Source organism: Pseudomonas sp. L-22-4S-12 (genome assembly GCF_009799935.1).
Classification (GTDB): Bacteria; Pseudomonadota; Gammaproteobacteria; order Pseudomonadales; family Pseudomonadaceae; genus Aquipseudomonas.
Window position 1 is genome coordinate 1 of sequence record NZ_WELL01000004.1, and the last position, 110,661, is coordinate 110,661.

Consider the following 110,661-nt stretch of genomic DNA (forward strand, 5'->3'; position numbering starts at 1 on the left):
GCCATGGCGGCCTGACTTAAACGAAACGGCCTCCACAAAACCCGGGGCGATTCATCAAGATTGATAGCCCTGGCTTGAAGATTGGCCTGGTGCAGCTCGTCAGCCCTGCTTACCTGAACGGCAGCGGCCGTTGGCTGATGGAACCACTGTATGAGCTTGTGGAGGTTGGACTCAAGGGAAGAGAGGGAGTCTTCTATCTCTATCGCACCGAAAACAACCATGTTTACTTCGATGGTTGGGATCGCACGTTTTCTGATAGAGATGTCCAATCATGGCGTGTGGTTTATAGCTGCTCGGATGAAGATACAGGCGCGAAATTGGGGAGGGATTGCCGTGAGTGACGAGCAAGAGCTGGATACCTTTCAGCGCTGGGATGCCTTAGCGAAGGATGCTGTTGCCCGTGCGGTTCAGGAGAACAAAGACCTAGGCCTTGTTCCGAAGGATCGCCGCACAGAGTGGGTCGATGGTGTTCTATGCCATATTGAAGGGGACAAAGTTAGCCCCGTCCTGCCTGGCTCAAAGAGGAGCTTAAGCGGCAATGAGCCGGCGATCGTGATTTTCAAGCTCTGAACGGAAAATGCCTCGCAGTACAGTCGCGTAGTCAAGTGCGATCTATTGCTTCAAGTGAATCTGTAACCATTTATGTGCAACACCAGAAGGGATTTCGGCTGCAACGGTCTATCACCTCATGAAAGTCCATATAGCCCTATGTTCACTGAATATTTGTGCGATATAGAAACGCAACACGGTCCGAAACGACCTTCATTGTCGCACAACCTATTACACGCAGCGTCAGCCAAACGCCATGTGCCCGGCTCTACCGGTTGTCTTGCTTGAGCCTTTCCATGGCCTGCTCTTGCGCGGCCTTGCTCTCCATCAGCAAATGGTAAGCAATGTAGTACTTGTAGATGTTGCTGACGTAGGTCACGGTTTCCTGGCCGATCTTTTCCGCCGCTACGTACTCGACGTTATGGAACCAGACATTGGGATTCAGGCCGAGCTTGGCCGCTTCCTTGCGTAACGCGGAAATCCGCCCGGCGCCGGCGTTGTAGGACGCGAACGCGAACAACGCCTTGTCCAGCTCGGTCATCGGCTCATTGGCGTAGTAATGGTCGATCATCCAGCGCATGTACTTGACGCCGGCATGGATGTTGGCCTCGGCCTTGGTGATGTCGCCCACCTGCATGTCCTTGCCGGTGGCCGGCATCAGCTGCATCACGCCGATAGCACCCACCGCACTCTTGGCGTTCTGATTGAGTCGCGATTCCTGGTAGCCCTGCGCGCCCATCAGCAGCCAGTCGACGTTGTACTGTTTGCCATATTTCTTGAAGTACTCGATCAGCGCGCGGAACTTCTTGCGCTCGCTCTCGGAGGTCGCATTCTTCACGTACTTGAAGTTCTTCAGATAGCGCGTCAGCACCTGGTTGCCGAGCAGCGTGCCCTGCTTGTTGCGTGATACGAAGTCGTCCAGCACGGTCTTGAGTTGCGGGCTGTCCTTGCGCAGTGCCCAGCCGATCTCGCCGCCACTGCGCAACACGATGTCGTCATGCACCCTGAGTTGCGGGAATATTTCCTTCCAGAAATCGGCCTTGTGCTTGTCCACCACCTGCAGCGGAATCAGGCCGGCATTGAGCATTTCGAGCAGGTCTTCGTCTTCCAGGGGCTCCGGTGCCAGCTTGAGGTTCACGGGGGCCCGCTTGGCGGCGGAGAACTGTCGATTGAGCGCCACCAGGCTCTCGTAATAGCTGGATGATTGGCGGACGAACACGTCTTTGCCAGACAGGTCTTCCAGGCTGGCAATCGCCGGCGAGGCCGGCCCCGACACCACCACTTCGCGCACATTGGTCAGCCCGGCCCGGGTGAAGTCCACCAGTTTCAGGCGCTCGGGGGTAATGGTCAGGTTGGCTGCGGCTATATCGCCCTTGCCCGCGACAAGCGCCGGCAGCAGGTCGTCGCGGCGCACCGGAATGAACACGACCCGTACCTTGAGGTGCTTGTGCTTGAGCTTTTTCTCCGCGGCCAGCTGCGTGTTCAGCTCGCGCTCGAAGGCCTGGAAAAAGTCGACGGCCGTCCCGTGCAGGATGCCCTTGTCGGCGGTGTAGATGGACCTGTTGTTGACCGTGAGCACGCGGATGACCCGCCGCTCGATCATGCCGTCGAGGTCGCCACTCCACGGCTGCTGCATCTCGGCGGGGTCCAGGGTCAGCATCTCGCTCGTTTGCTGAGCCGCCTGCGTCGCCGGCTCCTCGGCCCAGGCGAGCACGGAAAGGAAAAATGCACCCAACAGGATAGTGAGAAGGCTACGGAGGTTCATGATCAGTACCAACAATCATATTTTTTATTATTGCCTGGCACTCGCTGCGCGTCAGCGCACCAGATCACCGGGCGATGAAGACTCCCCGTCATTGTCCTCATCCTCGGGTACGTCGATGTTGTCCCAGATCAGCCGCGGGTCGAAGGCCACCGCCGCCAGCATGGTGAGGATGACCACGCAGCAGAACGCCGCCGCACCGGAGTCGGCCTGGATGCTGGCCAGGTTGCCGAAGTTGACCAGGGCGACGAGGATCGCGATGACGAATATATCCAGCATCGACCAGCGCCCGATCCATTCGATGAAGCGGTACATCAGGATGCGCTGGCGCGCGGACATCGGCTGGTGGCGCTGCACCGAGTACAGCAGCAAGGCGATACCGACCAGCTTGAAGGTGGGTACCAGGATACTGGCGACGAACACCACCGCGGCAATCGGCAGCATGTCGGCCTGGATCAGTTCGATCACCCCGCCCATGATGGTGGACGGCGCGCCGTTGCCGAAGAAGTTGATGGTCATGATCGGCAGCAGATTCGCCGGGATATAGAGAATCGCCGCGGTGATCAGCAACGCCCAGGTCCGTGCGATGCTGTTCGGCCGACGCATGTGCAACCTGGAACCGCAACGCGCACAGTGCTGTTCCTCGCCTTCGATCTGGTATTCCAGCTGGTGGCATTCACCGCAGACCAAAATGCCGGCATCAAGTGCGCGCATGACCGTCCTCCTCCTCGCTCAGGGCATCCCATACCTGATGGGGCGACATGCTCACCTCCAGCCATACCTGCGCCAGCATCATGGCGATGAAGCAGGCCATGCCGACGCCCAGGTGCAGGTCCGCCAGATCGATCAGCTTGACGATCGAGACCAGGATGCCGAACAGATAGACCTCGAGCATGCCCCACTCGCGCAGGTGGTGATAGGTCCGGTACAACTGGATGCCCAAGGGGCGCATGGCCTTGAAGGGCATGCTCAACAGAACCAGCAGCTGGCAGACCAGCTTGAGCAGCGGAATCAGCATGCTGCAGAGGAACACCACCAGCGCCACCGGCTGCATGCCCGAGTGGTACAGCCCCACTACCCCGCTCCATACCGTATCGACCGCGTTCTGCCCGAGCAGGTTGAGGCTCATGATCGGCAGGAAGTTGGCCGGGATGAACAGCAGCAGCGCGGTGATGGCCAGCGCCAGCGAGCGGCGGCGCATCTGCGTGCGGTGCACGATCATCTCGTAGCCGCAGCGTGGGCAGCAGGCCTTCTGCTCTTCGCCGATGTGCGGATGGTGCATGAGCAGGTCGCATTCGTGGCAGGCGATCAGCTCCTGCAGCGGTGGCAGCGCCCGACTGCGATCCACTGGCTGTCCCGAATCCTGGCTCATCGTATGACTCCGTGAATGTTCATGGCCTGCTGCCTCCCTGCCCCGATATTACCCTGCCTGCCGGGCACATCGTCAGTCGCGATCGAGCAGATGAAAACGCGGCAAGCCCAGGTGCCAGTGGATCGCCGCCAGGCGCACTGCCAGCACGCTGCACATGGCCACCCCGGTGTCCAGCCAGTGCGGCGTAGCCAGTTCGCGCAGGCCGATGAACACCAGCGAGCCGAAGATGCAGGCGGTGGCATAGATCTCCTTCTGGAAGATCAGCGGGATCTCATTGCAAATCACATCGCGCATCACCCCGCCGGCCACTCCGGTCATCACACCCATGATCACCGCGGTGCTGTAGGGCATGTTGTGCTGCAGGGCGACTTCGGTGCCGATCACGGTGAACACGGCCAGGCCGAAGGCATCGGCAAGCAGCAGGCCGCGCTCATGAATCGGCCGGGTCAGGCGCACCCAGAGCACGGTACCGATGGCAGCCAGGGAGGCGACCAGGATATAGGTGTCGTTGCGGATCCAGCTGACCGGGTGGTTATCCAGAATCAGGTCGCGCAGGGTGCCGCCGCCCAGCGCGGTGATGATGGCGATCACCAGCACGCCGAACAGGTCCATGGACTTGCGCCCGGCCATCAAGGCGCCGCTGATGGCGAAGACCAGCACGCCGAACAGGTCGGATAGATAGAAGAGCTGCTGCATGGGCTTCAGGCCGTCACGGGCGCGCGCATGGTGACAAACTCCTCGGCGGCCGTCGGGTGGATGCCCAGGGTCTCGTCGAAGACCTGCTTGGTCGCGCCGGCTTTCAGTGCCACGGCCAGGCCCTGGATGATCTCGCCGGAGTCCGGCCCGACCATGTGGCAACCCAGCACGCGGTCGTCGGCGGCGTTCACCACCAGCTTCATCAGCGTGCGTTCCTGGCAATCGGTGAGGCTCAGCTGCATCGGCCGGAAACGGCTCTCGAAGACCTTGACGGCATGGCCGGCCGCCCTCGCCTGCTCCTCGCTGAGGCCGACCGTGGCGATATTGGGCAAGCTGAACACCGCGGTGGGAATCAGTTGGTAATCCACCTTGCGGAATTCCTCCGGGCGGAACAGGCGCCGGGCCACCGCCATGCCTTCGGCAAGGGCCACCGGAGTCAGCTGCACCCGGCCGATCACGTCGCCGATGGCGAGAATGGACGGCTCAGTGCTGACATAGCTGTCATCGACCTTGATGAAGCCGCGCTGATCCAGCTCGACGGCGGTATGTTCCAGGCCGAGGTTGTCCAGCATCGGCCGCCGGCCGGTGGCGTAGAACACGCAGTCGGTCGGCAACTGGCGGCCATCCTGCAGGGTGGCCAGCAGGCTGCCGTCGGCCTGTTGCTCGATGCGCTCGATGTCGCTGTGGAACTGCAGGTCCAGGCCCTTGCGGGTCAGCTCATCCTTGAGGTGCTGGCGCACGGCCCCGTCGAAGCCGCGCAGGAACAGCTCGCCGCGATAGAGCAGCGAAGTCTGTGCGCCCAGGCCGTGGAAGATCGAGGCGAACTCGACGGCAATGTAGCCACCGCCGACGACCAGCACACGCTTGGGCAGCTGCTTGAGGTGGAAGGCCTCGTTGGAGGTGATCGCCAGTTCCTTGCCCGGGATGTCCGGCACCTGCGGCCAGCCGCCGGTGGCGATGAGGATCTTCGCGGCGCTGTAGCGCTGGCCATCGACCTCGACGCTGTGCGGGTCGAGCAGGCGCGCATGGCCTTCGAGCAGATGGACGCCGCTGTTGACCAGCAGGTTGCGGTAGATGCCGTTGAGGCGCTGGATCTCGCGGTTCTTGTTGGCGATCAGGGTGGGCCAGTCGAAGCTGGGCTGCTGGCTGCTCCAGCCATAGCCCTGCGCCTGGGCGAAGCCTTCGGCGAAGTGCGCGCCGTAGACCAGCAGCTTCTTCGGTACGCAACCGACGTTGACGCAGGTGCCGCCCAGGTAGCGGCTCTCGGCCACGGCCACCTTGGCGCCGTAGCCGGCGGCGAAACGGGCGGCGCGGACACCGCCGGAGCCGGCGCCGATAACGAAGAGGTCGAAGTCGTAAGGCATGGGTTGTGCTCTCCTCAGCAGGCTGCCAGCATAACCCAATCGCCCCTGCCGCTTGCGCGCAAAAGCGCCCCACGGGAGTGTTCAGATGCGTCCCTGCCTGACTCATATCGCCCTGCACGTACCGGATCTGGAGGCCTGCATGGCCTTCTACCGGGACTTCTGCGGCATGCGGGTGATCCACGAACGAGCCGGCAAGGGCTCGAAGATCGTCTGGATGGCGGAACCGGGCAAGGAGCACCAGTTCATCTTCGTCATCATGCCCGGCGGGCAGGCGCGGCAGCTGGCCGATGACGACTACAGCCACTTCGGCTTCGCCGTGGCCAGCCGCGAGGCGGTCGATTCCATTGCCGCACGTGCCGCCGAGGCGGGCTGCCTGATCTGGGCACCGCGCGACGAGCCCTACCCGGTCGGCTACTACTGCGGCCTGCGTGACCCGGCCGGCAACTATGTCGAGTTCAGCTACGGCCAGCCGCTCGGACCGGGCTCGCAGGACATGCCGATCCCCTGAAACAGCAAAGCCACCCGCAGGTGGCTTTGTCGTGCGGCGCCTGGATCAGTAGGCGCGGCCGGTCTTGTACAGGTTCTCGAAGCAGTAGTTGGTGGCGTCGATGTAACCTTCCGCACCACCGCAATCGAAACGCTTGCCCTTGAACTTGTAGGCGATCACGCAGCCGTCCTGGGCCTGTTTCATCAGCGCGTCGGTGATCTGGATCTCGCCGCCCTTGCCCGGCTCGGTCTTCTCGATCAGGTCGAAGATGTCCGGGGTGAGGATGTAGCGGCCGATGATCGCCAGGTTCGACGGGGCGTCTTCCGGCTTGGGCTTCTCGACCATGGCGTTCACCCGGTAGATGTCGTCGCGAATCATCTCACCGGCGATCACGCCGTACTTGGAGGTTTCCTCCGGCGGCACTTCCTGGATGGCCACGATGGAGCAGCGGAACTGGTTGTACAGCTTGACCATCTGCTGCAGCACGCCGTCGCCTTCGAGGTTGAAGCACAGGTCGTCGGCCAGAACCACGGCGAACGGCTCGTCACCGATCAGCGGGCGACCACAGAGGATGGCGTGGCCCAGACCCTTCATCTCCACCTGACGGGTGTAGGAGAAGGAACATTCGTCGATCAAGCGACGGATACCAACCAGGTACTTTTCCTTGTCGGTGCCCTGGATCTGATGCTCCAGTTCGTAGCTGATGTCGAAATGGTCTTCCAGGGCGCGCTTGCCGCGACCGGTGACCATGGCGATCTCGGTCAGCCCGGCCTCCAGCGCTTCCTCGACGCCGTACTGGATCAGCGGCTTGTTGACCACCGGCAGCATCTCTTTGGGCATGGCCTTGGTGGCGGGCAGGAAACGAGTGCCATAACCGGCAGCCGGGAATAGACATTTCTTGATCATGGGAATCCTAGGCATTGCAGCGAATAAACTGCCGCGCAGTCTAATCAGGCGGCGCTGGCCTTACAATGACCCAGCGCAGGGCGCCCGACGCCTCGGTAGATAAAGCCCAGGGCCGCCAGTTCCTGGGCGTTGTAGATATTGCGTCCGTCGAACAGCACCGGCATGCGCATGCTGCCACGGATACGCTGGAAGTCCGGCTGGCGGAACTGCTTCCACTCGGTGACCAGCACCAGGGCATCGGCCCCTTCGGCGGCGGCATAGGGTGACTCGCCAAGCTGCAGCTGGCCGCTGCCGAGCGCCTCAGGATAACGCGCCGCGACCCCGGCGCAGGCCACCGGATCGCAGCCCTGCACCCGCACCCCGGCCGCCAGCAAGGCATCCAGCAGTACCAGGCTGGGCGCCTCGCGCAGGTCGTCGGTGCCCGGTTTGAACGCCAGCCCCCACAAGGCCACCACCCGCCCCTGCAGGTAACCGGCGAAATGTTCGCGCAGCGCCTGGAACAGCAGGGTCTTCTGCAGGGCATTGCGCGCCTCGACCGCGCGCAGGATGCCCGGTTCGAAACCTTCCAGCTCGGCACTGCGGATCAGTGCCCGCACATCCTTGGGAAAGCATGAACCACCGTAGCCGCAGCCGGCATAGATGAAGTGAGTGCCGATGCGCTTGTCGCTGCCGATACCGCGGCGCACATCCTCGATGTCCACCTCCAGGCGCGCGCACAACCCGGCCATTTCGTTCATGAAGGAAATCTTGGTGGCGAGGAAGGCGTTGGCGGCGTACTTGCTGAACTCGGCGGCGCGCACGCCCATGTCCAGGACCCGCTCGTGGTTGCGCAGGAACGGGGCGTACAGGCGCCGTAGCAATTGCGCGGTTTCTGCTTCGGCACAACCCAGCAGCACACGATCGGGGCGCATGAAGTCCTCGACCGCCGAACCCTCCTTGAGGAATTCGGGGTTACTGGCTACCCGCACGCTGATGTTGCGCCCACGCGCGGCGAGCGCCTTGTCGATGCGCTGGCGCACCCGCTCGGCCGTGCCGACCGGCACCGTGGACTTGTTCACCACGACGCAGGAATGCTGCAGCCTGGCCCCCAGCTCGTCGGCTACCGCCAGGACATGCGACAGGTCGGCCGAGCCATCCTCGCCGGAGGGCGTGCCCACGGCGATGAAGATCACTTCCGCGTGCCGGACGCCCTCCTCCAGCTGCGCGCTAAAGCTCAGCTGACCACTGCCCAGATGCGCCCTGAGCATGGCCTCCAGCCCCGGCTCGTAGATCGGTGCTTCGCCGGCGGTCAGCCGGGCGAGCCGCAGCGGGTCACGCTCGACACACACGACGCGGTTACCCATCTCGGCAAAACAGCACGCCGTCACCAGCCCCACATATCCCGCCCCGATCACGCAAAGTCGCATCGCCATATCCTCGTCCATTTGCAGCGATTGCAGCGAATGCTAATGGCAAGGCGATGACTGCAGAGCGTCGGTTTGGTGACAAGGTGCGGCGCTTGGCAAAAACAGGTTCTCGCGGGCAACAAAAAACCCGGCCTAGGCCGGGTTTCTTGTGTCGCCTAAACCAATTACTTGGCTTGGGCTTCTACTTCAGCTTCTACGCGACGGTTAACGGCGCGGCCAGCTTCGCTAGCGTTGTCGGCAACCGGGCGGGATTCGCCGTAACCAACCGAGTTGACGCGCTCGGCGCCAACGCTGTACTGGTTGACCAGTACATCACGAACGGCGTTGGCACGACGCTCGGACAGCTTCTGGTTGTAAGCGTCGGTACCCACGGAGTCGGTGTGACCTTCAACGGTGGTGGCGGTTTGCGGGTACTGGTTCATGAAGTCAGCCAGGTTCTTGATGTCACCGTAGCTTTCTTCTTTGACCTGGGCCTTGTCGAAGTCGAACTTCACGTCCAGCTCAACGCGAACCACTTCGGCAACAGCCGGGCAGCCATCGGCATCAACGGTGGTGTTGGCCGGGGTGTCCGGGCACTTGTCGACGTTGTCGCACACGCCATCGTTGTCGCTGTCGCTGCAGACTTCGGCAACCGGCTCGGCAGCCGGGGCCGGCTTGGAGCCGCCGCCGAAGTTCAGGCCGATACCAACGCTCGGGGCCCACTCGGTGTCGCCCTGGTCGATGTTGTACTGAGCTTCAACGCCAGCACGGGCGTAGAAGTTCTCGGTGAAGTACAGCTTGGCACCGCCGCCCAGGTTGGCGAAGGTGGAGCCGTTACGACCGCCATTGCCGTTCTGACCGATGCTCTGGTCGGAGAAGCCAGCGGATACGTACGGACGCAGGGTGTCGCCCGGAGCGTTGAAGTGGTACAGGGCATCCAGGGCAGTGTTGGAGCCCTTGATGTTGCGACCGTCGTCGCCGCGAGCGTTGTGTACTTCGTCGTAGCCCAGACGCAGTTCAACAGCGTCGGTCAGGAAGTAACCAACGGAGGCACCGAACAGGTTGCCGTTGTTGTCGAAGTCGCGAGCGCTATCGAAGAACTCTTTCTTGGCAAAGCCTTCGACTTCAACAGCGCCTTGGCCTTGAGCCAGTGCATTCAGCGAAGAAGCAGCGATCAGCGAGCCGATGACTGCGCCCAAGGTGTTTTTCAGTTTCATCCGTAAATCCCCATCATTTTATGACTGTGAGTTGCCCCTACGGTCATGCGGAACAACTTGGCGGCAAGTCTACCAGAAGTAGTTGTCGCGCCGCTTCAGATAATTTGCGGCGCTTCAAGTTTCGACCACGCCGGAAAATTTCTCGCGAAGCCGGTCGAGTGCACGTTTGTAGCGCATCTTGGTGGCGCTAAGTCCCATGTGCATGATGTCGGCAATTTCCTGGAACTCCAGCTCTGCGACAAAACGTAGCACCAGAATTTCCCGATCAATGGGGTTGACATGCACCAGCCAGCGATCAAGTCCGCCACGCTCCTCGGTCTTCGGCGCCTTTTCTTCGGACGCTTCTTCCAGCGGGTCGAGGCTTAGCGCATCCAGCAGGCGGCGCTTGCGACGCTCCTTGCGATACTGGGTAATGCACTCGTTATAGGTGATGCTGTATAGCCATGTCTTGAACTTGGATTTGCCTTCGAAGTTCTTCAGGCCATATAAGACCTTGAGCATGACCTCCTGGCATACATCGTCGGCATCGCGTTCATTGCCCAAATAGCGGGCGCAGACATTGAACAGCGTGCGCTGGTAGCGGCGCATGAGTTCTTCGTAGGCGCGGGTAACATGAAACAGTTCGACATGCGCACGCTGCACAAGCTCTTCGTCCGAGAGCTCACGCGGGTCATAACGCATGGATAACGATTGGCCTGTGTTCAAAACGGGTTGTGCCGACAAAGAGGTCAGATGGCAGCCAGCCCCAATCACGGGTACTGGCCGCATACATTAGCAGGGATTGGCAGATCAGCGACTGCTGACGTGCTGCTCGAGCAGGGTACGGTTGGCCAGCGAGACCAGATCCCCTTCTGCAGTCAGGAGGACGGTCTTCACCGTGCCGATCTCCTCGATCTGCCCTTCGACATCGCCAACCCTGACTTGTTGCCCAACCTCGTAGAGTTCGCGCACATAGATGCCGGCCAGAATCTGCCCGGCGATCTCGCGGCTGCCCAGCCCCAGGGCCAGCGCAATGGCCAGACCAACGGAAATCAGCACGATGGCGATCACGTTGTTGAGCAGGTCGGTCTTCACTTCCAGCTGACCGATGGCCACCGAGATGCTGATGATGATCACCAGGCCCTGGGCGATCCGCCCCAGACCGGCGGCGTAATCCAGGCCGACGCCTTCGGCGGCGCCGCGCACGATGCCGCTGAGCAGCTGGGCCAGCAATACGCCGGCCAGCATGATGGCGGCGGCGCCAAGGACCTTGGGCAGGTACAGGGCGAGGACATCGAGCGTGGCCGAAACCCGGTCAAGGCCGAGCGATTCGGCGGCCGAAACCAGGAAGATCAGCAGGACGAACCAGTAGACGATCTTGCCGATCAGGGTCGAAACCGGCACCTGAATGCCCACGCGGGACAGCATCTTGGTCAGCCCGGTACCCGACATCAGCCGGTCCAGCCCGACCTTGGCCAGCAACTTGGACAGCAGGGTGTCGAGCAGCTTGGCCACGACGAAACCGAGCAGCACCACCACCAGCGCCCCGAAGAGCCGGGGAATGAAGCCGGCGATGGGGGCCCATACCGAGCTCATGGCGGTGACGAGACTTTGAGTCCAGGGATCGAGTTCCATATTCAATCAGCCTTGTGTGCGGAGCGCGGGGATGGGGTGCGGGAAACCGGGGCCACATGGGCCGAACCATTGTTCAGCGCAATCATCAGGGCTTCGATGCAATGGCCCATCAGGCTGAACAAGTCGCCGACGCCAACCTGGCGGTTGGCCGTTTTCAGGACGCGGCCCAGCGTGGCGTCGTCGTCATGACTACTGGCGTTTGACTTGAGCAGATCACGCAATGATTCTTCGAACGGATCGTGCATGCGCACCTCACGTGGATATGTTGCCTAGACGCCACCCTGTCAGGTGGGGTCACATCTAGAGCCAGCGCAACCGTCGGAACAGCCACCACTGGAAGGTGACGACAGCCCCGATCGACACGCAGGCGATGAAAAAACCATAACTGCTGTCCGCACCGGGGATACCGCCGACATTGATGCCGAGCAGGCCGGTGATGCAGCTTATCGGCAGGAAGAAGCCGGTGATGATACCGAGCCAGTACATGGTGCGCCCCATGCGTTCGTTCAGGCGCCGGTGCTCGGACTCCAGTACCAGCCCTACCCGTTCGCGCAGCAGTTCCAACTCTTCCAGATAACGGGTCAGACGGTTGTGCAGCTCGTTCCAATAGCTGGCATCGTCGACGACGAACCAGGCGAAGCCGTTGCGCACCAGTTGCGCATAGATGTCGCGCTGTGGCGCGAGAAAACGCCGCAAGCCTGCCGCGCGCCGACGGATCTGCAGCATCATGCCGTGATCCGGCATATAGCGTTCGTCGCCATCCAGGTGTTCCTCCTGCTCGTCGAGCAACTCGGACAGCTGGCTGACCAGGGTGTCGACGCGATCGGTCAGGTTCTCGGCGAGAAACAGGATCAGCTCGGCCGAACTCTTCGGCCCCCTGCCCTTGGCCAGCTGCGCGATCAGTTCCTCGGTCGCCCGCAGCGGACGCAGGCGCAAGGAGATGACCCGCCGGGCATTGGCGAAGATGCGTACGGAAACCATGTCCTCCGGCTCCGCACCGGGATTCAGATTGACCCCGCGCAGGAACAGCAACAGTTCATCGGCCGGCAACGCCAGCACCCGGGGCCGGGTGTTCTCCTCCAGCAGCAGGTTGCAGCTGAACTCATCCAGCCCGCTCTGCGTGCGCAACCAGGCCTGCGCCTGCAGGTGGCTGCGATCCCAGTGCAGCCACAGGCTTTCCTCGGCCTTGAGCTGCAAGTCATCCAGCGCCGCACGGGCTATGCTGCGCGCGCCACCCTGGCCATCGAGAACGAAGGCGTGCACCAGCCCCCAGTGCAGGTTTTCCTGTTCAAGCATGCCGCATCACCTTACCTGGCAATCACGAAGCCCGGAGCGACCGGGCCCAAGCCTGTTACTCGGGCATCTTCAGGGCTTGCGGGGAGACGATGATGCCGTTGTTGTCGGCGTACACGAACTCGCCCGGGCGGAAGGTCACGCCGGCGAAGGTGACGACCACGTCGAGGTCACCGATGCCGCGCTTGTCGGTCTTCATCGGGTGGCTGGCCAGGGCCTGCACGCCCAGGTCGGTCTGCGCCAGGACGTCGACATCGCGCACGCAACCGTAGATGACCATGCCTTCCCAGCCGTTCTTCGCGGCTTTCTCGGCGATCATGTCACCCAGCAGGGCACGGCGCAGCGAGCCGCCGCCGTCGACCACCAGAACCTTGCCCTTGCCGGGCAGGTCGGCCTGGGACTTGACCAGCGAGTTGTCCTCGAAGCATTTCACCGTGACGATCTCGCCACCGAAGGAGTCGCGCCCGCCGAAGTTGGCGAACATCGGCTCGACCACCTGTACCAGTTCCGGGTAGGCGTCGCACAGATCGGGAGTGATGTATTGCATGGGAAAAACTCCTGTAGGTGAAAATGCGTCAAACATCGATGCCGATTCGATCGCCATCGTAAGCCAGGGCCAAACGGCTCAGCGCGGCACAACTGGCATTCAGCGGCTGTCCGCCGAGCAGGTCGAACCGACCCCGTGGCGCGCGCAGCGCAGCACCGTACCGGCCAGCGTAGCGTTGTGCAAGGGCGCACCCTGGTGCGGACAGCGGTTCTCCAGCAGCACCGGCTGGCATCAGCCTGCAAAGCACCGGCATGGCCCGGATGCCCCATATTAGCCGCAAGCCTGAGCGCTTGAAACGTCAGGCGGGCTGCAGATGCGGCGGCAGCTGCGCCTCGCGCAGCCAGTGCTCGACCAGCGGCCAGACTTCGGCCTGCGCCGGCTTGCTGACGAGCATCTCGACATGGCCATAGTCGCTGCTGAACCCCTGCTTCTTCGACAGCTCGAGGAACGCGCGCGGCGCCGAGGCGAACTGCTCGTGAAGCTTGCGACAGGACCAGGTCGGATCCTGCATGTCACCGGCGGCGCTCACCGCCAGCACTGGCGTGCGCACCTCGGCCATGCCCGCCCACCAGTCACGCTGCTTGTCGCCGAAACGGCCGAACAGGCGGTGCCAGCGCAGGCTTTCGCGCACCAGGCCGATGGGCTCATCCTCCGGCCCGCGCTTCAGGCGTGCACCGGAAACATGCCGGAAGCCCTTGAGCAGCAGGCGGCTGCCCCATTCCACCGGCGGTACCTTGAGCGGCCAGTAGATGCGGCTGATCTGGCTGCCGAACAGGGCCGCCGAGGCCACCTCCTCCTCGCCCAGGTAATGCCCACCCAGCGCCGCGGCCAGGGTAATGCCACCCAGCGAATGCCCCACCCAGTGCGGCGCCTGGCCGCTCTGTTCGCGGACGAAGGCGGCAATGGCCGGCAGGTCGTAGCGCGCATAGTCGGCCACGGTGTTGTGGCTGTAGCCGTGGTTGCGCGGCGACAGGCCGTGGCCACGCATTTCGGCGATCCATACGTCGAATCCGGCCCGGGCCAGATGCGGGCCCAGGCCTATACCGCGCGGCGAATACCAGAAGCGCCGGTTGGAAAAACTGCCGTGCAGCAGGATCACCGACACGCCGCGATTTCCCCCGACAGCCAGGCCGAGACGGGTCAGCGCCAGTTCGACGGAGAAATCCGGGCTGTTGCCGGGCTTCAGGCGATACACATCCTCGCTCAGATCGCCGCGTAATTCGGCGCTGATCAGTGCAACGGGAAATAACTCGCTACTGCTTTGCATTCTGCGTCTTGTACAAAAAATTGCCGGGAGCGATTTCTGACCTCGCCCCTGGGCGACGGCCCCAAGGCTAGCCGCCAGGGATGACGGGCCACAAAAAAGGGCGGGATTGCGCCCGCCCTTCCTTGAAACGGCTGATCAAATCAAGCTTGCTGGCCTTCGGCGAGGAAGAACCAGGTGTCGAGCACCGAGTCCGGGTTCAGCGACACGCTTTCGATGCCCTGCTCCATCAGCCAGCGCGCCAGATCCGGATGATCCGAGGGGCCCTGGCCGCAAATGCCGATGTACTTGCCGGCCTTGTTGCACGCGGCAATGGCATTGCCCAGCAGCTTCTTCACCGCCGGATTGCGCTCGTCGAACAGGTGGGCAACGATGCCGGAGTCGCGATCCAGGCCCAAGGTCAGCTGGGTCAGGTCGTTGGAGCCGATGGAGAAGCCGTCGAAGAACTCGAGGAATTCCTCGGCCAGGATGGCGTTGGATGGCAGCTCGCACATCATGATGACCTTCAGGCCATTCTGCCCACGGGCCAGGCCATTGGCGGCCAGCAGGTCGACCACCTGGCTGGCTTCGCCGAGGGTGCGCACGAATGGCACCATGATCTCGACGTTGGTCAGGCCCATCTCGTTGCGCACTTTCTTCAGCGCGCGGCACTCCAGCTCGAAGCAGTCGCGGAACGACTCGCTGATGTAGCGCGAGGCGCCACGGAAGCCGAGCATCGGGTTCTCTTCTTCCGGCTCGTAGAGCTTGCCGCCGATCAGGTTGGCGTATTCGTTGGACTTGAAGTCCGACAGACGCACGATGACCTTTTTCGGCCAGAACGCTGCGGCCAGGGTGCTGATACCTTCGACCAGCTTCTCGACGTAGAAGCCGACCGGATCGTTGTAGCCGGCGATACGCTTCTCGACGCTGTCCTTGATCTCCGCCGGCAGGCTGGCGAAGTTCAGCAGGGCTTTCGGGTGCACGCCGATCATACGATTGATGATGAATTCCAGGCGGGCCAGGCCTACGCCTTCGTTCGGCAGCTGGGCGAAGTCGAAGGCGCGGTCCGGGTTGCCGACGTTCATCATGATCTTGAACGGCAGATCGGGCATGGCATCCACGGAGTTCTTGCGGATATCGAAGCCCAGTTCGCCTTCGAAGATGAAGCCGGTGTCGCCTTCGGCACAGGACACGGTGACGCCCATGCCATCCTGCAGCACCTGGGTGGCGTTACCGCAACCGACCACGGCCGGGATGCCCAGTTCACGGGCGATGATCGCCGCGTGGCAGGTGCGCCCGCCGCGGTTGGTGACGATGGCGCTGGCGCGTTTCATCACCGGCTCCCAGTCCGGGTCGGTCATGTCGGAAACCAGCACGTCGCCCGGCTGGACCTTGTCCATCTCGGACACGTCGTGGATCACCCTGACCTTGCCGGCGCCGATCTTCTGGCCGATGGCGCGGCCTTCGACCAGCACGGTGCCCTTCTCTTTCAGCAGGTAGCGCTCCATGACGTTGGCGCTGCTGCGGCTCTTCACGGTCTCGGGACGGGCCTGGACGATGTACAGCTGCTGGTCGTCGCCGTCTTTGGCCCACTCGATGTCCATCGGCCGGCCGTAGTGTTTCTCGATGATCAGCGCCTGCTTGGCCAGCTCGGTGACTTCGGCATCGCTGAGGGCGAAACGGGCGCGCTCGGCACGGTCGACCTCGACGGTTTTCACCGACTTGCCGGCCTTGGCTTCCTCGCCGTAGATCATCTTGATCGCCTTGCTGCCCAGGTTGCGACGCAGGATCGCCGGGCGGCCGGCTTCCAGGGTCGGCTTGTGCACGTAGAATTCGTCCGGGTTCACCGCGCCCTGCACCACGGTCTCGCCGAGGCCGTAGGCGCCGGTGATGAACACCACGTCGCGGAAGCCGGATTCGGTATCCAGGGTGAACATCACACCGGCGGTGCCGGTTTCCGAACGAACCATGCGCTGCACGCCGGCGGACAGGGCGACAAGCTTGTGGTCGAAGCCCTGGTGCACGCGGTAGGCGATGGCGCGGTCGTTGAACAGCGAGGCGAAGACTTCCTTGGCCGCGCGGATCACGTTGTCCACGCCGCGGATGTTGAGGAAGGTCTCCTGCTGGCCGGCAAACGAGGCGTCCGGCAGGTCTTCGGCGGTGGCCGAGGAACGCACGGCAACGGCCATGTTGGCGTTGTCGCCGGCCATGGCGGCGAAGGCGCTGCGGATCTCGCTGTCGAGGCGCTCGGGGAACTGGGCGTCCATCACCCACTGGCGGATCTGCGCACCAGTCTTGGCCAGGGCGTTGACGTCGTCCACGTCCAGGGCGTCGAGGGCGGCATGGATGCGGTCGTTGAGGCCGCTTTGTTCGAGGAAGTCACGGTAGGCCTGGGCCGTGGTGGCAAAGCCGCCCGGCACCGAGACACCAGCACCGGCCAGGTTGCTGATCATTTCGCCCAGGGATGCGTTTTTGCCCCCTACATGCTCCACATCGTGGACGCCGAGCTTATCGAGGGAAACTACGTACTCTACCAAGGTGAACTCTCCACTGTGCTTGGCCCAGCCGCGCAGCAACGCTGCATCCTGGCTTTGCCTCAAGGAAATAAGTCACAATGCCGGCCAGTACGGGCCCGACAGAGGGGGCCTATCATAGCCAAGAATCGTTCCTGACTTAAGGCCTTTGGCGCAAATGAAACGAACCGCTTTCTTCATCTCCGATGGCACCGGCATTACCGCCGAAACCCTGGGCCAGAGCTTGTTGGCCCAGTTCGAAACCATCAGCTTCACCAAGCTCACGCGTCCCTATATCGACAGCGTGGACAAGGCGCGCGCCATGGTACAGCAAATCAATAATGCTGCCGAGAAGGACGGTGCCCGGCCGATCATCTTCGATACCGTGGTCAACCAGGAAATTCGCGAGATCCTGGCCGAGTCACAGGGCTTCATGATCGACATCTTCTCCACCTTCCTCGCCCCGCTGGAGCAGGAGCTGACCTCCCACTCCTCCTACTCGGTCGGCAAATCGCACTCCATCGCCAGCAACAGCAACTACATGGAGCGCATCGAGGCGGTCAACTTCGCCCTCGACAACGACGACGGCGCGCGCACCCACTACTACGACAAGGCCGACCTGATCCTGGTCGGCGTCTCGCGCTGCGGCAAGACCCCGACCTGCCTGTACATGGCCATGCAGTTCGGCATCCGCGCGGCCAACTACCCGCTGACCGAAGAAGACATGGAGCGCCTGCAACTACCGGCCGCCCTCAAGCCCTACAAGCACAAGCTGTTCGGCCTGACCATCGACCCGGACCGGCTCACCGCCATCCGCCACGAGCGCAAGCCCAACAGCCGCTACGCCAGCTTCGCCCAGTGCGAGTTCGAGGTGCGCGAGGTGGAAAACCTGTTCCGCCGCGAGAACATCCCCTACATCAACTCCACGCATTTCTCGGTGGAGGAAATCTCCGCCAAGATCCTGGTGGAAAAAGGTGTCGAGCGGCGTCTCAAATAACCGGATCACAGCTCGAAGAAGCCCGCCTTGGCGGGCTTTTTCATGTCCGACTAGAACGCATCCCCCGGCACCCGCACCCAGCCTTCCATCAGGATCCGCGCACTGCGGCTCATGATGGCCTTGGTCACCGTCCATTCGCCGTCGACCCGCTTGGCTTCGGCGCCGACCCGCAGGGTGCCGGACGGATGACCGAAACGTACCGCCTCGCGCTCGCCGCCACCGGCCGCCAGGTTGACCAACGTGCCGGGCACCGCCGCCGCCGTGCCGATGGCCACCGCGCAGGTGCCCATCATGGCGTGGTGCAGCTTGCCCATGGACAGCGCGCGGACCAGCAGGTCGACCTCGCCGGCCTCGACCACCTTGCCACTGGAAGCCTTGTAGGACTTGGCCGGCGAGACGAAGGCGATCTTCGGCGTATGCTGGCGGGTCAGCGCCTCTTCGGCCGTTTTGATCAGCCCCATGCGCAGGGCTCCGGCCACGCGGATCTGCTCGAAACGCGCGAGCTGCTGCGGGTCGCCGTTGATCGCTTCGCGCAGCTCGGTGCCCTGGTAACCGATGTCCTCGGCATTGACGAACACGGTGGGGATGCCGGCGCTGATCATGGTCGCCTTGAAGGTGCCGACACCCGGCACTTCCAGGTCATCGACCAGGTTGCCGGTGGGAAACATCGAGCCGCCCTCCTCGCCATCATCGGATGGATCGAGGAACTCCAGCACGATCTCCGCCGCCGGGAAGGTCACCCCGTCCAGTTCGAAATCGCCGGTTTCCTGCACCAGGCCACCCGTCACCGGCACGTGGGCGATGATGGTTTTCTGGATATTGGCCTGCCAGATGCGCACCACGCAGGTACCGTTCTGCGGAATGCGCGCGGGGTCGACCAGCCCGGCATGAATGGCGAAGGCGCCGGCCGCAGTGGACAGATTGCCGCAGTTGCCGCTCCAGTCGACGAAGGCCTTGTCGATGGAGACCTGGCCGTAGAGGTAGTCGACATCGTGGCCCGGCTGGCTGCTTTTCGACAGGATCACGCACTTGGAGGTCGACGAGGTGGCGCCGCCCATGCCGTCGATATGCGCGCTGTACGGATCGGGACTGCCGATCACCCGCATGAACAGCTTGTCGCGGGCCTCGCCCGGCACCTGGCAGCTTTGCGGCAGGTCTTCGAGACGGAAGAACACGCCCTTGCTGGTACCGCCACGCAGGTAGGTGGCGGGAATCTTGATCTGGGCTGCATGAGCCATAAAGCACTCTCCTGAAAGAAAACCGGGGCGTTGCCGCCCCGGTGATGCATCAGCCCTTGGACGACTCGAGGAAGTCCTGGGCAAAGCGCTGCAGCACGCCGCCGGCCTTGTACACGCCCACTTCGGCGGCGGTATCCAGACGGCAGGTCACCGGCACCTCGAGCACTTCACCGTTGCGGCGATTGACCACCAGGGTCAGGTCGCAGCGCGGCGACACGTCACCCTGGATGTCGTAGGTCTCGGTGCCGTCGAGGCCGAGGGTCAGGCGGGTGGTACCCGGCTTGAACTCCACCGGCAGCACGCCCATGCCGACCAGGTTGGTGCGGTGGATGCGTTCGAAACCTTCGGCCACGATCACCTCCACACCGGCCAGGCGCACGCCCTTGGCCGCCCAGTCGCGGGACGAGCCCTGGCCGTAGTCGGCACCGGCAACGATGATCAGGTTCTGCTTGCGGTTCATGTAGGTTTCGATTGCTTCCCACATGCGCATCACCTTGCCTTCCGGCTCGACGCGCGCCAGCGAACCCTTCTTCACCGCACCGTCGACCACGGCCATCTCGTTGACCAGCTGCGGGTTGGCGAAAGTGGCGCGCTGCGCGGTCAGGTGGTCGCCGCGGTGGGTGGCGTAGGAGTTGAAGTCCTCTTCCGGCAGGCCCATCTTGTGCAGGTACTCACCGGCGGCCGAGTCCAGCAGGATGGCGTTGGACGGCGACAGGTGGTCGGTGGTGATGTTGTCCGGCAGGATCGCCAGCGGCAGCATGCCCTTGAGCGTGCGCTCGCCGGCCAGGGCGCCTTCCCAGTATGGCGGGCGGCGGATGTAGGTGGACATCGGGCGCCAGTCGTACAGCGGGCTCTCGGCCTCCTGAATGGTGCCCAGATCGAACATCGGGATGTAGACCTGCTTGAACTGCTCCGGCTTGACCGAGGCGGCGACGATCGCGTCGATTTCCTCGTCGCTCGGCCACAGGTCCTTCAGGGTGATCGGCTTGCCGTTCGCATCAAGGCCCAGCACGTCCTGCTCGATGTCGAAGCGCACGGTACCGGCGATGGCGTAGGCCACCACCAGCGGCGGCGAGGCCAGGAAGGCCTGCTTGGCATAGGGATGGATGCGCCCGTCGAAGTTGCGGTTACCGGACAGTACGGCAGTGGCGTACAGGTCGCGGTCGATGATTTCCTGCTGGATCACCGGATCCAAGGCACCGGACATGCCGTTGCAGGTGGTGCAGGCATAGCCGACGATGCCGAAGCCGAGCTTTTCCAGCTCCGGCAGCAGACCGGCTTCTTCCAGGTACAGCTTGGCGACCTTGGAGCCCGGGGCGAAGGAGGTCTTGACCCATGGCTTGCGCACCAGGCCCAACTCGTTGGCCTTCTTCGCCAGCAGACCGGCAGCCACCACGTTGCGCGGGTTGGAGGTGTTGGTGCAGCTGGTGATGGCGGCGATGATCACCGCGCCATCCGGCAGCAAACCTTCAGCCTCTTCCACCTTGCCGGCCGCCAGCTTGGCTTCGTCGGCGATGCCGCGCTCGTGCAGAGCCGAAGTCGGCAGGCGCTTGTGCGGGTTGGACGGGCCAGCCATGTTGCGCACGACGGTGGACAGGTCGAAGCTCAGTACGCGCTCGTACTCGGCACCGACCAGCGCATCGGCCCACAGGCCGGTGGTCTTGGCATAGTTCTCGACCAGCGCTACTTGCTCCGGCTCGCGACCGGTCAGCTTGAGGTAGTCGATGGTTTGCTGGTCGATGTAGAACATCGAAGCGGTGGCGCCGTATTCCGGGCACATGTTGGAGATGGTGGCGCGGTCGCCGATCGACAGGCTGTCCGCCCCCTCGCCGAAGAACTCGACATAGGCGCCGACCACGCGCTCCTTGCGCAGGAACTCGGTGATGGCCAGGACGATGTCGGTGGCGGTGATGCCGGGCTGGCGCTTGCCGGTTAGCTCGACACCGACGATGTCGGGCAGGCGCATCATCGACGGCAGGCCGAGCATCACGGTCTCGGCTTCCAGGCCGCCGACGCCGATGGCGATCACGCCCAGGGCATCGACGTGCGGGGTGTGCGAGTCGGTACCCACGCAGGTGTCGGGGAAGGCCACGCCACCGCGCGCCTGGATCACCGGACTCATCTTCTCCAGGTTGATCTGGTGCATGATGCCGTTGCCGGCCGGGATCACGTCGACGTTCTTGAACGCGGTCTTGGTCCACTCGATGAAGTGGAAGCGGTCCTCGTTGCGACGGTCTTCGATGGCGCGGTTCTTCGCAAAGGCATCCGGGTCGAAGCCAGGCGCTTCCACGGCCAGGGAGTGATCGACGATCAGCTGGGTCGGCACGACCGGGTTGACCTTGGACGGATCACCGCCCTTCTCGGCGATGGCATCACGCAGGCCGGCCAGGTCGACCAGCGCGGTCTGGCCGAGGATGTCGTGGCAGACCACGCGGGCCGGGTACCAGGGGAAGTCCAGGTCGCGCTTGCGCTCGATCAGCTGCTTGAGCGAATCGGTCAGCGCGGCCGGTTCGCAGCGGCGCACCAGTTGCTCGGCCAATACACGAGACGTGTACGGCAGCTTGGCGTAGGCGCCCGGAGCGATGGCATCGATCGCCTCGCGGGTGTCGAAGTAGTCCAGCGCAGTGCCAGGCAGCTGCTTGCGATATTGCGTGTTCAGTTGGCTGTTCATGATTATTTGCGCTCCTTGAGCGGCACGAAGGTCAGGTCTTCCGGGCCGACGTAGTTGGCGCTGGGGCGGATGATCTTGCCGTCGATGCGCTGCTCGATGACGTGGCTGGACCAGCCGGCGGTGCGGGCGATGACGAACAGCGGAGTGAACATGGCGGTGGGCACGCCCATCATGTGGTAGCTGACGGCACTGAACCAGTCGAGGTTGGGGAACATCTTCTTGATGTCCCACATGATGGTTTCCAGGCGCTCGGCGATATCGAACATCTTGGTGTTGGACTGCTCGGCGGAGAGCTGGCGGGCCACTTCCTTGATCACCTTGTTGCGCGGGTCAGCCACGGTGTAGACCGGGTGACCGAAGCCGATCACCACTTCCTTGCGCTCGACGCGGGCACGGATATCGGCCTCGGCCTCGTCCGGGTTGTCGTAGCGCTTCTGGATCTCGAAGGCCACCTCGTTGGCGCCGCCGTGTTTCGGGCCGCGCAGGGCGCCGATGGCGCCGGCGATGCAGCTGAACATGTCGGAGCCGGTGCCGGCGATCACCCGCGAGGTGAAGGTGGAGGCGTTGAACTCGTGCTCGGCGTACAGGTTGAGCGAGGTGTGCATGGCGCGCACCCAGGACTCGCGCGGCTTCTCGCCATGCAGCAGGTGGAGGAAGTGGCCGCCGATGGAGTCGTCGTCGGTCTCCACGTCGATGCGCTTGCCGTTGTGACTGAAGTGGTACCAGTACAGCAGCGCGGAGCCCAGCGAGGCCATCAGCTTGTCGGCGATATCGCGGGCGCCCGGATGATTGTGATCTTCTTTCTCCGGCGACACGCAGCCGAGCACGGACACCGCAGTGCGCATCACGTCCATCGGGTGGGCGGACGGCGGCAGTTGCTCCAGGGACGCCTTGAGCGCCGCCGGAATGCCGCGCAGGGCCTTGAGTTTGGCCTTGTAGGCGGTCAGCTCGGCGACGTTGGGCAGCTTGCCGTGCACCAGCAGGTGGGCGATTTCTTCGAATTCGCAGCGGTTGGCGAAGTCGAGCACGTCATAGCCACGGTAGTGCAGGTCGTTGCCGGTACGGCCGACAGTGCACAGCGCGGTGTTGCCGGCGGTGGTACCGCTCAGGGCCACGGACTTCTTCGGCTTGAAGCCGGTGGTGGTTTCTGGGGTCGCACTCATCGCGGGTCTCTCCTCATCTAATCCGGTTGATTCTTGTTGTGCGCAGGCCGCCCGCACGGAGGCCTGCTGCCGGTCACTTCTTGGCGGCAAACAGCGCGTCGAGGCTCTGCTCGAAGGCGTGGTAGTTGATGCGCTCGTACAGCTCCATGCGGGTCTGCATGGTGTCGATCACGTTCTTCTGGGTGCCGTCGCGGCGCACGGCCATGTAGACGTTCTCCGCCGCCTTGTTCATGGCGCGGAAGGCCGACAGCGGGTACAGCACCAGGGACACGTCGACTGCGGCCAGTTCCTCGGTGGTGTACAGCGGCGTGGCGCCGAACTCGGTGATGTTGGCCAGGATCGGCGCCTTCACCCGGTCGGCAAAGGTCTTGTACATCGCCAGTTCGGTGATCGCTTCCGGGAAGATCATGTCGGCGCCGGCCTCGATGCAGGCAGCCGCGCGGTCCAGCGCCGAGTTGAGGCCTTCCACGGCCAGGGCGTCGGTACGCGCCATGATCACGAAGCTGTCGTCGGTACGGGCATCCACCGCGGCCTTGATGCGGTCGACCATCTCCTGCTGGGAGACGATCTCTTTATTCGGGCGGTGGCCGCAGCGCTTGGCGCCGACCTGGTCTTCGATATGGATGGCGGCGGCGCCGAACTTGATCATCGACTTGACGGTGCGCGCCACGTTGAACGCCGAGGCGCCGAAGCCGGTGTCGACATCCACCAGCAGCGGCAGGTCGCAGACATCGGTGATGCGGCGCACGTCGGTGAGCACGTCATCCAGGCCGGTGATGCCCAGGTCCGGCAGGCCCAGGGAACCGGCGGCCACCCCGCCACCGGACAGGTAGATGGCCTTGAAGCCGGCGCGCTTGGCCAGCAGGGCGTGGTTGGCGTTGATCGCGCCGATCACTTGCAGGGGATGTTCGCTGGCGACCGCATCGCGAAAGCGCTGGCCGGGAGTGTTCGAACTCATGACTCACCTCGTGGGGTAGATGGGGTGGTGGTGGCGCCCTGCTCCCGGGTGGCGGAGTAGTGGCGTTCGATATTGCGTTTGGACGCGGCGATATGCCGGCGCATCAGCAGTTCGGCCAGCTCGCCGTCGCGCTCGGCGATGGCGTCGAGAATGCGGTGGTGTTCGGCGAACGCCTGGCGCGGACGCTTCGGCGTGGCGGAGAACTGCAGGCGATACATGCGCACCAGCTGGTACAGCTCGCCGCAGAGCATCTGACTGAGGGTCTTGTTGCCACTGCCCTGGATGATCCGGTAGTGGAAGTCGAAGTCGCCTTCCTGCTGGTAGTAGCCGACACCGGCCTGGAAGGCGGCATCGCGCTCGTGCAGGTCGAGCACCCGACGCAGCTCGTCGATCTCGGCCTGGGTCATGCGCTCGGCGGCCAGGCGGCAGGCCATGCCTTCCAGCGATTCGCGGATCTCATACAGCTCGATCAGCTCGGCATGGCTGAGCGAAACCACTCGCGCACCCACATGCGGCACCCGCACCAGCAAGCGCTGACCTTCCAGGCGATGGATCGCCTCGCGCAGCGGCCCGCGGCTGATGCCGTAGGTACGCGCCAGTTCGGGCTCGGAAATCTTGCTGCCCGGCGCAATTTCGCCCTGGACGATGGCGGCCTGGATGCGCCGGAACACATGCTCGGAAAGTGTCTCGGAGTCATCCGCAAAAGTGGCAGTCGTTTCTGAAGGCTCAAGCACGATTGTTGACATCCGCAAGTGGCGATGCGGGAAAAACTACGCCGCAGAGAGATATCTGTCAAACATAACCATGTGATTGTCGACAATCTGCACGTCACAGGAATTTGCCGAATTGCTCATTTCACCTGCACAAACGCCGCTAAGCGTCTGTCGCCACAGAAAAACCCCATGCTAGAATGCCGCCGGCATAGGCTGTGCGAGCGTTTCACCATGCCTGCTAGACTGCTTTGCCGACTGCCCGCCCAATGCCGCCGATCACCGGATCCGACGACGCGACCATCACAGGATTTATGAGACTCGAGCCCTTCGCCCTTCTTTTTTGCTGCGCCCTGCTCCCCGGCCTGAGTTTCGCCGCCGAAAAAACCGTTTATGGCCTCAATGAATACATCAGCCTTTCCGATCTCGATATGGAAGTGGCGGCCAAACTCGACACCGGCGCCAAGACCGCCTCGCTCAGCGCGCGCGATATCAAACGCTTCAAACGTGACGGCGAAACCTGGGTGCGCTTCTACCTAGCCATCGACGATGCTCACCAGCACCCCATCGAGCGCCCGCTGGCACGCATCAGCAAGATCAAACGCCGCGCCGGCGACTACGACCCCGAGGAAGGCAAGACCTACACGGCCCGACCGGTCATTGAGCTTAGCGTGTGCATGGGCAAGACTCTGCGCAGCATCGAAGTGAACCTGACCGACCGCAGTGCCTTCCAGTACCCGTTGTTGATTGGCTCCGAGGCGCTCAAACGCCTCGATGCCCTGGTTGATCCAAGCCTCAAATATGCTGCCGGCAAACCCGGCTGCTCCCTTACTACCGCTGCCGAGTAATTGCTCATGCGATCCTTGACCCTGCATCTGAAAGTCCTCATCACCCTCCTGGTGACGGTGGGCATTCTGGTTACGGCCTACCAGATCTTCATTCTCGGCATCCCGGTGACCGAGGATGAAACCGACGACCTGTGGAACATCGACGCCAAGGTCGAGTTCCAGGCCAGCGCCCGCGAGCCGGTCAAGGTTCAGATGTTCGTGCCGCCGCTGAACCAGGACTACGTCAGCCTGAACGAGAGCTTCATCTCGAATAACTACGGGGTGAGCATCAACCGCACCGACGGCAACCGCAAGGTGACCTGGTCGGCGCGCCGCGCCAACGGCAACCAGACCCTGTACTACCGCCTGGTGCTGACCAAGCGCTACAGCGGCGAGCAGCCGAAGGCCAAGGGCCCGATCTACCGCGACAGCATCGCCGTGGAAGGCGCCGAGAAGATTGCCGCCGAAGCCCTGCTGGCCCCGATTCGCCAGCACTCGGCCGACGTCGAGACCTTCATCAGCGAGACCATCAAACGGGTCAACAATGTCGGCGACGACAACGTCAAGCTGCTGATGGCCGGCGATGCCTCCACGCCGAACAAGGCGAAGATCATCGAGCTGCTGCTGTCCATCGCCCATGTGCCGATGGAGCGGGTACACACCATCCGCCTGGCCGCCGACATCCAGCAGAACCCGGAGCTGTGGCTGCGCAGCTTCAACGGCAAAGACTGGCTGTACTACAACCCGGACACCGGCGAGCAGGGCCTGCCGGCCGATCGCCTGGTCTGGTGGACCGGTGACGACCAGCTGGTGAGCATCGAGGGCGGCAAGAAGGCCCAGGTCAGCTTCACCCTGAACAACAGCGAAATGAACGCCATCCGCCTGGCCAAGCTGACCGACGAGAACACCGACGTCGACTTCCTCGAATACTCGCTGTACGGCCTGCCGCTGCAGACCCAGCAGACCTACCAGATCATGATCATGATCCCGATCGGCGTGCTGGTGATCCTGATCCTGCGCAACCTGGGCGGCCTGCAGACCCTCGGTACCTTCACCCCGGTGCTGATCGCCCTGGCCTTCCGCGAAACCCAGCTGGGCTTCGGCATCGTCCTGTTCACCATCATCACCGCGCTCGGCCTGTCGCTGCGCTCCTATCTGGAGCACCTCAAGCTGCAGATGCTGCCGCGCCTGTCGGTGGTACTGACCTTCGTCGTGGTGCTGATCGCCGTGATCAGCCTGTTCAGCCACAAGCTGGGCCTGGAACGCGGGCTGTCGGTGGCGCTGTTCCCGATGGTGATCCTGACCATGACCATCGAACGCCTGTCGATCACCTGGGAGGAACGCGGTGGCGGCCATGCCTTCAAGGTGGCGGTCGGCACCCTGTTTGCCGCGACTCTGGCGCACCTGCTGATGAGCATTCCGCAGCTGACCTACTTCATCTTCACCTTCCCGGCCGTGCTGTTGATCATGGTGGGCTTCATGCTGGCGATGGGTCGCTACCGCGGCTACCGCCTGACCGAGCTGTTCCGTTTCAAAGCCTTCTTGAAGGATTGAGCCATGATCGGTCTGTGGAAGACATGGAAAGCCCTGAGCGCCCGCGGCATCATGGGCATCAACCGACGCAATGCGGACTACGTGCTGAAGTACAACAAACGGCACCTGTACCCGATCGTCGACGACAAGATCATCACCAAGGAGCGCGCGATCCAGGCCGGCATTCATGTGCCGGAGATGTACGGGATCATCTCCACCGAGAAGGAAATCGAGAAGCTCGACGAGATCATCGGCGAGCACAACGACTTCGTCATCAAGCCGGCGCAGGGCGCCGGCGGTGACGGCATCCTGGTGATCGCCGACCGCTTCGAGGGGCGCTACAAGACGGTATCCGGCAAGATCATCAGTCACGAGGAAATCGAGCACCAGATTTCCAGCATCCTGACCGGCCTGTACTCCCTCGGCGGCCACCGCGACCGTGCGCTGATCGAGTACCGGGTCACCCCGGACCCGATCTTCAAGAGCATCAGCTACGAAGGCGTGCCGGACATCCGCATCATCGTACTGATGGGCTACCCGGTCATGGCCATGCTGCGCCTGCCCACCCGCCAGTCCAACGGCAAGGCCAACCTGCACCAGGGCGCCATCGGCGTGGGTGTCGACCTGGCCACCGGCCTGACCCTGCGCGGCACCTGGCTGAACAACAAGATCAGCAAGCACCCGGATACCACCAACGCGGTGGATGGCGTGCAGCTGCCCAACTGGGACGGCTTCATGAAGCTGGCCGCCGGTTGCTACGAGCTGTGCGGCCTGGGCTACATCGGCGTGGACATGGTGCTGGACCAGGGCAAGGGCCCGTTGATTCTCGAACTCAACGCCCGCCCCGGCCTGAACATCCAGATCGCCAACGATTGCGGCCTGACCCATCGCGCCCACGCGGTGGAAGCCCATATCGCCGAGCTGGAGAAGCAAGGCGTGAAGGAAAGCGCGGAAGAACGCGTGCGCTTCTCCCAGCAGCTGTTCGGCCACGTCAAACCGGCGGAAATCTGATTCGACGCGGCACCCGAAGCCCGGCTCCGGCCGGGCTTTTTCATGCCCGCGCTTCTAGGCCCGCGCACCCTGCGCGGTCTACAATCCTGTTCCGCGCTTGCCTGACCAATCCGCATGTCCATCTGTAGCGTCCACCCCCTACCCTACCAGGCCGACCCCGCCCACTACTTCGCCCGCGTGCGCCAGGCGCCCGGCGCGCTGCTACTGGATGCCGGTCGCCCCCAGGCCGAGCGCGGGCGTTTCGATCTGCTCAGCGCCTGGCCATTGCAGAGCTTCGAGCCGGCGCAAGCCGAGCCTGCCGGTGCATTCTTCCAGCGCCTGCGCCAGGGCCTGAACCGGCTCGGGCGTGCCGAGGCGCCGGCCGACTGCGAACTGCCGTTTACCGGCGGGCTGATCGGTTACCTGAGCTATGACTTCGGTCGCCGTTTCGAACAGTTGCCCAGCCACGCGCAGGATGACCTGCACCTGCCGGATGCACGTTTCGGCTTGTATGGCTGGGCCCTGATCAGCGACCACCAGCAGCAGACCAGCCAACTGATGTTCCACCCGCAACTGGGCGAGGACGAGCGGGCGCGCCTGCTCGAACTGTTCCGTCGCCCGGCGCCGGTAGCTGCGCCGGCCTTCAAGTTGCTGCAGCCGTTCCATGCGGACCTTCGGCAGGACCAGTACCGCCAGGCCATCGCGCGTATCCAGGCCTATATCCAGGCCGGCGACTGCTACCAGGTGAACTTCGCCCAGCGTTTCCAGGCGCCTTGCGCGGGCGATCCCTGGGCCGCCTACCAGGCCTTGCGTGCCGCCTGCCCGACGCCGTTTGCCGGCTTCCAGGCCCTGCCCGATGGCGGCGCGATTCTCAGCCTGTCGCCCGAGCGCTACCTGCAGGTCAGTCAGGGCCGGGTGGAAACCCGCCCGATCAAGGGCACCCGCCCGCGCGGCGCCACGCCCGCCGAGGACCAGGCCAATGCCGCCGAGCTGTTGGCCAGCGCCAAGGATCGCGCGGAGAACCTGATGATCGTCGACCTGCTGCGCAACGACCTGGGCCGCAGCTGCCGCACCGGCTCGGTGCGGGTGCCCGAGCTGTTCGCCCTGGAGAGCTACCCCAACGTGCATCACCTGGTCAGCGCGGTGACCGGCGAGCTGGCCGAGGGCCGCGACGCACTGGACCTGATCGCCGGCAGCTTTCCCGGCGGCTCGATCACCGGCGCCCCGAAGATCCGCGCCATGCAGATCATCGATGAGCTGGAGCCGACCCGCCGCGCGCTGTACTGCGGTTCCCTGCTCTACCTGGATGTACGCGGCGAGCTGGACAGCTCGATCGCCATTCGCAGCCTGCTGGTCAAGGATGGCCACATCAGCTGCTGGGGCGGCGGCGGCATCGTCGCCGACTCGGACTGGCAGGCCGAATACCAGGAATCCATCACCAAGGTGAAGGTGCTGCTGCAGACCCTGGAAGCCCTCTGAGAAATCGAGGCGCCGCAGCCCACAATGAACAAGGCCCGCAATTGCGGGCCTTGTTCATGCTGGCGAACCTTACAGGCTCAGCTCGCGATTGGACGCCTTGAGGAACTCGCGCTTGAGGTCGTCATAGGTGTGCACCGCCGGGAACTGCGGGAACTCGCGGATCACGTTATCCGGCGCATGGAACAGGATGCCGGCATGGGCCTCGCTGAGCATGGTGGTGTCGTTGTACGAGTCGCCGGCGGCGATCACCCGGTAGTACAGGCTCTTGAAGGAAATCACCGACTGACGCTTGGGGTCCTTCTGGCGCAGCTGGTAGCCGACCACGCGATCGGTCTCGTCGGTGACCAGCTTGTGGCACAGCAGGGTCGGGAAGCCCAGCTGGCGCATCAGCGGCTGGGAGAACTCATAGAAGGTGTCCGAGAGGATCACCACCTGGAAGCGCTCGCGCAGCCAGTCGACGAACTCCACGGCGCCTTCCAGCGGCTTGAGGGTGGCGATCACTTCCTGGATATCGGCGAGCTTCAGGCCATGTTCGTCGAGGATGCGCAGGCGCTGCTTCATCAGCACGTCGTAATCGGGAATATCCCGGGTGGTCGCCTTGAGGGCGTCAATGCCGGTTTTTTCGGCGAAGGCGATCCAGATTTCCGGAACCAGAACACCTTCGAGGTCGAGACAGGCAATTTCCACAGGACACTCCTAGCTAGCTATTTGACAGAAGGCGGCACTCTAGCGATTCACCTGAGCGGACGCAACGCGCCACTTATATCCATATAGGTCAGTCCAACTGGCATATGGTTATTTAGACGCATATGTCCTTTTTGCTACCATCGCCGGCACAGAGCGTTAAGCGCCATCCACCAGGAAACCAGCCCGATGAGCCAAGCCTTCAACGTTGCCGAACTGGCAACGGCCTATGCCAACAAATCCCCCCAGGACATCCTCAAGCTGGCCTTCGAGCACTTCGGTGACGAGCTGTGGATTTCCTTCAGTGGTGCCGAGGACGTGGTGCTGGTCGACATGGCCTGGAAGCTCAACAAGAACGTCAAGGTATTCAGCCTGGATACCGGCCGCCTGCACCCGGAAACCTACCGTTTCATCGAGCACGTGCGCGAACACTACGGCATCGCCATCGACGTGCTCAGCCCGGATCCCCAGCGCCTGGAAGCCCTGGTGCGCGAGAAAGGCCTGTTCAGCTTCTACAAGGACGGCCATGGCGAGTGCTGCGGCATCCGCAAGATCGAGCCGCTCAAGCGCAAGCTGGCCACGGTCAAGGCCTGGGCCACCGGCCAGCGCCGTGACCAGAGCCCGGGGACCCGCAGCCAGGTGGCGGCGCTGGAGCTGGACGCCGCCTTCTCCACGCCCGACAAGCCGCTGTACAAGTTCAACCCGCTGGCGCAGATGAGCAGCGAGGAGGTCTGGGCCTATATCCGCATGCTCGAACTGCCCTACAACAGCCTGCACGAGCGCGGCTATATCAGCATCGGTTGCGAGCCCTGCACCCGCCCGGTCCTGCCCAACCAGCACGAGCGCGAAGGCCGCTGGTGGTGGGAAGAGGAAACCCAGAAGGAATGCGGCCTGCACGCCGGCAATGTGATTGCCAGGGCCTAACCGGCTCGACTAAGAGTTATCGCAGGCTCCAATGAAAAGGCCCGGCCAGTGCCGGGCTTTTTTCGCTCTGGACGCCACTCAGTAGGTCGGCAGCTCGACGCCGTCGAACAACTCTTCCAGCTCGGCCTTGGTGTGGCACTGCACGGCCTTTGCCATCATGTCGCGGGTCAGGTGGGGAGCGAACTTCTCGATGAAGTCGCACATGAAGCCGCGCAGGAAGGTGCCGCGACGGAAACCGATCTTGGTCACGCTGGACTCGAACAGGTCACTGGCGTCCAGAACCACCAGGTCGCTGTCGAGCTTGGGGTCGACCGCCATGCGCGCGACGATGCCGACCCCCAGGCCCAGGCGGACATAGGTCTTGATCACGTCGGCATCGGCCGCAGTGAACACCACCTTGGGCGTCAGGCCGCGATGGCTGAAGGCTTCGTCGAGCTTGGAGCGGCCGGTGAAGCCGAATACATAGGTGACGATCGGGTATTCGGCCAGGGCCTCCAGCGACAGCTTCGGCAGCTTGGTCAGTGGATGCCCCTGCGGCACCACCACGCAGCGGTTCCAACGGTAGCACGGCATCATCACCAGATCGCCGAACAGCTCCAGCGCTTCGGTGGCGATGGCGAAGTCGACGGTGCCATCTGCCGCCATTTCGGCGATCTGCATCGGGGTGCCCTGATGCATGTGCAAGGCGACGTCCGGATACTGCTTGATGAAGCTGCTGATCACTGGCGGCAGGGCATAGCGCGCCTGGGTGTGGGTGGTGGCGATCGACAGTGTGCCCTTCTTCTCGTTGGAGAACTCCTGGGCGATCTGCTTGATGCTCTCCACCTTGCGCAGAATCTCACCGGCGGTGGTGATGATCCGCTCGCCGGCCGGGGTCACCCGGGTCAGGTGCTTGCCGCTGCGGGCGAACACCTCGACCCCCAGCTCGTCCTCCAGCAGGCGAATCTGTTTGCTGATGCCGGGCTGCGAGGTGTACAGGCTCTGCGCGGTCGCGGAAACGTTGAGATCGTGGTGCGCCACTTCCCAGATATAGCGCAGTTGCTGGAGCTTCATAGATATCCCTCTAAAGCAGATAGACGCTGCCCGAATGTGCCAGCCGCGTTTTATAACCATATTAATGGTTTAAGGATTAAAACTAGACGATCTTTTTAGTTTTGCATGCCGTTCGTCTAACGCTCACTCAGAAGCCAATCATCCGCGGTGCTGCAGCATCGGCACCAGGTACACCGGGATCTCCGACAACTGCAGCACCCGTGCGGCGGTGCGGCCCAGGGCCGTATCGGTGATGGCGCCATGACTGTGACTGCCAACGATCAGCAGATCGACGGCGAGTCTGCGCGCCTCATCGAGAATCACCTGGGAGGGATCGCCCTGGGTCACGCACACATTGCGGATCAGCTCGCCGTCGCGCTGCGCATCCCCCAGCTCGTCACGAAAGCCCTCCAGTACCCGCTGCTCGATGTTCGCCATGACATTGCCCAGGCCCTTGCTGCGCAATTCCTGCAGCGTGCTGTCATCCAGGTAGGTCTGCAGTACCGACTCGGCGAACAGGCCCATGGGCTCCACCGCATGCACCACATAGAGCTCGGCCCGCAGCCCGCGCGCCAGAGCCAAGGCATGCTGCAAGACGTAGGGGGCATATAGGCCAAGGTCTGTGGCATAGAGAATGGATCGGATCACATGGCCTCCCGCACTCGCGCTCACGGCCTTTTTTCAAGCTTAGCAGCGTGCCGGCGCGGGCGGGCACCGCGAGCCGCCGGCGGACAGGCGGATCAGGGCTGCAGCTCGTTGCTCACGCCATGGGGCACATGGCCGGTGGCGACCACGTCGCGGGCTTTTTCACAGTGCCCGCTCTGGTCATCGAAGAACACATCGGCGGCAAAGGCCTCGAGAAAGGCCGCCTTCTCCAGGCCGCCGAGAAACAGCGACTCGTCCAGGCGGATGTCCCACTCGCGCAGGGTGCGGATCACCCGTTCGTGGGCCGGCGCCGAACGCGCGGTCACCAGCGCCGTGCGGATCGGGCACTGATCTTCGCCGAACTCACGCTGCAGGTGATTGAGGGCCGCCAGGAAGTGCTTGAACGGCCCGCCGCCCAGCGGCTCGCGCGCGGAGGCCTTCTCGTGATCCTGGAAGGCCTCCAGGCCACCTTGCTGATAGACCCGCTCCGACTCATCGGAAAACAGCACGGCATCGCCGTCGAAGGCGATGCGCAACTCGGTGCTGGCCGCTCGCTGGGCGCCACCGGAGAGGATGGTGGCCGCGGCGAAGCCGGCCTCCAGGGCGCTGCGCACATCCTCGGCATGGGTCGACAGGAACAGGTGACAGCCGAAGGCGGCCAGGTAGGGATAGGGGCTGCGCCCACCGACGAAGGCCGCCCGCGAGATGCTCAGGCCATAATGCTGGATCGAGTTGAACACGCGCAGGCCGGTATCGGCACTGTTGCGCGACACCAGGATCACCTCGACCCGCGCCTGCCCCAGGCGGGAGTTGATATCGAGCAGTTTCTCCACCAGGGGAAAGGCGTCGCCCGGTCCGAGAATCTCTTCTTCGTGGTCGATCTGATACTGACGGTAGGCCGCAACCCCTTCGCTCTCGTAGATACGATGGCTCTCACGCAGATCGAACAGGGCCCGCGAGGAAATCGCCAGCACCAGTTTGTCACCCAATCCCTTGCCCATAACGACCTCAGCCTCTCTCCAGAAAGCCCAGCGCCTGATGCAGCATGCGCACCTTCGGCAACTCGCACCCTGCTGCACTCGCGGCTGCCAGCGGTGCCGCATAAATGGCCTCGAGCTCCAGCGGGCGCTGCAGCGCGAAGTCGTGGTACATGCTCGGCAGATAGTCGGGCATATCATCGGTGACCGCCAGCAGTTTGTCGGCATAGCCGACCGGCACCGGATGGCCGCAAGCGGCGGCGCCCTCAACCACCTCGAGCATGATGGCGTGGATCAGCGCACAACTCTCGGCATTGCCCATCAGGCGGCGGGTGCCGGCATTGAGCAGCACCGCGAGGCCGTTGTATGGCACGTTCCACACCAGCTTCTGCCAGCGCGCCTGCTGCAAGCTGGCCATCGTCGTGGACTCCAGGCCTGCCGCGCGAAACAGCGCGGCCCCCTCCTCGGCAATCGCCTGGCCCTGCGCCTCGCTGCCGCCCGGCCCCGAGTGGTAGCCCAGGTGTACCGCTCCCAGCGCCTGATGCTCGATCACCCCAGGGGCCGCTCGATTTGCACAGATGAAACAGAGCCCGCCAAGCAGGTGCAGACTGTTCGGCAGCAAGGGACGCAGGCTCTCCTCCACCGCCAGGCCATTCTGCAACAGCACGACTTTGGCCCCAGGCGCCGCCACCCGGGCGATCACGGGCGCCAACTCGGCATTGCTGGTGGTCTTGCTGCCGACCAGCAGCCAGTCGCAGGCGGGCATCTGCTCGACGTTTTGCCAGGCGTTTACTCGTGGCAGCTGTAACTTGCCGTGTACAGCGCTGTTAACCTGCAAGCCGTGTTCGGCTACCGCGGCATACTCGCTGCGCAGCAGAAAATGCACCTCGAAGCCGGCACGAGCCAGCATCAGGCCGTAGAAACCGCCAATCGCACCAGTGCCAATGATGCCGATACGCGGGCGCTTGCAGTCTTGCATCAGGGTAACTCCTCGGGTTCCAGCTGTAGCGCGCGCAGTACAGCCCTGTTGATCTCCGGGCCAGTCAGGCGGCAGTGCAACTCGCCAAAGAACTGACCATCGCGAACCAGGAACAGGCTGGGCAGGCGAAACACCTCGTAGCGCCGCACCAGGCCGCCATTATTGCCGCCATCCACCCAGCACAGCCGCACCACGTCCAGCACCAGCCCAGGAAGCGTCTGACGCGCCCAGCGGCAACTGGCACAACCTGTGCTGGTAAATACGAGCAGGGAAGTGCCAGGCAGCTGCAACAAGCGCTGCTCCGCATCGAAGTCGGTCAACTCCAGAGCGGGCACTATACTGTTCATGTGCGATGTCAAATAAGTGGCATCCGGAGTAGTAAAAATGCGTCATTTCTTGCGTCATCCCAGCGACATGCCAGTCGAGCTGGTTCCACGCAGACAGGCGTTCCTACCGCGACAAAGGCTGAACAATATCAGTCTCGGCGGGGTGGCATGCAATTCCAGCAAGGGCTTTCGCAGAGGCACGGCGGTCGAATTGCGCATCCCCTTGCTCGGCGAGCAGGCACGCTACCCCGGCGTTGTCGCCTGGTGCCGCAAGCAGGCCGATGATTATCTGGTCGGCGTTGCCTTCATCGACGAAGACACCCTGTTTCGCGCCCGCATGGTCGAGCAGGTCTGCCAGATCGAGCACTATCGCCACCAACGTGAACTGGAGCTGGGTGAAGCGGTCTCGGTCGAGGCGGTCGCCCGGGAGTGGATCGCCCTGCATGCCGCGGAGTTCTCCAGCGCCAGCCTGGCCTAGGGCTTTCGCAGCATCACGCGGGTTTTAGCAGCCGCGCCCATTGTCGAGCCCGCCCGTTACGCGCTAAGGTTCCGCTTCCCCGCTGCGCCCATGATTCGCCGTGCCTCTGGCACCCGTGACCTGATGACCCTGACTGATGAATAGCACGATGGCTGATTTACCGATCGACGATCTTAACGTTGCCTCCAACGAAACCCTGATCACTCCGGCGCAGCTCAAGCGCGAAATCCCACTGACCGCCGCCGCCCAGCACACCGTCGCCCACGGTCGCGAAGTGGTGCGCAATATTCTCGATGGCAAGGACCACCGCCTGTTCGTGGTGGTCGGCCCGTGCTCCATCCACGACATCAAGGCCGCCCACGAGTACGCCGAGCGCCTCAAGGCGCTGGCCGCGGAAGTCTCGGACAGCCTGTTCCTGATCATGCGCGTGTATTTCGAAAAGCCGCGCACCACGGTCGGCTGGAAAGGCCTGATCAACGATCCCTACCTGGATGACTCGTTCAAGATCCAGGACGGCCTGCACATCGGCCGCCAGCTTCTGCGCGACCTGGCCGAAATGGGCCTGCCGACCGCCACCGAAGCACTCGACCCGATCTCCCCGCAGTACCTGCAGGACCTGATCAGCTGGTCGGCCATCGGCGCGCGCACCACCGAATCGCAGACCCACCGCGAGATGGCCTCCGGCCTGTCCTCCGCGGTCGGCTTCAAGAACGGCACCGACGGCGGCCTGACCGTGGCGATCAACGCGCTGCAGTCGGTATCCAGTCCGCACCGTTTCCTCGGCATCAACCAGGAAGGCGGCGTGTCCATCGTCACCACCAAGGGCAATGCCTACGGCCACGTGGTGCTGCGCGGCGGCAACGGCAAGCCGAACTATGACTCGGTCAGCGTCGCCATCTGCGAGCAGGAACTGACCAAGGCCAAGATCAAGCCCAACATCATGGTCGACTGCAGCCATGCCAACTCCAACAAGGACCCGGCCCTGCAGCCGCTGGTGATGGAGAACGTGGCCAACCAGATTCTCGAGGGCAACCACTCGATCGTCGGCCTGATGGTGGAAAGCCACCTGGGCTGGGGCAGCCAGTCGATCCCGAAGAACCTCTGCGACCTCAAGTACGGGGTTTCCATCACCGATGCCTGCATCGACTGGGATACCACCGAGAAGACCCTGCGCAGCATGCACGCCAAGCTCAAGGATGTGCTGCCGAAACGCCAGCGCGGTTGAACCCAGCCGCAATGAAAACGCCGGGCAGATGCCCGGCGTTTTCATTGGTGCGGCCGATTAGTGGTTGCGCTGGCGGCGTTCGAGGTAGCGCTCGACGTACGAGCAGGACGGAATCACCGTGTAGCCCATGCTGTGTGCATACTCCAGGGCCTGCTCGGTGAGCGCCGCGGCGATACCGCGGCCACGCAAGGGGTTCGGCACAAAGGTACGGTAGATATCCAGGGTCTGCTTGCCCAGATCCATATAGGCCAGATATGCCCGATGGCCATCGATGACGGCCTCAAACTGATGGCCAGCCTGATCATGGTGGATGGACAACCCTTCGCTCATTTCTACTCCTCTAGGGTTCTAGAACAGAACCCTTACCTTATCGATCTTTTCCAGGCTGAGAAACATCTCTGCCGAACCACTGCCAAACTGGACACTCAGGAAAGCCTTGCCGTTCGCTACCTTGTGCAGGATGCCCTGATAGTAGGTTCCATCATAGGTAATGAACTGTAGTCGCTTGCCGGCGTGCTCGGGCAGGCTGGCGACCGTGACGAAATCATACTGCGGCGAACGCATTGCCTGCTCGGTTTCAGGCGCCCGCACCAGCTCATCGACTTCCGGGACGGGAGCCGCATCCGGGTCCACCCAGGTAAAGGCCAGGTTTTGCACGGCCTGCTGGTTGATCAGCAACACCGGCCGCAGCATGGCCACCACATCCTTGGCCTCGAAGAACTGCAGGCCATCCCACGCCATGCCTTCGCTGGGCGCCAACTCCAGGCGCAGTGCCTGGGGATCTTTATAGTAGCCCCCCAACGCGTCGAGCAACTGCGGATCCAGCGCGATGCGCTGCGCCCGCAGCGAACGGTCGAGCTGTTCCAGCGAGGTCTGCAGGTAGGCCTGCGCATCTTGTCCGAGCTTGCCGGCACAGTAGCTCTGCACTTTGCGCAGGTACTGGTTGTCGTTGAGTTCCACCGTCACCCCGGCCAGGCGTGGCGGATTGACCCGCAGATCCCCGGGTTTTTCCGACATGTTGGCCAGGGCGAAGCTGACCCGATACTCACCCATGTCACGGGTATCGGCGGTCAGGTTGAATGTCAGGCTCTGCGCGCCGGGTTGATACAGATAGGTAAACTGCGCATCCGTCTCCAGGGTGCGGTAGCCCATTTCCAGCAAGTCATCGGTACCGATGACACGGGTACTGCCGCAGGCCACTTGCGACCAGGCGTCATATAGGGACGGCTCGTCTGCTTGCTGGTTCAGCTGCGCCATGAGCGGCCCGTGCACATCCAGCTGCAAGCCCTTGATGTTGACTGCCATCTGCTCGGGGAACTTGCCTTCGGCCAGGCGCTCCTTGAAACGCAGCAAGTCCATCAGCCCCTTGAACTTGAGCTCGGCATGTTCGATGCGGAACTGATCATCCAGCAGCGGCACCTGCACCTTGATCCCGCTGACCCCGACACGGCCATCGAAGGAGGAGGTAATCCCCGAGTAACTCACGGTCATGAACGGCGATAGTTGCTCGACGGCATCGTTCATGATCGAGCGCACGGACAACCACAGCGACGCCTTGATAAGTAGCGCAATTGCCAGAATGCCCAACACGGCCCATTTAACAAGTTTCGACATACCCACATCCTTGAAGTATCGCGGGGCAACATCCGCCCAGAAAGCCAGCCCGGATGCTATCAGGCCGGCCGCCTGCCAGCCACGCCCGTGCACACTTTTGCGGCACCGGCGAACCGCCGCTAATCGTCAGATCTGTATGTTTTTTAAACAAAAAATAAGCCGCGCGTGGTTCAGGTGAAAAAAAAGCGCCACGCTTGCGCAAGGTCAGTTTACTTACTACAAGTAATGGGTACTATGTAGCCCGGCTAATTTCCCAGTGTTGGGAAATTGCTTTTATGGAAAGTCCACCTTAAGGGGAACACGATGAACAACGTTCTGAAATTCTCTGCTCTGACTCTGGCAGCAGTTCTGGCTACCGGTTGCAGCAGCATGTCCAAAGAAACCGAAGCCCGTCTGACCGCTACCGAAGACGCCGCTGCCCGCGCTCAAGCTCGTGCTGACGAAGCTTACCGCAAGGCCGACGACGCTCTGGCCGCTGCTCAGAAGGCTCAGCTGACCGCTGACGAAGCCAACGAGCGCGCTCTGCGTATGCTGGAAAAAGCCAGCCGCAAGTAATACTTGCCAAGGCTTTAAAAGCCGACCTGGTTTCAGGTCGGCTTTTTTATTGCCTGCAGTTTTTACAGGCAACAAAAAACCCGTCGGGTGCAGCACACCGGACGGGTTGCTTGCGACATGGTCAGTTGCGCATCACAGCTCTACGGGGGCAGCGCCGGTGCTGGCCACGGCGTCCTGCTGCGGCTCGGCGATCTCGATGGGCATGCCGTCTTCGGCCGCCACCACTTCGCGCACCACTTCCCAGTCCAGATGCATCTGGCCGGCCATGTCGTCGCGCTTGAGCAGCGCATTGATCACGGCCGTGTGCTTGTCGACCACCGAAGGCTCGCCCTGATCATTCAGCGGTGCATGGGCCTCGAGATAGACCTTGCCGTTGCTCACGCCGAACTTGTACGGCTCGTTGACGATTCGCACCGAAGTGCCCACCGGCGCCATCTTGGCCAGTTCCAGCACGTTGTGGTTGAGCATGCGGAAGCAGCCGTGGCTGACCCGCATGCCGATGCCGAACTTCTTGTTCGAACCGTGGATCAGGTAGCCCGGGGTGCCCAGGGTGAACTTGAACGGCCCCAGCGGGTTGTTCGGCCCCGGCGGCACATAGGTCGGCAGCGGATCGCCATCGGCGGCATGCTCGGCGCGGATCGAGGCGGGCGGCGACCAGCCCGGATTCGGCGTCTTGGCGGTGATGGTGGTGTGCGCGATGGGCGAGCCCCAACCCTCACGACCGATCCCCAGGGGGAAGGTGTGCACCACATTCTGCCCCTTCGGGAAGTAGTACATGCGGTACTCGGCGAGGTTGATGACGATGCCTTCGCGCGGGCCGGGCGGCAGGATGAAGCGGGTCGGCAGGACGATTTCGGCGCCCTCGCCCGGCAGCCACGGATCGACGCCCGGGTTGGCCACCACCATTTCCAGGTAGCCCAGGTCGTTGGCCACACCGATATCGGCGAAGGTGTCTTCGTACTTGGCCTTGATCACCTGCACCTGGCCGACGATGTCGTCACCGGGAGCGGGAAGAGGCAGCTCCAGGGCTGCTACGGGCCCCGCCACGCAGAGGCTGGCGAGAGTCAGGGAGCGGGCGACGGCTGGAACGCGCGACAACATCCGGAAATCCTTGGCTTGAATGGTTGATTGGGAGACTCGGAATTGTACACCGGCGTCGCGCCCACAGGGAGGGCTCAGGCGTCCGGCCAGACGGATCGCTCGCCGCGCCGCTGAGCCTGCAGCACGGCCTTGCAGGCCTGGCACAGGCGTTTGTCGCGCAAACTGGCCTGTTCCACCGCACGCATCACCGGCAAGGCCGGGAGCAGGCCGCCGCACAGCGTGCGGTCGGCGAAGCCGTGCAGTTCCAGCTGCCGCGCGACCAGGTGCACGCGCGCTTCGCGGCAGGCGAACAGGTCGAGCTGTTCGTCCGGCACGATCAGTTGGTAGGCATGCAGGGACCAGGCGGGGCGCGGCATGGGGTGCTCCGAAAGAGGGCCGCCAAGATAGCCGAAAGGCTGCAGGCGGGGAAGGCTCAGAGCATGGCTTGCAGGATTGGCCAGACGTTATCCAGCAAACGCGGCTGGGCCGCCTGGGTCGGGTGGATGCCGTCATCCTGCACCATGCCGGCCACGCCGCCGACGCCCTGCAGGAAGAACGGCACCAGCGGCACCTGCTTCTGCTCCGCCAGTTGGACATAGACCTCGGCAAAGGCGCGGGTGTAGCGCTGGCCATAGTTCGGCGGCAACTGCATGCCGAGCAGCAGCACCTTGGCGCCGGCCTCGCGGGAGCGATCGATCATCGCCGCAAGATTCTGTTGCAATTGCGCCGGTGCCTGGCCGCGCAGGCCGTCGTTGCCGCCCAGCTCGATGATCACCAGCTCCGGGCGATGCTGCGCAAGCAGCGCGGGCAGCCGCGCCAGGCCGCCGGCACTGGTGTCGCCACTGATCGAGGCATTGATCACCGGCTGGCTGTAACCACCCTCGGCCAGGCGCTTTTCCAGCAGTGCGACCCACCCCGCGCGGGTATCCAGGCCAAAAGCGGCGCTGATACTATCGCCGACGACCAGCACGTTGCCGGCCAGCGCGCCCTGAGCCCACATCAGTAGTGCCACGGCACCGCTTACCCACCACGCACGCATCGGACTCTCCATGAGCGCAAGCATTCTCACTGCGCGGCACCTTAGCAAAGTGGTTCCCAGCACGGAAGGCGCGCTGAGCATCCTCCACGACCTCAGTTTCGAGCTCGGCGCCGGCGACAGCCTGGCGATAGTCGGCAGCTCCGGCTCGGGCAAATCCACCCTGCTCGGCCTGCTGGCTGGCCTGGACCTGCCCAGCAGCGGCGAAGTGCAGCTGGCCGGGCATACCCTCACCGCCCTCGACGAGGACCAGCGCGCCCGTGTGCGCGCCGAGCATGTCGGCTTCGTGTTCCAGTCCTTCCAGCTGCTCGACAATCTCAATGCCCTGGAAAACGTCATGCTGCCGCTGGAGCTGGACGGCCGCCGCGACGCCCGCGAACGGGCCCGCGGGTTGCTCGAGCGGGTCGGCCTCGGCCAGCGCCTGAGCCATACCCCGCGCCAGCTTTCCGGTGGCGAGCAGCAGCGCGTCGCCATCGCCCGTGCCTTCGCCGCCGAGCCGGCGGTGCTGTTCGCCGACGAACCCACCGGCAACCTCGACAGCCATACCGGCGAACGGATCAGCGACCTGCTGTTCGAGCTGAACCAGGAGCGCGGCACCACCCTGGTCCTGGTCACCCATGACGAACGCCTGGCCCACCGCTGCCGCCGCCTGATTCGCCTGGAAGGCGGCCTGCGGGTCGACAACCTGGAGCCCTGATGCGCGCCCTGCCGCTAACCCGCCGCCTCTCCCTGGCAAGCCGCCAGCTGCGCCGGGACGCCCGCGCCGGCGAACTGCGCGTACTGTTCTTCGCCCTGCTGGTGGCCGTGGCCGCCAGCACCGCCATCGGCTATTTCAGTGCGCGGCTGAATGCCGCCATGCTGCTGCGCGCCACCGAGTTCCTCGGCGCCGACCTGGTCCTGTCCGGCAGCTCACCGGCCAGCGCCGAGCAGCTCGCCAGTGGCCGCCAGCTGGGCCTGGAACACGTCCAGGTGGTCGAGTTCAGCAGCGTGATCGCCACCGACACCGGCATCCAGCTGGCCAGCGTCAAGGCGGCCGGCGCCGGCTACCCCCTGCGCGGCGAGCTGAAGAGCGCACCCGCGCCCTACCAGGCCGAGCAACCCGGCGGCGGTCCCGGCCCCGGCGAGGCCTGGGCCGAAGCACGCCTGTTTGCCGCGCTCGATCTGCGCATCGGCCAGCCGATCGAGGTCGGCAACCTGCAGCTGCGCCTGACCCGGGTCCTGACCTACGAACCGGATCGCGCGGGCGACTTCTACAGCCTGACCCCGCGCGTGCTCATGCACCTCGACGACCTGGCGGCCACCGGCGTGGTCCAGCCCGGCAGCCGGGTGCGCTACCGCGAGCTGTGGCGCGGCGACAGCCAGGTCCTGAGCCGCTACCGCAGCAGCGTCAAGCCGACCCTGGCCGCGCACCAGCGCCTGGAAGACGCCCGCTCCGGCAACCGCCAGATCGGCGGCGCCCTCGGCCGCGCCGAGCGCTACCTGAACCTGGCCAGCCTGGCCGCCGTGCTGCTCTCCGGGGTGGCGGTGGCGCTTTCGGCGGCACGCTTTGCCGCCCGCCGCTTCGACAACAGCGCCCTGCTGCGCTGCCTGGGTCTCTCGCGCCGCGAGGCGCTGAGCCTGTTCGCCCTGCAGCTGGCCATGCTCGGCCTGCTGGCCAGCGTACTTGGCGCCCTGCTCGGCTGGGCCGGCCAGCTGATCCTGTTCAAGCTGCTGCACGGCCTGCTCCCCGCCGGCGTGCCTGCCGGCAACCTCTGGCCGGCGCTGGCCGGGATCGCCACCGGCCTGGTGGCCCTGGCCGGCTTCGCCCTGCCGCCACTGGCTGCGCTGGGCCGCGTACCGCCGCTGCGGGTGTTGCGCCGCGACCTGCTGCCGGTGCCGCCCAGCTCCTGGCTGGTCTATGGCGCCGCCCTGCTGGCCCTGGGGCTGATCATGTGGCGGCTGAGCCTGGACCTGGCGCTGACCCTGGCCCTGCTCGGCGGCGGCCTGCTCGCCACCCTGCTGCTCGGCGGCCTGCTGCTGCTCGGGCTGCGCAGCCTGCGCCACCTGCTGGCACGCGCCGCGCTGCCCTGGCGCCTGGGCCTGGGCCAACTGCTGCGCCACCCGCTGGCCGCCGCCGGGCAGGCCCTGGCGTTCGGCCTGATCCTCCTGGCCATGGCCCTGATCGCCCTGCTGCGGGGAGAACTGCTCGACACCTGGCAGGACCAGCTGCCGGAACAGGCTCCCAACCACTTCGCCCTGAATATCCTGCCGGCCGAACAACAGGCCTTTGCCGCACGCCTCGCCGCATTGTCGCCACAGCCGGCGCCGCTCTACCCGATCGTCGCCGGGCGCCTGACCCTGATCAATGGCCAGCCGGTGAAGCGGATCGTCAGCAAGGACAGCGCCGGCGACCGGGCGGTGCGCCGCGACCTCAGCCTGACCTGGTCCAGCGAGTTGCCGCCAGGCAACGAGCTGCAGGCCGGCCAGTGGTGGCAAGCGCAACCACGCGACGCGCTGCCCGGGGTCTCGGTGGAGGCCGAGCTGGCCGAAAGCCTGCACCTGCAGCTGGACGACGTGCTGACTTTCAGCGTCGGCGGCTCGGAGCGCCAGGCCCGCGTCAGCAGCCTGCGCAAGGTGCAGTGGGACAGTTTCCAGCCGAACTTCTACATGATCTTCGCCCCCGGCACCCTGCAGGATCTGCCGGCGACCTACCTGACCAGCTTCTACCTGCCACCCAACAGCGAGCGCCAGCTGGTGGAGCTGGCGCGGGCCTTCCCGGCCGTCACCCTGCTGCAGGTCGAAGCCCTGCTGGCCCAGCTGCGCAGCATCCTGGCCCAGGTCACCCTGGCCGTGGAATACGTGCTGCTGTTCGTTCTGGCCGCGGGCCTGAGCGTGCTGTTCGCCGGTCTGCAGGCCACCCTGGACGAACGCATCCGCCAGGGCGCCCTGTTGCGCGCCCTCGGCGCCGAGCGGCGCCTGCTGCTGGCCGCGCGCCGCAGCGAGTTCGGCCTGCTCGGCGCCGCCAGTGGCGTGCTGGCGGCCATCGGCTGCGAGCTGGTGAGCTTTTTGCTGTACCGCTTCGCCCTCGATCTGCCGTGGCAGCCCCATCCCTGGCTCCTGCTGTTGCCGCTGATCGGCGCGCTGCTGGTGGGGGGCGCCGGCATGCTCGGTACCCGCCGCGCGCTGAATGCCAGCCCGCTGGCCGTGCTGCGCGAGGCCTGAGCTTGGTAAACTCGCGCCTTCTTTTCGATACCCGAGCACCATGAGCCGTTATCGTCCGCCCCGCTCCGCCGGCACCCCGCTGATCACTCCCGAAGGCGAGGCCCGCCTGCGCGCCGAGCTGCACGAACTCTGGCATGTACGCCGCCCGCAGGTGACCCAGTCGGTCAGCGAGGCCGCCGCCCAGGGCGATCGTTCGGAAAATGCCGAGTACACCTACGGCAAGAAGATGCTGCGCGAAATCGACAGCCGCGTGCGCTTTCTCACCAAGCGCCTGGAAAGCCTGAAGGTGGTCGACAGCCGCCCGGCCGATCCGCACAAGGTGTATTTCGGCGCCTGGGTGACCCTGGAAGACGAGGACGGCGGGGAAACCCGCTATCGCATCGTCGGCCCCGACGAGCTGGACCTGCGGCTCGGCCTGATCAGCATCGACTCGCCGCTGGCCCGGGCCCTGGTGGGCAAGGCCCTCGACGCCGAAGTGCGGGTGCAGGCGCCGGGTGGCGAGCAGACCTTCTACATCACCGCCATCGACTACTTTTAGAGCCGGCTCAGCGCAGGCTGATCAGGCCCTGGCGGGCGACCCGTACCAGCTGCTCGATCAGCTCGGCATCGACCGGCTGCGCTTCGCCGCCGACCACCACCAGATCGAAGCCATTGCTGGGCAACTGGGCCAGAGCCTCGGCGCGCGGAGCGGCGAAGCGGATCAGGAAGTTGCGTGCCCCCGGCCAGTGCTTGGGCCAGCCTTCGAGGCTCTTGAGCAGGCGTGGCTGATGCGTACCGACCAGCAGCACATGCGGGTGGCGGTTGACCGCAGTGCGCGGCAGGGAGGAAAAATACAGATGGGGGCGCGGGCAATTCATGGATGCAGTCTCAGCCTCGTAATCCCGCCGGACTGCGGTGGGAGGCGACACCGGCCAGCGCTTTAGCGGTATTCGCCCAACCGGGCGGCGCCCCGCAAGTTGCTCTTAAATCGGCGCCATGGCGGTCATCCTAGAAATGCCGGCACCGCTCTGTCAAGCCGCTTGCAGGCCAGGAGACGAATGTGTCGAGGCAAACCGAGACGAGCCTGCGCCTGTTCTTCGCCCTGCCCCTGCCGGGTGCGCTGCGCCAGCGCCTGGCAAGCTGGCGCAGCGGCCTGGCCCTGACGGGGCGCGCGGTTGCCCCCGACGACCTGCACCTGACCCTGGTCTTTCTCGGCAACCAGCCCGGCAGCAGCCTGGCACTGCTCACCGCCATCGCCGCCGAACTACGCGGCCGGCCCTTCAGCCTGTGCCTCGACCAGCTGCGCTGCCGCCGCGGCGGCCTGTTGCTGCTGACCCCGCGCCAGGTGCCGGATGAACTGCTGGCGCTGCAGCAAGGCCTGCTGCAGGCCCTGAGCCAAGCCGGCGTGGCCGCCGATACCCGGCCCTACCACCCACACCTGACGCTGGCCCGGCATAGCCGGCTGCCGGAAAAGAGCGAAGCCCGCGCCTTCACCTGGCGGGTGACCCGCTTTGCCCTGCTGGTCTCCCGCCAGCAAGCCACAGGCCATGACTATCAGCTGCTCGGCGAGTGGTTGCTGCGGCCCTAGCAGGCTGTTGAAAAACTACCTGCGTTGCCATCGCAGCGTTAAAAACAGGCTCAAAATGCTCATTTACCGCTCGTAAACTGCGCTTTTTCGCCTGTTTTTGCCTCGCGCTGCCTGCCTCGCCAACGCTTTTCAACACCCTGCTAGAGGCCCAGAGCAGTAGGCAGCTGGCCTGGATTCGCCCTGGCGCGTTTCCCCAGGTAACACCTCGGCCAGTCGCCGAAAAGGCGTGAAATAGTAGCCTGAATTTGTAAACGGCCGTTTAGAGCCTTCGCTCTAAAAAATCACCTGTTTGGCACATTTCCTGCCCTGTCAGCCCAGGCCGCCGCGCCTGCCCGGGATGGGCAGTGCTGGCCGATCGCATGGACAGCGCCCACTCCACCCATCGAGAGCATCCAATGAATAATAAGAAGACTCTGCTCGCCCTCTGCCTCGGCAGCGCAATCCTCCTCAGCGGCCAGGCCGAGGCCGGCCTGTTCGGCTCCACCGGCTACACCAAGACCAAGTACCCGGTGGTCCTGGCCCACGGCATGCTGGGCTTCGACAGCATCCTCGGCATCGACTACTGGTACGGCATTCCCTCGGCCCTGCGCTCCGATGGCGCCAGCGTCTACATCACCGAGGTCAGCCAGCTGAACACCTCCGAGCTGCGCGGCGAAGAGCTGCTGGAGCAGGTCGAGGAAATCGCCGCCATCAGCGGCAAGGGCAAGGTCAACCTGATCGGCCACAGCCACGGCGGCCCGACCATCCGCTACGTCGCCGCCGTGCGCCCGGACCTGATCGCCTCGGCCACCAGCGTCGGCGCGCCGCACAAGGGCTCCGATACCGCCGACTTCATTCGCCAGATCCCGCCCGGCTCGGCCGGCGAGGCCATCGTTGCCGGCATCGTCAACGGCCTCGGTGCGCTGATCAACTTCCTCTCCGGCAGCTCCAGCACCAGCCCGCAGAACGCCCTGGGCGCCCTCGAATCGCTGAACAGCGAAGGCGCGGCGGCCTTCAACGCCAAGTACCCCCAGGCCATCCCGACCAGTGCCTGTGGCGAAGGCGCCTACAAGGTCAACGGCGTCAGCTACTACTCCTGGAGCGGCAGCAGCCCGCTGACCAACATCTTCGACATCAGCGACCTACTGATGGGCGCGTCCGCGCTGGCCTTCGACGAGGCCAACGACGGCCTGGTCGGCACCTGCAGCTCGCACATGGGCAAGGTGATCCGCGACAACTACCGGATGAACCACCTCGACGAGGTCAACCAGACCTTCGGCCTGACCAGCCTGTTCGAGACCGATCCGGTCACCGTCTACCGCCAGCACGCCAACCGCCTGAAAAACGCCGGTCTGTAATCCACCTGCCGGGGCCTGCGGGCCCCCTACGGTTGCCCGCTTACGAGTATCGCCGTGAATCGAAAACTGCTTCTGGCCCTGCCGCTGTTGATCGGCGCCAGCGTGGCCCTGACGTTCCAGCTCAACCCCATCGATGCCCAGCCGAGCGCCGCGCCCCTGGTACCGCGGCCGGCCAACCAAGCCGCCGGCGACCTGCCGCCGTCGCCGCCGGCCAGTCTCGGCGCAGCCGCCGGCCCTGCATCCAGCGTCCGACCCGCCGCCCTGCCAGGCTCACTGGTCGGCACCGAGGTGGATGGCCGGTTCCGCCTCGACAGCGCCGGCAACCTGCTGATCAGCGAAGACATCCGGCGCATCTTCGACTACTTCCTGAGCACCCTCGGCGAAGAGTCGCTGGCCCAGAGCATCCAGCGCCTGCAGGCCTACATCGGCAACCAGCTTGCACAACCCGCCGAAGGGCAGGCCTTGGCGCTGCTCGCCCAGTACCTGCAGTACAAGGAGCAACTGCTCAGCCTGGAGCGCAACCTGCCGCAACTGGCCAGCCTGGACGCCATGCGCCAGCGCGAGCAGGCCGTGCAAGCGCTGCGCGCCGCGATCTTCAGCGCCGAGGTGCACCAGGTGTTCTTCGCCAACGAGGAGGCCTACAACCAGTTCACCCTGCAACGCCTGGGCATCCGCCACGACCGGAGCCTGAGCGACGCGCAGAAGGCCGCGGCCCTCGACCAGTTGCGCAACAGCCTGCCGCCGCAGCTGCAAGAACTGATCGTGCCGCAGCTGCAGAGCGAACTGCGCACCCAGACCGCCGCCCTGCAGGCCGAGGGCGCCAGCCCGGCGCAGATCCAGCAGCTGCGCCTGCAACTGGTCGGCGCCGAGGCCACCGCGCGCCTGGAGGCCCTCGATCAGCGCCGCCAGCAGTGGGCCCAGCGCCTCGACCAGTATCGCCAGGAGAAGGCCCGCATCGAGAGCAACACCGGCCTCAGCCAGAGCGACAAGGCAGCGGCCATCGCCAGCCTGGCCGAAGAACGCTTCGCGCCCCAGGAACGCCTGCGCCTGGCTGCCGCCGAGGAGCTGGCCGCGTCCCGCGCGCAGACGCCTTGAGCATGGAGCAAGCGCACCGCCACAACGCACGAGGCCCGCATCAGCGGGCCTCGTTCATTGATTACCGGAGCATTCAGCCGGCGATGCGGCGATCCAGGGACAGCTTGCCGGCGCCTTCGAGGATCAGCGCCAGGCTGATCACCCCGAGCATCAGGGCATATTCGTAGCCGTTGGCGGTGATGAAGAAGCCATTGACCCAGTGCACGCTGAACATCGCCACCAGCGACACGACCAGCAGGGCCGCCGCCGCCGGACGCACCAGCAGGCCGATGACCAGGGCCAGGCCACCGAAGAACTCGGCACTGCCGGCCAGGGCCGCCATCAGGTAGCCGGGGGTGATGCCGATGCTTTCCATCCACTGGGCGACGCCGGCCAGGCCATAGCCGCCGAACCAGCCGAACAGTTTCTGCGCGCCATGGGCGGCAAAGGTCAGGCCGGTGACGACCCGCAGCAGGGTGATGCCGTAGCCGGCCTGGGTGGAGAGAGCGGTTTTGATCAGTGCGTTCATGGCGTACATCCTGTCGGGGGGAGTGGAAATGCTTGCGTGTTGAGAGATAGATTAGATGAATTTATCGATTTTAAAAGTGCAAATTTGCGCTTTTAAATATCGATTTAATCGATCAATCGCGCGCACTCACCGCACTCCCCTGCGGCTCCAGCAGATCACGCTCCCGGTCATAGGCCAGGTAGTACTTGTTCACGCTGTTGACATAGGTGACCACGCCCATGCCCACCTGCTCCATGGCGATACGCTCCACCTGGAAGAACCAGCGATTGGGGTTCAGGCCGCGCCGCCTGGCCTCCGCGCGCAGGCTTTGCACCCGCTGCGGGCCCATGTTGTAGGCCGCCAGGATAAAGGCCATGCGCTCCTCCTCGGCGATCTGCCGGCTGGCGAAGAACTCGCGGCGAATCCGCGCCATGTAACGGGTTGCCGCCTGCACATTGCTGTCCAGCGCATGGATATTGCCGACCCCCACGCTGCGCGCGGCGGCAGGCGTCACCTGCATCAGCCCGGTCGCTCCGGAGGCCCCGCGCGCGGCGGGATTGAGGGTGGATTCCTTGTAGGCCACGGCGGCCAGCTGCAGCCAGTCCAGGTCCTGCTGGCGGGCATGCTTCTGCAGCACCTGGCGCACCTTTTCCAGGCGCTGCCGATCGCTGCGGGCCAAGGGGTTGCGCACCTTGTACAGGCGCCGGTAGACCCGCTGAAACGCCGCATCCTGGTCGGCCGGCGTGCGGTAGGCGGCGAGGAAGCGGTCGATGCTGGCGCGCAACATCGGCGCGTCGCGGCGCACGAACCAGCTCATATCGCTGTCCTGGTCGAGCACCAGATGCCGCTCGATGCGCAGGCGCGGCATGACCTTGAGCCAGCGTTCGGCAATCGGCTGCTCCACCGCGGTCCAGGGATAGATACCGGCCTGGACCATCTCCAGCACGTCCTCGACGGCCAGGCTGGCATCGGCCCACTCGATCTGGATCGGCGGCTGCCTGCGCTCGGCCAGGCGCTGGTTGACGGCCTTCAGGGCCTCGCCGGCGGCGCTGCCCACCGGCAGGGTCAGGGTGCGCCCGGCCATGTCCTCGAGCCTGCGGTAATGCCGGTTGCCGCGGTTGCCGACGATCACCAGGGGAACGTTGCTGCGGATCGCCGCACTGGCGCTGATGCTCGAACCGGTATGAACGTCGAGCAGCTCGCCCGGCGCCACCAGGTCGCCCTCGCCTTTGTGCAACGCGGCGAGCAGCTGTGCCTTGCTCTTGGGGATGATCTTCAGGCGCAGGCTGCGGCCATCGCGGGCGTTGCGCGTGAGGTACTGCTCGAAGGCCCGCAGGCGGTGATATTCGACGCCGATCACCTGCCCCTTGATCTCGCCGGAGCTGTGCCGGCTCTGGTTGACCAGCACCCGCAGCTCGCCGCTCTTGCGGATCTCGGCCAGGTCGCGCGCGGCCCGCTCGCTGTGCCAGGCTTCCGGCGGCCCGGCCAGGCGCGCCTGGGCCGCCAAGGGCAGCAGAGTCAGGCAGAGCAGGCACAGTAGCGCGCGGATCATCCGGCCTCCGGGTTGAGCCTGGCGCGAGGGGCGCCGGGCCGACTGAGAGTCCCCGCGAGCCAGCGAGTTCCGGGCCACGGGGGCGCGGAGATTGTCACAGACAACCGTGTGGCGCTAGCCGAATCAGGTAAACGACTTCAGATACCATAGCTAACCCAATGTAATTGTTGACTTTATTATCGAGCAAAGCAGCTCTGTTATGCTGCCCGGCGCAGCCCGGAGGTAGCACCATGCAACTCATCGACATCGGCGTCAATCTGACCCATCCCAGCCTGGCCCGCCAACGTGACGCGGTACTCGCCCGTGCGCGCGAGGCCGGCGTCTGCCAACTGGTGCTGACCGGCACCAGCCTGGCGGAAAGCGAACAGGCCCTGGCCTGCTGCAACGAACTGGACGACAGCGGCCAGCGCCTGTTCAGCACCGCCGGCGTGCACCCCCACGATGCCAGCCAGTGGAATGGCGACAGCGCCCGCCAGTTGCGCGCCCTGCTGAGCCAGGCGCCGGTACGCGCGGTGGGCGAATGCGGGCTGGACTTCAACCGCGACTTCTCCCCGCGCCCGCAACAGGAAAAGGCCCTGGAAGAACAGCTGGCCCTGGCGGTGGAGCTGCAGCGGCCGGTATTTCTCCATGAGCGCGAGGCCGGCGAGCGGTTGACCGCCATCCTGCGCGAGTTCCGCGACCGCCTGCCGGCCGCGGTGGTGCACTGCTTCACCGGCGAGAAGGCCACGCTGTACGGCTATCTGGACCTCGACCTGCATATCGGCATCACCGGCTGGATCTGCGACGAGCGCCGCGGCACCCACCTGCAGGCGCTGGTGCGCGAGATCCCGGCCGGCCGGCTGATGCTGGAGAGCGACGCGCCCTACCTGCTGCCGCGCAGCCTGCGCCCCAAGCCCAAGAGCGGGCACAACGAGCCGGCCTTTCTCGGCGAGGTCCTGCGCGAGGTGGCCCTGCACCGCGGCGAAAGCCAGGCGGCGCTGGCGGCACACACCACCGCCAGCGCCCGGGCCTTCTTCAACCTGCCGAGCCTGGCCGACTGATCAGGCAAATACCGTGACGGTCTGCCGGCTCAGCGCCAGCAACTCGCCGCCGGGGCTCCACAGGCCGGCGGCAATGTGCCCGTAGCCGTCGCGGGCATGCTCGATCTCGGCGCGGTACAGGCACCAGTCGTGGGTGGTCAGCTTGGCCACCGGCTGGACGAACTCGATGGTCCAGGTCAGCGAACTGCCGGGGGCCGGCGCTTTCAGATGGGACAGCGGGATCGGCGGCCAGGCATCGACCAGGGCCAGCAGATGCGCTTCAGTGACCTGGTCATAGGCCACATCGCTGCGCAGACGCACCCAGCCGCCCATTTCCCGCGAGGTATTGCCGCTGAAGGGCATGCCGCCGAGGCCCCAGCGCATGGCCAGGAAGCGGGTGAACTCCGGGGTGACGCCGGCCACATAGGGCAGCTCGTGGCATTTCTCGAGCGGCTTCATCGTCGGCGCCGGCACGGCCGGCACGTCGATCACCGACTCGCGCGAGGCGCCGAAGCTGCCCTGCATCAGCGCCACGACCTGACCATCCTGCACCACCCGGCCGAGCATCTGGCTGACCGCCTTGCCTTCGCGCAGCACTTCGCTCTCGAAGGCCGCCGGCTCGCCCATCTGCAACGGCCCGACAAAGGTGATCGACAGCGAACGCACCGGGCGCCCGGCCGGCACCTTGACCCGCATGGCCTCGAACAGCATGGCCGCGACCAGGCCGCCGAAGGTGGCCCGGCCCTGGCCCCAGAGCGGCGGAACTACGACGTGTTGCGGGCGGTTGTGCACCGCCTGAATCAGTTCGGCAAAGGTCATGCAGCGGTCTCCAGTTGTCTGCCCCGCAGCTTAGGAGAAAAGCCCCCCGCTGCGGGAGTGGCTCTGGCGACAATTATGCGCAGAAATCAGCGCTCATCCGGCGCAACGGGGAAGTAGCCGAGCAGGGCCTGCAGCGCCACGTCGGCCTCTACCTCGGCCTGTTCCAGACGCCGCTGCCAGTCGGCGGCACAGGGCGCCAGGTCGGGCTCGGCCGCCAGCCGCGCCAGCCACTGCAGGTGGTCATGCCAATCGCCCAGGGCGCTTTGCGCGCCGCGCAGGGCGGCGATGGCCTGGGCCGGCAGCTCGGCATACTGCGGATAGGCCTCGGCGCCGTAGCGCAGGCGCTTGATCAGCAGGCGCAGGCGGTGCCGGTCATGCGCCGGATCGCGCAGCGCCTCGGCCAGGCGCAGGGCCTGGGCGCGCAGGTACCGGCGAATGCGCTTGCCGCCGCCGCGCCACTGGCCGGCCTGCGCCATCTCGCGGCAGCTCGCCGGCCAGTCGTCGAGTACGCCGAACAACTGCTGCAGCGCCTCACTGGCGAGCAAAGCCTGGTAGCCCTGCTGCAGCGACGCCTGGCGGCGCAGGGCCAGCAGCCGATGGCCCTGCTGGCGCAGTTCGCCGGCCAGCACCTCGAGGTCGCGCCACGGCCCACTGAGCTGGCCCAGCGCCGCCGCGGCCTGTTCCAGCTGCGCGCAGGGCGCCTGACGGCGCAACGGCCGCAGCAGGCTGCGCAGCTTGCGCAAGGCGATGCGCAGGTCGTGCAGCGCCTCCCCGTCGGTCTGCGCCTGCAGCCGGGCGCAGCAGGCGTACAGGCGCACCTCCAAGGCGAGGACCTGAGCCTGCAAATCGTTCAGCACTACCGACATCGCGTGTCTCCCTGCAATTGCTTACCGCTATCGCTGACCATCACTCAGTGTGGCCTGCGCCCAAGCATCCGACTAGGCGAATGCTTCCGCCCGCCTTCATCCGCCCGGTGCGCGGCGCCAGGGCAGTGCCCGGCGCAGGCGCTGCAAGGCCTGGCGCAACTGCTGCGGGGCACCTTCTCGGCCGGCATAGCGTTGCGCCTCGAAGGCCTCGGCGAAATCCTGGATTGCTCGCGCCTGGGCCGGCAGGGCCTGCGCCGCCCGCCCGGCAAAGGCGCGCACACCCTCGCCGCGCTCGCGCCGCAGGCCCTGGCGGGCCAGCAGGCGGTCGAAGCGCCGCAGCAGACGCTGCTGCGGATCCCGCTCGCGGCGCCAGGGCTTGAACAGCCACAGTGCCACCAGGGCCAGCACCCCGCCGCCACCGCCGACCAGGGCCAGCGCCAGGTTCTGCCAGTCGAGGCTGCCGAACCAGCGCTGCAGCAGCCGCAGCTGCTGTTCGCCGCGGTAGCCGAGCACCCAGCGCTGCCAGCCATAGTTGAGGTTGTCCCAGCTCAGGCGCAGCTCGTTGAGCCAGCCGACATCCCGGTAGCGCAGCAGCGACAGCGGCGATTCCTCGAGGAAGCTCTGCTCGGCGGCCACCGCTTGTTCCAGGCCCAGCTCGATGCGCTCGGGCGCCACCTGGAAGGTCGGGTCGACGCTGACCCAGCCCTTGCCGGCCTGCCAGTACTCGACCCAGGCATGGGCATCGAACTGGCGCACCGACAGGTAGTTGCCGGCCGGATTCAGCTCGCCGCCCTGGTAGCCGGCCACCACCCGTGCCGGAATCCCCGCCGCCCGCAGGACGAAGACCATCGCCCCGGCGTAGTGGGCGCAGAAGCCCTGGCGCGTGCGGAAGAGAAACTCGTCGATGCTGTCCTGCCCCACCGGCGGCGGCTTGAGGGTGTAGCCGTAGGGTTCGCGGTTGAAGTGTTGCAGCAGTGCTCCGACCAGGGCCTGCGGTTGCCGGTGCTGGCGCTGCAGTTGCGCGGCCCAGGCCCGGCTGCGCGGGTCGCCGCCGGCCGGCAGCTGCAGGGTGCGCCGCGCCACGGCCTCAGGCAGCTCGGGCTGGCGCACCGCCTGCGGCCAGGACTGCACCCGGTAGAGCAGGTTCTGCCGCACCGGCTGACCGTTCTCCAGGCGGAAATCGCTCATCTGCCGCACCCCGGGCAGATCGCTCTGGGCGACATCCAGGGCAAACAGCCAGGGCTTGCCGCTGGGCTGCATGACGATGCTGTAGTCCAGCGCCGTGCCCTGCCGGCGCCACTGCGCCGGGTTCGGCAGGCGCGCCGCGGGCGATTGCGACCAGCGCCGGCCGTCGAAGTCTTCCAGGGTCAGGGCGCGCCAGTACAGCTCACCGCGCGGCGGCACCGCCCCGCTGAAACTGGCGCGAAACGCCAGGGCATCGGAACGGCTGAGCTCGGCGATATCGGCCGGCGCCATGCTGTCGGACAGGCCGGTGAAGCCCTTGTTCGGGCTGGGCAGGCTCCACAGCGGGCCCAGCCGCGGGAAGAACACGAACAGCAGCAGCATCAGCGGCAAGGCCTGCAACTGCAGGCTGACTGCCAGTTTCAGGGTCGCCCGCGGCTGCACGGCCAGGCCGCTGTGCTGCAGGCCGATCAGCGCCGCCAGCAAGGCGATGACCGGCAGCAGGCTGTACAGCGCGGCCAGCAGGCTGTCATCGAACAGGTAGGCGGTCACTACCACGAAGAAGCCGAGGAAGATCAGCACCAGGGCATCGCGCTTGCTGCGCATCTCCAGCAGCTTGAGGATGAAGGTCGCCACCAGCAGCAACACCCCGGCATCCAGGCCGATCAGGCTGCCGCGCGAGAGCCACACGCCGGCGGCGGTGCCGATCAGCAGCGCGACCCGCACCAGGCTGCCCGGGTAATTGGCACGCATGCGGTACACCTGGATGCGCCAGCCGGCGCACAGCAGCCACAGGCCGATGATCCACGGCGGCAGGTGCAACAGGTGCGGCAGGATCACCAGCACCTGGGCCACCAGCAGCCAGCTCAGGGCGATCCGCGGAATCGCCTGGACGCCGCTCATGCCGCCACCCCGTACAGCGCCAGGGCGCGCAGGCAGGCTTCGCGGTGCGCATCGCCATGGCTCGGCGCCAGCTCCGTGCCGGGCAGGCGCAGGCCATAGGCCTGCTGGCGGCCGTCCAGCTGCAGCACCCAGTGGCACAGCAGCGACAGGCGCGCCTCGGGGTCGCCGCCGATGGCCAGGAAATCCAGCCACAGATCACGCCCGGCCAGGGCGGCAAAATCCTTGACCAGCAGGCCCTGGCCACGGGAGTAGGCCTTCCAGTGCAGGCGCCGCCTGGAGTCGCCGGGCTGGTAGCTTTTCAAGCCCTGGTAATCGTCGGCGCCGCGCCCGGTGGCGCGCACGCCCTCGTCGTCCTCATCGCGACCCCGCCCGGCCGCCAGTGGCAGGTCCCCCGGCAGCGGCCGCGGATAGACCAGCACCGCCTGATCCAGGTCGACCCAGCTCCAGGCCACCAGGATGCCCAGCGGGAAACGGCTTTCCACCCGCATGCGCGGCGGGTGCAGCCAGCCCCGGCGGTCGGCCGGCTGGCTCAGCTCGCATTCGCGCTGGCCCTGTGGCGGGATATCCAGGGTCTGCAGCTCGGCCGGCGGCCAGCCCAGGGCCACCGCCTGATGGGCGTGCTCGACGCTTTCCAGGCGCACGCGAAAACGCGCCTGCTCGCCGACGAACACCGCGCCACTGACCCCGGCCTTGAGCAGCAAGCCGGAAAAATTGCGGTAGGTGTGCAGGATGGCGACGATGAACAGCGCCGCCAGCATGAAGGTCAGGCCGTAGGCCAGGCTGTTCTCGTAGTTGATCGCCGCCAGCAGCATCAGCAGCAGGACCAGGCCGAAGGCGCCGCCGACCCGGCTGGGCATGATGAAGATGCGCCGCTGATTGAGCTGCACCTGGGCCGCCGGCGGAATGCGCCGGGCCACCCAGCGCCGCCAGCGGGCCCGGCCCCGTTCGCGCAGGGTCAAACCGCCGGCACCTCGCGCAGCAGCCACTGCACCAGCGAGCCACCGCCGTGGCCGCTGGGGTCGGCGCGCTCGCGCAGGCGATGGCCGACCACCGAGGGCAGCACCGCCTGCACGTCTTCCGGGATCACGTAGTCGCGGTTGGCCAGGAAGGCCCAGGCGCGCGCGGCCGCCAGCAGCGCCAGGCTGGCGCGTGGCGACAGGCCCCAGGCGAACTGCGGCTCGCTGCGGGTCGCCTCGACCAGGCGCAGCACATAGTCGACCAGCGCATCGCTGGCGCGCACCTGGGGGATCAGGGCCTGGATCGCCGCCAGTTCGGCATGGTTGAGCAAGGGTTGCAGCCTGGGCAGCAGCTCGCGGCGGGTCTCGCCGAGCAGCAGGGCCTTTTCCGCGGCCTTGGCCGGGTAGCCGAGGGACAGGCGCATGAGGAAGCGGTCCAGCTGCGACTCCGGCAAGGCGAAGGTGCCGCCGGAACTCACCGGGTTCTGCGTGGCGATGACGAAAAAGGGCTCCGGCAGCGGCCGGGTGGCGCCCTCGATGGTCACCTGGCCCTCCTCCATGGCCTCCAGCAACGCGCTCTGGCTCTTCGGCGTGGCGCGGTTGATCTCGTCGGCCAGCACCAGCTCGGCGAAGATCGGCCCCGGGTGGAAGGTGAACTGCCCGCTGTCCTTGTCGAACACCGAGGTGCCGAGGATGTCGCCGGGCAGCAGGTCGGAGGTGAACTGGATGCGCTGGTAGCTCAGGCCGAGGATGCGCGCCAGAGCCTGGCTCAGGGTGGTCTTGCCCATCCCCGGCAAGTCCTCGATCAGCAGGTGCCCGCGGGCCAGCAGGCAGGTCAGGGCCAGGCGGACTTGCGGCTCCTTGCCCAGCAGAACCTCGTTCACCGCCTGCAGTACGTCATCCAGCTTGGTGCGCATGCGCCACTCCTTCTCGTCAGGCGCACGATGCTACTGTGCCGGCTCGCACAGGCATAGCCGGCGGCAATCTTTGTTGACGATTGCGTCCTAGCCCGGCCGCTGCAGGCTGAACAGCTCGCGGGTGCGGCAATACTGGCTGCCGCCCAGACGGCCGACCAGGTCCAGGCGCTGCGGATCGATGCGGCCCTGTTCGGTGAGCACCGCGTCATCGATATGCGCCAGCAGCACCTCGACGAAGATCAGGTGGCAGTTGGGCGTGGCCCGCGGGAACGGCTGTACTTCCAGCAGGCGGCATTCGAAGGCCACCGGCGCCCCGGCCACCCGCGGCGGGCGCACCCGCTGCGACGGCGTGCTGGCGATGGCGCAGCGCTCGAACTCGCTGACTCCGTGGGGCAGATGTGCGGCGCTGGCATTCATCGCCTCGGCCTGGGCGAAGGACACCAGCTGGATCACCAGCTCGCCGGTGTCCTGCACATTGCGCAGGGTGTCCTTGAGGCTGCCGTCGTCGCGCGAACCGACATTGATCATCAGGCTCGGCGGGTCGTCGCTGATCACCTGGAAGAAGCTGAACGGAGCCAGGTTGCTGACACCGTCCCGGGACAGGCTGGAAACCCAGGCAATCGGCCGCGGCGTGACCGTGGCGGCGAGCCAGCGGTAGGCCTCCAGTGCGCTTAAATCGCCGAAATCGAGCTGCATTCAATACCCCGCCTCAACGGCCGGCACGCGACTCGCGGATGTAGAAACGGGCCTTCTGCGCCTTGGCCGCACAGCCTTCGAACGCCTCGAACTGCTGCTGGGTCTTGGCCCCGGTCAGCAGCGACAGCGCCTTGGAGTAGCTGACCGTGCCGGCGAAGCCTTCGGCCTTGGCCAGATCCAGCTCGCGCCAGGCGGCATCTAGCTGGTTGGCGCAGCTGTCACGGTAGGCGGTCTTGCTTGCACCGGCGCAGCCGCTGATCAATACGACCAGCAGCGTCAGCAACGTGAGTTTCTTCATGGATAAAGCTCCTGAACGACTTGTGTCTAATGGAGTACTGCACCGCGAAAAAGTGCCTGAACAATCCGTATGCTGCCGCAGGTTTGCTGGCGGCACACCCGTACAGGCGAAAGCCGGCGCGCAGGGTGCCGCAAATCCTCGGCGGGCGCCAGGCTGGCGAGTGGCCATGGAAGAGTCTAGCAAATGCCGCCTTGGCGCCGCGCTGCGGCGCGGGTATGGTCAGGATAGGTGTATGGGGGATGGCAATGAGCAAGAAAGTCGCACTGGTACTGGGCTCCGGTGGCGCGCGCGGGTACGCGCACATCGGCGTGATCGAAGAGCTGGAAGCCCGTGGTTATGAAATCGGCTGCATCGCTGGCTGCTCCATGGGCGCGGTGGTCGGTGGCATCTACGCCGCCGGCAAGCTGCGCGAATACCGCGAGTGGACCGAGAGCCTGGACTACCTCGACGTGCTGCGCCTGCTCGATGTGAGCTTTCGGCTTGGCGCGATCCGCGGCGAAAAGGTCTTCGGCAAGATCCACGACCTCATCGGCGAGATCGACATCGAAGACCTGGCGATCCCCTACACGGCGGTGGCCACCGACCTGACCAACCAGCAGGAGATCTGGTTCCAGGAAGGCTGCCTGCACAAGGCCATGCGCGCCTCGGCGGCGATTCCCAGCCTGTTCACTCCGGTCACCCAGGGCAACCGCATGCTGGTCGACGGCGGCCTGCTCAACCCGCTGCCGATCGTGCCGGTGGTGGCCAGCCACTGTGACCTGATCATCGCCGTCAACCTCAACTCGCAGAACCAGAATCAGTACCAGCTGCCGGTGATCGAGCGTCCGGCGGTATTCAAGAACCGCATCGATCAGCTGATGGGTTCGCTCAGCTCGCGCCTGCCCTTCCTCAAACGCGAAGTCGACGAGGAAGAGGAAGGCGAACTGCTGGTGGAGAGCAACCCCTGGGTGGAACAGCCCACACCCCGCCGCAAGGCCGTTGCAGAGGCCGCCCCCAAGTCGGCCAGCAGCTCCCATGTGCTGAGCAATGTCGGCCCGGCGTCGCTGCTGGAATTGGTCAACCAGAGCTTCGAAGTCATGCAGGCCTCACTGACCCAGTACAAGATCGCCGGCTACCCGCCGGATATCCTGATCAATGTGCCCAAGCGCGCGTGCCGCTTCTTCGAGTTCCACAAGGCGCCGGAGCTGATCATGCTCGGCCGGCAGATCGCCAGCGACACCCTGGACAGGTACGAGCGCGAGCATCCGTAGGGTGGATGTCGCTTTGTATCCCCCATTGGCCGGGCTCGGTGGATCGATAAGGCGCGCTCCACCCTACTACCCCAACCACTACAGCTCGCGCAGGCGGTAGCCGACCCCGGCCTCGGTGACGATGAAACGCGGCGCTGCCGGGTCGTCGCCGAGTTTCTGCCGCAGATGGCCGACCACCACACGCAGGTAGTGGCTGTCCTCGACATGGGTGGGGCCCCAGATGTCCTTGAGCAGCTGGTGCTGGGTCACCACCCGGCCCAGGTGACGGGCAAGCAGGGCCAGCACTGCGTACTCCTTGCGCGTCAGCGCAACCTCCACCCCATTCAGGGTCACCCGCCGGTAGGCGAAGTCCAGGTTCAACGGGCCGCTGCTGACCACCGCTTCCTGCTGTTCTCCACTGCCGGCCTGGCGCAACAGCACGCGCACCCGGGCGAGGAATTCCTGGATGCCGAACGGCTTGCTCACGTAGTCGTTGGCGCCGCCATCCAGGGCCAGCACCTTCTCGCCTTCGCCGGCGCGCACCGAGAGCACCAGCACCGGCACCGCCGACCACTCGCGCAACTCGCGCAATACCTGCTGGCCGTCCATGTCCGGCAGGCCGAGGTCGAGAACCACCAGGTCCGGCTTGCCCAGCGCGGCCTGGGCCAGGCCCTCGGCGCCATTGCCGGCCTCCAGCACCTTGTAGCCCTGGGCGTTGAGGCTGATGCGCAGGAACTTGCGGATCTGCACCTCGTCGTCGATCACCAGAATGGTCGCGGGGTGGCCGTTCATGCGGGCTCTTCTTCCATCAGCGGCTGCGGGTGCAAGGGCAGGTGCAGGGTCAAGGTGGCGCCACGGCCCTCCAGGCCGTCGCCAACCGTGACCCGGCCGCCGTGGGCGCCGAGCATGCCCTGGCAGATCGCCAGGCCCAGGCCGGTGCCCTGGCCGCCGCGGTCGCCCCTGGCGGCGGTGTAGAACATGTCGAAGATCCTCTCGCGCTCGTGCTCGGGAATCCCCGGCCCCTGATCACTGACGGCGAAGCGCAGCTCGTCGCGATCGGCCTCCACCGTCACGCGCAGGCGCCCCTGGCTCGGCGAGAAGCGCGCGGCATTTTCCAGCACGTTGACCAGGGCCTGCTCGATCAGCGCCGCATGCACATAGAGCAGCGGCAGTTCGCCGGGGATCAGGATTTCGAGCTGCAGGGCGTCCAGCACCGGACGCAGCCGCTGCACGGCGCTGGCGACTATGTCCGCCGGCGCCACCCAGTCGCGCGCCAGCTTGAGGCCGCCGTGGCCCAGGCGGGTCATGTCCAGCAGGTTCTGGATATAGCGGTCGAGGCGCTCGGCCTCGTTGCGGGTGCCTTCCAGCAGTTCGCGCCGATCGGCCTGGGGAATCTGCTCGCCCAGGGTCAGCAGGCTGTCGATCGAGCCGCGCATGGCGGTCAGCGGCGTGCGCAGGTCATGGGACACCGAGGCCAGCAGCGCGCTGCGCAGTTCCTCGGTCTGCCCGTGCAGGCGCGCCGCTTCCAGGTCTTCGGCCAGTTGCGCGCGCTCCAGGGCCTGGGCCAGCGGCTGGCCGAGGGCGGCAATCAGGCGGCGCTGCTCCGGCGGCAGCGGCCGGCCATCCTTGGGGCTGACGCCGAGCAGGGCCAGCGGCCCCTCCTCGCCGGACAGCGGCCACCACCACCAGCGCCCGCCCGGCAAGGTACCGGTGCCCAGACCGGCCGGCTGGCCATGCTGCCAGGACCAGTCGGCGGCGGCGCGCTCCTGCTCGGCCAGCAGGCGCTGCACGCCGGCCTCGACCTTCCATACGCCGTCCGTGCTGCGCGCCAGCAGGCTGACATCCACCTGCGGCCACAGGGCGAACTGCTGCATCGCCGCCGCCAGCACCGCCTGGCGGTCGGTGGCGGCGGTCAGCCTGCGCGACAGCTCCAGCAGCGCCGTGGTTTCCGCCTGGGTTTCGCGCAGGGCCTGCAGCTGGCGGCGCTGGCGGGTCGCCAGGTTGCCGGTGAGGGCCGCCATCAGCAGGAAGAACAGCAAGGTCAGCACGTCCTCCTGGCGCTCGATGGTCAGGGTCAGGGTCGGCGGGATGAACAGGAAGTTGTAGGCCAGGAACGATAGCCCGGCACACGCCAGGGCCGGAGCCAGGCTACTGCGCACCGCCACCACCAGCACCGCGGCCAGGAAGATCAGCGAGATATTCGGCAACTCGAGAAAACGCGACAGGCCGAGCGCTACCGCAGCCGCCAGCAGCGTCGCCAGCACAGCCCGCAGGTAATCGCGCCAGGCCAGCGGCTGGCGGGTACGCGGCAGCGGCGGTGCCAGATCGGCCTCGGTATCCAGTACGCTGATTTCCAGGCCCTGACCCTGCCTGAGCAGGCGCTCGGCCAGGCCGAGGCCGAACCAGCGGCGGCGCAGGCGCTGGCGGCTGCGGCCCACCAGAATCAGGCTGGCGCGGCGTTCCCGGGCATGTTCGAGCAGGGTTCGCGCCACCTCGGTGCCGCGCAGGCTGACCACCTCACCGCCCAGGCGCTCGGCCAGTTGCTGCGCGGCCTGCAGATAGCCCAGGCGCTGCTCGTTACGCTCCTCGCCGGTGTCCACATGCACCACCGACCAGGGCAAATGGCGGCGCTCGGCGACCCGGCAGGCATGCCGCACCTGCCGCTCGGCCTGGGCATCGCCGTCGATGCCGAGCAGCAGGCGGCCACGCACGGTCGGCGCCTCCTGGCCCTGCTGGCGATAGCGCCGGTTGAGGTCGGCGTCGACCCGTGCGGCGGCCGTCTGCATGGCCAGCTCGCGCAGCGCGGTGAGGTTGGTCTGGCTGAAGAAGGCATCGATGGCCGCACGCGCCTGCTCCGGCACATACACCTTGCCCTCGCGCAGGCGTTCGAGCAGCTCGCGCGGCGGCAGGTCGATCAGCAGGATTTCGTCGGCCTCCTGCAGCACCCAGTCCGGCAGGGTTTCGCGCACCTGCACGCCGGTGATGTCGCGCACCTGGTCGTTGAGGCTCTCCAGATGCTGGACGTTGACCGTGGTGTAGACGTCGATGCCGGCGGCAAGCAGCTCCTGCACATCCTGCCAGCGCTTGGCGTGGCGGCTGCCCGGCGCATTGCTGTGGGCCAGCTCGTCGACCAGCACCAGCTTGGGCGGCTTGGCCAGGATGCCGTCGAGGTCCATCTCGCTCAGCGCCATGCCGCGATAGTCCAGGCGCTGCAACGGCTGCTGCGGCAGGCCGGCGAGCATCGCTTCGGTCTCCGCGCGGCCGTGGGTCTCGACCACGCCGGCGCGCAGATCGACGCCCTGGCGCAGCTGCGCCTGCGCCGCCTGCAGCATGGCGAAGGTCTTGCCCACGCCGGGCGCCGCGCCGAGAAAGACTTTCAGCCGGCCACGGTCTTCGCGAGGCATTTCGGCCAACAGGGCATCGGCGCGCAACGTGTCACTCATGGAGTCGTCTCATGGACAGCAATGGCACGATTGTCGGCTAGCGCCAGGTTCAGCGCCAGCACGTTGACCACGGCCGGCCCCACCAACGGGCGCTCGGTGTGTTGCTCGACCAGGCGTTCCAGGCTGTTCTCCGGTATGCCGCGGGCTGCGGCCACGCGGGCGATCTGCCAGCGCGCGGCCGCCGGCGACAGGTGCGGATCGAGGCCGCTGCCGGAGGTGGTAACCAGTTGCATCGGCACCGGCGCGGCGCCCTCGCCCGCCAGGCGCGAGGCCTGCGTGGCGATGCGTGCGGCCAGTGTCGGGTTGCTCGGTGCCAGGTTGCTGGCGCCGCTGGCCACGGTGGCGAAGCCGGCGGCGGACGGGCGCGCCTGGAACCACTGAGCTCCCTCGAAGCTCTGCGCCAGCAGCGTGCTGCCGATCACCTGGCCCTGGGCGTCGCGTACCAGGCTGCCATTGGCTTGTTCGGGGAAGGCCAGCTGGGCGATGCCGGTGATCGCCAGCGGATAGGCCACGCCGGTGATCAGGGTCATCAGGCCCAGCAGGGCGATGGCCGGGCGAAGTTGTTTGAGCATGATGTTTCTCCAGATTCGTTGACGCCCCCTCTCCGGCAGGGAGAGGGGGACAAGCCTCACACCAGCCCCAGGGCCACCAGCAGCACGTCGATCGCCTTGATCCCGGCGAAAGGCGCGAGGATGCCGCCCAGGCCGTAGATCAGCAGGTTGCGCCGCAGCAGGCTGGCCGCGTCCAGGGCCTTGACCCGCACCCCGCGCAGGGCCAGGGGGATCAGCGCGACGATGATCAGCGCGTTGAACACGATGGCCGAGAGGATGGCGCTCTGCGGGCTGTGCAGCTGCATCAGGTTGAGCGCGCCGAGCTGCGGGTAGATGCCGGCGAACAGCGCCGGGAGGATGGCGAAGTACTTGGCCACGTCGTTGGCCACCGAGAAGGTGGTCAGCGCGCCGCGGGTCACCAAGAGCTCCTTGCCCACCTGCACCACGTCCAGCAGCTTGGTCGGGTCCGAATCCAGGTCGACCAGGTTGGCGGCCTCGCGGGCGGCCTGGGTGCCGTCGTTCATCGCCAGGCCGACGTCGGCCTGGGCCAGCGCCGGGGCGTCGTTGGCGCCGTCGCCACACATGGCGACCATCTTGCCTTCGCCCTGCTCGGCGCGGATGCGCGCCAGCTTCTTCTCCGGCGTGGCCTCGGCGATGATGTCGTCGACCCCGGCCTCGGCGGCAATGGCGGCGGCGGTCAGCGGGTTGTCGCCGGTCACCATCACGGTGCGGATGCCCAGGCTGCGCAGCTCGGCGAAGCGCTCGCGGATGCCCGGCTTGACCACGTCCTTGAGGTGGATGGCGCCGAGCAGCTGGCCATCGCCGGCCACCAGCAGCGGGGTGCCGCCGCTCTGGGCGATCTTCTCGATCTCGCGGGCCAGGGTTGCCGGCACGGCGTCGCGCGCCATGTCCAGGTACAGCAGCACGGCGTCCACCGCGCCCTTGCGGTAGTTGTGGCCGTTCCAGTCGACACCGGACAGGCGGGTCTCGGCGCTGAAGGCGATGGCCTTGACCTCGCCCCGCGACGGTTCCTGCATCGGGCTCAGCGCCCGCAGGTACTCGACGATCGACTTGCCTTCCGGCGTGTCGTCGGCCAGCGAGGCCAGCAGCGCCGCATCGGACAATTCCTTGCCGCTCACCCCCGGAGCCTTGATCACCGCGCTGCAGCGGCGGTTGCCGAAGGTGATGGTGCCGGTCTTGTCCAGCAGCAGCACGTGCACGTCCCCCGCCGCTTCCACCGCGCGACCGGACTTGGCGATCACGTTGAGGCGCACCAGGCGGTCCATGCCGGCGATGCCGATGGCCGACAGCAGGCCGCCGATGGTGGTGGGAATCAGGGTCACCAGCAGCGCGGCCAGGTAGACCAGCGGCAGGTCGCCGCCGGCATAGCGGGCGAAGGGCTGCAGGGTGGCCACCACCAGCAGGAAGATCAGGGAGAGGCCGATCAGCAGGATGTCCAGCGCCACCTCGTTGGGCGTCTTCTGCCGCTTGGCGCCTTCGACCAGGGCGATCATCCGGTCCAGGGTCGACTCGCCCGGGTTGGCGGTGATCTTCACCAGCAGCCAGTCGGAGACCACGCGGGTGTTGCCGGTCACGGCCGAGCGGTCGCCGCCGGACTCGCGGATCACCGGCGCGGATTCGCCGGTGATGGCCGCTTCGTTGACCGCGGCGATGCCTTCGATGACTTCACCGTCGCCGGGGATCAGCTCGCCGGCCTCGACGCGCACGATGTCGCCACGGCGCAGGCTGCTGGCCAGTACGGTTTCGAACTGCGGGCCCTTCTGCCGGCGCGCATTGAGCCCCTGGCTGCCGGCCTTGAGGCTGTCGGCGCGGGCCTTGCCCCGCCCCTCGGCCAGGGCCTCGGCGAAGTTGGCGAACAGCACGGTGAACCACAGCCACAGGGCGATCTGCACGGCCAGCCCGGTGCTGACCCCTTGCGCCGGAACGAAGCACAGCAGCGTGGTGAGGATGGCGGTGATCTCCACCACCAGCATCACCGGCGAGCGCAGCAGCTGGCGCGGGTCGAGCTTGACGAACGCCTGGCGCAGTGCGGGTTTCCACAGCACGGCGAAGGAGGTTTTCGGCTGTTGCTTGTGCTTGGCGCCTTTCAGCACCTTGCTCTCGGGTTGAGTACGGGCATTCATCATGGTTCTCCCTTAGAAGCCCTGGAACAGTGTCAGGTGCTCGGCGATCGGGCCCAGGGCCAGCGCCGGCAGGAAGGTCAGGCCGCCGACCAGGAGGATGGTCAGGCACAGCAGGGTGACGAACAGCGGGCCGTGGGTCGGGAAGCTGTTGCCGTCCAGCGGCGCGCGCTTCTTCGCCGCCAGGCTGCCGGCGATGGCCAGGATCGGCAGGATGTAGCCGAAGCGCCCGAGCAGCATGGCCAGGCCGATCAGCAGATTGTGGTACGGGGTGCCCGCACCGAAACCGGCGAACGCCGAGCCGTTGTTGGCGGTGCCCGAGGTATAGGCGTACAGCGCCTGGCTGAAGCCGTGGGCGCCCGGGTTGCTGATCGAGGCCGCCGGGCCGTCCAGGCTCACCGCCAGGGCGGTCAGCACCAGCACGCCGAGCGGCATCACCAACAGAGTGGCGACCAGCAGGCGCACCTCGCGGGCCTCCAGCTTCTTGCCCAGGTATTCCGGGGTGCGGCCGATCATCAGGCCGGCGAGGAACACGGCGATCAGGACGAACAGCAACATGCCGTAAAGCCCGGCGCCGACGCCGCCGAAGATCACCTCGCCAAGCATCATGTTGAACATCGGCAGCATGCCGCCGAGGGCGCTGAAGCTGTCGTGCATGGCGTTGACCGAGCCGTTGGAGGCGGCTGTGGTGGTCACCGCCCAGAGCGCCGAGGCGGCGGTGCCGAAGCGTGCCTCCTTGCCTTCCAGCGAGCCGATCTGCTCGATCGACAGGCTGGCCAGGGCCGGATTGGGCTGGTACTCGGCCCACAGGGTCAGGCCCAGGCCGGCGACGAACAGGATCAGCATGCTGGCCAGGATGGCGCGGCTCTGGCGCAGGTCCTTGACGTAGTGACCGAAGCTGAACACCAGGGCGGCCGGGATCAGGATGATCGACGCCACCTCCAGCAGGTTGCTCCAGGCGGTCGGGTTCTCGAACGGATGTGCCGAGTTGACGCCGAAGTAGCCGCCACCGTTGGTGCCCAGCTGCTTGATGGCGATCTGGCTGGCGGCCGGGCCCAGCGGGATGCTCTGGTCGGCGCCCAGCAGGGTCTTGGCCTGCACATAGTCCATGAAGGTCTGCGGCACGCCCTGCCAGACCAGGAAGATGGCCAGCGGCACGCACAGCGGCAGCAGCACGTAGAGCACCGCGCGGGTCAGATCGACCCAGAAGTTGCCGATGCCGTTGCTCGACTTGCGCGCGATGCCACGGGCGAAGGCCACCAGGATGGCCAGGCCGACTGCCGGGCTGACGAAGTTCTGCACGCCGAGGCCGACCATCTGGCTGAAGTAGCTCAGCGCCGCCTCGCCGCTGTAGGCCTGCCAGTTGGTGTTGGTGACGAAGCTCACCGCGGTGTTGAACGCCAGGCTCCACTCCAGGCCCGGCAGCTGCTGCGGATTGAGCGGCAGCAGGTGCTGCAGCACGAGGATGGTGAACGGCACCAGCAGGCTGACGGTGCTGAAGGCCAGCAGCGCCAGGCTGTAGGTTTTCCAGTCCTGATCACGCTCGGGGTCGACCCCGGCCACCCGGTAGCACAGGCGCTCCAGCGGTTGCAGCACGGGGCTCAGCAGGGTTTTCTGCCCTTCCATCGCACGGAAGAAATAGCGCCCGAGAAACGGTGCCGGTAGCAGCACCAGCACGAAGAAGGCCAGAATCAGCCAGTAGTCTTGGACTTGCATGGGGCCTCCTAACTCTGCCGTCCGGCGCGCAGCAGCGCGACCAGCAGATAAATGAAAAGCCCCAGGGCTAGGCCCAGGGACACCCCGTCGAGAATGCTCATGTGTTTGCTCCGTTATGCGGTCTGCACCGCCTTGCCGACATTCTTCGCCCGGGGCGCGTAAAGGCGCGATTGCAGGCCCGGCGGGTCGGCATAAAGAATGCGTAAAGATCGCGTTGTATCGATACGGATACAGTGCCGACACGCTGCAAGCCGAGCGACCGCATCATCGGCCTGGAGCTGGGCGACGACTGCATGACCAAGCCCTTCGAGCCGCGCGAACTGGTGGCGCGCATCCACAGCATCCAGCGCCGGGGGCGCGACGACCGCGCCCCCGCGCAAAGAGGAGCCGCGCGCCGGCTACCGGTCGAATATCGGCAGCCAACTGGATCCGTCCGCCTGAGCGGCTGGACCGATGGCCGCGGGCTGATTCCGTGCTCTGGCACTCAGGGCAAGCGGGCCAGAAGCCCAACTGCCGAGGCCTGCATCGTTAGGTTTCGCACCCTGAGCCAAGCCAGGGTGTGTAATGGCGGCCAAGATCAGCAAGAAGCTCCCGCTGCCGAGAGCATGCTCCAGTGGGGACGGATTGATCCGCGATCGGAGCGCGCCAGCGGCGCCCTCCGCAAGGAGCAAGCCGCTCCCACGCCATAGCGCTACACGGCAACATGGAATGAATACAGCGCCAAACAAAAGGCTATGTACCTGTTACGCGTTGCTACGCCGCGCTGTTGTTTGGCTCAAGCGCTCGCGGTGGCTGCTCTGGCTGTTCGTGGGAGCGAATTCATTCGCGATCAGGGCCTACGCCGAGCTGCCTGTTTATCGCGGATAAATCCGCTCCCACTAAAGCTCGATGGCCTGTGCAACACGCTAATGGGACATAGCCAAACAAAACGGCCAACCGACCCGCTGATGCGGATGGGTTGGCCGTTGGGACCGGTGCCGCGGGTCGCCCCGCAGCCGCCTGAGCTATTACTGCTGCTCGGCGTCGCCATCGTAGGCTTCGTCTTCTTCCAGCAACTCACCGTCCAGCGCCGGGGCCTCGTCGTCCAGTGCCGGAGCGCCCAGACCACCACCCAGGCCGCCGCCCATGGCCAGGGCCATGCCGACGAACTCCTCGACGGTCATTTTCTTGCCGTTGAAGTCCACCTGGTCGTTGGCGTAGTGCAGGCTGGAGACGATGTCATTGCCCTGCAGGGTCGCCAGTTCGGTGGCCAGCAGCATGCCGCTGGCCATCTCGGTCATCATCTGCGCCTGACCGGCGATGGCCTCCTGGTCGGTTTGGCCGGAAATCGCCGCCTGGGCGCTGACCACGTCACCGATCATCGGTTTGGAGACCACCAGCTTGGCATCGAACTGGCTGATCAGCTGCTTGGCCAGCTCGGGGGCCGGCAGGTCGAGGGATGTCGGCTTGCCGATATCCAGGGCCAGCTTGAAGCTGCTCTCGCCATTGGCGGTCTTGAATGCCAGTTTCTCCAGGGCCAGGCCCGGCTTGCCGGCCAGCAGTTGTTCCAGATCGGCCTTGAGCTTGGCTTCCTGCTCGGCGGAAAGCTCCGGCATGCCGGTGGCGCTGCTGGTCTTCTGGTACTGCCAGTCGGCCTGCATCAGCTCGCCGTACAGCGCGATCATCGATTGCAGGGCCTTGCCGTCGAGGTTCTTCAGGCTCCAGACCATCTGCGAGCTGCCGATGTCGCGACCGTCATAGCTGATCATGCCGACGTCGTAGCTGTAACGGGCGGCGAGGAAGTCGCCGTTTTCCGAGGTCTCGTCGCGCTGCACCACATCCTTCAGCAGCAGCGGCTTGTTGTCGCTGCCGAGCGACAGCGCGATGGCCTTCAGGCGCACTTCGTTGCTGCCCAGATAGAACTCGCTGCTGCCCTTGCTCAGGTCGCTGTCCAGGCTGAGGTCCTGGAACTCGATGCTCATCGGCGCGTCGCTGAGGCTGGAAGTGACTTTCAGGCTGTCCATCTGGCCACGGCCGCTGACATCGCGGCCATCGGCGCTGCTGTCGATGTCGAGGGTCAGGCCGCTGAAGCTGAGGTGGGTGCTTTCATCCAGCGGCAGCTGCAACGGTTCCAGCTCCAGGGTGCCGCTGACGGAGCGGTCGTAACCCAGGCTGACCTGGCCATTGAGCGGCGATACGCCCTTGGTCGCGGCAAACCACTTTTCCAGTTCCGGGCTCTGCTCCAGGGCATAGCTGCTGCTGGCCATTACCGGCATCAGCTTGAAGGCCTTCAGGCGCGACAGCGGGAACGGACCATGCTCGATGCGGTCGTTGACCACCCACTCCAGGTTGCTCGGCAGCTCGCCGCCCTGCGGGCCGGAGAACTTGATGCGGTAACGCGCATTGCTGGTGAAGAATTGGCGATCCAGCGACAGCAGTTCGATCGATACATTGACGCCCAGGGCCGGCAGGGCCTTGGCCATTTCGTCGTTGGCTTGCTTGATCGAGGCTTCCAGCGTGGCTGGCAGTTGCTTGCCGGTATACCAGGCCCCGGCCGTGCCCAATGCCCCCAGGGCGACGATGACGCCTACAGCGATGCCTGCAGATTTTTTCATGAGATGACTCGCAGATTGTCCGTTGTGTTGTGTTGGTTCTTCCCTGCGTCCGCGGTCGGCCTCTGATGGAACGTTCCGCGGCCTGAGGCGGGGCGAGCTTGCGCTGCCCGGCTTGGGCTGCCAGGGCAGCCGAAAAGCCGGGCAAGGCTACCATTGGCCGACGCTCGCGACCAAGGCGGGTCGGCAAGAAATTGCGCAGGATGCCAAGCGGATCGAACAGGTGCAGGCTGCCAGGCGTGGTCGGATGACCACGCGTCGGGATCAGGCGCGATCGTCCTCGCGGGGCATGGCACTGGCCTGCGCCGACGCCTTCGGCACGCTGTTGACCCAGTCGCCCAGCAGGCTGAAGGCCACGGCCAGCAGGGTCGGACCGAGGAACAGGCCCATGAAGCCGAAGGCCAGGATGCCGCCGAACACGCCGAGCAGCACCACCACCAGCGGCAGGTTGCCGCCGCGGCTGATCAGGTAGGGCTTGAGCACGTTGTCCACACCGCTGATGACGAACATGCCCCAGATGCCGAGGAACACCGCGAAGCCGTATTCGCCCTGGCTGACCAGCCAGGCCGTGGCCGGTATCCAGACCAGTGGCGGGCCCATGGGAATCAGGCTGAGGATGAAGGTGACGATACCCAGCACCAGGGCACCCGGCACCCCGGCGATATAGAAACCGATCAGGGCCAGCAGGGCCTGGGCCGCGGCGGTGCCGATCACGCCGTTGACCACCCGCTGCACCGTGCCGGCGACCAACTCCTGATAATGCTCGGCGCGATCGCCGATCAGGCGCTGCAGCATGCTTTTCACGAAAGCCGCCATGCGCGGGCCGTCGCGGTAGAAGAAGAACACCAGCACCAGGCTCAGGGCCAGTTCGAGCATGCCGCCGCCGATCTGCGCGCTGCGCGCCAGCAACCAGTTGCCAACCTGGCCCAGATAAGGACGGATGGCGGCGAACAGGGCGACCCCTTCCTCGTCAACGCGATTCCACAGGCCGACCAGACGCTCGCCCACCAGCGGCAATTGACCCAGCCAGCCCGGTGGGTCCGGCAGGCCATCGACCTGGAAGCCTTTGAACAGCTCGGTGGCATCGCGGACATGGTCGGCCAGGTTGAAGCCCAGCCAGACCAGCGGCACCGCCACCAGGATCATCCAGCAGCCGGTCAGCACCGCGGCAGCGGTCGTTTCGCGGCCATGCAGCAGGCGGGTCAGCAGGCGCATCAGCGGCCAGCTGGCAAACGCCAGCACGGCGGCCCAGAACAGCGCCGAGAAGAACGGCGCCAACACCCAGGCACAGGCGCCCAGCAGCACCAGCAGGAGGATCTGCACCAACAGGCGGTCATTGTTCAGCATTGCAAAGGTCCTGGAAGAAGATCCCGATGGGCCAGCGGGTGGCCCGTTTCCCTATCATTCAACGTAATGGTTGCAGCAGCAGGCCACTGCCGCTCGGCACCCCCAGTTCCAGGCGAGTGGCGCGTACGCCTTGCTCCTGCAGGGCGGCCCGCCAGGCCGGCGCATTGACACCGGACAAACTGACCCGCAGGGTGCTGTCGAGGTTCAAGGTGCGCGCCAGCAATTCGCTCCAGGCCGCATCCGGCGCGCCCAGGTGCGGCAGGGCCAGCTGGCCCTGTTCGCGCAGCTGGCGCAGCAGCGTGGTCGCGCCGGGCAGCACCGCGGCCAGCGAAGTGTTGGCATCCAGCTGCTCCACATGCAGGTAGGCCCGGCGGTTGCCGCGGGTGATGCCATACAGGGCCAGCAGGCTGTCCTGCCGTGGCGCCGCCAGGTGCAGCAGCATGTAGCTCTGCCGCTCCTCCGGGCCGTACAGCTTGGCATTGGCGAAGATGGCGTTGGCCCACAGGCTGCTGGAGCCACACTCGCGCCCCTCGCACCAGTACAACAGCTGGGCGCCCTGCTCCAGCAGCGCCTGGCGGGCGGCGTTCAGCGCCTCGCGCGGCGCATGTTCGTCTGGCAGGCGGTAGGTCAGCGCGCGCAGGCGGCCCTCGGCCAGCACCTCCCCCTCCAGGCGCAACTGGCTACTGATGCGCTGCACCGCACCAAGCGGATAGCGACGTTCGAGGGTGGCGACATCCCGGTAGTCGACGATCTCGCTGCGCGCAAAGCGCGCGAGCACTTCGAGATCCTGGCTGCCGGGCAGGTCTGCGGCCAGCACCGGGGCGCTGGCGAGCAACAGGCAAAAACACAGTCTGGAAAGCATCCGGTCCTCAGCGTGTCAGCATAGTCTGCGCGGTCTTCACCAGCGCGTCATTGTCCGTGGGCCGTGCCGGCACCTGCAGGCCGCGCTGTACCGCCGGGCGCGCCTCGACCGCGGCCAGCCAGCGTTGCAGATGCTCCAAGCCATCCAGCGAAACCCCGGCCCAGTCATGCACCCTTACCCAGGGAAAGGTGGCGATATCGGCGATGCTGTAGTCGCCGGCCAGGTATTGCGCTTCGCCCAGGCGCGTATCGAGCACTTCGTAGAGGCGCCGGGTCTCATGCTGGTAGCGGTCGATGGCGCCCTGCAGCTTCTCCGGAAAATAGCGGAAGAACACGTTGGCCTGGCCCTGCATCGGCCCCACCCCACCCATCTGGAACATCAGCCACTGGATCGCCCGAGAGCGCCCCTTGGCGTCGGCTGGCAGCAGCTGGCCGGCCTTCTCGGCCAGGTAGATGAGGATGGCGCCGGACTCGAACACGGCGAAGCCGTCGTCGACGATGGCCGGGATGCGGCCGTTGGGGTTGATGCGCAGGAACTCGGGAGTCTTCTGCTCCTGCTTGTCGAAGGACAGCACGTGCACCCGGTACGGCAGCCCAAGCTCCTCGAGGGCAATGGAAACCTTATGACCATTGGGTGTCGCAGCGGTGTAGAGGTCGATCATGCGAGGCTCCAGTAACAGTCCAGCCAGCCTCGGCAGTTGTCAGGGGCAAGTCAAGTGACAGCGAAGAAACGATTGAAACAGTCTGCAACCTGCTGCGCGCAAGCCTCGTCATTGAGATGCAGGTGATGCCCGCCCGGCAGTTTGTGCACCTCGAACTGGCTACCCTCGATCAGCCCGGCGATGCGCGGCTCGACCGCCATATGCCCCTGCTCCGCCAGCACCAGGCTGACCGGGCACTGCACGCTGCGCACGAACTGCTCGACATGGGCGAAGGTCAGGCGCATCAGCGAGGGCAGGGTCAGGCGGATATCGGTGCGCCAGGTGTAACCGCCCTGCACCGGTTCCAGACCGCGCTGGGCGAGCAGCTCGGCGGCCTCGCGACTGACCGCGACCACGCCCTGCATGCGCGCCTGCACCGCACGCTCCAGAGTCGGGTAGACCGGCTTGCGCTTGTCGCGCACGGCCAGCCGCGCGCGCAGCGCATCGCCCAGGCGCTTGGCGGCGCCGTCGGCCTCGCCGGTGTAGGGAATCAGCCCATCAATCAACGCGATGCGCTCGATACGCTCCGGCACGGCGGCGGCCAGCAGGGTCGAAATGATGCCGCCGAGGGAATGGCCCATCAGGCTGAAACGCTGCCAGCCGAGCTGTTCGGCCACCAGCAGCACATCCTCCAGGTACTCCCACATGCTGTAGCTGGAGTTGGCCGCGTAGTGCCCGGAGTGGCCGTGACCGGGGAAATCCAGGGCGACGATGCGCAGGCCCTGTAGCCTGGGGGCCAGGCGCGCGTAAGTCATGGCGTTGTCCAGCCAGCCATGCAGGGCGATCACCGGGATGCCGTCCTCGGGGCCGAACAGGTGCGCGGCCAACTCCACATGCGGCAGGCTGAAACGGGTTTCCTCGACGCTGAAGGTCATGCGCTGCGCTCCATGTTCTGACCTTGCCAGCGGCTGAACAGTTCGCGCAGCAGGCGCGCGGTGTCCTGCGGACGCTCCAGGGGAAACATGTGCCCCCCCGGCAGGTTGTGGTATTCGCCCCTGGGCACCCGGTTGACCAGGCGCGCATGATGCGCCAGCACCACCCTGCTCTGCCGACCGCGCACCAGCGCCAGCGGCACCTGCAACTGCTGCGGGCGCCCCGGGCTGGTGTGCGGCACGCTGCGGTAGATGCTGATCTCGGTGGCCGGATCGAAGCGCAGGCGCAAGCCGTTGTCGTCGGGGCGCAGGCCGTGCTGCACGTAGGCATCCAGGCATTCCGGGTCGAAGCGGCTGAACAGGGTCTTGCCGGCGAAGTAGCGGCGCGCCTCGGCGACATCCTCGAACGCCTCCCGGCGGCCCACCGTGCGACCCGCCGGGGTAATCCGGTCGATAAAGCCGAAGCGCTTGGCCGCGCGGATCACCAGTTGGTCGACACGGGTCAGCAAGGGTGAGTCGAGCATCACCACGCCGCGATACAGATCGGGCCGGCGCAATGCGGCATGGTAGTGCAGCACACCGCCGAGGGAATGGCCGACACCCCAGACCGGCTGGTGCTGAGATTCGAGGTGGGCGATCAGTTCGTCGACCAGGTTCTGCCAGTTGTCGTCCACCGGGAAGCGCGGATCATGGCCGTGCTGCTCCAGGTGCTGCACCTGGTAGTCCGGTGCCAGGGCGGCAAACAGCTTGCCGTAGGTGGCCGAGGGAAAACCGTTGGCGTGGGCGAAGAATACCGATTGCGACATGGCGGCAAGCTACACAGGAAACATGCAGGAATTGTCCGGCAGAGCACGGCGGCCGGCAATCGGCGATCAGGCGTAGATGGGTGGCACAACCGCCAAAGAACAGCAGCGACGCGCCGCAAGGCGCGCCGCAGAGGGCTTAGCAGGCTTCTGCCTGCGCCGCACCGCACAGCCGGTCGGCTACAGCGGCGAGCAGCAACGTGACACCCACCGGCACCACCCAGCCCAGCCCCTGTGCAGCCAACGGCAGGTGGCTGAGGAACTGCGGCACCAGCGCCTGGAACCCGGCGGCGTTAAAGGCATCGGCCAGGCCGAACAGCAGGGTCACCAGCATCACCGGAATGAACACCCGCGGCGCCGAACACCAGAAGCGGCTGAGCAGGCTCAGGCCAACCAGCACGATGGCCAGCGGATAGAGGCCAACCAGCACCGGCACCGACACACTGATCAGCTGCGACAGACCCTGGTTGGCCACCAGCAGGCTGAACAGGCCGAACGCCAGCACCACCTTGCGGTAGGAAACCGGCAGCAACTCGCTGAAGTATTCGCCACAGGCGGTCAGCAGGCCCACCGCAGTGGTCAGGCAGGCCAGGGTGATCACCACTGCCAGCAGCAGGCTGCCCGGAGTGCCGAAGGTGTACTGCACATAGGCGGTGAGAATCTGCACGCCGTTCTGCGCGTCGCCGGCAATACCCTGGCTGGTGGCGCCGAGGTAGAACAGCGCCAGGTAGACCAGCGACAGGCCGGCCGCGGCGATCAGACCGGCGATCACCGAATAGCGCGTGACCAGGCGGCCATCGCTCACCCCATGGCCACGAATGGCGGTGGCGATGACGATGCCGAACACCAGCGCGCCGAGGGTGTCCATGGTCAGGTAGCCCTGCAGGAAGCCCTGCACCAGCGGCATGGCCTGATAGTCGGCATTGCTCTGGCCGATCTCGCCGGCCGGCGCCAGCAGGGCTGCACCGCCGAGTACCAGCAGGGCAGCCAGCAGCACCGGGGTAATGAACTTGCCGATACGGTCGACCAGTTGCCCCGGATTCAGCGAGAGGAACAGCACGGCAGCGAAATAGACCAGCGTATACAGCGCCAGAGCCAGCGGCTCGTTGCCGGCAAAGGGCGCCACGCCCATCTCGAAGGACACCACGGCGGTGCGCGGCGTGGCGAACAGCGGGCCGATGGCCAGGTACACCGCCACGGCAAACACCGTCCCGGCCTTGCGCCCCAGCGGCGCAGTCAGGCTGTCCATGCCCCCACCTACGCGGGCCAGAGCCACCACGGTGAGCAGCGGCAGGCCGACGCCAGTGAGCAAAAAGCCCAGCGCGGCGAGCCACACGTTGTCGCCCGCCGCCATACCGGCGCTGGGCGGGAATATGATGTTACCGGCGCCCAGGAACAGGGCAAAAGTCATGAAGCCAAGGGCCAGGAGGTCGAGGCTTTTCAGGCGAGTCATAGCAGGAAGTACCACAGGCAGGATTTCAGGGAAAAACAGCAGGGTTTCCGCTGGGTTGGGAAACGTCACCGCCCCGGTTCGGGGGCTGTCACTCAGGTTTCACAGCCGGCCCTTTTGGGGCTTGGCAGGAAATAGTTGCAAGACTAACGATTTTTCCCAGACCTCGCGGCGGGCAGCGGTCGAACTGTCGTTCAGACGCAAAAAACTGTCGCCTCGACACAAGTTGCTGACCGAGCCGGCAGAAAAGAAAAAGGCCACCCGAAGGTGGCCTCTTTCCGATCAAGTCAGCCTCAGGCCTTCTTGACTTCCCAACCGGTCAGCTCGGCCAGGGCCTTGCCGATGTCGGCCAGGGAACGCACGGTTTTCACACCGGCGTCCTGCAGGGCGGCGAACTTCTCGTCCGCAGTGCCCTTGCCACCGGAGATGATGGCGCCGGCGTGGCCCATGCGCTTGCCGGGCGGCGCGGTGACGCCAGCGATGTAGGACACCACCGGCTTGGTCACGTTGGCCTTGATGAAGGCAGCGGCTTCTTCTTCGGCCGAACCGCCGATCTCGCCGATCATCACGATCGCCTCGGTCTTCGGGTCTTCCTGGAACAGCTTCAGGATGTCGATGAAGTTGGAGCCCGGGATCGGGTCGCCACCGATGCCGACGCAGGTGGACTGACCGAAACCGGCGTCAGTGGTCTGCTTCACGGCTTCATAGGTCAGGGTGCCGGAACGCGAGACGATGCCGACCTTGCCTGGCAGGTGGATGTGGCCCGGCATGATGCCGATCTTGCACTCGCCGGGAGTGATCACGCCCGGGCAGTTCGGGCCGATCAGGGTCACGCCCAGCTCGTCGCACTTGACCTTGGCTTCCAGCATGTCGATGGTCGCGATGCCTTCGGTGATGCAGACGATCAGCTTGATGCCGCCGAAAGCCGCTTCCAGGATCGAGTCCTTGCAGAACGGAGCCGGAACGTAGATCACCGAAGCGGTGGCGCCAGTCTGCTCGACGGCTTCCTTGACGGTGTTGAACACCGGCAGGCCCAGGTGGGTGGTGCCGCCCTTGCCCGGGGTCACGCCGCCAACCATCTGGGTGCCGTAGGCGATGGCTTGTTCGGAGTGGAAAGTGCCCTGCGAGCCGGTGAAGCCCTGGCAGATGACTTTGGTGTCTTTATTGATCAGGACGCTCATTACTTGCCCTCCGCAGCTTTGACGACTTGCTCGGCAGCGTCGGTCAGGCTGGTTGCCGCGATGATGTTCAGGCCGCTTTCGGCCAGGACCTTGGCGCCCAGTTCAGCGTTGTTGCCTTCCAGACGAACCACGACCGGAATCTTCACGCCGACTTCTTTCACGGCGCCGATGATGCCTTCGGCAATCATGTCGCAGCGAACGATGCCGCCGAAGATGTTGACCAGTACGGCCGCAACATTGCTGTCGGACAGGATGATCTTGAACGCTTCGGTCACGCGCTCTTTGGTCGCGCCGCCACCTACGTCGAGGAAGTTGGCTGGCTTGCCGCCGTGCAGGTTGACGATGTCCATGGTACCCATGGCCAGGCCGGCACCGTTGACCATGCAGCCGATGTTGCCTTCCAGGGCCACGTAGTTCAGTTCGAACTTGGCAGCGTGGGCTTCGCGCGGATCGTCCTGCGACGGGTCATGCATGGCGCGCAGCTTCGGCTGGCGGTACATGGCGTTGCTGTCGATGTTGATCTTGGCGTCCAGGCAGTGCAGGTTGCCGTCTTTCTTGATGACCAGCGGGTTCACTTCCAGCAGAGCCAGGTCGTAGTCCTGGAACAGCTTGGCCAGGCCGACGAAGATGTGGGTGAACTGCTTGATCTGGTCGCCTTTCAGGCCCAGCTGGAACGCCAGCTCGCGGCCCTGGTACGGCTGCGCGCCAACCAGCGGGTCGATGGTGGCCTTGAGGATCTTCTCGGGAGTGTCGTGGGCGACTTTCTCGATGTCCACGCCACCTTCGGTGGAAGCCATGAACACGATACGGCGGCTGGAACGGTCGACGACGGCGCCGAGGTACAGTTCCTTGTCGATGTCGGTGCACGACTCGACCAGGATCTTGCTGACCGGCTGACCATTGGCGTCAGTCTGGTAGGTCACCAGACGCTTGCCCAGCCACTGGGCGGCGAACGCCTTGGCGTCTTCCTTATTACGCACCAGCTTGACGCCGCCCGCTTTGCCGCGGCCGCCGGCGTGCACCTGGGCTTTGACAACCCACTCGCTGCCACCGATCTTGTCGCAAGCCGCAGCTGCGTCTTCCGGGGTGTCAACGGCGAAACCAGTGGATACCGGCAGGCCGTACTCAGCGAACAGCTGCTTACCCTGATACTCGTGAAGATTCATGCTTATCTACCGTTCTTCGTTTAGGTATTGCGCATTCGACGCTGCGCTCGAAGGCGCCGCGCCACCTTTGACTGCTCTGGTTAGCAGTCCAGGCGGACATTCCTGCGCCAGGCCGTGTAGGTCTGCCGCGGGCCGCCCGCCTTGGTTTTCCTGCGGTTGAACGCCCGACCGAAGCCAGGCGCTGCATTAACTAACGTCGCTTAGCGCTTCTTGCGGTTGGCGATGTGGATGGCATGGCCATTCACCGCCAGGGCCGCTTCGTGCAGGGCTTCGGACAGGGTCGGGTGCGAGAACACCATCATGCCCAGGTCTTCGGCGCTGGTGCCGAATTCCATGCCGATCGCACCCTGCTGCACCAGTTCGGCAGCGCTTGGGCCGATCACGTGGACGCCCAGCACGCGGTCGGTCTTGGCATCGGCGATGACCTTGACCAGGCCGGCGGTGTCGTTGGCGGCCATGGCGCGGCCACTGGCGGCGAACGGGAAGGTACCGACGTTGATTTCAACGCCCTCGCCTTTCAGCTGCTGCTCGGTCTTGCCGACCCAGGCGATTTCCGGGTGGGTGTAGATCACCGATGGGATCAGGTCGTAGTTCATCTGCGCCTTGTGGCCCTTGATGCGCTCGGCAACCATCACGCCCTCTTCCGAGGCCTTGTGCGCCAGCATCGCGCCGCGCACCACGTCACCGATGGCGTAGACGCCCGGCACGCTGGTTTCGCACTGGTCGTTGACGAAGATGAAGCCACGCTCGTCCAGGGTCACGCCGCTGTCGGCGGCCAGCAGGTTGGTGGTCACCGGGCGACGGCCGACCGCGACGATCAGCTTGTCGAAGGTCAGCTTCTGCTCGCCGTTGGCGTCGCTGAAGGTCACGGTGACCTGCTTCTTCTTCACTTCGCTGCCGGTGACGCGGGCACCCAGACGGATGTCCAGGCCCTGCTTGCCGAGGATCTTCAGGGCTTCCTTGGCGATCTGCTCGTCGGCGGCGGCGAGGAACTTGTCCATGGCTTCCAGCACGGTGACTTCGGCGCCCAGGCGGGCCCAGACCGAACCCAGCTCCAGACCGATCACGCCGGCGCCGATCACGCCCAGCTTCTTCGGCACGGCCTGGAATTCCAGGGCGCCGGTGGAATCGACGATCACATCCTGATCGACCGGGGCCGGCGGGATGTCGACCGGACGCGAGCCGGAAGCGAGGATCACGTTCTCGGCTTCGACGATCTCAACCTTGCCGTCGGTGCCGGTGACTTCGACTTTCTTGCCGGCCAGCAGCTTGCCGTGGCCTTCCAGCAGGGTCACACCGTTGGACTTGAACAGACCGGCGACGCCGCCGGTCAGGTTCTTGATGATGCTGTTCTTGCGCGCGACCATCTGCGGTACGTCGATGGTCACGCCCTTGGCTTCGATGCCGTGGACTTTGAAGCCTTCGTGGGCCTCATGGTACTTGTAGGAGCTGTCCAGCAGCGCCTTGGACGGAATGCAGCCGACGTTCAGGCAGGTGCCGCCCAGGGCGACCTTGCCGTCCTTGTCCTGATACTTCTCGATGCAGGCGGTCTTCAGACCGAGTTGCGCGGCCTTGATGGCGGCCACGTAGCCCCCTGGGCCCGCGCCAATCACTACCACGTCGAATTTCTGGATCATAACTCATTCCTTCTCGGATAAAACCGGGCGGTCCCTTGTGAGGATCGCCACGTGCACAGGGATCAGATGTCCAGCAGCAGACGAGCCGGGTCTTCCAGCAGGTTCTTGATGGTCACCAGGAAGCTGACCGCCTCCTTGCCGTCGATCAGACGGTGATCGTAGGACAGCGCCAGGTACATCATCGGGCGAATGACGACCTGACCATTGATGGCCACCGGGCGCTGGATGATGTTGTGCATGCCCAGAATCGCGGCCTGCGGCGGGTTGACGATTGGGGTCGACATCATCGAGCCGAAGGTACCGCCGTTGGTGATGGTGAAGGTGCCACCGGTCATCTCTTCGATCGACAGCTTGCCGTCGCGGGCCTTCTTGCCGAAGGTGGCGATGCCGTTCTCGACTTCGGCCAGGCTCATCAGCTCGGCGTTGCGCAGAACCGGTACCACCAGGCCACGGTCGCTGGACACGGCCACGCCGATGTCCTGGTAGCCGTGGTAGACGATGTCGTTGCCGTCGATCGAGGCGTTGACTGCCGGGAAGCGCTTGAGCGCCTCGACGGCGGCCTTGACGAAGAACGACATGAAGCCCAGGCGCACGCCGTTGTGGGTCTTCTCGAACAGGTCCTTGTACTTCGAACGCAGGGCCATGACTTCATGCATGTCGACTTCGTTGAAGGTGGTCAGCATGGCCATGGTGGACTGCGCCTCGACCAGACGCTCGGCGACCTTGGCGCGCAGGCGGGTCATCGGCACGCGCTTCTCGACACGGTCGCCAACGGCGAACACCGGCGCATCGCCAGCCGGAGCGGCCGGCTTGGCGGCAGCGGCGGCTGGAGCGGACTTCTTCGCCGCAACGGCAGCCACGGCGTCTTCCTTGGTCACGCGACCGCCTTTGCCGGTGCCGGTGATGCTGTTCGGATCGATACCGCCCTCTTCGGCGATCTTGCGTGCGGCCGGCGAGAGGATGGCGTCGTCATCGGCTGCGGCCGGAGCGGCGGCAGCGGCGGCAACCGGGGCAGCAGCGGCCGGAGCGGCGGCTACGGCGGCGCCAGCGGCACCCAGCGTGCCCAGCAGTTCGCCGGAGAGCACGGTGTCGCCTTCATTCTTGACGATTTCGGCGAGCACGCCGTCGGCTTCGGCGAGGACTTCCATCACCACCTTGTCGGTTTCGATGTCGACGATCAGCTCATCGCGCTTGACGGCGTCGCCCGGCTTCTTGTGCCAGGTGGCAACGGTGCCGTCGGCAACCGACTCCGGGAAGGTTGGGGCTTTGATCTCGATAGCCATTCTGTGTGTTTCCTTAAATTCGGTTTCATCGATGAGGGGCTACCCGTGCAGCCCCTCGTACGCGACGGCGTTAAACGTTAAAAGCGTCCTGCAGCAGTTTTTCCTGCTGCTCGGCGTGCATCGAAGCGTAGCCACAAGCCGGGGCCGCGGAAGCGTCGCGACCGGCGTACTCGAGGAACAGCGCCTTCTTGTGCGCGGATGCGACGCGACGCATGTGGTGCTGGCTGCAATACCAGGCACCCTGGTTCATCGGCTCTTCCTGGCACCAGACGATGTGCTTGAGGTACTTGTACGGCGCCAGGGCTTCGGTCAGGTCTTCTTCCGGGAACGGATAGAGCTGCTCGATGCGCACGATGGCGATGTCTTCGCGACCTTCGGCACGGCGCTTGGCCAGCAGGTCGTAGTAGACCTTGCCGCTGCACAGGATCAAGCGTTCGACTTTCTTCGGGTCGATCGGGTCGACCTCGGGAATCACGGTCTGGAACGAACCGTCGGCCAGCTCTTCCAGAGTCGAGATAGCCAATGGATGCCGCAGCAGGGACTTGGGCGTCAATACGACCAATGGCTTGCGCAGCGGACGGATCACCTGGCGACGCAGCAGATGGTAGATCTGCGCCGGAGTGGTCGGCACCGCCACCTGCATGTTGTGCTCGGCGCACAGTTGCAGGTAACGCTCCAGGCGTGCGGAGCTGTGCTCCGGGCCCTGCCCTTCATAACCGTGCGGCAGCAGCATGGTCAGACCGCACAAGCGACCCCACTTGTGCTCGCCACTGGAGATGAACTGGTCGAATACCACCTGGGCACCGTTGGCAAAGTCGCCGAACTGGGCTTCCCAGATCACCAGCGCGTTGGGCACGGTGGTCGAGTAGCCGTATTCGAAGGCCAGTACGGCCTCTTCCGAGAGGAAGGAGTCGTACAGCTGGAAGCGCGGCTGACCTTCGAACAGGTTCTGCAGCGGCAGGTAGGTGGTCGCGTCCTTCTGATTGTGCAGCGCCGCATGGCGGTGCGAGAAGGTGCCGCGGCCGACGTCCTGGCCGGTGATGCGCACCGGGTGACCTTCATGCAGCAGGGTGGCGTAGGCCAGGTTCTCGGCATAGCCCCAGTTGATCGGCATGGCGCCGGCGGTCATCTTGACCCGGTCTTCCAGCACCTTGGCCACCTGGCGTTGCAGCACCAGGCCTTCCGGCAGGTGCAGCAGCTTGCCGGCCAGATCCTGCAGGGTCTTCAGCTCGCAACGGGTGTCGTGACGGGCCGTCCAGGCATGGCCCAGGTACGGACGCCAGTCGACGAACAGTTCCTTGTTCGGTTCCTTGACCAGGCTCTTGACCACGTGCTGGCCGTTGTCCAGTGCGTTGCGGTACTCATCGATCTTGGCCTGCACGCGCTCGGCATCCAGGCGTGCGCTCTGGATCAGGCTGTCGGCATACAGCTCACGGGTGGTGCGCTGCTTGACGATCTGCTGATACATCAGCGGCTGGGTACCACTCGGCTCGTCGGCCTCGTTGTGACCGCGACGGCGGTAGCAGACCAGGTCGATGACCACGTCACGCTTGAACTGCATGCGGTAGTCGACGGCCAGCTGGGTGACGAACAGCACGGCTTCCGGATCATCGCCATTCACATGGAAGATCGGCGCCTGGATCATCTTCGCCACGTCGGTGCAGTACTCGGTGGAGCGCGAGTCTTCCGGACGGCTGGTGGTGAAACCGACCTGGTTGTTGATCACCAGGTGGATGGTGCCGCCAGTCTTGTAGCCGCGGGTCTGCGACATCTGGAAGGTTTCCATGACCACGCCCTGGCCGGCGAATGCCGCGTCACCGTGGATGGAGATCGGCAGTACGCTGTCGCCGTTCGGGTCGCTGCGGCGATCCTGACGGGCGCGCACGGAACCCTCGACCACCGGGGAGACGATCTCCAGGTGCGAAGGGTTGAACGCCAGTGCCAGGTGCACTTCGCCGCCCGGCGTCATGACGTTGGAAGAGAAACCCTGGTGGTATTTCACGTCACCGGAGGACAGGCCTTCGGTCTTCTTACCTTCAAACTCGTCGAACAGGTCGCGCGGGTTCTTGCCGAAGGTGTTGACCAGCACATTGAGACGGCCGCGGTGGGCCATGCCGATGACGATTTCCTTGGTGCCGTAGGAGCCGGAGCGCTGGATGATCTCGTCCAGCAGCGGAATCAGGCTCTCGCCGCCTTCCAGGCCGAAACGCTTGGTGCCCGGGTACTTGGTGCCCAGGTATTTTTCCAGGCCTTCGGCGGCGGTCAGGCGCTCGAGCAGGTGACCCTGCACGTCCACGGAGAATGCCGGGCGGCCGCGCACGCTTTCCAGACGCTGCTGGAACCACTTGCGCTGCTCGGAATCGACGATATGGGTGAACTCGGCGCCAATGGTGCGGCAATATGTCTGCTGCAGCGCTTCGTGAATTTCCCGTAGAGTCGCCTCTTCCTTGCCGATGTAAAGCTCACCGGTACGGAAAGTGGTATCGAGGTCGGCGTTGGTCAGACCATAGTGGTTGATTGCCAGGTCAGCCGGAGCCGGACGCTTCCACAGACCCAGCGGGTCGAGCGTCGCAGCCTGATGGCCACGCATGCGGTATGCCTGAATCAGACGCAGGACTTCCACCTGCTTCTTCTCGTGCTCACTGCTCACGCTACCGGCGGACACTGGTTGGGCGCGACGCTGGTTCTTGGCCAGCAGCACGAAATGATCGCGGACTGTCGAGTGCGAAACGTCGGTGGCGGCATTGCCGTCAGTCGGCAATTTCTGGAAATAGGTGCGCCACTCTTCTGGCACAGCGTTGGGATCGTGCAGGTAGAGCTCGTAGAGCTCTTCCACATAGGCAGCGTTACCACCGGATAGGTGGGCACTGTCCCACATGCGCTGCATCACGCTTTCTTGCATGCTTGGTCACCCTCGGTAAGGGGACACCACCGGCGTGGAGGCCGTAATTGTGACTTGAAGTCCTGAAGCAGCGACGGGTAAGCCACTACGGATCCCGCAGATAGTCCGGGCACCAGCCCGGATGCCCCTGCTGGTCGTCAATTTCTTTTCAAGTAAGAACCGTGGCTTTGTGAGCTGGCGGTTCTGGTTTACTGCGGCACCGGAGTTACGCCGGCGCCGCAGGTGTCACGGGTAAAGCTGAATCAGGTAGCGCTTTGCAGCAGCATGTTGCGTACGTGGCCGATTGCCTTGGTCGGGTTGAGACCTTTCGGGCAAACGTTCACGCAGTTCATGATGCCGCGGCAACGGAACACGCTGAACGGATCGTCCAGCGAGGCCAGACGCTCTGCGGTCTTGGTGTCACGGCTGTCGGCCAGGAAACGGTAGGCCTGCAACAGCGCAGCGGGACCGAGGAACTTGTCCGGGTTCCACCAGAAGGACGGGCAGCTGGTGGAGCAGCACGCGCACAGGATGCACTCGTACAGACCGTCCAGCTTCTCGCGCTCTTCCGGCGACTGCAGACGCTCGATCGCCGGGGCAGGCGTGTCGTTCTGCAGGAAAGGCTGCACCTTCTCGTATTGCTTGTAGAAGATGCTCATATCGACCACCAGGTCACGAATGACCGGCAAACCCGGTAGCGGACGGATCACCAGCTTGTTGTTCTTCACCACGGTGGAGATCGGGGTGATGCAGGCCAGGCCGTTCTTACCGCTGATATTCATGCCGTCGGAACCGCACACGCCTTCGCGGCACGAGCGACGGTAGGAGAAGCCTTCGTCCTGTTCCTTGATCAGGGCCAGGACGTCCAGCACCATCAGGTCCTTGCCGTCGATTTCGACGGTGAACTCCTGCATGAACGGTGCGGCGTCTTTCTCCGGGTTGTAGCGATAAACGCTGACTTGCAAAGTTTTGGCTAACGACATATCGGCCACCCTTAGTAAGTACGGATCTTGGGTTCAAACGCCGGAACGGTCTTCGGCGCGAAGTTGACAGCCCGCTTGGCCACACGCTTCTCGCCTGGGAAGTACAGGGAGTGGCACAGCCAGTTGGTGTCATCGCGATCTTCGAAGTCTTCGCGGGCATGCGCACCACGGGACTCGGTACGAGTGTCCGCAGCAATCGCAGTAGCCTCGGCCACTTCGAGAAGGTTTTGCAGTTCCAGTGCTTCGATACGCGCAGTGTTAAATGCCTGGCTCTTGTCCGCGATCTTGACAGTCGCGATGCGCTCACGCAGGTCGGCCAGTTGGGCAATGCCCTTCTTCATGTATTCGCCGGTACGGAATACACCGAAGTAGTTCTGCATGCAGGCCTGCAGCTCCTTACGCAGCGGAGCCACGTCTTCGCCGCTGCTGCGCTCGTTGACGCCGGACAGACGCTTGAGCGACTGCTCGATGTCGGTTTCGCTGGCGCCGCGAACTTCGATGCCTTCTTTCAGGGCTTTTTCCAGGTGCAGACCGGCGGCACGGCCGAACACCACCAGGTCGAGCAGCGAGTTGCCGCCCAGACGGTTGGCACCGTGCACCGATACACAGGCCACTTCGCCCACGGCGAACAGGCCTTCGATGATCACGTCGTTGCCGCTGGCATCCTGGGTCATGGCCTGACCATGGATGTTGGTGGCCACGCCACCCATCATGTAGTGGCAGGTCGGGATAACCGGAACCGGCGCGACGACCGGGTCGACATGAGCGAAGGTCTTGGACAGTTCGCAGATGCCGGGCAGACGACTGTGCAGCACGTCTTCACCGAGGTGGTCGAGCTTCAGCAGCACATGGTCGCCATCCGGGCCACAACCGTTGCCGGCGATGACTTCCTTGACCATGGAGCGGGCGACCACGTCGCGGCCGGCCAGGTCTTTGGCGTTGGGCGCATAGCGCTCCATGAAACGCTCGCCGTGCTTGTTGATCAGGTAGCCACCCTCGCCGCGGCAACCCTCGGTGACCAGTACACCGGCGCCGGCGATGCCGGTCGGGTGGAACTGCCACATCTCGATGTCCTGCACCGGTACGCCGGCACGCAGGGCCATGCCCACGCCGTCACCGGTGTTGATCAGGGCGTTGGTGGTCGAGGAGTAGATGCGACCGGCACCGCCGGTGGCCAGAACCACGGCCTTGGAGCGGATGTAGACGGTTTCGCCGGTCTCAATGCAGATGGCGATGATACCGACCACGGCGCCGTCCTGGTTCTTCACCAGGTCGACCGCATACCACTCGTTGAGGAACGAGGTGCCGGCTTTCAGGTTGGCCTGGTACAGGGTGTGCAGCAGGGCGTGACCGGTACGGTCGGCCGCGGCGCAGGTACGGGCAGCCTGACCACCCTTGCCGAAGTCCTTGGACTGACCACCGAACGGGCGCTGATAGATACGACCCTGCTCGGTACGGGAGAACGGCAGGCCCATGTGCTCGAGTTCGAACACGGCCTCCGGACCGACGGAGCACATGTATTCGATCGCGTCCTGGTCACCGATGTAGTCGGAGCCCTTGACGGTGTCGTACATGTGCCAGCGCCAATCGTCGTTCGGGTCGTTGGACGCGATGGCACAGGTGATCCCGCCCTGGGCGGAAACGGTGTGCGAACGGGTCGGGAAGACCTTGGTTACTACGGCAGTCTTGTGGCCGCCCTGGGCCAACTGCAGTGCGGCACGCATGCCGGCGCCGCCACCACCAACGATGATGGCGTCATAAGAAAGAGTACGAATAGCCATTGATCAGACACCCCAGAGAATCTGCACGCCCCAGACGAAGAACGCGAACATGGCAATGCCGCAGAACGCCTGGAAGAGGAAACGCACGACAGTCGCCCACCGCCCCAGCGCCATCGGCGTCAGGTAGTCGGTGGAAATGGTCCACATGCCGACCCAGGCGTGTGCGCCGAGGGCCACCAGAGCCAGCAAGCTGAAGATGCGCATCGCAGTATGGGAAAACAGGCCGTGCCATTCGGCATAGCCAAGACCCGGATTCACCACGAGGAAGCCGATCAGGAACAGGAAGTAAGCCGCGAGCACGACCGCGGACACACGCTGAGCCATCCAGTCATAGAGGCCCGAACGAGAGAAGTTCGTTACGTTGGTTACCATATCCACACCCCTGCCAGCAGGATCACCACCACGGAGACGACGATGACGATTTTGGAGCCCAGCTTGCCGCCTTCCAGCGACTCACCGACACCCATGTCCATGATCAGATGGCGTATACCGGCCACCAGGTGATACAGCAGAGCGGAGAGCAAGCCCCAGACGATCAGCTTGGCCAGCGGACTGGTCAGACACGCCTTGACTTCTGCAAAGCCTTCCTCAGAGGCCAGCGACTTGTCGAGCGCATACAGCAGCACGGCAAGGCCGACGAAGAGGATGACACCGGAAACGCGGTGCAGAATGGACGTATAAGCGGTGATCGGGAGTTTGATGGTCCTGAGATCTAGGTTTACAGGTCGTTGGCTATTCACGGCTTTTTTCACACTAGAGGCCCCTAACAAACAGGGCAAGTTGTCGGGAAGTGCACTGGTCAGGTACCCCTCACCAAGGGAGTGCCAGCCGCCAAAACGCAGGCCCTAAAGCCCCTGACGGCCGGTCGCAGAGTATAGACAGTTAGGCAACTAATGACAACGCAAAGACCCTCGCTAAAAGCGGATTGCGCAGCCTTAATAAATGACGTATTAGCAGCACTTCCAAGCACTCAAAACACGGCTGGAAGCCGTCTGCCATCTGGCTTAGGCCAAATTGACATTCGAATTTATGTCTCTATAGTGTTGCGGGCCCTGCGTGGGGGGCTGTCTGATGATTTCAAGCATAAACAGGAGGCCGCACATGGCTGACAAAAAAGCGCAGTTGATCATCGAGGGCAATGCCCCCGTAGAGCTGCCCGTTCTGACCGGCACCGTTGGTCCCGATGTAGTTGACGTACGGGGCTTAACCGCCACGGGTCGCTTCACATTTGATCCTGGCTTTATGTCGACCGCCTCTTGCGAGTCGAAGATCACCTACATCGACGGCGACGCCGGCATTCTGCTGCACCGCGGCTACCCCATCGAGCAACTGGCCGAGAAGTCCGACTACCTGGAAACCTGCTACCTGCTGCTGAACGGCGAACTGCCGACCGCAGAGGAAAAGGCCAAGTTCGTCAGCACCATCAAGAACCACACCATGGTTCACGAGCAGCTGAAGAGCTTCCTCAACGGTTTCCGCCGCGATGCCCACCCGATGGCCATCATGTGCGGCGTAGTCGGCGCCCTCTCCGCCTTCTACCACGATTCCCTGGACATCAACGACCAGCATCACCGGGAAGTCTCGGCCATGCGTCTGGTTGCCAAGATGCCGACCATCGCCGCCATGGCCTACAAGTACTCCATGGGCCAGCCGATGATGTACCCGCGTAACGACCTGAACTACGCGGAAAACTTCCTGCACATGATGTTCAACACCCCGTGCGAGATCAAACCGATCAGCCCGGTACTGGCCAAGGCGATGGACCGCATCTTCGTCCTGCACGCCGACCATGAGCAGAACGCCTCCACCTCCACCGTGCGCCTGGCCGGCTCCTCGGGCGCCAACCCGTTCGCCTGTATCGCCGCCGGTATCGCCGCACTCTGGGGCCCGGCCCACGGCGGCGCCAACGAAGCCGTGCTGAGCATGCTGGACGAGATCGGCAGCGTCGAGAACATCGACAAGTTCATCGCCAAGGCCAAGGACAAGAACGATCCGTTCAAGCTGATGGGCTTCGGTCACCGCGTGTACAAGAACCGCGATCCGCGCGCCACCGTGATGAAGAAGACCTGCGACGAAGTTCTGGCCGAGCTGGGCATCAAGAACGACCCGCAACTGGAACTGGCCATGCGCCTGGAAGAGATCGCCCTGACCGATCCGTACTTCAAGGAACGCAACCTGTACCCGAACGTCGACTTCTACTCGGGGATCATCCTCAAGGCGATCGGCATTCCGACCAGCATGTTCACCGTGATCTTCGCCCTGGCGCGTACCGTCGGCTGGATCTCGCACTGGAAGGAAATGCTCTCCAGCCCGTACAAGATCGGCCGTCCGCGCCAGCTGTACACAGGCTACCCGCAGCGCGACTTCGTCGCCCTGGACGAACGCAAGTAACAGTTGCGCTCGGAAAAAGGCTGCCCTCGGGCAGCCTTTTTTATTTCCGGATTGATTGACTCAGCGTTTTTCCGCCAGGCGGCGCAGGCCGCTCAGGGTATTGAACGGCGCATCCACCACGAAACTGTTGGCCAGCCAGGAAGGCACACTGCCGCCAGGCTCGGTATGCACCTGATAGGTCACCTCGACCTCGCCGGCACCCTTCGGCACGAAACGCCAGAAGCCCTGCAGGCTGTCCACCCGCACATGGTCCTTGGCCTCCGGCAGATACTGCGGCAGGCCTTCGAGCTTGCGCGTCAGGCTGCCATCGGCGCCCTCTTCCGTGACCACATGCAGGATCGAGTCACGCGCGGTTACCGGCCAGGGCATGTCGAACCGGGTATAGACCCAGCTCTCCCGCCCCTGGTGCTTGAGCAGGCTCTGCTCGGCACAGGCATGGATCCATGGGCAGGAGCCCTGCACATCTTCCTGCAGGCCGCGCAAGGTGGCGACATCGCTCTTGATGGTGGTCACCCCGCGATAGGCCTTGTACCGGGAGCCCTCGACCGCGCTCAGGTAGATGCGGATACCGTCCGCCTCCTTGGCCAGCTGCCAGTCCTCGGCCTGCGCCACGCCAGCCTGCGCCAGCACAGCCAGGCCACACGCTGCAGCAGCCGCACGGGTCAATCCAAGCATCATTGCTCCTTAATACAGACAAGCTGGCCGGCAAAGGCGCCGACCAGCGAAGAGTCACGAGGCGGTGGCCTGCTCCCACCAGCCGAGCAGCTGAATGGCCTCCTCCCGACTCGCACCACACACCGCCGGGTCGGCGGCAAAGGCGCCACACACCGCAGGCCGATCCGGCTGGGCGAAGATGGCGCACAGGTGGTCGAGCGTCAGATGGATACAACGTTCGCCCGCCGCCTTGCCTTGCGGCATGCCGGGAATCGGCGAACTGATGGAGGGAGCGATACAGCAGGCACCGCAGCCAGCACGGCATTTCATGGCAATAAACCCACAACGGACGGATCAACACGACAGAGGCTCGATTTTATCCCCGACGCTCGAAAAACACAGCAGGCCGCCAGCCGCTTGCGACAGCGCAAGCGGCTGGCTAGGCTGGCCCATCGTTTTTCGGAGCCCCATCCATGCCCATCTGGCTGCAGACCGCCGCGATGCTGACCCTGTCGAACATCTTCATGACCTTCGCCTGGTATGGCCACCTGAAATCGCTGGGCAGCAAGCCCTGGTACATCGCCGCCCTGATCTGCTGGGGCATCGCCCTGTTCGAGTACCTGATCATGGTGCCGGCCAACCGCCTCGGCTACACCGAGCTGTCGGTCGGTCAGCTGAAGATCATGCAGGAAGTCATCACACTGGCCGTGTTCGTGCCGTTCAGTGTGCTGTACATGCAGCAGCCGCTGAAGCTCGACTACCTGTGGGCCGGCCTGTGCCTGCTGGGTGCGGTGTACTTCATCTTCCGTTCCTGATCAGCCCCTGGGCACCTGCTTGAGCCGCGCCAGCAGGCTGGAGGTATCCCAGCGTCCGCCGCCCATGGCCTGCACGTCCGAGTAGAACTGGTCGACCAGGGCGGTCACCGGCAGTTGCGCGCCGTTGCGCCGCGCCTCGTCGAGCAGGATCGACAGATCCTTGCGCATCCAGTCCACCGCGAAACCGAAGTCGAACTGGCCGGCCAGCATGCTCTGGTGGCGATTTTCCAGCTGCCAGGACTGCGCCGCGCCCTTGCTGATCACCTCCATCGCCGCATGCCCGTCGAGCCCCGCGCACTGGGCGAAATGCAGGGCCTCGGCCAGCCCCTGAACCAGGCCACCGATGCAGATCTGGTTGACCATCTTGGTCAGCTGGCCGCTACCGATCGGCCCCATCAGCTTGACCATCCTGGCGTAGCTGTCGATCACCGGCGCCGCCCGCTCATAGAACACCGCCTCGCCGCCGACCATCACCGTCAGGGTGCCGTTCTGCGCGCCGGCCTGGCCACCGGAGACCGGTGCATCGAGAAAGCCCAGCTCGCGCTCGGCCGCCAGCACCGCCAGCTCGCGGGCGACACCCGCCGAAGCCGTGGTGTGGTCGACCAGCACGCTGCCCGGCGCCATGCCGGCGAAGGCGCCATCGGGCCCAAGCAGCACGCTGCGCAGGTCATCATCGTTGCCCACGCAGCTCATCACGAACTCGGCACCCTGCGCCGCCTCGCGCGGGGTCGGCGCCGACTGGCCGGCGAACTCGGCAAGCCACAGCGCGGCCTTGGCCGGCGAGCGGTTGTACACGCAGACCTCATGCCCCGCCCGCGCCAGATGCCCGGCCATGGGAAAGCCCATCACGCCCAGCCCGATAAACGCCACCTTTGCCATGCTTCACCTCCGCACTGAATGGGCTCAAGCATAGCCTGCCACCCGGGGGGCTCGGCCAGCACAGCGAGACGGAAAAACTGTACGGATGCCCGTCCCAGGCGCTTGGCTTTGCCCAAACGGCGGGGAACTCCCATACTGGCCGGACGCAACGGAGGGCCTATGCCGCATTGGTTGGTAATCGATCTGGAAGCCACCACCGAAGAAGGTGGCTGGCCAGTGGAAGACATGGAAATCATCGAAATCGGCGCCACCCTGGTCGCCGCCGACGGCCGCGAGCTGGATCACTTCCAGCGTTTCGTGCGCCCGCTGCGCCGCCCCTGCCTGACCAGCTTCTGCCGCGAACTGACGCATATCAGCCAGGCCCAGGTCGACGGCGCCGCGCCGCTCGCGGCGATCTGGCCGCAGTTCGAACGCTGGCTGGCCCCCTACCGGGACAAGCTGGCCGGCTGGGGCAGCTGGGGCGACTACGACCGCCGTCAGTTCGTGCTGGAATGGCAGCGCCACGGCCTGCGGAGCAGCCTGGAGCGGCTCGACCACGTCAACCTCAAGCAGCGCTTTGCCGAAGCCCGCCAGCTCAAGCGCGCGGTCGGCCTGCACACCGCGTTGCAGCTGGCCGGCCTGACCTTCCAGGGCCAGCAGCACCGCGCCCTGGAAGACGCGCGCAATACCGCGCGCCTGCTGCCGCTGATCTTCGCCCGCTAGAGCGCGCACCCGGCACGCGGCGGACCACTCGACACGCAGGGTCTGGACACCCCCGGCCCGACGCCAATAGCCCCAAGCACTGCCAGGGGCCGCAAAGCGGATGACGCACTCGCCCGCCTTCGGCATACTGGCGGGCCTTTTTTCACCCCTTCGAGGAACCCCGCATGTTCAAGGTCAACGAGTACTTCGACGGCACCGTCAAATCCATCGGCTTCGCCATGAGCGAAGGCCCGGCCACTGTCGGCGTCATGGCTCCCGGCGAATACGAATTCGGCACCAGCCAGCTGGAGATCATGCACGTGGTCGCCGGCGCCCTGACCGTCAAGCTGCCGGGCAGCGACAACTGGGAAACCTTCGCCGCCGGCAGCCAGTTCACCGTGCCGGGCAACAGCAAGTTCCAGCTCAAGGTCGCCGTCGACACCGCCTACCTCTGCGAATATCGCTAAGCGCCGCGGCGGCAGAGAAACCGGCCCTGGTGGCCGGTTTTTTCATTTAAGCGCCTGTATACCCCGACCCTGCGGAACCCGCCATGCCTCGCGCCAACCCGTTCAGCCTGATCGTCCTGCCCATTGCCCTGCTGCTGGTGGCGATGACCTCCATCCAGGGCGGCGCCTCCCTGGCCAAGAGCCTGTTCCCGCTGGTCGGCGCCGAAGGCACCACCGCGCTGCGGCTGTGCTTCGCCGCCATCATCCTGGCCCTGATCATGCGTCCCTGGCGGGCGCGCCTGAGCCTGGCCTCCTGCCGCTCGCTGCTGGGCTACGGCCTGGCCCTGGGCGGCATGAACCTGCTGTTCTACATGTCGATCAAGACCATTCCGCTGGGTATCGCCGTGGCCCTGGAGTTCACCGGCCCGCTGGGCCTGGCGCTGCTGTCCTCGCGCCGGCTGCTCGACTTCGTGTGGATCGCCCTGGCGGTATTCGGTATCTGGCTGCTGCTGCCGACCCAGCAGTCCGCCGCCCCGCTCGACCCGCTGGGCATGGCCCTGGCCCTGGCGGCCGGGCTGTGCTGGGCGCTGTACATCATCTTCGGGCAGCAGGCCGGCGCCGCACACGGCGCGCATACCGTGGCGCTGGGCACCCTGGTCGCGGCGCTGCTGGTGATTCCGGTCGGTCTGTACAGCGCTGGAGGGGCGCTGTTCTCCCTCGACCTGCTGCCGGTGGCGCTGACCGTCGCCGTGCTGTCGTCGGCACTGCCCTACTCGCTGGAGATGATCGCCCTGACCCGCCTGCCGGCGCGCACCTTCAGCACGCTGATGAGCATGGAGCCGGCGATTGCCGCCCTCTCCGGGCTGCTGTTCCTCGGCGAGCGCCTGGCCGCGCAGCAGTGGCTGGCCATCGGCGCCATCATCCTCGCCTCGGCTGGTGCGGCGGCGACCATCAAGCCCAAGGTGCCGTCACAGCGGCTGGAACCCTGAGCCCGCTCGGGCCTGCCCGCTTCACCCGCACCCACGCCGCTCAGCTCGCCGGCAGCGCGCGCACCGCGCTGCTGATCGCCAGCCCGTCCAGCTCGGCCAGGTAGTCGTCCAGCGACAGCAGGCCGACGCAGGGCTGCGCGCCCCGCGCCGCCAGGCTGCCGGCCGCCAGTTTGCGCGCCAGGGCGACCGCCGCCATGCACGGGATATGCGGCCCGTCGTTGTGCAGCGCCTGGATTTCCCAGCACAGGGTCTGCGCCCGCCCGCCCGGGTCCAGCCCGCGCAGGCGCACGAACATGCCGCTGCGGCCGTCGCCGAACGGCTCCAGCAGTACCGCGCCCCGGCGCAGCCAGGCCGCCAGCGGCACCGCGCTGCGCAACAGGCCGGCGCGCACCAGCCAGGACAGCAGCCAGGTGCCGAACTGGGTCACGCGCAGCCCGACACCGGCGGAGAAGCGCACCGACTGCACGCCCGGGTAGCGCGCGGGGAACAGCTGCAGATCGGGAATATCGCAGTTGATCACCCAGCGCCGCCCCAGCGGCGCCGGGAAATCATGGGCACTCGGGTCTTGCCAGCCGTACACCGTCTGCCAGGCTCCGGCGCGCCACTGGCGGAAGGGTTTGCCGCAGTAGTTGAGCACCGCCGCCAGGGTCGACACGCCCGGCGTCTTCTCCGAGGAGCTGATGCCGTGCCAGATGTCGTCCAGGCGACTGAAGCGCGGCAGCAGATGGTCGATCACCGCCGCACTGAGCGCCGGCACCGAGCTGGCGCCGCCACAGACCAATACGCCGGCCGCTTGCGCCGCCTGATCCAGCGCGCCGATGCCGCAGACGAACTCGCGTGCATCGGCCAGGTCGACGTAATGCGCGCCCGCAGCAATGCAGGCCCGGGCCACCCGGTAATCCTGGTTCTGGAACGGCCCGGCGGTGGAGATCAGCAGCTGCGCCCCCAGCTCGCGCAGGCGCTCGGCCAGATCGGCCTGGTTCATGTCCAGGCGCACTGCCTGGCTACCGGTTTCGGCCGCCAGGGCCTCGGCCTTGGCCAGGTCGCGCCCGGCCACCCACACGCGGATACCGGGGATGGTGCGCAGGCGCCGGACGATCACCGTGCCGAAATTGCCGTAGCCACCCAGTACCACCACGCGAAAATCCGTTTCTGCCACCCTTCCTACTCCTTGTTCACTCGGCGTGGTTGCCGTCGCTATTGAATTGCAGCTCGGCCAGCCGCGCGTACAGCGGATTGCTCGCCACCAGTTCGTTGTGGCTGCCGATGGCCACCAGCCTGCCTTGTTCGATCACCGCGATGCGGTCGGCGCTTTTCACCGTGGCCAGGCGATGGGCGATCACCAGGGTGGTGCGGCCCTGCATCAGGGTCGGCAGGGCCTGCTGGATCAGGTATTCACTTTCCGCATCCAGGGCGCTGGTGGCCTCGTCCAGCAGCAGGATCGGCGCATCCACCAACAGCGCGCGGGCAATCGCCAGGCGCTGACGCTGGCCGCCGGACAGGCCCAGGCCGGCATCGCCCAGGTGGGTCTGGTAGCCCTGCGGCAAACGCTGGATAAACTCGTGGGCATGCGCCGCGCGCGCCGCCGCCTCGACCTCGGCCTGGCTGGCCTCGGGCTTGCCGTAGCGCAGGTTGTCTTCCACCGTGCCGTAGAACAGCGCCGGGTTCTGCGAGACCAGGGCGAAGCAACGGCGCAGGTCGGCCGGATCGAGCCGGTCGATGGCCACGCCCTCGACCAGAATCCGGCCTTCCTGCGGGTCGAAGAAACGCAGCAGCAGGTCGAACAGGGTCGACTTGCCGGCCCCCGACGGCCCGACCAGGGCCAGGGTCTCGCCGGCACGCACCTGCAGGCTGATGCCGTCCACGGCGAAGTGCCCCGGCCGCGACGGGTAGGCGAAACGCAGCGCCTGCAGCTCCAGAGCGCCGCTGATGCGTGCCGGCAGGCGTTGCAGCCCCTCGACCGGCGCGGTGATGGCGTTGTCCGTCTGCAGCAGTTCGGCGATGCGCTCGGCGGCGCCAGCGGCGCTCTGCAGCTCGCCGATCACCTCGCTGACCGCACCGAAGGCCATGCCGACGATCAGACTGTAGAACACGAAGGCGGCCAGGTCGCCGCCGGAAATCTTCCCGGCGATCACGTCCATGCCGCCGACCCAGAGCATCACCCCGACCGCACCGAGCACCAGGACGATGACCACCGTGATCAGCCAGGCGCGCTGCTTGATGCGCTTGCGTGCGGTGTCGAAGGCCGCCTCCACCGTCTGGGCGAAGCGGGTCTTGTCCTGGGCCTGGTGGTTGTAGGCCTGCACGGTCTTGATCTGGCCAAGGGTCTCGCCGACATAGCTGCCGACATCGGCCACCCGATCCTGGGTCTGCCTTGAGAGCGCACGCACCCGCCGGCCGAAGATCAGGATCGGCGCCACCACCAGCGGCAGCGCGACTATGACGATGGCGCTGAGCTTGGGGTTGGTGACGAACAGCAGGACGATGCCGCCGAGCATCATGATGATGTTGCGCAGCGCCATCGACAGCGACGAGCCGATCACCGTCTGCAGCAGCGTGGTATCGGCGGTCAGCCGCGACTGGATTTCCGAGGCGCGGTTGCTCTCGTAGAAGCCCGGATGCAGGCCGATCAGGTGGTTGAACACGCGCTTGCGGATATCGGCGACGAAGCGCGCGCCGATCCACGACACCAGGTAGAACCGGGTGAAGGTACCGACCGCCAGGGCCAGCACCAGGGCGAAGAACAGCCCGATCGACTGGTTCAGCGCGTGCTGCGACTGGGTCGCCAGTCCCTGGTCGACCAGCAGGCGGATGCCCTGGCCCATGGACAGGGTGATGGCGGCAGTGAACATCAGCGCCAGCAAGGCGCCGATCACCCGCCAGCGATACGGCGCGACGAAGCGGGCGGCCATGCGCAGGGCGGTACGCTGGCGGGTGGACAGGAACGGCATGCGGTTCTCGCAGACAGGCCAGCGGCCCGCAATCAGTGGGGTTGAAGCGGACCGGGCAACGGCTTCTCCGCCAACCAGGCCAGCAGGCACAGCGCCAGCCCCGCCAGATTGGTCGACAGCGGATTGAAGGCCTGCAACAACAGATGGGGGCTGAACCACGCCACATCAAGCAGCAGCCCGAGCAATACCGCGGCCACCAGCAGCAACGGCCAGCGCCGCCGGCGCAGCAACACCAGCAACAGGCCCAGGGCGACCTCGCCCAGCCCGGCCAGCTGCGCGATCGCCTCGACCGCGCCGAAGCCGTGGGCCTGGATCATCGCCACCTCGTCGGGGCTGAGCCAGAGGATCTTCGGCACCAGGCCGTGCCAGACGAACATCAGCGCCAGCGCCACGCGGGCCAGCAGGGCGATCTGCTGCAGGCGCGGCTCAATCATGCAGGAAACGCCGCGCATGGTCGGCCGACGGCAGCAGGCAGCTGTCGTAGCGCCCGAACAGGCGATAGCGGTTCAGCGCGATGCGGTCGTAAGCCCAGTCGCGCAACGGCCGCGGGATCAGGCGCAGCCCGGCCAGCAGGCGCCAGGGTGCGGGCAGCTGGGCGAGGATGCGCAGCAGCGCCGTGGAGCGGACGAACAGCTCGGCGCCCTCGACGTAGGCCATGGTGTCGAAATGTTCGGTCGGCAGGCCGAACCAGCGCAGGATCGCCTGGCCTTCGGCCGACTGCACCGAACACAGGCGAAAGCGCCGCTCGTGGTCATGGCGAATGAGGAACTGCGCCCAGCCGTTGCACAGCTTGCAGACGCCGTCGAACAGCACCACCCGCTCGGCGGGCTGGATATGGGGTGGCAGTGGCAGCGCGGTAGACAATGGCGGCATCCTTTCACGAGTGTGCGCCGGCCCATCCTCTGACATCCGCAAGGATTTGCCTAGTGAAGCGCGAAGCCGTTCAGCGTCGGGTTCGTACCCAGTCACTACAATCGCCACCGCATGGACTCAATCAACACACAGGGAATACAGGGATGTATCGATTCAAAACGGACGCCTTCGACAGCCGCAAACTCGGCGCCATCATCGCCGACCTGCAATGCCGCGGCCTCGAAGTAGAGGCCCGCTGGGCCGACAACAACCAACCCTGCGCGCCCGGCCAGGCCAACAAGCTGCTGCTGTTCATCGACAGCCGAGAGTTCTTCTGCCAGGAAGACAAGCGTGTCCGCTTCGACCCGCAGAGCTTCACCGAGGAGCAGCAGGCATTCATCTTCCAGACGCTCGCCGCCCAGGGGCTGATCCAGCCGCCGGACTACTCGACGGGCGCTATCTGCCTGATTTTCTACGCCCTCATTCAGCTGCTGGTGCTGTCACGCCTGCTGGAAATGGGAACCGCCTGGCTGCTCGGCATTGAGCTGTGCAATGCCCTGCTGCTGGCCGGGCATGCCCTGTACTTCAGCCTGCGCAAAGCCGACAGCGAGATCCCGGCCTGGCTGCCCCTCGGCCTGATGCTGCCGGCGCTGATCCTGCTGGCCCCCGCCTCCCTGCTCAACCTGCCGCTGCTCAACGCACACCAGCGCGCGCGGGCTTACGCCCGCGTCCCCCAGCGGCTGCTGCCGACAGGCGCCTGAACGGCGCAGGTCGCGGACTACGGCCGGGCAAAGCGGTAATGCCCGGTCACCTTGAAGGCGAACAGGATGTCTTCTTCCCGGGTGCCGCGGCCGATGTTGTGCAGGATCAGCGGTACGCCCTGGGCGCTGCGGCGGTCGGAAACGATGCCGATATGGCTCAGGCCGTTGCCCAGGTCCCAGGTCACCACATCGCCGCCCCGGTAGGCCGACGCCGCCTCGCTGGGCGGCCGGGCCAGGCCCTGGCGGCGCAGCCAGGTCATCAGGTTGGGTACCCGGCGGTGGTCGATATTGCGATCCGGGCGTTTCAGCCCCCAGTTGTTCGGGTAGGCGGAGAAATGCGCACGCATGTCCTCGTGCACCGCCTGCTGCAGGTCCAGGCCCTGGGCGCGCAGGGCGCGGATCAGCACATCGGTGCATACCCCGGTAGCCAGCGGCACATCGCCGCCGGGATAGTCGAGCCGGCGATAGACCGGGTCGTAGCCCAGGGTCACGCCGACCTGCTGGCGCGCCGCGCTGACCAGCTGTTCCGCCTGGATCGGCTGCGCCCAGGCCGGTAGCGCCAGGCACAGGCACAGACAGACCAGTACGGCGCGGCGCAACGCCTGCTCAAGCCATGGGCAGCCCTGACGCATTTAATCCTCCTGCAGCCGTTGGTCCGCCCAGCCCACGGGGTAGAGCAGCTCTTCCTTGTAACCTGCCCACACCCGCAACGCATCGGGGAAGGCCTCGTCCAGCTGCGGATCGCCGCTGTCCACCAGCAGCGGGCGGCCTGCCAGGGTGCCGAGCTTGCGCTTGGTGGCGATCACCCGCAGGTGGTCGAGGCCGATGGCGCGCAGCACCCGCGGGCTGATCTGCTGGTTGCCGCGGCCGATGATATGGCCCTGGCCGCCGATGGCGGTGACCAGCAGGCGCGCCGGATGACCATCGACCAGCGCGTACAGCTGCGCCTCGGTCACGTCGCGGGCCAGCACCGCGCCGTTCTCGACCACGTCGACGCCGAGCAGGGTGGTCTCCAGGCCGAGGTTCTGCGCCAGGCCGTGCAGGGTCGAGCCGGGGCCGAAGACGTAGCGCACGCCCTGCTCCCAGCTCTCCTGCAGCCAGTCGGCCAGGTCGACCAGCACCAGTTCCTCGGACTCCATGCCGGCCTGCTTGACGTGCTGCATGAAGCTGCCTTCCACCGGCACCCTCAGCTCGCCGTACCAGCGCGCACTGACCTTGCCGTCGCGCAGCGCCGCCTCGTCGAGGTCGCGCACCTCGCCGCTGGCCAGGCGCACCAGGCCGCCCTCGACCAGGCGCCGGGCCAGCTCGCCGGCGGCGCGCGGGCTGATGGCGTAGACCCCGGAATGGATCTTCACCCCGGCCGGGATGCCCAGCACCGGCTGTTCCTCGCGCACCGCGGCGCAGATGTCGCGGGCGGTGCCGTCGCCGCCGGCGAACAGGATCAGCGCACAACCGGCATCCTGCAGGGCCTGCACGGCACGCCGGGTATCGGCGGCGCTGGTCGGGCCGGCATCCAGAGCGCCGAGCACGCGATGGGCATAGCCCAGTTCAGCCAGCAGATCGGCACCCATCGGGCCGGGAAAGCAGAGGAACTGCAGGCGCCCGGCCACCGGCCGCAGGCATTCCAGGGCAATCCGCGTACGCTCGGCGGCGCGCGGCTCGGCGCCGCGGGCCAGGGCCTCGGCGGCCACCCCGTCGCTGCCCTTGAGCGCGGCGGTTCCCCCCAGGCCGGCCAGGGGGTTGATGATCAAGCCGATATGAAAGGTGCTGCTCATGCAGGCTCCTGCTATCACTACCTATAAAGTCGGATGGGCGGATCGCAGCGTTTGTTCGACACTACTCCCAGGAGCATCGGCGCCGACGCCCCCGAGACCGACAAGTCCTGCGGGCCTGCTACGCCCGCGCTGCCGTCGCTTTCCCGGCGCGGCGGACTGTCACCGCGCCTTCACATAGTCGCCCTAGACTGCGCGCATTCACCTGCAGAGGAGACCAGCCATGCGCTTGAAAGACAGCAGTTCCAACCCTCAGCGCGTCGCCACGCTGAAACCGCAACAGACCGTGGGCGGCGCCTTCATCGATGCCCAGGGTCGCGAAGTACCGATCACCGAAGGCATGATCCAGCGCGCCTGCCGCGAACTGGAGAAGAACTGGTCCGCCAGCAAACAGGCCTGAAGCTTTCCCCCTCTTGCCCTCTGGGCCATCTGACCCGGGCCATGCGCCCGGGTTTTTCTTGCCCGTCAAATCGTCCGGGCGCCCAGCGCCGCCACCAGTTGCCGTAGGGCCGGCGCCTCGCCCTGCACGGCAACGCGCAAACCGTCGATCTCGCGGCGATAGGGGTAATGCTTGCGCAGGGCATCGAAGGCCGCCTTGCGCCGCGCCGCGTCGCCGGCCAGCGAACGACGGAAATCCGCATCGTCGCGGCGCGGGTCGTACACCGCCCGGCACAGGGTGGCCAGCGCCCAGTCGGGCGCGGCGCCGGCATCCAGGCTCAGCGCGCCGAGCCAGGCCGGCGGCAGCAGATCGCCCAGTTGCACCTGCTCGGCCAGGCCGGTGGCGGCGCAGTAGGCCTGGTAGATCTGCGCGGTGCCGCGCAGCTTGCCGTCCAGGCTGTAGCCGGCGATATGCGGCGTGGCGATCCGGCACAGCGCGGCCAGCTCGGGGTCGACCTGCGGCTCGCCCTCCCACACATCCAGCGCCACCTGCAGGTCCGCGCCGCCTAGCAGATGCTGGCGCAGCGCCGGGTTGTCCACTACCGCGCCGCGGCTGGCGTTGATCAGCCAGCTGCCGGCGCGCAGCCGTTGCAGCTCGCCGGCACCGAACAGGTGGCGGGTGCCGGCATCCAGCGGGGTGTGCAGGCTGATCACGTCGCAGTCGCGCAGGATGCCGGCCAGGTCGACGAAATCGCCGCCCTCGGCGGCCTGCCGCGGCGGATCGCAGACCCGCACATCCCAGCCCAGGCCACGCAGCACCTGGACCAGGCGCGCACCGACCTGGCCGGCGCCGACCACGCCATAGCAGCGTTCGGCCAGCCGCTTGCCGGTCTGCTCGGCCAGCGCCAACAGGCAGCCCAGCACATAGTCGACCACGCCGCGGGCGTTGCAGCCGGGGGCGCTGGACCAGGCGATGCCGGCTTCGCGCAGATACTCGAGGTCGAGGTGGTCGGTGCCGATGGTGCAGGTGCCGACGAAACGTACCCGGCTGCCCTGCAGCAAGGCGCGGTCGACGCGGGTCACCGAGCGCACCAGGAGCACCTCGGCATCGCCGAGCACGCCACGGTCGATGCCGCGGCCGGGGTGGCGGCTGATCTGGCCAAACCCGCCGAAGAACTCGTCGAGCAGGGGAATGTTTTCGTCGGCAAGGATGCGCATGGGGAACTCCGGCAGTCAGGCCGCCATTCTACGGAAGCGCCGCCGCGCTTGTCCCGCCCGCACCATTGGTTAAATTTTAACCAGCAGCCCTTGCACTTCTCCCCCGCGGCCCTATCTAAGCCCTGAGGAAGAGGATTTTGCCATGCCCAGTATCCGCCCAGCCGCCGTCGCCGGCCTGTTCTATCCGTCTGCCCCGCAGCAACTGCGCCGCGAGGTCCAGGCCCTGCTGGCCGCCGCCGCGCCGACCGGCGCCACGCCAGCGCCCAAGGCGCTGATCGTGCCGCACGCCGGCTACCCCTATTCCGGCCCGGTGGCCGCGCAGGCCTATGCGCGCCTGCCGGCGCTGGCCGGGCGCATCCGCCGGGTGGTGCTGCTGGGGCCGACGCACCGGGTGGCGGTTCGCGGCCTGGCCCTGCCCGCGACGCAGGCCTTCGCCACGCCGCTGGGCCAGGTCGCGCTGGATCTTCCGGGCATGGCGGCCATCGCCGGGCTGCCGCAAGTCTGCGTCAGCGACGCGGCGCATGCCCTGGAACATTCCCTGGAGGTGCAGCTGCCCTTCCTGCAGGAGACGCTGGGCGACTTCCAGCTGCTGCCGCTGGCCGTGGGCGATGCCAGCACCGCCGAGGTGGCCGAGGTACTGGAACGCCTGTGGGGTGGTGACGAGACCCTGATCCTGATCAGTTCCGACCTCTCGCACTACCTGCCCTATGCCCAGGCCAGGCAGACCGACGAGGCCACGGTACGCCAGATGCTCGCCGAGCAACCCGGCCTGGACCACGCCCAGGCCTGCGGCGCCACGCCGGTCAACGGCCTGCTCAGCTGTGCGGCCCGCCACGGGCTGCGTGCCGAGCTGCTCGACCTGCGCAACTCCGGGGACACCGCCGGCGACCAGTCGCGGGTCGTCGGCTACGCGGCCATCGCCTTCTACGCCGCGGCGCCGGCCAAGACCGAAGATGCCCGCGGCGAGACGCTGCTGAAGGTGGCCCGCGATGCGATTTCCCGCCATTTGGGCGGCCCCGGCCATGGCCATGCCGAGCGCGCCTGGCTGCGCCAGCCGGGCGCCACCTTCGTCACCCTGACCCAGCAGGGCCAGCTGCGTGGCTGCATCGGCAGCCTGGAGGCGCACCGGCCGCTGATCGACGACGTGCGCGCCAATGCCGTGGCCGCAGCCAGCAGCGACTGGCGTTTCCCCGCGCTGCAACGTGCCGAGCTGGGCAGCACGCGCATCGAGGTGTCGCTGCTCTCGGCCATCGAGGAATTGGCCGTCGACAGCGAGCAGCAGCTGCTGGAATGCCTGCGTCCGGGACGGGACGGTCTGCTCCTGGAATTCCGCCAGGCCCGTGGCACCTTCCTGCCGCAGGTCTGGGAACAATTGCCCGAACCGGCCGACTTCCTCGCCCAGCTCAAGCGCAAGGCCGGCCTCCCCGCCGACTTCTGGCACGCGGAGATCCGCCTGGGGCGCTACGGCGTCAGCAAGTGGCGGGAGGCCGAGCATGAGTGAGCCGACCAGGCACTACCCCGGGCGCTGGTGGCACCCGCTGGCCGACGGCCGCATCCAGTGCGACCTCTGCCCGCGCGACTGCAAGCTGCGCGACGGCCAGCGCGGCGCCTGCTTCGTGCGCATGCGCGAAGGCGAGCAGATGGTGCTGACCACCTACGGCCGCTCCTCCGGCTTCTGCATCGACCCGATCGAGAAGAAGCCGCTCAACCACTTCCATCCCGGCACCTCGGTGCTGTCCTTCGGCACGGCCGGCTGCAACCTGGCCTGCAAGTTCTGCCAGAACTGGGACATCAGCAAGTCCCGCGACATGGACCGCCTGATGGACCAGGCCAGCCCCGAGCAGATCGCCCTGGCCGCACTGAGCGCGGGCTGCGCCAGCGCGGCCTTCACCTACAACGACCCGGTGATCTTCGCCGAATACGCCATCGACACGGCCCTGGCCTGCCGCGCGCACGGCGTCCACCCGGTGGCGGTGACCGCCGGCTATATCCATGCCGACGCGCGGCGCGAGTTCTATGCGGTGATGGATGCCGCCAATGTCGACCTCAAGGCCTTCACCGAGGACTTCTACTTCAAGCTCACCGGCGCGCACCTGCAGCCGGTGCTGGACACCCTGGTCTACCTGCGCCACGAGACCGAGGTGTGGACCGAAATCACCACCCTGCTGATCCCCGGCCACAATGACTCGACCACCGAGATCGAGGCGCTGTGCCGCTGGATCTACCGCGAACTGGGGCCGGACGTGCCGCTGCACTTCACCGCCTTCCACCCCGACTTCAAGCTGCGCGAGATCCCGCCGACGCCGCCGGCGACCCTCAGCCGGGCGCGGCAGATCGCCTGCGACCAGGGCCTGCACTACGCCTACACCGGCAACGTGCACGACACCGCCGGCGGCACCACCTTCTGCCCGGGCTGCGCCAAGCCGCTGATCGTGCGCGACTGGTACCGCATCCTCGACTACCAGGTGAGCGAGTCCGGGCACTGCCCGCACTGCCACACCGCCATCGCCGGGCGCTTCGGCCAGTACGCTGGTTCGTTCGGGCAGCGGCGGATTCCCGTGCGCCTGAACGACGTACCCTGAGCCGGGGCGCGCAGCCTAGGTGCAGACCGTCCACGACACCTGTCTACCCAGACAAGATTGATGCCGCCGGCGCGCCGGCGGAGTAGAATCGCCGGCCCTGTCGTCGGATCTGCCCATGCCTGCCCTCACCCGTCCCGCCCGCATCCGCGCCGAACTGCGCGCCCTGCTGGCGCTGGCCACCCCGATCATCATCGCGCAACTGGCGCACACCGCCATGGGCTTCGTCGACACCGTGATGGCCGGTCGCGTCAGCCCGCGCGACCTGGCCGCCGTGGCCCTGGGCAACTCGCTGTGGGTGCCGGTGTTCCTGCTGATGACCGGCATCCTGCTGGCGACCACGCCGAAAGTGGCGCAACGCTTCGGTAGCGGCCAGCACCAGGAGATCGGCCCGCTGGTACGCCAGGCGCTGTGGCTGGCCCTGGCCGTGGGCGGTGGCGCCGCCGTCCTGTTGTGGAATGCCGAGCCGGTGCTGCACCTGATGCAGGTCGACCCCAGCCTGATCGAGCCGGCCATGGGCTACCTGCGCGGGGTGGCCTGCGGCTTCCCCGCCGTGGCGCTGTACCACGTGCTGCGCTGCTACAGCGACGGCCTGGGGCATACCCGGCCGAGCATGATGCTGGGCATCGGCGGCCTGCTGCTGAATATCCCGCTGAACTACGTGCTGATCTACGGCAAGCTCGGCCTGCCGGCCCTCGGCGGCGTGGGCTGTGGCTGGGCCACCGGCATCGTCATGTGGAGCATGCTGCTGGGCATGCTCTGGTGGGTGAACTGGGCGCCCTACTACCGCCCCAGCCAGCTGTTCGCCCGCTTCGACTGGCCGCAGTGGCCGGTGCTCCGGCGCCTGCTGGCGATCGGCGTACCGATCGGCGTGGCGGTGTTCGCCGAGGCCAGCATCTTCTCGGTGATCGCCCTGCTGATCGGTGGGCTGGGCGCCACGGTGGTGGCCGGCCACCAGATCGCCCTGAACTTCAGCTCGCTGGTGTTCATGATCCCCTACTCCCTGGGCATGGCCGCCACCGTGCGCGTCGGCCAGTCACTCGGCCGCGACCAGCCGCGCGAGGCGCGCTTCGCCGCGGGCGTAGGCATGGCCACCGCCCTGGCCTATGCCTGCCTGTCGGCCAGCCTGATGCTGCTGTGGCGCAGCGAGATCGCGCAGATCTATACCGCCTCGGCGGAAGTGATCGCCGTGGCGTCGAGCCTGATCGTCTACTCGGCGCTGTTCCAGTTCTCCGATGCCATCCAGGTCACCGCCGCCGGTGCCCTGCGCGGCTACCAGGACACCCGCGCGACCATGCTCTACACCCTGTTCGCCTACTGGGGCATCGGCCTGCCGGTGGGCTACGGCCTGGGCCTGGCCGACTGGTTCGGCGAACCATCGGGGCCGCGCGGCCTGTGGCAGGGCCTGGTAGTCGGCCTGACCTGCGCCGCCGTGCTGCTCGGCATTCGCCTGGCGCGCAGCGCGCGCCGACGCATCCGCGCTTAGCAGTCAGTTTTGCAACGGCTTGCCGGGCTCAGTCGAGCTTCTTGCGAATCCAGTAGAGATAGCTGCCGGCTTCCTCGCCCTGCTCGACCAGTTCATGGCCGAGGAACAGGCAGAACTTGGGGATGTCGCGACGGGTCGAAGGATCGGTGGCGATCACCTTGAGCAGGCCGCCGGCCGGCAGGTCGCGCACCTTGTTGTGCAGCATCATCACCGGCTCCGGGCAGTTGAGCCCGCTGGCGTCGAGGATGGCGTCGGGAATGTCGGCAGATTGTTGGGACATGGGCTACTCCGGAAACAGGCCGCTATTGTCGCGCAAAGGGCGCCGCGCGCCCAGCGCAGGAGGTCGGAGCATGGCAAGCACGCCAGACTGGTGCGTCAAACGCCTGGACGACAACGGCAATGAATTCGTCCTGCGCACCGGCCTCAGCCGCGAGGAGGCCGAGCGCCTGGCCCGCGACTACCAGGCCCGCGGGCACAAGCAGACCTACTGGGCCTGCCCTCAGGCTACAGACGCCGCAGGTGGCAGGTAACTTCCTCGCGGTCGTGGTAGAGCTGCTTGCAGGCGATCGAGACCTTGATCTTGCGCGCGGCGAAGGCGTCCTCCAGGCGTTGCAGCAGGCGGCAGACCTCGGCATAGCGCTGCTTCATCGGCAGCTTGAGGTTGACCACCGCCTCGCGGCACAGGCCCTCGCCGATCCAGGTTTCCAGCAGTGCCGCATTGCGCGCCGGCTTCTCGACTATGTCGCAGACCATCCAGTCCACCGGCTGTTTGGGCTTCCAGGTAAAGCCGTCGACCATCAGGTGCTGGACCAGGCCGGTGTCCATCAGGCTTTGCGCCATCGGCCCGTTGTCGATGGCGGTGACCAGCATGCCGCGCTTGACCAGCTGGTAGGTCCAGCCACCGGGGGCGGCGCCGAGGTCGACGCCGGTCATCTCGTCCGACAGGCGCGTGTCCCACTGCTCGCGCGGGATGAAATAGTGCCAGGCCTCCTCCAGCTTGAGGGTCGAGCGACTCGGCGCCTCGCGCGGGAACTTCAGACGCGGGATGCCCATCGGCCAGGGCGCCTGGTTGTTCGCCTCGGCAAGGCCGAGGAACACCTCGCGGCCGCTCTTGAAGGTCAGCAGCAGGCGCGGCTTGCTCGGGTCATCGACCAGCCTGCAGGCCGCCGTCAGCGCCTTGCGCAGCGGCGCCTCGAACTTCTTGCAGAAGTTCGACAGTTCCTTGCCGTCGTTGGTGTCGAACACTTCCAGCCACAGGCTGCCGCACACCGGGTAATCGGCCAGGGCCTGCAGCAGCACGCTGATGCGGTCGCTTTCCGGCAGCGGCAGGTAGCTGCCGCGCGCCCACTGGCGCGGGAAGATCAGTTTGTTGAAGCGCAGGCCCTGCATCAGCCGCTGCGCGCCATCGGCCTCGCTGCAGACGAATTCGGCATGGGCGCTGTTCGGCTTGCCCTTGGCATAGCCGGGCACCTCCAGGCGCGCGGCGTGTTCGCTGATTTCGGCACAGACTTCAGCTTCGAAGCCCGGGCGGCAGTGCAGTAGCAGGGTATTCATCGCGGTTCTCCTCAGGCCGCGCATGATAGCCGAGTCGGCCCGCCACGGCGCGCCGGGGAAAGTGGCGGGAGTTGACTCGGCGGTCTAGTTTCACTAACTCGCCATCAGCCGGTTCCGACCGCGCAGGAGAAACGCCATGCCCTCCCTGGACAGCCTCAATTGCCAGCGCCGCCTGGAGATCGACGGCCAGCGCTACCAGTACTACGACCTCAACGCGGCGGCCAAGAGCCTTGGCGACATCCGCCGCCTGCCGCTGTCGCTCAAGGTGCTGCTGGAAAACCTGCTGCGCCACGAAGACAACGCCACGGTCAGCGTTTTCGATATCAAGGCCATGGTCGACTGGCAGCAGCAGCGGCGCAGTGACCACGAGATCCAGTTCCGCCCGGCCCGCGTGCTGATGCAGGACTTCACCGGCGTGCCGGCGGTGGTCGACCTGGCCGCCATGCGCGCGGCCATGGCCGCCGCCGGCGGCGACCCGCAGCAGATCAACCCGCTGTCGCCGGTGGATCTGGTCATCGACCACTCGGTGATGGTCGACCAGTACGCCTCGCCCAGCGCCTTCGGCCAGAACGTCGCCATCGAGATGCAGCGCAACGGCGAGCGCTACGCCTTCCTGCGCTGGGGGCAGAACGCCTTCGCCAACTTCCGCGTGGTGCCGCCGGGCACCGGCATCTGCCACCAGGTCAACCTGGAATACCTGGCGCGCACCGTGTGGACCAAGGAGGAAGACGGCCAGACCTTCGCCTTCCCCGACACCCTGGTCGGCACCGACTCGCACACCACCATGATCAACGGCCTTGGCGTGCTCGGCTGGGGCGTCGGCGGCATCGAGGCGGAGGCGGCCATGCTCGGCCAGCCGGTGTCGATGCTGATTCCCGAGGTGATCGGCTTCAGGCTCAGCGGCAAGCTGCGCGAAGGCATCACCGCCACCGACCTGGTGCTGACCGTGACGCAGATGCTGCGCAAGCAGGGCGTGGTCGGCAAGTTCGTCGAATTCCATGGCGACGGCCTGGCCGAGCTGCCCCTGGCCGACCGCGCCACCATCGCCAACATGGCCCCGGAATACGGCGCCACCTGCGGTTTCTTCCCGGTGGACGGGATCACCCTCGATTACCTGCGCCTGTCCGGCCGCCCGGAAGCCAGCGTCAAGCTGGTCGAGGCCTACAGCAAGGCCCAGGGCCTGTGGCGCGAGCCGGGCCTTGAGCCGCTGTTCAGCGACAGCCTGGAGCTGGATCTGGCCAGCGTCGAGGCCAGCCTGGCCGGGCCCAAGCGCCCCCAGGACCGGGTGCCGCTGCCGCAGGTGGGCCAGGCCTTCGCCGACCTGCTGGCCCTGCAGGGTAGGGACAAGGTCGCCAGTGCCAGCGTCAGCCATGACGGCCAGCACTATCAACTGGAGGACGGCGCCGTGGTGATCGCCGCCATCACCTCCTGCACCAACACCTCCAACCCCAGCGTGATGATGGCCGCCGGCCTGCTGGCCAAGAAGGCGGTGGAAAAGGGCCTGAGCCGCAAGCCCTGGGTGAAGAGTTCGCTGGCCCCCGGCTCCAAGGTGGTCAGCGAATACTTCGCCGCCGCCGGGCTGACGCCCTACCTGAATCGACTGGGCTTCGCCCTGGTCGGCTACGGCTGCACCACCTGCATCGGCAACTCAGGGCCGCTACTCGAACCGATCGAGGCGGCGATCCAGGGCGCCGACCTGACCGTGGCCTCGGTACTCTCCGGCAACCGCAACTTCGAGGGCCGCGTACACCCGCTGGTCAAGGCCAATTGGCTGGCCTCACCGCCGCTGGTGGTGGCCTACGCCCTGGCCGGCACGGTGCGCATCGATCTCAGCAGCCAGCCGCTGGGCAGCGGCACGGACGGCGCGCCGGTGTACCTGCGCGACATCTGGCCGAGCCAGGCGGAAATCGCCGCGGCCGTGGCCCAGGTCGACAGCGCCATGTTCCGCCGCGAATACGCCGCGGTGTTCGCCGGCGACGCGCAGTGGCAGGCAATCGCCGTGCCGCAGGCCGCCACCTACCAGTGGCAGGCCGACTCCACCTATATCCAGCACCCGCCGTTTTTCGCCGACATCGCCGGCGACCCGCCGCATGTCGGCGACATCCACGGCGCGCGCATCCTCGCCCTGCTCGGCGACTCGGTAACCACCGACCACATCTCCCCCGCCGGCAACATCAAGCAGGATAGCCCGGCCGGGCGCTACCTGGCCGGGCACGGCGTGGCCCCGGCCGACTTCAACTCCTACGGTTCGCGACGTGGCAACCACGAGGTGATGATGCGCGGCACCTTCGCCAATATCCGCATCCGCAACGAGATGCTCGGCGGCGAGGAAGGCGGCAATACCCTGCACATCCCCAGCGGCGACAAGCTGGCGATCTTCGATGCGGCCATGCGCTACCAGGACGAAGGCGTGCCGCTGGTGATCTTCGCCGGACAGGAATACGGCACCGGCTCGTCCCGCGACTGGGCGGCCAAGGGCACCAACCTGCTGGGGGTCAAGGCGGTGATCGCCGAGAGCTTCGAGCGCATCCACCGCTCCAACCTGGTTGGCATGGGCGTGCTGCCGCTGCAGTTCCGTCCCGGGCAAACGCGCAAGACGCTGCAACTCAATGGCACGGAGAAAGTCGGCATCGGCGGCCTGGATGGCGTCAGCCTGCGCCCGCACATGAGCCTGGCGCTGGACATCACCCGCGCCGACGGCAGCCACGAGGAAGTCGAGGTGCTGTGCCGCATCGACACGCAGAACGAGGTGGAGTACTTCAAGGCCGGCGGCATCCTGCAGCATGTGCTGCGGCAGATGCTGGCCCACTGAGAACCTGTCCACGATCAAGCGATCGTAAACAGGTTCTGAGAGTGGCGGCGGCTTGCCCGCCGCCAACTGCAGGCATGCCGATCAGCTCGGCACGGTGGCCTTGGGCGTACGCCCGTAGACGTCTTCCAGGCGCTCGATGTCGTCCTCGCCCAGATAGCCGCCGGACTGCACCTCGATGATCTCCAGGGGGATCTTGCCCGGGTTGCTCAGGCGGTGCACCGAGGCGATCGGGATGTAGGTCGACTGGTTTTCCGTGAGCAGGAACACCCTGTCGTCGCAGGTCACCTGCGCCGTGCCGGACACCACGATCCAATGCTCGGCGCGGTGATGGTGCATCTGCAGCGACAACTGCGCGCCCGGCTTGACGGTGATGCGCTTGACCTGGTGGCGCGTGCCGTTGTCCACCGAGTCGTAGTTGCCCCAGGGGCGGTACACCGCGCAGTGGTTCTGGGTTTCCTGGCGGCCCTGGGCATCCAGGGCGTTGACCATCTTCTTCACGTCCTGCACGGCATCCTTGTGCGCGACCATCACCGCATCCTTGGTCTCGACCACCACCACGTCGTTCATGCCGATCAGGGTGACCAGCTTGGAGGTGCCGTGGACGAAGCTGTTGTGGCTGTTGTGGGTGACCACATCGCCCTTGATCACGTTGCCGTCGCTGTTCTTCTCCTGCACGTCCCACAGCGACGACCAGGAGCCCACATCGTTCCAGCCGGCCGCCAGCGGCACGACGCAGGCGCGCGCGGTCTTCTCCATCACCGCGTAGTCGATGGAGTTGTCCGGGCAGCACTCGAAGGTGCCGGCGTCGATGCTCAGCACCCCGCCGCTGCTCTTGCTGCGTTCGAGCGTCAGCACGCAGGTG

The 110,661-nt window shown here is 65.7% G+C and carries 110 protein-coding genes and 1 pseudogene (1 of these 111 only partly in view); 33 read left to right on the forward strand and 78 right to left on the reverse strand.

Annotation, left to right across the window (positions count from 1 at the left end):
* Window positions 1–221: hypothetical protein (locus F3I16_RS21085; protein ID WP_218573228.1), on the reverse strand; the 221-nt coding region annotated here is incomplete at its 3' end.
* On the opposite strand from F3I16_RS21085, the gene F3I16_RS11245 reads away from it, so the two are divergent.
* A complete protein-coding gene (locus tag F3I16_RS11245; RefSeq protein ID WP_160493731.1) occupies window positions 220–570 on the forward strand; it encodes a hypothetical protein in 351 nt (116 codons plus the stop codon). The two genes, F3I16_RS21085 and F3I16_RS11245, sit on opposite strands and share 2 nt — an antisense overlap.
* A gap of 247 nt (window positions 571–817) precedes the next feature.
* Here the strand turns inward: F3I16_RS11245 and F3I16_RS11250 are convergent, their stop codons facing one another.
* The 5 genes from F3I16_RS11250 to gorA form a co-directional block, all read right to left on the reverse strand.
* A complete protein-coding gene (locus tag F3I16_RS11250) occupies window positions 818–2,209 on the reverse strand; it encodes a transglycosylase SLT domain-containing protein (protein ID WP_218573229.1) in 1,392 nt (463 codons plus the stop codon).
* Window positions 2,210–2,365: 156 nt separating this feature from the next.
* Window positions 2,366–3,025, reverse strand: coding sequence for a paraquat-inducible protein A (locus F3I16_RS11255; protein WP_160493733.1), 660 nt, complete (start codon window positions 3,023–3,025; stop codon window positions 2,366–2,368).
* A complete protein-coding gene (locus tag F3I16_RS11260; RefSeq protein WP_160493734.1) occupies window positions 3,012–3,683 on the reverse strand; it encodes a paraquat-inducible protein A in 672 nt (223 codons plus the stop codon). Before F3I16_RS11260 ends, F3I16_RS11255 begins: the two co-directional genes overlap by 14 nt.
* Window positions 3,684–3,755: 72 nt before the next feature.
* The gene (locus tag F3I16_RS11265; RefSeq protein ID WP_160493735.1) at window positions 3,756–4,379 is read right to left on the reverse strand and encodes a trimeric intracellular cation channel family protein; all 624 of its coding nucleotides are present in this window, start codon (window positions 4,377–4,379) and stop codon (window positions 3,756–3,758) included.
* A gap of 5 nt (window positions 4,380–4,384) precedes the next feature.
* Entirely contained in the window at window positions 4,385–5,743 is a 1,359-nt protein-coding gene (gene gorA / locus F3I16_RS11270) for a glutathione-disulfide reductase (RefSeq protein ID WP_160493736.1), read from the reverse strand.
* Window positions 5,744–5,828: 85 nt separating this feature from the next.
* Between gorA and F3I16_RS11275 the strand changes: the two genes are divergently transcribed.
* Complete coding sequence (locus tag F3I16_RS11275) at window positions 5,829–6,251, forward strand: VOC family protein (protein ID WP_160493737.1); 423 nt, start codon at window positions 5,829–5,831, stop codon at window positions 6,249–6,251.
* 45 nt (window positions 6,252–6,296) lie between these two features.
* On the opposite strand, the gene galU is transcribed toward F3I16_RS11275, so the two are convergent.
* From galU to ppsA, 11 genes are all read right to left on the reverse strand, one after another.
* Window positions 6,297–7,136, reverse strand: a complete 840-nt coding sequence (gene galU / locus F3I16_RS11280) for a UTP--glucose-1-phosphate uridylyltransferase GalU (protein ID WP_160489808.1) — start codon at window positions 7,134–7,136, stop codon at window positions 6,297–6,299.
* 44 nt (window positions 7,137–7,180) lie between these two features.
* Window positions 7,181–8,542 carry a UDP-glucose/GDP-mannose dehydrogenase family protein gene (locus tag F3I16_RS11285; protein ID WP_160494023.1) on the reverse strand — a complete coding sequence of 454 codons (1,362 nt, stop codon included), beginning with the start codon at window positions 8,540–8,542 and terminating at the stop codon, window positions 7,181–7,183.
* 164 nt (window positions 8,543–8,706) lie between these two features.
* Window positions 8,707–9,738 carry an OmpA family protein gene (locus F3I16_RS11290; protein WP_160493738.1) on the reverse strand — a complete coding sequence of 344 codons (1,032 nt, stop codon included), beginning with the start codon at window positions 9,736–9,738 and terminating at the stop codon, window positions 8,707–8,709.
* Window positions 9,739–9,852: 114 nt separating this feature from the next.
* Window positions 9,853–10,443, reverse strand: coding sequence for an RNA polymerase sigma factor SigX (gene sigX / locus F3I16_RS11295; protein ID WP_160494024.1), 591 nt, complete (start codon window positions 10,441–10,443; stop codon window positions 9,853–9,855).
* Between the two features lie 84 nt (window positions 10,444–10,527).
* A complete protein-coding gene (locus F3I16_RS11300) occupies window positions 10,528–11,352 on the reverse strand; it encodes a mechanosensitive ion channel domain-containing protein (RefSeq protein ID WP_160080408.1) in 825 nt (274 codons plus the stop codon).
* Between the two features lie 2 nt (window positions 11,353–11,354).
* Entirely contained in the window at window positions 11,355–11,603 is a 249-nt protein-coding gene (locus F3I16_RS11305) for a CrfX protein (RefSeq protein WP_178091823.1), read from the reverse strand.
* A gap of 49 nt (window positions 11,604–11,652) precedes the next feature.
* Window positions 11,653–12,648 (reverse strand): zinc transporter ZntB, encoded by a 996-nt coding sequence (locus F3I16_RS11310; RefSeq protein ID WP_160493739.1) that lies wholly within the window; start codon window positions 12,646–12,648, stop codon window positions 11,653–11,655.
* A 55-nt stretch (window positions 12,649–12,703) separates the two neighbouring features.
* A complete protein-coding gene (rraA, locus tag F3I16_RS11315; protein WP_160493740.1) occupies window positions 12,704–13,192 on the reverse strand; it encodes a ribonuclease E activity regulator RraA in 489 nt (162 codons plus the stop codon).
* A 99-nt stretch (window positions 13,193–13,291) separates the two neighbouring features.
* Window positions 13,292–13,414 (reverse strand): Rieske (2Fe-2S) protein, encoded by a 123-nt coding sequence (locus tag F3I16_RS21195; RefSeq protein WP_372239619.1) that lies wholly within the window; start codon window positions 13,412–13,414, stop codon window positions 13,292–13,294.
* Between the two features lie 76 nt (window positions 13,415–13,490).
* Window positions 13,491–14,459 (reverse strand): alpha/beta fold hydrolase, encoded by a 969-nt coding sequence (locus F3I16_RS11325; RefSeq protein WP_160493741.1) that lies wholly within the window; start codon window positions 14,457–14,459, stop codon window positions 13,491–13,493.
* A 140-nt stretch (window positions 14,460–14,599) separates the two neighbouring features.
* Entirely contained in the window at window positions 14,600–16,972 is a 2,373-nt protein-coding gene (gene ppsA / locus F3I16_RS11330) for a phosphoenolpyruvate synthase (protein ID WP_160493742.1), read from the reverse strand.
* Here ppsA and F3I16_RS21365 point away from each other — a divergent pair.
* Together F3I16_RS21365 and F3I16_RS11335 are read left to right on the forward strand one after the other, a co-directional pair.
* Window positions 16,919–17,107 carry a hypothetical protein gene (locus F3I16_RS21365; protein WP_372239620.1) on the forward strand — a complete coding sequence of 63 codons (189 nt, stop codon included), beginning with the start codon at window positions 16,919–16,921 and terminating at the stop codon, window positions 17,105–17,107. The genes ppsA and F3I16_RS21365 overlap by 54 nt on opposite strands.
* A gap of 19 nt (window positions 17,108–17,126) precedes the next feature.
* Entirely contained in the window at window positions 17,127–17,945 is an 819-nt protein-coding gene (locus F3I16_RS11335) for a pyruvate, water dikinase regulatory protein (protein ID WP_160493743.1), read from the forward strand.
* A 50-nt stretch (window positions 17,946–17,995) separates the two neighbouring features.
* On the opposite strand, the gene prpF is transcribed toward F3I16_RS11335, so the two are convergent.
* The 5 genes from prpF to F3I16_RS11360 form a co-directional block, all read right to left on the reverse strand.
* Window positions 17,996–19,183, reverse strand: a complete 1,188-nt coding sequence (prpF, locus tag F3I16_RS11340; protein ID WP_160493744.1) for a 2-methylaconitate cis-trans isomerase PrpF — start codon at window positions 19,181–19,183, stop codon at window positions 17,996–17,998.
* Window positions 19,184–19,232: 49 nt separating this feature from the next.
* Window positions 19,233–21,842, reverse strand: coding sequence for a Fe/S-dependent 2-methylisocitrate dehydratase AcnD (gene acnD, locus F3I16_RS11345; RefSeq protein WP_160494025.1), 2,610 nt, complete (start codon window positions 21,840–21,842; stop codon window positions 19,233–19,235).
* Between the two features lie 14 nt (window positions 21,843–21,856).
* Window positions 21,857–23,017 (reverse strand): 2-methylcitrate synthase, encoded by a 1,161-nt coding sequence (gene prpC / locus F3I16_RS11350; RefSeq protein WP_160493745.1) that lies wholly within the window; start codon window positions 23,015–23,017, stop codon window positions 21,857–21,859.
* A 73-nt stretch (window positions 23,018–23,090) separates the two neighbouring features.
* On the reverse strand, window positions 23,091–23,975 hold the full coding sequence (gene prpB, locus F3I16_RS11355) for a methylisocitrate lyase (RefSeq protein ID WP_160080390.1): 885 nt from the start codon (window positions 23,973–23,975) through the stop codon (window positions 23,091–23,093).
* Window positions 23,972–24,709 (reverse strand): GntR family transcriptional regulator, encoded by a 738-nt coding sequence (locus F3I16_RS11360; protein ID WP_160080388.1) that lies wholly within the window; start codon window positions 24,707–24,709, stop codon window positions 23,972–23,974. The genes prpB and F3I16_RS11360 overlap by 4 nt, the downstream gene beginning before the upstream one ends.
* Before the next feature lie 290 nt (window positions 24,710–24,999).
* Between F3I16_RS11360 and F3I16_RS11365 the strand changes: the two genes are divergently transcribed.
* The 4 genes from F3I16_RS11365 (at window position 25,000) to pabB (ending at window position 29,514) form a co-directional block, all read left to right on the forward strand.
* On the forward strand, window positions 25,000–25,533 hold the full coding sequence (locus tag F3I16_RS11365) for an ATP-dependent zinc protease (protein WP_160494026.1): 534 nt from the start codon (window positions 25,000–25,002) through the stop codon (window positions 25,531–25,533).
* 6 nt (window positions 25,534–25,539) lie between these two features.
* Entirely contained in the window at window positions 25,540–27,066 is a 1,527-nt protein-coding gene (locus F3I16_RS11370; protein ID WP_160080386.1) for an inactive transglutaminase family protein, read from the forward strand.
* A 6-nt stretch (window positions 27,067–27,072) separates the two neighbouring features.
* Complete coding sequence (locus F3I16_RS11375; RefSeq protein WP_178116667.1) at window positions 27,073–28,056, forward strand: alpha-L-glutamate ligase-like protein; 984 nt, start codon at window positions 27,073–27,075, stop codon at window positions 28,054–28,056.
* Between the two features lie 114 nt (window positions 28,057–28,170).
* Window positions 28,171–29,514 carry an aminodeoxychorismate synthase component I gene (pabB, locus tag F3I16_RS11380; protein WP_160493748.1) on the forward strand — a complete coding sequence of 448 codons (1,344 nt, stop codon included), beginning with the start codon at window positions 28,171–28,173 and terminating at the stop codon, window positions 29,512–29,514.
* 69 nt (window positions 29,515–29,583) lie between these two features.
* On the opposite strand, the gene thrH is transcribed toward pabB, so the two are convergent.
* Entirely contained in the window at window positions 29,584–30,201 is a 618-nt protein-coding gene (gene thrH, locus F3I16_RS11385; RefSeq protein WP_160493749.1) for a bifunctional phosphoserine phosphatase/homoserine phosphotransferase ThrH, read from the reverse strand.
* Between the two features lie 186 nt (window positions 30,202–30,387).
* Between thrH and F3I16_RS11390 the strand changes: the two genes are divergently transcribed.
* Entirely contained in the window at window positions 30,388–31,122 is a 735-nt protein-coding gene (locus F3I16_RS11390) for a phosphoadenylyl-sulfate reductase (RefSeq protein WP_218573230.1), read from the forward strand.
* Between the two features lie 78 nt (window positions 31,123–31,200).
* Here the strand turns inward: F3I16_RS11390 and cysB are convergent, their stop codons facing one another.
* The 5 genes from cysB to F3I16_RS11415 all read right to left on the reverse strand — a co-directional run bounded on the left by cysB (window position 31,201) and on the right by F3I16_RS11415 (window position 35,102).
* On the reverse strand, window positions 31,201–32,175 hold the full coding sequence (gene cysB / locus F3I16_RS11395; protein WP_160080376.1) for an HTH-type transcriptional regulator CysB: 975 nt from the start codon (window positions 32,173–32,175) through the stop codon (window positions 31,201–31,203).
* A gap of 138 nt (window positions 32,176–32,313) precedes the next feature.
* Window positions 32,314–32,802 carry a universal stress protein gene (locus tag F3I16_RS11400; protein WP_160493750.1) on the reverse strand — a complete coding sequence of 163 codons (489 nt, stop codon included), beginning with the start codon at window positions 32,800–32,802 and terminating at the stop codon, window positions 32,314–32,316.
* Window positions 32,803–32,894: 92 nt separating this feature from the next.
* Window positions 32,895–33,800 (reverse strand): 5'-nucleotidase, encoded by a 906-nt coding sequence (locus F3I16_RS11405; protein ID WP_160493751.1) that lies wholly within the window; start codon window positions 33,798–33,800, stop codon window positions 32,895–32,897.
* A 7-nt stretch (window positions 33,801–33,807) separates the two neighbouring features.
* Complete coding sequence (locus tag F3I16_RS11410; RefSeq protein WP_160493752.1) at window positions 33,808–34,755, reverse strand: putative 2-dehydropantoate 2-reductase; 948 nt, start codon at window positions 34,753–34,755, stop codon at window positions 33,808–33,810.
* Window positions 34,755–35,102 (reverse strand): thioredoxin family protein, encoded by a 348-nt coding sequence (locus tag F3I16_RS11415; RefSeq protein WP_160494028.1) that lies wholly within the window; start codon window positions 35,100–35,102, stop codon window positions 34,755–34,757. Before F3I16_RS11415 ends, F3I16_RS11410 begins: the two co-directional genes overlap by 1 nt.
* A 37-nt stretch (window positions 35,103–35,139) precedes the next feature.
* On the opposite strand from F3I16_RS11415, the gene F3I16_RS11420 reads away from it, so the two are divergent.
* Both F3I16_RS11420 and F3I16_RS11425 read left to right on the forward strand, forming a co-directional pair.
* Window positions 35,140–35,559 (forward strand): PilZ domain-containing protein, encoded by a 420-nt coding sequence (locus F3I16_RS11420; RefSeq protein WP_160493753.1) that lies wholly within the window; start codon window positions 35,140–35,142, stop codon window positions 35,557–35,559.
* A 148-nt stretch (window positions 35,560–35,707) separates the two neighbouring features.
* Window positions 35,708–36,784: a 3-deoxy-7-phosphoheptulonate synthase gene (locus F3I16_RS11425; RefSeq protein WP_160493754.1), complete on the forward strand. Its 1,077-nt coding sequence runs from the start codon at window positions 35,708–35,710 to the stop codon at window positions 36,782–36,784.
* Window positions 36,785–36,841: 57 nt separating this feature from the next.
* Here the strand turns inward: F3I16_RS11425 and F3I16_RS11430 are convergent, their stop codons facing one another.
* Window positions 36,842–37,114: a GNAT family N-acetyltransferase gene (locus tag F3I16_RS11430; RefSeq protein ID WP_160080357.1), complete on the reverse strand. Its 273-nt coding sequence runs from the start codon at window positions 37,112–37,114 to the stop codon at window positions 36,842–36,844.
* 18 nt (window positions 37,115–37,132) lie between these two features.
* The gene (locus F3I16_RS11435; RefSeq protein WP_160493755.1) at window positions 37,133–38,398 is read right to left on the reverse strand and encodes a hypothetical protein; all 1,266 of its coding nucleotides are present in this window, start codon (window positions 38,396–38,398) and stop codon (window positions 37,133–37,135) included.
* A gap of 303 nt (window positions 38,399–38,701) precedes the next feature.
* Between F3I16_RS11435 and F3I16_RS11440 the strand changes: the two genes are divergently transcribed.
* A complete protein-coding gene (locus tag F3I16_RS11440) occupies window positions 38,702–38,953 on the forward strand; it encodes an Lpp/OprI family alanine-zipper lipoprotein (RefSeq protein ID WP_160080353.1) in 252 nt (83 codons plus the stop codon).
* 132 nt (window positions 38,954–39,085) lie between these two features.
* On the opposite strand, the gene F3I16_RS11445 is transcribed toward F3I16_RS11440, so the two are convergent.
* The 3 genes from F3I16_RS11445 to F3I16_RS11455 all read right to left on the reverse strand — a co-directional run bounded on the left by F3I16_RS11445 (window position 39,086) and on the right by F3I16_RS11455 (window position 41,072).
* On the reverse strand, window positions 39,086–40,054 hold the full coding sequence (locus F3I16_RS11445) for a L,D-transpeptidase family protein (protein ID WP_160493756.1): 969 nt from the start codon (window positions 40,052–40,054) through the stop codon (window positions 39,086–39,088).
* Between the two features lie 74 nt (window positions 40,055–40,128).
* Entirely contained in the window at window positions 40,129–40,410 is a 282-nt protein-coding gene (locus tag F3I16_RS11450; protein ID WP_160493757.1) for a hypothetical protein, read from the reverse strand.
* Window positions 40,411–40,466: 56 nt separating this feature from the next.
* Entirely contained in the window at window positions 40,467–41,072 is a 606-nt protein-coding gene (locus F3I16_RS11455; protein ID WP_160493758.1) for an arylesterase, read from the reverse strand.
* A 10-nt stretch (window positions 41,073–41,082) separates the two neighbouring features.
* On the opposite strand from F3I16_RS11455, the gene F3I16_RS11460 reads away from it, so the two are divergent.
* Genes F3I16_RS11460 through greB form a run of 3 tightly spaced genes read left to right on the forward strand, consistent with a single transcriptional unit; the run spans window position 41,083 to window position 44,808 of the window.
* On the forward strand, window positions 41,083–41,766 hold the full coding sequence (locus F3I16_RS11460) for an ABC transporter ATP-binding protein (protein ID WP_160493759.1): 684 nt from the start codon (window positions 41,083–41,085) through the stop codon (window positions 41,764–41,766).
* The gene (locus F3I16_RS11465) at window positions 41,766–44,270 is read left to right on the forward strand and encodes an ABC transporter permease (protein ID WP_160493760.1); all 2,505 of its coding nucleotides are present in this window, start codon (window positions 41,766–41,768) and stop codon (window positions 44,268–44,270) included. Before F3I16_RS11460 ends, F3I16_RS11465 begins: the two co-directional genes overlap by 1 nt.
* A 40-nt stretch (window positions 44,271–44,310) precedes the next feature.
* Complete coding sequence (greB, locus tag F3I16_RS11470) at window positions 44,311–44,808, forward strand: transcription elongation factor GreB (protein ID WP_160493761.1); 498 nt, start codon at window positions 44,311–44,313, stop codon at window positions 44,806–44,808.
* Between the two features lie 7 nt (window positions 44,809–44,815).
* Here the strand turns inward: greB and F3I16_RS11475 are convergent, their stop codons facing one another.
* Window positions 44,816–45,127 (reverse strand): class I SAM-dependent methyltransferase, encoded by a 312-nt coding sequence (locus F3I16_RS11475; protein WP_160489778.1) that lies wholly within the window; start codon window positions 45,125–45,127, stop codon window positions 44,816–44,818.
* A 182-nt stretch (window positions 45,128–45,309) separates the two neighbouring features.
* On the opposite strand from F3I16_RS11475, the gene thpR reads away from it, so the two are divergent.
* The 3 genes from thpR (at window position 45,310) to F3I16_RS11490 (ending at window position 48,269) form a co-directional block, all read left to right on the forward strand.
* A complete protein-coding gene (gene thpR, locus F3I16_RS11480) occupies window positions 45,310–45,837 on the forward strand; it encodes an RNA 2',3'-cyclic phosphodiesterase (RefSeq protein WP_160493762.1) in 528 nt (175 codons plus the stop codon).
* Between the two features lie 395 nt (window positions 45,838–46,232).
* Window positions 46,233–47,174 (forward strand): triacylglycerol lipase, encoded by a 942-nt coding sequence (locus F3I16_RS11485; RefSeq protein WP_160493763.1) that lies wholly within the window; start codon window positions 46,233–46,235, stop codon window positions 47,172–47,174.
* A 54-nt stretch (window positions 47,175–47,228) separates the two neighbouring features.
* A complete protein-coding gene (locus F3I16_RS11490; protein ID WP_160493764.1) occupies window positions 47,229–48,269 on the forward strand; it encodes a lipase secretion chaperone in 1,041 nt (346 codons plus the stop codon).
* Window positions 48,270–48,342: 73 nt separating this feature from the next.
* Here F3I16_RS11490 and F3I16_RS11495 read toward each other — a convergent pair whose 3' ends face one another.
* Window positions 48,343–48,777 (reverse strand): DoxX family protein, encoded by a 435-nt coding sequence (locus F3I16_RS11495; RefSeq protein WP_160080333.1) that lies wholly within the window; start codon window positions 48,775–48,777, stop codon window positions 48,343–48,345.
* 112 nt (window positions 48,778–48,889) lie between these two features.
* The gene (locus tag F3I16_RS11500) at window positions 48,890–50,308 is read right to left on the reverse strand and encodes a transglycosylase SLT domain-containing protein (protein ID WP_160493765.1); all 1,419 of its coding nucleotides are present in this window, start codon (window positions 50,306–50,308) and stop codon (window positions 48,890–48,892) included.
* Between the two features lie 230 nt (window positions 50,309–50,538).
* Between F3I16_RS11500 and F3I16_RS11505 the strand changes: the two genes are divergently transcribed.
* Window positions 50,539–51,348: a TatD family hydrolase gene (locus F3I16_RS11505; RefSeq protein ID WP_160493766.1), complete on the forward strand. Its 810-nt coding sequence runs from the start codon at window positions 50,539–50,541 to the stop codon at window positions 51,346–51,348.
* Here F3I16_RS11505 and F3I16_RS11510 read toward each other — a convergent pair whose 3' ends face one another.
* The 7 genes from F3I16_RS11510 to F3I16_RS11540 all read right to left on the reverse strand — a co-directional run bounded on the left by F3I16_RS11510 (window position 51,349) and on the right by F3I16_RS11540 (window position 57,964).
* The gene (locus F3I16_RS11510) at window positions 51,349–52,146 is read right to left on the reverse strand and encodes an acyl-CoA thioesterase II (protein ID WP_160493767.1); all 798 of its coding nucleotides are present in this window, start codon (window positions 52,144–52,146) and stop codon (window positions 51,349–51,351) included. It lies immediately after the preceding gene.
* An 86-nt stretch (window positions 52,147–52,232) separates the two neighbouring features.
* Entirely contained in the window at window positions 52,233–53,012 is a 780-nt protein-coding gene (locus F3I16_RS11515) for a CHAD domain-containing protein (protein ID WP_160493768.1), read from the reverse strand.
* A 96-nt stretch (window positions 53,013–53,108) separates the two neighbouring features.
* Window positions 53,109–55,097 carry a DUF3488 and DUF4129 domain-containing transglutaminase family protein gene (locus F3I16_RS11520; protein ID WP_160493769.1) on the reverse strand — a complete coding sequence of 663 codons (1,989 nt, stop codon included), beginning with the start codon at window positions 55,095–55,097 and terminating at the stop codon, window positions 53,109–53,111.
* The gene (locus F3I16_RS11525) at window positions 55,094–56,050 is read right to left on the reverse strand and encodes a DUF58 domain-containing protein (RefSeq protein WP_256670165.1); all 957 of its coding nucleotides are present in this window, start codon (window positions 56,048–56,050) and stop codon (window positions 55,094–55,096) included. The genes F3I16_RS11520 and F3I16_RS11525 overlap by 4 nt, the downstream gene beginning before the upstream one ends.
* 2 nt (window positions 56,051–56,052) lie before the next feature.
* Window positions 56,053–56,970: a MoxR family ATPase gene (locus F3I16_RS11530; RefSeq protein ID WP_160493770.1), complete on the reverse strand. Its 918-nt coding sequence runs from the start codon at window positions 56,968–56,970 to the stop codon at window positions 56,053–56,055.
* 87 nt (window positions 56,971–57,057) lie between these two features.
* Window positions 57,058–57,666 (reverse strand): flavin reductase family protein, encoded by a 609-nt coding sequence (locus F3I16_RS11535; RefSeq protein ID WP_160493771.1) that lies wholly within the window; start codon window positions 57,664–57,666, stop codon window positions 57,058–57,060.
* 13 nt (window positions 57,667–57,679) lie between these two features.
* The gene (locus F3I16_RS11540) at window positions 57,680–57,964 is read right to left on the reverse strand and encodes a hypothetical protein (protein ID WP_160493772.1); all 285 of its coding nucleotides are present in this window, start codon (window positions 57,962–57,964) and stop codon (window positions 57,680–57,682) included.
* A gap of 245 nt (window positions 57,965–58,209) precedes the next feature.
* Here F3I16_RS11540 and F3I16_RS11545 point away from each other — a divergent pair, with 245 nt between their 5' ends.
* Window positions 58,210–59,214 carry a patatin-like phospholipase family protein gene (locus F3I16_RS11545; RefSeq protein WP_160493773.1) on the forward strand — a complete coding sequence of 335 codons (1,005 nt, stop codon included), beginning with the start codon at window positions 58,210–58,212 and terminating at the stop codon, window positions 59,212–59,214.
* Between the two features lie 78 nt (window positions 59,215–59,292).
* On the opposite strand, the gene F3I16_RS11550 is transcribed toward F3I16_RS11545, so the two are convergent.
* The 6 genes from F3I16_RS11550 to F3I16_RS11575 are packed head-to-tail and all read right to left on the reverse strand — an operon-like array spanning window position 59,293 to window position 67,145.
* Window positions 59,293–59,985 (reverse strand): response regulator, encoded by a 693-nt coding sequence (locus tag F3I16_RS11550; protein WP_160493774.1) that lies wholly within the window; start codon window positions 59,983–59,985, stop codon window positions 59,293–59,295.
* Entirely contained in the window at window positions 59,982–62,636 is a 2,655-nt protein-coding gene (locus F3I16_RS11555) for a sensor histidine kinase KdpD (protein ID WP_160493775.1), read from the reverse strand. Before F3I16_RS11555 ends, F3I16_RS11550 begins: the two co-directional genes overlap by 4 nt.
* Window positions 62,633–63,208, reverse strand: coding sequence for a potassium-transporting ATPase subunit KdpC (kdpC, locus tag F3I16_RS11560; protein ID WP_160493776.1), 576 nt, complete (start codon window positions 63,206–63,208; stop codon window positions 62,633–62,635). The genes F3I16_RS11555 and kdpC overlap by 4 nt, the downstream gene beginning before the upstream one ends.
* Window positions 63,209–63,264: 56 nt before the next feature.
* The gene (gene kdpB / locus F3I16_RS11565) at window positions 63,265–65,331 is read right to left on the reverse strand and encodes a potassium-transporting ATPase subunit KdpB (protein ID WP_160493777.1); all 2,067 of its coding nucleotides are present in this window, start codon (window positions 65,329–65,331) and stop codon (window positions 63,265–63,267) included.
* Between the two features lie 12 nt (window positions 65,332–65,343).
* The gene (gene kdpA / locus F3I16_RS11570; RefSeq protein WP_160493778.1) at window positions 65,344–67,044 is read right to left on the reverse strand and encodes a potassium-transporting ATPase subunit KdpA; all 1,701 of its coding nucleotides are present in this window, start codon (window positions 67,042–67,044) and stop codon (window positions 65,344–65,346) included.
* An 8-nt stretch (window positions 67,045–67,052) separates the two neighbouring features.
* On the reverse strand, window positions 67,053–67,145 hold the full coding sequence (locus F3I16_RS11575) for a potassium-transporting ATPase subunit F (protein WP_061904356.1): 93 nt from the start codon (window positions 67,143–67,145) through the stop codon (window positions 67,053–67,055).
* A gap of 141 nt (window positions 67,146–67,286) precedes the next feature.
* On the opposite strand from F3I16_RS11575, the pseudogene F3I16_RS11580 reads away from it, so the two are divergent.
* A pseudogene (locus F3I16_RS11580) lies at window positions 67,287–67,412 on the forward strand (DNA-binding response regulator); the annotation flags it as partial.
* 639 nt (window positions 67,413–68,051) lie between these two features.
* Here F3I16_RS11580 and F3I16_RS11585 read toward each other — a convergent pair.
* The 16 genes from F3I16_RS11585 to sdhC form a co-directional block, all read right to left on the reverse strand.
* Window positions 68,052–69,638, reverse strand: a complete 1,587-nt coding sequence (locus F3I16_RS11585; protein ID WP_160493779.1) for a YdgA family protein — start codon at window positions 69,636–69,638, stop codon at window positions 68,052–68,054.
* Window positions 69,639–69,899: 261 nt separating this feature from the next.
* Window positions 69,900–70,982 (reverse strand): AI-2E family transporter, encoded by a 1,083-nt coding sequence (locus F3I16_RS11590; RefSeq protein ID WP_160493780.1) that lies wholly within the window; start codon window positions 70,980–70,982, stop codon window positions 69,900–69,902.
* Between the two features lie 58 nt (window positions 70,983–71,040).
* On the reverse strand, window positions 71,041–71,844 hold the full coding sequence (locus F3I16_RS11595; protein WP_160493781.1) for a DUF4892 domain-containing protein: 804 nt from the start codon (window positions 71,842–71,844) through the stop codon (window positions 71,041–71,043).
* Between the two features lie 7 nt (window positions 71,845–71,851).
* Entirely contained in the window at window positions 71,852–72,505 is a 654-nt protein-coding gene (locus F3I16_RS11600) for a glutathione S-transferase family protein (protein ID WP_160493782.1), read from the reverse strand.
* 50 nt (window positions 72,506–72,555) lie between these two features.
* Entirely contained in the window at window positions 72,556–73,419 is an 864-nt protein-coding gene (locus F3I16_RS11605) for an alpha/beta fold hydrolase (protein WP_160493783.1), read from the reverse strand.
* Window positions 73,416–74,222, reverse strand: a complete 807-nt coding sequence (locus F3I16_RS11610; protein ID WP_160493784.1) for an alpha/beta fold hydrolase — start codon at window positions 74,220–74,222, stop codon at window positions 73,416–73,418. The genes F3I16_RS11605 and F3I16_RS11610 overlap by 4 nt, the downstream gene beginning before the upstream one ends.
* Window positions 74,223–74,358: 136 nt before the next feature.
* Window positions 74,359–75,672, reverse strand: coding sequence for a branched-chain amino acid transport system II carrier protein (gene brnQ / locus F3I16_RS11615; protein WP_160493785.1), 1,314 nt, complete (start codon window positions 75,670–75,672; stop codon window positions 74,359–74,361).
* A 290-nt stretch (window positions 75,673–75,962) separates the two neighbouring features.
* Window positions 75,963–76,850 carry a succinate--CoA ligase subunit alpha gene (sucD, locus tag F3I16_RS11620; RefSeq protein WP_160493786.1) on the reverse strand — a complete coding sequence of 296 codons (888 nt, stop codon included), beginning with the start codon at window positions 76,848–76,850 and terminating at the stop codon, window positions 75,963–75,965.
* Window positions 76,850–78,016 carry an ADP-forming succinate--CoA ligase subunit beta gene (sucC, locus tag F3I16_RS11625; protein ID WP_160081058.1) on the reverse strand — a complete coding sequence of 389 codons (1,167 nt, stop codon included), beginning with the start codon at window positions 78,014–78,016 and terminating at the stop codon, window positions 76,850–76,852. The genes sucD and sucC overlap by 1 nt, the downstream gene beginning before the upstream one ends.
* Before the next feature lie 200 nt (window positions 78,017–78,216).
* A complete protein-coding gene (gene lpdA / locus F3I16_RS11630; RefSeq protein WP_160493787.1) occupies window positions 78,217–79,653 on the reverse strand; it encodes a dihydrolipoyl dehydrogenase in 1,437 nt (478 codons plus the stop codon).
* A 62-nt stretch (window positions 79,654–79,715) separates the two neighbouring features.
* A complete protein-coding gene (odhB, locus tag F3I16_RS11635; RefSeq protein ID WP_160493788.1) occupies window positions 79,716–80,936 on the reverse strand; it encodes a 2-oxoglutarate dehydrogenase complex dihydrolipoyllysine-residue succinyltransferase in 1,221 nt (406 codons plus the stop codon).
* Between the two features lie 70 nt (window positions 80,937–81,006).
* The gene (locus F3I16_RS11640) at window positions 81,007–83,838 is read right to left on the reverse strand and encodes a 2-oxoglutarate dehydrogenase E1 component (RefSeq protein WP_160493789.1); all 2,832 of its coding nucleotides are present in this window, start codon (window positions 83,836–83,838) and stop codon (window positions 81,007–81,009) included.
* 242 nt (window positions 83,839–84,080) lie between these two features.
* Window positions 84,081–84,800: a succinate dehydrogenase iron-sulfur subunit gene (locus tag F3I16_RS11645; protein ID WP_160081066.1), complete on the reverse strand. Its 720-nt coding sequence runs from the start codon at window positions 84,798–84,800 to the stop codon at window positions 84,081–84,083.
* A gap of 11 nt (window positions 84,801–84,811) precedes the next feature.
* Window positions 84,812–86,581: a succinate dehydrogenase flavoprotein subunit gene (gene sdhA, locus F3I16_RS11650; protein ID WP_160489748.1), complete on the reverse strand. Its 1,770-nt coding sequence runs from the start codon at window positions 86,579–86,581 to the stop codon at window positions 84,812–84,814.
* 3 nt (window positions 86,582–86,584) lie between these two features.
* Complete coding sequence (sdhD, locus tag F3I16_RS11655) at window positions 86,585–86,953, reverse strand: succinate dehydrogenase, hydrophobic membrane anchor protein (protein WP_160081070.1); 369 nt, start codon at window positions 86,951–86,953, stop codon at window positions 86,585–86,587.
* Complete coding sequence (sdhC, locus tag F3I16_RS11660) at window positions 86,947–87,333, reverse strand: succinate dehydrogenase, cytochrome b556 subunit (RefSeq protein WP_178116664.1); 387 nt, start codon at window positions 87,331–87,333, stop codon at window positions 86,947–86,949. Before sdhC ends, sdhD begins: the two co-directional genes overlap by 7 nt.
* Window positions 87,334–87,682: 349 nt before the next feature.
* Here sdhC and gltA point away from each other — a divergent pair, with 349 nt between their 5' ends.
* A complete protein-coding gene (gene gltA / locus F3I16_RS11665; protein WP_160081072.1) occupies window positions 87,683–88,972 on the forward strand; it encodes a citrate synthase in 1,290 nt (429 codons plus the stop codon).
* 60 nt (window positions 88,973–89,032) lie between these two features.
* Here gltA and F3I16_RS11670 read toward each other — a convergent pair whose 3' ends face one another.
* Together F3I16_RS11670 and F3I16_RS11675 are read right to left on the reverse strand one after the other, a co-directional pair.
* Window positions 89,033–89,647: an START domain-containing protein gene (locus F3I16_RS11670; RefSeq protein ID WP_160493790.1), complete on the reverse strand. Its 615-nt coding sequence runs from the start codon at window positions 89,645–89,647 to the stop codon at window positions 89,033–89,035.
* A 54-nt stretch (window positions 89,648–89,701) separates the two neighbouring features.
* On the reverse strand, window positions 89,702–89,956 hold the full coding sequence (locus F3I16_RS11675; protein WP_160493791.1) for a YkgJ family cysteine cluster protein: 255 nt from the start codon (window positions 89,954–89,956) through the stop codon (window positions 89,702–89,704).
* 143 nt (window positions 89,957–90,099) lie between these two features.
* On the opposite strand from F3I16_RS11675, the gene F3I16_RS11680 reads away from it, so the two are divergent.
* Complete coding sequence (locus tag F3I16_RS11680) at window positions 90,100–90,441, forward strand: DMT family protein (RefSeq protein ID WP_160081078.1); 342 nt, start codon at window positions 90,100–90,102, stop codon at window positions 90,439–90,441.
* On the opposite strand, the gene F3I16_RS11685 is transcribed toward F3I16_RS11680, so the two are convergent.
* Window positions 90,442–91,320, reverse strand: a complete 879-nt coding sequence (locus tag F3I16_RS11685; protein WP_160493792.1) for an NAD(P)-dependent oxidoreductase — start codon at window positions 91,318–91,320, stop codon at window positions 90,442–90,444.
* Between the two features lie 159 nt (window positions 91,321–91,479).
* Between F3I16_RS11685 and F3I16_RS11690 the strand changes: the two genes are divergently transcribed.
* From F3I16_RS11690 to rhtA, 3 genes are all read left to right on the forward strand, one after another.
* Window positions 91,480–92,022: an exonuclease domain-containing protein gene (locus F3I16_RS11690; protein WP_160493793.1), complete on the forward strand. Its 543-nt coding sequence runs from the start codon at window positions 91,480–91,482 to the stop codon at window positions 92,020–92,022.
* 164 nt (window positions 92,023–92,186) lie between these two features.
* On the forward strand, window positions 92,187–92,468 hold the full coding sequence (locus F3I16_RS11695; protein ID WP_160081084.1) for a pyrimidine/purine nucleoside phosphorylase: 282 nt from the start codon (window positions 92,187–92,189) through the stop codon (window positions 92,466–92,468).
* Between the two features lie 83 nt (window positions 92,469–92,551).
* Window positions 92,552–93,436, forward strand: coding sequence for a threonine/homoserine exporter RhtA (rhtA, locus tag F3I16_RS11700; RefSeq protein WP_160493794.1), 885 nt, complete (start codon window positions 92,552–92,554; stop codon window positions 93,434–93,436).
* Window positions 93,437–93,476: 40 nt separating this feature from the next.
* On the opposite strand, the gene F3I16_RS11705 is transcribed toward rhtA, so the two are convergent.
* Genes F3I16_RS11705 through F3I16_RS11720 form a run of 4 tightly spaced genes read right to left on the reverse strand, consistent with a single transcriptional unit; the run spans window position 93,477 to window position 97,260 of the window.
* On the reverse strand, window positions 93,477–94,595 hold the full coding sequence (locus tag F3I16_RS11705; protein ID WP_372239621.1) for a saccharopine dehydrogenase family protein: 1,119 nt from the start codon (window positions 94,593–94,595) through the stop codon (window positions 93,477–93,479).
* Window positions 94,596–94,611: 16 nt separating this feature from the next.
* Entirely contained in the window at window positions 94,612–96,387 is a 1,776-nt protein-coding gene (locus F3I16_RS11710) for an ABC transporter transmembrane domain-containing protein (RefSeq protein WP_160493795.1), read from the reverse strand.
* Window positions 96,388–96,419: 32 nt separating this feature from the next.
* Entirely contained in the window at window positions 96,420–96,821 is a 402-nt protein-coding gene (locus tag F3I16_RS11715; protein WP_160493796.1) for a DoxX-like family protein, read from the reverse strand.
* Entirely contained in the window at window positions 96,814–97,260 is a 447-nt protein-coding gene (locus F3I16_RS11720; RefSeq protein WP_160493797.1) for a thiol-disulfide oxidoreductase DCC family protein, read from the reverse strand. Before F3I16_RS11720 ends, F3I16_RS11715 begins: the two co-directional genes overlap by 8 nt.
* A 143-nt stretch (window positions 97,261–97,403) precedes the next feature.
* Here F3I16_RS11720 and F3I16_RS11725 point away from each other — a divergent pair, with 143 nt between their 5' ends.
* Window positions 97,404–98,000, forward strand: coding sequence for a hypothetical protein (locus tag F3I16_RS11725; protein ID WP_160493798.1), 597 nt, complete (start codon window positions 97,404–97,406; stop codon window positions 97,998–98,000).
* 17 nt (window positions 98,001–98,017) lie between these two features.
* On the opposite strand, the gene F3I16_RS11730 is transcribed toward F3I16_RS11725, so the two are convergent.
* On the reverse strand, window positions 98,018–98,632 hold the full coding sequence (locus F3I16_RS11730; protein ID WP_160493799.1) for a DUF1287 domain-containing protein: 615 nt from the start codon (window positions 98,630–98,632) through the stop codon (window positions 98,018–98,020).
* Window positions 98,633–99,775: an ATP-NAD kinase family protein gene (locus tag F3I16_RS11735; protein WP_160493800.1), complete on the reverse strand. Its 1,143-nt coding sequence runs from the start codon at window positions 99,773–99,775 to the stop codon at window positions 98,633–98,635.
* Window positions 99,776–99,995: 220 nt separating this feature from the next.
* On the opposite strand from F3I16_RS11735, the gene F3I16_RS21020 reads away from it, so the two are divergent.
* Entirely contained in the window at window positions 99,996–100,172 is a 177-nt protein-coding gene (locus F3I16_RS21020; RefSeq protein WP_178116665.1) for a PA1571 family protein, read from the forward strand.
* A 65-nt stretch (window positions 100,173–100,237) separates the two neighbouring features.
* Here F3I16_RS21020 and pdxB read toward each other — a convergent pair whose 3' ends face one another.
* On the reverse strand, window positions 100,238–101,368 hold the full coding sequence (pdxB, locus tag F3I16_RS11740) for a 4-phosphoerythronate dehydrogenase PdxB (protein ID WP_160493801.1): 1,131 nt from the start codon (window positions 101,366–101,368) through the stop codon (window positions 100,238–100,240).
* 142 nt (window positions 101,369–101,510) lie between these two features.
* On the opposite strand from pdxB, the gene amrB reads away from it, so the two are divergent.
* The 3 genes from amrB to F3I16_RS11755 all read left to right on the forward strand — a co-directional run bounded on the left by amrB (window position 101,511) and on the right by F3I16_RS11755 (window position 105,433).
* Window positions 101,511–102,869, forward strand: a complete 1,359-nt coding sequence (gene amrB, locus F3I16_RS11745; protein WP_160493802.1) for an AmmeMemoRadiSam system protein B — start codon at window positions 101,511–101,513, stop codon at window positions 102,867–102,869.
* On the forward strand, window positions 102,862–103,950 hold the full coding sequence (gene amrS / locus F3I16_RS11750; protein WP_160493803.1) for an AmmeMemoRadiSam system radical SAM enzyme: 1,089 nt from the start codon (window positions 102,862–102,864) through the stop codon (window positions 103,948–103,950). The genes amrB and amrS overlap by 8 nt, the downstream gene beginning before the upstream one ends.
* 115 nt (window positions 103,951–104,065) lie before the next feature.
* The gene (locus F3I16_RS11755; RefSeq protein ID WP_160493804.1) at window positions 104,066–105,433 is read left to right on the forward strand and encodes an MATE family efflux transporter; all 1,368 of its coding nucleotides are present in this window, start codon (window positions 104,066–104,068) and stop codon (window positions 105,431–105,433) included.
* Between the two features lie 28 nt (window positions 105,434–105,461).
* On the opposite strand, the gene tusA is transcribed toward F3I16_RS11755, so the two are convergent.
* Window positions 105,462–105,713: a sulfurtransferase TusA gene (gene tusA, locus F3I16_RS11760; protein ID WP_160493805.1), complete on the reverse strand. Its 252-nt coding sequence runs from the start codon at window positions 105,711–105,713 to the stop codon at window positions 105,462–105,464.
* Window positions 105,714–105,783: 70 nt separating this feature from the next.
* Between tusA and F3I16_RS11765 the strand changes: the two genes are divergently transcribed.
* The gene (locus F3I16_RS11765; protein ID WP_160493806.1) at window positions 105,784–105,963 is read left to right on the forward strand and encodes a hypothetical protein; all 180 of its coding nucleotides are present in this window, start codon (window positions 105,784–105,786) and stop codon (window positions 105,961–105,963) included.
* Here F3I16_RS11765 and rlmM read toward each other — a convergent pair.
* A complete protein-coding gene (gene rlmM, locus F3I16_RS11770; protein WP_160493807.1) occupies window positions 105,938–106,987 on the reverse strand; it encodes a 23S rRNA (cytidine(2498)-2'-O)-methyltransferase RlmM in 1,050 nt (349 codons plus the stop codon). The two genes, F3I16_RS11765 and rlmM, sit on opposite strands and share 26 nt — an antisense overlap.
* 136 nt (window positions 106,988–107,123) lie before the next feature.
* On the opposite strand from rlmM, the gene acnA reads away from it, so the two are divergent.
* Window positions 107,124–109,799: an aconitate hydratase AcnA gene (gene acnA / locus F3I16_RS11775; protein ID WP_160493808.1), complete on the forward strand. Its 2,676-nt coding sequence runs from the start codon at window positions 107,124–107,126 to the stop codon at window positions 109,797–109,799.
* An 81-nt stretch (window positions 109,800–109,880) separates the two neighbouring features.
* Here acnA and F3I16_RS11780 read toward each other — a convergent pair whose 3' ends face one another.
* On the reverse strand, window positions 109,881–110,661 hold the 3' portion of the coding sequence (locus F3I16_RS11780) for a mannose-1-phosphate guanylyltransferase/mannose-6-phosphate isomerase (RefSeq protein ID WP_160493809.1). The gene runs 659 nt beyond the window's last position; the window shows 781 of its 1,440 coding nt (coding positions 660–1,440); its start codon lies beyond the right edge, outside the window; it ends in the stop codon at window positions 109,881–109,883.

Bases quoted from the DNA above. Each gene is read 5' to 3' on its own strand.
- F3I16_RS11555 (WP_160493775.1), bottom strand. From the start codon at position 62,636: ATGAGTGACACGTTGCGCGCCGATGCCCTGTTGGCCGAAATGCCTCGC.
- F3I16_RS11735 (WP_160493800.1), bottom strand. From the start codon at position 99,775: ATGAGCAGCACCTTTCATATCGGCTTGATCATCAACCCCCTGGCCGGC.
- F3I16_RS11415 (WP_160494028.1), bottom strand. From the start codon at position 35,102: ATGAACAGTATAGTGCCCGCTCTGGAGTTGACCGACTTCGATGCGGAG.
- F3I16_RS11390 (WP_218573230.1), top strand. From the start codon at position 30,388: ATGAGCCAAGCCTTCAACGTTGCCGAACTGGCAACGGCCTATGCCAAC.
- kdpA (WP_160493778.1), bottom strand. From the start codon at position 67,044: ATGCAAGTCCAAGACTACTGGCTGATTCTGGCCTTCTTCGTGCTGGTG.
- F3I16_RS11275 (WP_160493737.1), top strand. From the start codon at position 5,829: ATGCGTCCCTGCCTGACTCATATCGCCCTGCACGTACCGGATCTGGAG.
- sdhD (WP_160081070.1), bottom strand. From the start codon at position 86,953: ATGGTAACCAACGTAACGAACTTCTCTCGTTCGGGCCTCTATGACTGG.
- F3I16_RS11420 (WP_160493753.1), top strand. From the start codon at position 35,140: ATGCGTCATTTCTTGCGTCATCCCAGCGACATGCCAGTCGAGCTGGTT.
- F3I16_RS11285 (WP_160494023.1), bottom strand. From the start codon at position 8,542: ATGCGACTTTGCGTGATCGGGGCGGGATATGTGGGGCTGGTGACGGCG.
- brnQ (WP_160493785.1), bottom strand. From the start codon at position 75,672: ATGACTCGCCTGAAAAGCCTCGACCTCCTGGCCCTTGGCTTCATGACT.
- F3I16_RS11645 (WP_160081066.1), bottom strand. From the start codon at position 84,800: ATGTCGTTAGCCAAAACTTTGCAAGTCAGCGTTTATCGCTACAACCCG.
- sucD (WP_160493786.1), bottom strand. From the start codon at position 76,850: ATGAGCGTCCTGATCAATAAAGACACCAAAGTCATCTGCCAGGGCTTC.
- F3I16_RS11680 (WP_160081078.1), top strand. From the start codon at position 90,100: ATGCCCATCTGGCTGCAGACCGCCGCGATGCTGACCCTGTCGAACATC.
- F3I16_RS11460 (WP_160493759.1), top strand. From the start codon at position 41,083: ATGAGCGCAAGCATTCTCACTGCGCGGCACCTTAGCAAAGTGGTTCCC.
- F3I16_RS11670 (WP_160493790.1), bottom strand. From the start codon at position 89,647: ATGCTTGGATTGACCCGTGCGGCTGCTGCAGCGTGTGGCCTGGCTGTG.
- pabB (WP_160493748.1), top strand. From the start codon at position 28,171: ATGTCCATCTGTAGCGTCCACCCCCTACCCTACCAGGCCGACCCCGCC.
- F3I16_RS11605 (WP_160493783.1), bottom strand. From the start codon at position 73,419: ATGACCTTCAGCGTCGAGGAAACCCGTTTCAGCCTGCCGCATGTGGAG.
- amrB (WP_160493802.1), top strand. From the start codon at position 101,511: ATGCCCAGTATCCGCCCAGCCGCCGTCGCCGGCCTGTTCTATCCGTCT.
- lpdA (WP_160493787.1), bottom strand. From the start codon at position 79,653: ATGATCCAGAAATTCGACGTGGTAGTGATTGGCGCGGGCCCAGGGGGC.
- F3I16_RS11290 (WP_160493738.1), bottom strand. From the start codon at position 9,738: ATGAAACTGAAAAACACCTTGGGCGCAGTCATCGGCTCGCTGATCGCT.
- F3I16_RS11690 (WP_160493793.1), top strand. From the start codon at position 91,480: ATGCCGCATTGGTTGGTAATCGATCTGGAAGCCACCACCGAAGAAGGT.
- F3I16_RS11445 (WP_160493756.1), bottom strand. From the start codon at position 40,054: ATGTTGTCGCGCGTTCCAGCCGTCGCCCGCTCCCTGACTCTCGCCAGC.
- F3I16_RS11530 (WP_160493770.1), bottom strand. From the start codon at position 56,970: ATGCGCACCAAGCTGGATGACGTACTGCAGGCGGTGAACGAGGTTCTG.
- F3I16_RS11325 (WP_160493741.1), bottom strand. From the start codon at position 14,459: ATGCAAAGCAGTAGCGAGTTATTTCCCGTTGCACTGATCAGCGCCGAA.
- F3I16_RS11475 (WP_160489778.1), bottom strand. From the start codon at position 45,127: ATGAATTGCCCGCGCCCCCATCTGTATTTTTCCTCCCTGCCGCGCACT.
- kdpB (WP_160493777.1), bottom strand. From the start codon at position 65,331: ATGAATGCCCGTACTCAACCCGAGAGCAAGGTGCTGAAAGGCGCCAAG.
- F3I16_RS11485 (WP_160493763.1), top strand. From the start codon at position 46,233: ATGAATAATAAGAAGACTCTGCTCGCCCTCTGCCTCGGCAGCGCAATC.
- F3I16_RS11585 (WP_160493779.1), bottom strand. From the start codon at position 69,638: ATGAAAAAATCTGCAGGCATCGCTGTAGGCGTCATCGTCGCCCTGGGG.
- prpB (WP_160080390.1), bottom strand. From the start codon at position 23,975: ATGAGTTCGAACACTCCCGGCCAGCGCTTTCGCGATGCGGTCGCCAGC.
- F3I16_RS11440 (WP_160080353.1), top strand. From the start codon at position 38,702: ATGAACAACGTTCTGAAATTCTCTGCTCTGACTCTGGCAGCAGTTCTG.
- kdpC (WP_160493776.1), bottom strand. From the start codon at position 63,208: ATGCTCAAACAACTTCGCCCGGCCATCGCCCTGCTGGGCCTGATGACC.
- F3I16_RS11720 (WP_160493797.1), bottom strand. From the start codon at position 97,260: ATGCCGCCATTGTCTACCGCGCTGCCACTGCCACCCCATATCCAGCCC.
- F3I16_RS11710 (WP_160493795.1), bottom strand. From the start codon at position 96,387: ATGCCGTTCCTGTCCACCCGCCAGCGTACCGCCCTGCGCATGGCCGCC.
- F3I16_RS11505 (WP_160493766.1), top strand. From the start codon at position 50,539: ATGCAACTCATCGACATCGGCGTCAATCTGACCCATCCCAGCCTGGCC.
- F3I16_RS11495 (WP_160080333.1), bottom strand. From the start codon at position 48,777: ATGAACGCACTGATCAAAACCGCTCTCTCCACCCAGGCCGGCTACGGC.
- F3I16_RS11435 (WP_160493755.1), bottom strand. From the start codon at position 38,398: ATGTCGAAACTTGTTAAATGGGCCGTGTTGGGCATTCTGGCAATTGCG.
- F3I16_RS11410 (WP_160493752.1), bottom strand. From the start codon at position 34,755: ATGCAAGACTGCAAGCGCCCGCGTATCGGCATCATTGGCACTGGTGCG.
- F3I16_RS11540 (WP_160493772.1), bottom strand. From the start codon at position 57,964: ATGAAGAAACTCACGTTGCTGACGCTGCTGGTCGTATTGATCAGCGGC.
- greB (WP_160493761.1), top strand. From the start codon at position 44,311: ATGAGCCGTTATCGTCCGCCCCGCTCCGCCGGCACCCCGCTGATCACT.
- rlmM (WP_160493807.1), bottom strand. From the start codon at position 106,987: ATGAATACCCTGCTACTGCACTGCCGCCCGGGCTTCGAAGCTGAAGTC.
- acnA (WP_160493808.1), top strand. From the start codon at position 107,124: ATGCCCTCCCTGGACAGCCTCAATTGCCAGCGCCGCCTGGAGATCGAC.
- F3I16_RS11535 (WP_160493771.1), bottom strand. From the start codon at position 57,666: ATGCAGCTCGATTTCGGCGATTTAAGCGCACTGGAGGCCTACCGCTGG.
- F3I16_RS11300 (WP_160080408.1), bottom strand. From the start codon at position 11,352: ATGGAACTCGATCCCTGGACTCAAAGTCTCGTCACCGCCATGAGCTCG.
- F3I16_RS11675 (WP_160493791.1), bottom strand. From the start codon at position 89,956: ATGAAATGCCGTGCTGGCTGCGGTGCCTGCTGTATCGCTCCCTCCATC.
- F3I16_RS11510 (WP_160493767.1), bottom strand. From the start codon at position 52,146: ATGACCTTTGCCGAACTGATTCAGGCGGTGCACAACCGCCCGCAACAC.
- F3I16_RS11500 (WP_160493765.1), bottom strand. From the start codon at position 50,308: ATGATCCGCGCGCTACTGTGCCTGCTCTGCCTGACTCTGCTGCCCTTG.
- F3I16_RS11455 (WP_160493758.1), bottom strand. From the start codon at position 41,072: ATGCGTGCGTGGTGGGTAAGCGGTGCCGTGGCACTACTGATGTGGGCT.
- F3I16_RS11465 (WP_160493760.1), top strand. From the start codon at position 41,766: ATGCGCGCCCTGCCGCTAACCCGCCGCCTCTCCCTGGCAAGCCGCCAG.
- F3I16_RS11405 (WP_160493751.1), bottom strand. From the start codon at position 33,800: ATGGGCAAGGGATTGGGTGACAAACTGGTGCTGGCGATTTCCTCGCGG.
- sdhA (WP_160489748.1), bottom strand. From the start codon at position 86,581: ATGGCTATTCGTACTCTTTCTTATGACGCCATCATCGTTGGTGGTGGC.
- F3I16_RS11545 (WP_160493773.1), top strand. From the start codon at position 58,210: ATGAGCAAGAAAGTCGCACTGGTACTGGGCTCCGGTGGCGCGCGCGGG.
- F3I16_RS11520 (WP_160493769.1), bottom strand. From the start codon at position 55,097: ATGAGCGGCGTCCAGGCGATTCCGCGGATCGCCCTGAGCTGGCTGCTG.
- pdxB (WP_160493801.1), bottom strand. From the start codon at position 101,368: ATGCGCATCCTTGCCGACGAAAACATTCCCCTGCTCGACGAGTTCTTC.
- gltA (WP_160081072.1), top strand. From the start codon at position 87,683: ATGGCTGACAAAAAAGCGCAGTTGATCATCGAGGGCAATGCCCCCGTA.
- F3I16_RS11590 (WP_160493780.1), bottom strand. From the start codon at position 70,982: ATGCTGAACAATGACCGCCTGTTGGTGCAGATCCTCCTGCTGGTGCTG.
- sucC (WP_160081058.1), bottom strand. From the start codon at position 78,016: ATGAATCTTCACGAGTATCAGGGTAAGCAGCTGTTCGCTGAGTACGGC.
- rraA (WP_160493740.1), bottom strand. From the start codon at position 13,192: ATGCAATACATCACTCCCGATCTGTGCGACGCCTACCCGGAACTGGTA.
- F3I16_RS11765 (WP_160493806.1), top strand. From the start codon at position 105,784: ATGGCAAGCACGCCAGACTGGTGCGTCAAACGCCTGGACGACAACGGC.
- F3I16_RS11450 (WP_160493757.1), bottom strand. From the start codon at position 40,410: ATGCCGCGCCCCGCCTGGTCCCTGCATGCCTACCAACTGATCGTGCCG.
- prpF (WP_160493744.1), bottom strand. From the start codon at position 19,183: ATGGCTCATGCAGCCCAGATCAAGATTCCCGCCACCTACCTGCGTGGC.
- amrS (WP_160493803.1), top strand. From the start codon at position 102,862: ATGAGTGAGCCGACCAGGCACTACCCCGGGCGCTGGTGGCACCCGCTG.
- F3I16_RS21020 (WP_178116665.1), top strand. From the start codon at position 99,996: ATGCGCTTGAAAGACAGCAGTTCCAACCCTCAGCGCGTCGCCACGCTG.
- F3I16_RS11335 (WP_160493743.1), top strand. From the start codon at position 17,127: ATGAAACGAACCGCTTTCTTCATCTCCGATGGCACCGGCATTACCGCC.
- rhtA (WP_160493794.1), top strand. From the start codon at position 92,552: ATGCCTCGCGCCAACCCGTTCAGCCTGATCGTCCTGCCCATTGCCCTG.
- F3I16_RS11260 (WP_160493734.1), bottom strand. From the start codon at position 3,683: ATGAGCCAGGATTCGGGACAGCCAGTGGATCGCAGTCGGGCGCTGCCA.
- F3I16_RS11640 (WP_160493789.1), bottom strand. From the start codon at position 83,838: ATGCAAGAAAGCGTGATGCAGCGCATGTGGGACAGTGCCCACCTATCC.
- F3I16_RS11255 (WP_160493733.1), bottom strand. From the start codon at position 3,025: ATGCGCGCACTTGATGCCGGCATTTTGGTCTGCGGTGAATGCCACCAG.
- F3I16_RS11685 (WP_160493792.1), bottom strand. From the start codon at position 91,320: ATGGCAAAGGTGGCGTTTATCGGGCTGGGCGTGATGGGCTTTCCCATG.
- odhB (WP_160493788.1), bottom strand. From the start codon at position 80,936: ATGGCTATCGAGATCAAAGCCCCAACCTTCCCGGAGTCGGTTGCCGAC.
- galU (WP_160489808.1), bottom strand. From the start codon at position 7,136: ATGATCAAGAAATGTCTATTCCCGGCTGCCGGTTATGGCACTCGTTTC.
- F3I16_RS11310 (WP_160493739.1), bottom strand. From the start codon at position 12,648: ATGCTTGAACAGGAAAACCTGCACTGGGGGCTGGTGCACGCCTTCGTT.
- F3I16_RS21365 (WP_372239620.1), top strand. From the start codon at position 16,919: ATGCTCCACATCGTGGACGCCGAGCTTATCGAGGGAAACTACGTACTC.
- F3I16_RS11595 (WP_160493781.1), bottom strand. From the start codon at position 71,844: ATGCTTTCCAGACTGTGTTTTTGCCTGTTGCTCGCCAGCGCCCCGGTG.
- F3I16_RS11550 (WP_160493774.1), bottom strand. From the start codon at position 59,985: ATGAACGGCCACCCCGCGACCATTCTGGTGATCGACGACGAGGTGCAG.
- F3I16_RS11365 (WP_160494026.1), top strand. From the start codon at position 25,000: ATGAGACTCGAGCCCTTCGCCCTTCTTTTTTGCTGCGCCCTGCTCCCC.
- F3I16_RS11425 (WP_160493754.1), top strand. From the start codon at position 35,708: ATGGCTGATTTACCGATCGACGATCTTAACGTTGCCTCCAACGAAACC.
- F3I16_RS11575 (WP_061904356.1), bottom strand. From the start codon at position 67,145: ATGAGCATTCTCGACGGGGTGTCCCTGGGCCTAGCCCTGGGGCTTTTC.
- F3I16_RS11755 (WP_160493804.1), top strand. From the start codon at position 104,066: ATGCCTGCCCTCACCCGTCCCGCCCGCATCCGCGCCGAACTGCGCGCC.
- F3I16_RS11515 (WP_160493768.1), bottom strand. From the start codon at position 53,012: ATGTCGGTAGTGCTGAACGATTTGCAGGCTCAGGTCCTCGCCTTGGAG.
- F3I16_RS11250 (WP_218573229.1), bottom strand. From the start codon at position 2,209: ATGCTGACCCTGGACCCCGCCGAGATGCAGCAGCCGTGGAGTGGCGAC.
- F3I16_RS11370 (WP_160080386.1), top strand. From the start codon at position 25,540: ATGCGATCCTTGACCCTGCATCTGAAAGTCCTCATCACCCTCCTGGTG.
- gorA (WP_160493736.1), bottom strand. From the start codon at position 5,743: ATGCCTTACGACTTCGACCTCTTCGTTATCGGCGCCGGCTCCGGCGGT.
- F3I16_RS11265 (WP_160493735.1), bottom strand. From the start codon at position 4,379: ATGCAGCAGCTCTTCTATCTATCCGACCTGTTCGGCGTGCTGGTCTTC.
- prpC (WP_160493745.1), bottom strand. From the start codon at position 23,017: ATGAGTGCGACCCCAGAAACCACCACCGGCTTCAAGCCGAAGAAGTCC.
- F3I16_RS11430 (WP_160080357.1), bottom strand. From the start codon at position 37,114: ATGAGCGAAGGGTTGTCCATCCACCATGATCAGGCTGGCCATCAGTTT.
- cysB (WP_160080376.1), bottom strand. From the start codon at position 32,175: ATGAAGCTCCAGCAACTGCGCTATATCTGGGAAGTGGCGCACCACGAT.
- F3I16_RS11730 (WP_160493799.1), bottom strand. From the start codon at position 98,632: ATGCGTCAGGGCTGCCCATGGCTTGAGCAGGCGTTGCGCCGCGCCGTA.
- tusA (WP_160493805.1), bottom strand. From the start codon at position 105,713: ATGTCCCAACAATCTGCCGACATTCCCGACGCCATCCTCGACGCCAGC.
- F3I16_RS11610 (WP_160493784.1), bottom strand. From the start codon at position 74,222: ATGTCGCAATCGGTATTCTTCGCCCACGCCAACGGTTTTCCCTCGGCC.
- F3I16_RS11695 (WP_160081084.1), top strand. From the start codon at position 92,187: ATGTTCAAGGTCAACGAGTACTTCGACGGCACCGTCAAATCCATCGGC.
- F3I16_RS11245 (WP_160493731.1), top strand. From the start codon at position 220: ATGTTTACTTCGATGGTTGGGATCGCACGTTTTCTGATAGAGATGTCC.
- F3I16_RS11600 (WP_160493782.1), bottom strand. From the start codon at position 72,505: ATGATCGACCTCTACACCGCTGCGACACCCAATGGTCATAAGGTTTCC.
- F3I16_RS11715 (WP_160493796.1), bottom strand. From the start codon at position 96,821: ATGATTGAGCCGCGCCTGCAGCAGATCGCCCTGCTGGCCCGCGTGGCG.
- F3I16_RS11725 (WP_160493798.1), top strand. From the start codon at position 97,404: ATGTATCGATTCAAAACGGACGCCTTCGACAGCCGCAAACTCGGCGCC.